The sequence below is a fragment of the Vibrio sp. 1-2 (7-a) genome, assembly GCF_013048515.1.
Classification (GTDB): domain Bacteria; phylum Pseudomonadota; class Gammaproteobacteria; order Enterobacterales; family Vibrionaceae; genus Vibrio; species Vibrio diabolicus.
Genome location: NZ_VHSQ01000017.1, coordinates 1 through 81,208, shown reverse-complemented (window position 1 = coordinate 81,208; position 81,208 = coordinate 1). Strand labels below are relative to the sequence as shown.

Here is an 81,208-nt window from a genome sequence, read left to right as displayed (position 1 = left end):
GCTTGGCGACCATAGCGTTTTGGACCCACCTGATTTCCATGCCGAACTCAGAAGTGAAACGAAATAGCGCCGATGGTAGTGTGGGGCTTCCCCATGTGAGAGTAGGACATCGCCAGGCTTTAAATTTGAAAAAGCCCACTCGAAAGAGTGGGCTTTTTTACGTTTCTGGGTTTTGAAAATTACCTAAGCACTCAGAACTCAAAACGTCTATCGTTAAGGTGTAATGTATTTACTCTCTGCCACTTTCCAAAAAGCCTTCACTAATGGATTCTCTAACTGATTTTTGTTGCAGCAGACACCAAGTTCAAAAGGCTTAATTGGCAACACTTTTAAGCGATTTATCTTCTCTCTCACCGGGCTATTGTTGATCACGACATCAGGTGCGATACCTACACCGCATCCTAGTGCAACCATACTTACGATGGCTTCATGCCCTGACGTTTGCGCGTAGATATTCGGCTTTATTTTCATTTGTTTGAGCCAAGTATTGGCTCTATCTCTTGCTGTCCCTGCTTCTGGGAGAATGAATGGAATGACTGACCAGTTTGGTCTTTCTTTTTGTAGCTCCTCCGCAAATGAACTCACGCCGACAGGAGCGATGACAGAAAGCGGTATTTCACTGATCGTTTCAAATGCGATTTTGCTTGGCATCTGCTCAGATTTGGCTGAGATGGCAATATCGGCTTCATCTGCTAGAATTTTGTCGATCGCTTGAGCTGGATCGCCGGTTGATAGCTTAAATTCGATAAAAGGATGCTGCAGACGAAAATCAGAGATTAACTCTGGCAGGTGGCTGTAGCTTGCAGTAACCGAACAAAAGAGACGGATTTCTCCTTTCAACTCGTCCTCTGCTCCCTTTAGGTGACTTTGGTACTGCTGCCATTCGCCAAGAATTTTTAAGGCGACAGGAACCAGTTTTTTGCCTTGGCTCGTTAAATCAACACTGCGATTGTCCCGCAAAAATAATTGTTGGCCAGTTTCTTCCTCTAGCTTTTGTACTTGTCTGCTCAAGGCTGAAGGACTCACATGCATCGCTGCTGCGGTCTTAGCGAAACTTTTACTCTCACACAGATGAATAAAAAGTTGCAGGCTTTTGATATTCATTAAATCTTCATTTCCATGTTGCACAAATTGCAATAACTAATTGTGAATATATCACTTTAAGCAATTTAATGTCTGTTTTAGTATGAAGTTATTCGGTAAGGCAATTACCGACCTCAATGGAAGAATCTTAAAGGAGCACCCAGATGGCTAATTATTTCAATACCTTAAACTTGCGCGAGCAGTTGGACCAATTAGGTCGTTGTCGCTTTATGGACCGTAGCGAATTTGCTTCAGAAGCGGATTACTTAAAAGGCAAGAAAGTGGTCATCGTAGGTTGTGGTGCTCAAGGTCTTAACCAAGGTCTGAATATGCGTGACTCTGGTCTAGACGTTGCTTATGCGCTTCGCCAAGCAGCGATTGATGAGCAACGCCAGTCATTCAAAAACGCAAAAGACAACGGTTTTGAGGTAGGTAGCTACGAAACGCTAATTCCACAAGCTGACTTAGTAGTAAACCTTACTCCTGATAAGCAGCACACAAACGTTGTTGAGACGGTAATGCCGCTAATGAAAGAAGGCGCAGCGCTAGGTTACTCACACGGCTTCAACGTTGTTGAAGAGGGCATGCAAATCCGTAAAGACCTAACAGTAGTAATGGTTGCACCTAAGTGCCCGGGCACGGAAGTTCGTGAAGAGTACAAGCGTGGTTTCGGTGTTCCAACTCTTATCGCTGTTCACCCAGAGAACGACCCAAAAGGTGAAGGTTGGGATATCGCGAAAGCTTGGGCTGCAGCAACAGGTGGTCACCGTGCAGGCTGTCTAGAGTCTTCTTTTGTTGCTGAGGTGAAATCTGACCTAATGGGTGAGCAAACTATCCTTTGTGGCATGTTGCAGGCTGGCTCTATCGTATGTTACGAGAAGATGATTGCTGATGGTATCGATCCTGGCTACGCAGGCAAGCTTCTTCAATACGGTTGGGAAACCATCACTGAAGCACTGAAGTTTGGTGGTATCACTCACATGATGGATCGCCTAACGAACCCTGCAAAAGTGAAAGCATTTGAACTTTCTGAAGAGCTAAAAGAGCTGATGCGTCCGCTATACAACAAGCACATGGATGACATTATCACAGGTCACTTCTCTAGCACTATGATGGCTGACTGGGCAAACGACGATGCGAACCTACTAGGCTGGCGTGCAGAAACGGGTGAAACTGCTTTCGAAAACTACCCAGAAACTGACGTAGAAATCTCTGAGCAAGAGTACTTCGATAACGGTATCCTGATGGTTGCTATGGTTCGTGCGGGTGTTGAGCTAGCATTCGAAGCAATGACGGCATCTGGCATCATCGATGAGTCTGCTTACTACGAGTCTCTACACGAGCTGCCACTTATCGCAAACACTATCGCACGTAAGCGTTTATACGAGATGAACGTGGTTATCTCTGATACGGCTGAATATGGTAACTACCTATTTGCTAATGTAGCAACGCCGCTACTGCGTGAAAAATTCATGCCTTCTGTTAGTACAGACGTCATTGGTAAAGGTCTAGGTGAAACGTCTAACCAAGTGGATAACGCGACTCTTATCGCTGTGAATGAAACAATCCGCAACCACCCTGTAGAATACATCGGTGAAGAACTACGTGGTTATATGACAGATATGAAGCGCATCGCGGTTGGTGGCTAATTTTCTTTGCTGCAAAGCGGAGAAAATATTAAATGAACTCCAGGCAGACTGGAGTGGTAAATACAAAATAAAACACAACATCTAATCAAAAGGCTTGGTCGCCGTTGACCAAGCCTTTTTGTTTTTAGCCGATTTATCTGCGCGCCGATAAGAAAAACGCTCCTTTGTGAGGAGCGTTTTAACACTTATTTTTCTGCAAGCTTCTCTTCAAGCTCCGCCAATTTCTGTTCCATTTCTGTCAGCTTTTGACGCGTGCGCAGCAAAACTTGAGTCTGAACATCAAACTCTTCGCGGCTTACGACATCTAACTTATTCAGTTGGCCTTGGATTACTTGGCGAACCTTCTGATCAACATCAGAGCCTAACTCTTTTACAGGTTGAGGCATTGAGTCGTGAATCTGTTTAGCAATTTGCTCTAATTTCTTTGGGTCAAACATAGTGGCTAAAACTCCTTTTGATTTGTCCTCATTTTAAGTAAATGATACGTGAAAGTCGCCATTTAGATGGCAAAAAAGAGAGCGGCAATAAAAAAGGTCACCGAAGTGACCTTTTTGAATGCCTTAAAAGCTTATCTGTTATCCGCTAATTCACGGTGGGCTGCTTTCGCTTCATCAACTCGTGCTAACTTCTCCAAGTCTTTGTCTTCAACAAATACTGGCAGTGGTTTGTGTTTTTCAGCTAAGTAGCTGTAAATCACAGGTAGTACGAATAGTGTGAACAATGTACCGATTGCAAGGCCAGCAACGATGACGATACCGATACTGAAACGTTGCGCGGCACCTGCACCGGTAGCGTACATCAGCGGGATCAGACCTGCGATCATTGCTGCGGTTGTCATTAGGATAGGGCGAAGACGTACTTTCGCAGCCTCCATCACCGCATCAATACGAGACAGTTTATTATGTAACTGCTCTTCTTTGGCTACTTCACAGATCAAGATACCGTGCTTGGTGATCAGGCCGACCAGCGTGATCAAACCAACCTGCGAGTAGATGTTCATTGAGGCAGTACCCCACGCCAACGCGATCAAGGCACCACATATTGCTAGCGGTACAGATACCATGATGACAATAGGGTCGCGGAGTGATTCAAATTGAATCGCCAGAACGAGGAAGATGATCGCAAGTGCAAGACCAAAGGTTGCATACAAGGCACTACCTTCCGTTACAAACTGACGAGATTCGCCCATGTAATCGTGGTTATAGCCTGCAGGCAGTTTGGTTTGTGCGATGTCTTCAAACCAGTTAATTGCATCACCCATAGCAACGTTAGGCGATGGCACCGCACCTACCGTCGCGGAGTTTAACTGGTTGAAGTGTGGCAAAGAGCGAGGCTCTGCAATCACATCAATCGTAATCAAGCTGCTTAGTGGGACGGCTTTACCATCAACAGAACGCACATAGTAGTTCTTCATCGACTCTGGGTTTAGACGCCATTTACGTTCAACTTGAGGAATCACTTCATATGAGCGGCCGTTAAGGTCGATACGGTTAACGTAACCATCAGCCATCATGGTGCTGAGAGTGATACCAATATCTTGCATGGTCACACCGTAGGCACCGGCTTTGTCTTTGTCGATCTTAATCTTCATAGTTGCTGAATCGTAGTTCAGGTCTAGATCGGAATAGACAAACATTGGACTACTTGCAACATCGGTCAGGATATCGCTAGCGATAGTAAACAAGCTTTCGAAGCTATTTGGTGTCGTAATTACAAACTGGACAGGTAGGCCTGAGCCCGCACCAGGCAGTTCTGGCATTTGGAACGCAGTGACAGACATACCTGGGACACTTGAAACTAGGCCTCCCACACGTTTTGTTATTTCAGATTGACTTGCTTCTCGTTCACTCCATGGCTTCAATGTTGCTAGACCAAACGCTTGGTTTGAGTTCGGCACACCGTTAAATACCTGAGCGTATTCTACTTCTGGCTGATCAGAGAGAATCTTATTCACGTCATCCATGGTGTTTTGGATGTAGTCCAAGTTCGCGTTTGATGGTGCGGTACCCATCAGAACAACTACACCTTTATCTTCGGACGGCGCCAGCTCACTAGGAATAAACTTAAATAGAATCGGTAAGCTCGCAAATACAATTATCGCAAATGCAATTACAACAGGACGGTGAGCCATGACTGCTGTAAGCATTTTCTCATAGCGATTAGTCATGCCATCAAGGATATGATGAACTTTTTGCTCAAACTTGCTCGGTTTTTCATTCGCCTTCAGCATCTTTGAACACATCATAGGTGATAGCGTTAAAGCGATGATACCGGACACAAATACCGAACCTGCTAGCGTTAAAGCGAACTCTTTGAACAACGAGCCTGTAATACCGCCCATCAACGCGATTGGTGCGTATACCGCACCTAGCGTTAATGTCATCGCAATAACTGGCACTGCAATTTCACGCGTACCAATGATTGCTGCACGGAATGGTGACTCGCCTTCTTTGATATGACGATCCACGTTTTCTAGTACCACGATCGCGTCATCCACCACCAGACCGATGGCAAGTACCATCGCCAGTAGTGTCATCAAGTTCCAAGAGAAGCCCATTGCCTGCATAACCATCGCTACACCAATCAAAGAGAGTGGAATAGTGACGATAGGAATGATGACCGCACGGAACGAACCTAGGAACAGTGTGATCACTACAAGTACGATAATTGCCGCTTCAAGAATCGTTTTCACTACTTCGTGAATTGACTCGTTGATCGCAATGGTAGAGTCGTACATCACGTTCATTTTGATGTTACTTGGTAAGTTGCGCTCAAGTTGAGGTAATAATTCAAGTACATCAGCAGCGATGTTGATTGGGTTGGCACTTGGCGCGGCGTTGATTGCAGCAACCACGGCTTCTTGGCCGTTTGCACTTGCACGGTAAACGTCGTGGCTCTTCTCAAGTGTTACCTTCGCGATATCACCTAAGCGAATAACGTCCCCTTCACCCGTTTTTACGACCAACGCTTCAAGTTCAGCAACGTTTGATACCTGAGTATCCGCGCTACCGTTATAAAGCACGAACTCACCCGTCGCTTGACCCGTCGCAGATTGGTAGTTGTTGGCGTTAAGAACGCTCATCACATCCGTTGCAGTCAACTTTAATGCGCCCATTTTGGCTGGATCTAGCCATACGCGCAGCGCGTATTTCATACCACCGTAAAGGTCAACTTTTGATACACCATTTACAGTGAATAGCTGTGGGTTGATTACACGCTCAAGGTAGTCGGTGATCTGGCTGGAAGACAACTCGTCACTGGTAAAACCAATATACAATACCGCGGTAGTAGAACCGGTCGACATCGTTACGGTCGGGTCTTCGGCTTCTTTTGGAAGCTGGGAACGTACCGAGTTAGTTTTCGCTAAGATGTCAGCCAATGCCGCGTTTGGGTCAGTATTCAACTTCATGTTGACAGTAATGGTTGATTTACCTAACACCGATTGCGAGGTCATATAATCAATATTATCGGCTTGCGCCACCGCTTGCTCCAATGGCTGAGTAATAAAGCCCTGGATCAAGTTGGCACTTGCACCGTAGTAACTGGTGGTCACGGTGACCACTGTATTCGTCATTTCAGGGTATTCACGAACTTGCATTTTGAACACGGCTTGCAAACCAAGCAATGCAATCAAAAAACTGATCGATACCGCTAAAACTGGACGTTTTATAAAAACATCTGTAAAGCGCATGATGCCTCCAACTTAAAGCATTGGTGTTTCAGCAGGTGGGGTAGTTGCATCGCTTTCGACAATGCTTACTTTTGCGTGGTTACTTAAACGGACTTGACCCGATGTCACCACTACATCACCTGGCTTCACGCCTTCTAGAATGTGTGCGATATCTTTAGAGCGTTCGCCAACTTTTACCACATGCTGCTTAACGCGTTTCTCGCCATCTTCTTCCGTTACGATGTAAACATTGTCGCCGTATAGCGTAAACGTGATCGCAGTTTGAGGCAGAGTGACCTGATTTTCTAATTTAGGCAGAATGATGTTTGCACGTGCGAACATACCACTACGCAGTTTGCCATCACTGTTAGGGATATCTGCTTGAACCTGAATCAAGCCACTTTGTACGTTAACCGCAGGCTCAATTGCAGAAATTGAACCTTTGAAAGGCTGATCTGGGTAGGCATCCACGAAGATATCCACTTCTTGGTCGATATTGATACGTGAAATATCGGTTTGCGGCACGGTAAAGCGTAAGCGCATCACGCTGGTGTCTTCCAGGCGAACAATATCGGTACCCGCTTGTAGGTACTGACCTAGGTACACGTTACGAATACCTACTACACCATCAAATGGCGCTTTGATTTCGCGTCGGTCGATGGTCGCTTTCAAGCTTTCAATGTCCGCTTTTAAGGAGAAGTAGTTCGCTTCTGCTTCGTCATACGCTTCTTTAGAAATAGAGCCTTTTTTAAATAGCCCTTGGTAGCGTTTGTATTTCGCTTCTGCTGCTGGCAACTTGGCTTGCGAGCTCTTTAAATTCGCTTTCTCAACGTCAGAGTCAAGCAGTACTAATGGTTGACCTGCTTTGACTTGAGTGCCGGAATCAAATGCGATTTTGTCGATAACACCACTGGTTTCGTTTGCGACCGTCACACCTTGGTTTGGTTCGATAAAACCGATAGCCTCGATCACTGGTACCCAATCAACCGCTTGTACTTCCGTCACCGTTACTGGGAACTCAGGTTCAGGACGGTTTGCCATGTATTCAGCAATCTTTTGTTGCTTAAATAAATTGAAACCTATCACGCTGCCGAACAAGAGAACGGCGATAAGTAACATAAAGAAAGTCCACTTTTTCATTCTATTAAGAACTCCAAGTTAGTGTTTAATAATTGCATCCCAACTGGCTTCAATAGCAGCTTCTAATGCCGCCTTATCCAGTTGATAAAATCCCAAAGCGTGTTTCCTAGCAAGTGCAACACTTGCCTCAAAACTCAACCCAGAAAGCACTTCGTTATCGAGAGGCTTGAATACGCCCTCTTCTTTCCCCTGATTAAAAAGAAGATCTACTTGGGCAAACATTTGTCTTTCAAGTTCCCGAGCTTTGCTACTATTTGAACAGGGTAGAGACTCATATTGAACTCGATTGCTGAGCGCATTTAAATTCGAGCTCGCTAGATTCCAAATATTGAGCCACATGGTTCGATATCGCTGTTTTAAAGGCATCTCTTCACTCACGCCCAGTTGCACAGCCGTAGCGACGCGCTTTGCAACGTTAAGGCGTAACTCCTCCAAAAGATGTTCTTTATCTGAGAAATAACGATAAATCGTTCCTGCTGCGACACCTGCTTCATTGGCGAGCTTTTGCATGGAAAGCCCTTGAAAGCCCGATTCAGCAATGAGTTGCTCTGCAGCGACTAAGATTTGTTCTCGCTTATCTACAGCAGGGTTATCCTTCATAATCCTACCACTAGTGAATGAACGTTCATTCATTATAGCTCAAATACCCGCCTTTTATGCAACAGAATGTTGCGCTTGTTGGTATGAAAATTACAAGAAATCAGCGTAGCTTTCACGAGGCCACCCCTTTATCATAGGCGCCACATTTATCACCCGCAGAGAATTTCTATGAAGCTGAACCCTAGTCAAGATGAAGCCGTGAAATACGTGTCTGGCCCATGCCTAGTGCTAGCTGGTGCTGGCTCGGGCAAAACTCGTGTTATTACCAATAAAATCGCTTATCTGGTTCAGCAATGTGGCTACAAAGCGCGTAATATTGCAGCGGTGACGTTTACCAACAAAGCGGCGCGTGAAATGAAAGAACGTGTCGGCCAAACGTTGGGGAAAGCTGAGTCTAAAGGTTTGATGGTATCAACGTTCCACACCTTGGGATTAAACATCATCAAACGCGAATACAAGCATTTAGGATTGAAAGCGGGCTTTTCACTGTTTGATGACCAAGACCAACTGGCGCTACTCAAGGAACTTACCGAAAAGCAGCTTGATGGTGATAAAGACCTGCTACGTCAGCTTCTGAGTTGTATTTCCAATTGGAAAAACGACATGTTGACGCCAGAGCAAGCCAAAGCGCGTGCGCAAGGTGAGCAGCAACAATTGTTTGCGTTCTGCTTTGATATGTACCAAAAGCAAATGAAAGCCTATAACGCGCTCGATTTTGATGACCTAATTTTGATGCCCGTCTTACTCTTGCGCAATCATGAAGACGTTCGTCAACGTTGGCAGAACCGTATCCGCTATCTGTTGGTCGATGAGTACCAAGATACCAACACGAGCCAATATGAGTTGGTGAAATTAATCGTCGGTGAACGTGGGCGATTGACGGTCGTAGGAGATGATGACCAGTCCATTTATTCATGGCGTGGTGCGAAGCCTCAGAACCTAGTCTTGCTGGGTGAAGATTACCCGAATTTGCGATTGATTAAGTTGGAGCAAAACTACCGCTCTACGAGTCGAATCCTGCGTGCGGCCAACATTTTGATAGCCAACAACCCTCACGTCTATGAGAAGTCCTTATTTTCAGAAATTCCTGACGGTGAAAAACTCAAAGTGTTGTTGGCTAAAAATGAAGAGCACGAGGCTGAGCGTGTCACGGGGGAGTTGATTGCACACAAATTCTTGAATCGAACCGACTATCGTGATTACGCAATTTTGTACCGTGGTAACCACCAATCGCGCTTAATTGAAAAGTCTCTGATGCAAAACCGTGTGCCTTATAAAATTTCTGGCGGCACCTCGTTTTTTGCACGAGCAGAAATTAAAGACATCATGGCGTATTTGCGCGTTTTGGTTAACCCAGATGACGACAATGCATTCTTACGCATTGTGAATACACCACGACGTGAAATTGGCCCAGTAACGTTAGAAAAGCTAGGCAGTTATGCCAATATGCGTGGGAAGAGCCTGTTTGAGTCGAGTTTTGAAATGGGGCTCGAACAGCACTTAACGGGACGCGGTCTGGAAAACTTACGTCGTTTCACCCAATGGTTAGTGGCGATTGCTGACCAAGCTGAGCGTGGTGATACCGTCGAAGCGGTTCGCTCCTTGGTTCGCGATATCCATTACGAAGATTGGTTATACGAAACTTCAGCAAGCCCGAAAGCCGCTGAAATGCGAATGAAGAACGTTTCTGATCTTTACTCCTGGATAGTGGCGGATCTAGAAGGTGACAACTACGATCAAGAAGAGAAAACGTTAAAAGAAGTCGTTCAGCGTTTGACCTTGCGTGACATGATGGAGCGCGGTGAAGAAGATGAAGACAGTGATGCAGTACAACTGATGACGCTGCACGCATCAAAAGGCCTTGAGTTCCCATATGTATACCTAATTGGGTCTGAAGAAGGTATTTTACCGCACCAAACCAGTATTGATGAAGACAACGTCGAAGAAGAGCGTCGTCTGATGTATGTTGGCATTACCCGAGCGCAGCGTGAACTGACTTTCACTATGTGCAAAGAGCGTCGACAGTTCGGCGAGTTGATAAAACCGACTCAAAGCCGATTTTTGGATGAGTTGCCATTTGATGACGTTGAATGGGAAGTGAATAAAAAGCCAGTATCAGCAGAAGAGCGTATGGCGAAAGGTCAGGCACACATTGCCAATATTCGAGCAATGTTTAAGAAGTAGAGTAACCTTGTGCTCACTGACTAAAAACAAAAAGGCTTGCCAGTTGGCAAGCCTTTTTCATTGATGTCTTTACTTATAGACCTTCAATCATGTGGTCGATTGCTGCGATGATTTCATCGTCAGAACAGTCCATACAGGTTCCTTTGGCAGGCATCGCATTGAAGCCTTCTAACGCGTGCTTCACTAACGTCTCTTTACCTTGTGCAATACGCGGTGCCCAGTCATCGGCATTACCTGTTTTAGGTGCGCCGTTTACGCCAGATGCGTGACAAGCAATACAAAAAGTACCATAAACTGTGGCGCCATCACGTGGACCGGTTGGTTCTTCTTTCACTGGCTCAGAACCCGCTAGATAAACATCACCGACAGGTTGGATGCGTTCTGCGATCGCATCGTATTCAGTTTGGCTGATGTCAGAAGCTAAAGCTGCCGTAGAAAACGTTAAGGCAGCGAACAAAACGCTAATCATTTGTCGAGACATATCCATTAAACCCACTTCACATTCCCGAGGTAAGTGACTTACCTATTTATATAGTTAGAGTATTAATGCCGAGCAGAGAAATCACTAAATTCCACTGAATGGCATAGAATGATTAGACAACTTGGTTGCAGCTGTTAAATCAATGTAAATAATGGGTGATTATATCCCGATAACTTGTTGCAATAAACAACAAGTTATCCATGACAGGGCGTGAATCACATCAAAAATTCAGTTTAAAGGAAGATAACTGTCGAAAAAGAGACCAAACGATAAAAAAAGTAAAAAAAGTACTAGACGGCATAGTGTGATATCCGTATTATTCCACTCCGCCGATAGGGCATGCGCCCGTAGCTCAGTTGGATAGAGCGTTGGCCTCCGGAGCCAAAGGTCGAAGGTTCGAATCCTTTCGGGCGTACCATTGCCTCGGAGGATACATCGGTAAAAATCAGTGGTGGCTATAGCTCAGTTGGTAGAGCCCCGGATTGTGATTCCGGTTGTCGCGAGTTCAAGTCTCGTTAGCCACCCCATTCTTTCTTTTTTAGATTGAATGCGGTAGCATTGCTTCCAATCTTGATTAAATCAAGATAAAACATCGTCGGTGAATAGCGCAGTTTGGTAGCGCATCTGGTTTGGGACCAGAGGGTCGGGGGTTCGAATCCCTCTTCACCGACCACTATTTAGTTTATGGCTGAGATAGCGGTAAACATGACAATTTGATGGTGGCTATAGCTCAGTTGGTAGAGCCCCGGATTGTGATTCCGGTTGTCGCGAGTTCAAGTCTCGTTAGCCACCCCATTCTTTATTTAAAGAATACATGCTCGGTGAATAGCGCAGTTTGGTAGCGCATCTGGTTTGGGACCAGAGGGTCGGGGGTTCGAATCCCTCTTCACCGACCACTATTAGAAAGCCTGCTTTTTAGCAGGCTTTCGTCGTTTTAGAGTTTATTACATCGCTTGGGCGACTATTAGTCGACAGTATTTCAAAGGATTTGAACCCAAGTGGGGTTCGCCTGAAGTTAGAATTCGGCTCTTCACCGACCGCTATTTAGAGCCCCAGTCGAAAGACTGGGGCTTTTTTGCATCAACCCTCTTAAAAGCATCTGCATTCGATTTCAATTTCACCAAAAGTGTACAGCTCTAGGGGCTTTTGAGCACCTATGATCCAAATGCTTTTCGAGCGGACAAAATAAACCCCAGAACGACGTCTGGGGTTTTGTGTTTTTCTAATCCGCTACTTTTATTGGGCGAGTGTTTTAAGGATTTCTCTCAGCTCTACCGTTTCTTGGATTTCAAAATTTGGCGTTATATCTGTTGAGTTACTTGCGCCTGTCGCATTTACCCACACACTCAAAATGCCCATATTGTTAGCGCCTGCTATATCTGCTGGTAAAGAGTCGCCAATGTGCAGGGCTTCTTCTGGTTTTACTTCGACCAAGTCGAGCGCTTTTTGGAAAATGCTCGCAGCGGGCTTCTCTTCAGGCTCTTCTCCCCCCACAATAATATGGTCCACCCAGTCGCTCATCTGTGTCGCGCTGAGTTTAGGGTGTTGAGAAAAAATCGGGCCGTTAGTGATCACGACGAGTTTATAATGCTGACGAAGGTCGCTGAGCATTTCTTTTACACCAGGGAAGAAAGTGAACGCGCCCATACGTGCAGAGTCAAAGTAGTCTTGAGCTTGTTGAGCCTCTTCGGCATTAATGCTGACTCCGTGCTCCGCCAATATGTTTTGGATCAGGCCACAACGGAACGCGTTTTCATCAGGTAGCAGAGCCACAAGGTGAGGGAATTCCGCATTCAGCTTCTTGTACACACCCTGTAAGTAGCGCTGTAAGAAAGCTTGTGGTTCGGTAACTTGCGGGTAGGTCTTATGAATCCAAGTCGTAAACTTTTGTCCTGCAACTTTATCGGCTTGTGACGTCGCACATAAAGTCTCGTCCATATCAAAAAAAATCGCTTTAAGCACAGGGGCTCCTTTCATTTACAGCTTGGCTCTAACATTGATTATCTATTATCCCACTCTCAATTGTGCCGTAAAGGGTTAAAACCGACGTGTTTCACCTACAATGGGAGAGTGATGGTAACCGCACTTTCTTTTGTTTAGTCAACAAACCGCTTAAGCGGCGCATAATCGTCGTCGACAGAGGATTTGTGTGGTTTTGCTGTTGTGTTCACGTTTTAGCCTATCCTTTCTCTTTCTAAGTTTGGCTTTTTATATTTGCCGACTATTTTATTAATAGTTTTTTATGTTGAAAAATTGCTTTTCGCATACGATATTGTTTGTTAAATGTTAATAATCACGCGTGAATAGTATGGCTAATGGTCCTGGTTGGCTCGTGCTTGTTTTTAGAGCATTTTTCTAGTTTTATTGGTGCATGGCGCCCAAAAATAGTGTGATATGAAAATGGTTAAATACTTGTTAATGCATTTTTATTCGCTCATTGTGCGTTTATTTAATGTTTTCTCGGCGGAATATACTTTAATTGTTGCTTTTTTGTGTGATTTTTGCCAAATTGTTTCCGCATTAAGATTTCAGAGTATTATTCTGAATTTGAACGGATTCATTCAGGTGATGAATGGTGCCTTTGGCGCGATTCGATACCACAGACAAGGCAGTAGAGGTCTGAAATGTCACTATTAGAAGTGAAAAACCTTCGTATTGAATACCCATCCCGACACGGCGTTCACGCTGCCGTGAAGTCACTTTCTTTTCATATTGAACGTGGTGAAATCGTGGGTGTTGTTGGCGAATCAGGTGCGGGTAAATCCACCGTTGGTAACGCCGTTATTGATTTGCTTAGCCCTCCAGGTCGCGTTGCTAGCGGCGATGTTTTCTTGGATGGAGAAAAAATTTCTGGTTTATCACCAGAAGCGATGCGTAAGGTTCGCGGATCGAAGATTGGTTTTATTTTCCAAGATCCAATGACCTCACTTAACCCACTTTTTACGGTTGAGCAGCAGCTGAAAGAGACGATCCACGCCAACATGAAAGTCTCTGATGAAGAGGCGTATCAGCGTGCGCTTTCTCTAATGCAGCAAGTTGGCATCCCGCAGCCAGAAAACCGCTTAAAACAATACCCACACCAATTCTCTGGTGGTATGCGTCAGCGTGTCGTCATTGCGATTGCTTTGGCTGGTGAGCCAGATCTGATCATTGCGGACGAACCAACTACGGCACTGGACGTATCAATCCAAGACCAAATCCTCAACTTGATCCGAGAATTGTGTATCAAGAATAATGTCGGCTGTATGCTGGTCACTCACGATATGGGTGTGGTCTCCAACGTCACTGACCGCGTCGCGGTAATGTATCGTGGTGACTTGGTGGAGTTTGGACCAACAGCCAAAGTGTTGGGCGATCCTGATCACTCCTATACTCGCAGCCTAATTTCAGCCGTTCCACGTTCAGACAGAAAGCTCGATCGCTTCCCTTTGGTCAGCTACATCGAAGAAGCGGCAGAAATGGAGCCACTCGACATCAAGAATCACTGGCTAGGACAAAGCCAGGATGAGCGCGAGTACACAGGCCCGCTTTTGGACGTGAAGAACGTTAATCTGCGCTTTGTCACCAAAGACTCTTTATTTGAAAGCCGTCGCGAATACGTGCAGGCATCCAATAATGTGAGCTTTGAAGTGCATGAAGGCGAAACCTTTGGTTTGGTGGGTGAGTCTGGCTCTGGTAAATCAACCATTGCGCGAGTTATTGCTGGTTTATACCAACCTAACTCTGGTCAGGTGAAGTTTGAGGGTATTGACCTGACAGCTTTAACCTCTGAGAAAGAACGCCGCCCAATGCGTCGTCAGATGCAGATGGTGTTCCAAAACCCGTATACCTCAATGAACCCTCGTATGAAGGTATTCGATATTATTGCTGAGCCAATCCGTTTTCATAAACTGACGAAAAACGAGTCGGAAACTCGCCAAATCGTGAATGACCTTCTCGATCATGTTGGTTTGGGTCGCATGGCTGGGCTTAAGTACCCTCATGAATTCTCCGGTGGTCAGCGTCAGCGTATTTCTATTGCGCGTGCGTTGGCGACTCGTCCTCGACTTTTGATTTGTGATGAACCGACATCGGCACTGGACGTATCGGTACAGGCACAAATTTTAAACTTGCTGAAAGATCTGCAAAGTGAGCTGAACTTGACTATGTTGTTTATCAGCCACGATTTACCTGTTATTCGCCAGATGTGTGACCGAGTAGGTGTGATGCAAATGGGTACACTGTTAGAAGTGGCACCAACAGAACAGTTATTTACGGCACCCCAACACGAATACAGCAAAAAATTGATTTCTCTGATGCCTGAATTTACAGGCTTGCGAGAAGAGATCGAGACGGCATAAACCAAGCCCCTCGCTTGGCTAACCTTTAGTCATAACAAAGACGCAAACACAACAACAAGGGATCCGTATCCCCGCATGAAGGAGTTATGCAAATGAAAACCATGAAAAGCAAATTAGCAGTGGCGCTAATGGCGGCGGGCCTAAGCTTTAATGCACTGGCAGCAGATATCAAAGTTGGCTACGCAGCTGACCCAGTATCGCTTGACCCACATGAGCAGCTATCAGGTGGCACACTGCAAATGTCACACATGGTATTTGATCCGTTAGTTCGCTTTACTCAAAAAATGGATTTCGAACCTCGTCTAGCAGAGAGCTGGGAGCGCATTAACGACACTACCGTTCGTTTTAAATTGCGTGAAGGTGTGAAATTCCACTCTGGTAATATCCTAACGGCTGACGACGTTGTATGGACGTTTGAGCGTCTACAAAGTTCTCCTGATTTTAAAAACATTTTCGACCCGTACGAGAAAATCGTCAAAGTGGACGACAACACGTTCGATCTTGTAACCAAAGGTCCTTACCCACTAGTGCTGCAAACTGCAACGTACATTTTCCCTATGGACAGCAAGTTCTACACGGGTAAAACAGCAGACGGCAAAGACAAGTCTGAGCTAGTGAAGCACGGTAACTCATTTGCATCGACTAACGTATCTGGCACGGGTCCATTCATTGTGACTTCTCGTGAACAGGGCGTAAAAGTGGAATTTGAACGCTTTAAAGATTACTGGGACAAAGAGTCGAAAGGTAACGTTGATAAGCTAACGCTTGTACCAATCAAAGAAGACGCGACTCGTGTAGCTGCGCTACTTTCTGGCGGCGTTGACATGATTCACCCGGTAGCACCAAACGATCACAAACGAGTGAAAGACGCAGACGGCATCGATCTAGTCACGCTACCAGGTACTCGTATCATCACGTTCCAACTAAACCAAAACAGCAACGAAGCACTGAAAGATGTTCGCGTTCGCCAAGCGATTGTTCACGCAATCAACAACGAAGGCATCGTGAAGAAAATCATGAAAGGCTTCGCGACAGCAGCTGGTCAGCAGAGTCCAACTGGTTACGTTGGTCACGATGACAAGCTAGTACCTCGCTACGATCTGAAGAAAGCAAAACAACTGATGAAAGAAGCGGGTTATGAGAACGGCCTGACGCTAACTATGATTGCGCCAAACAACCGCTACGTAAACGATGCGAAAGTAGCGCAAGCGGCAGCGGCAATGTTGTCTAAGATTGGCATCAAGGTTGATCTGAAAACTATGCCAAAAGCGCAATACTGGCCTGAGTTTGATAAGTGTGCGGCAGACATGCTGATGATCGGTTGGCACTCGGATACAGAGGACTCGGCAAACTTCAACGAGTTCCTAACTATGACTCGTAACGAAGAAACTGGTCGTGGTCAGTACAACTGTGGTCACTACTCAAACCCAGAAATGGACAAAGTGGTTGAAGCTGCAAACGTAGAGACGGACCCTGCGAAACGTGCAGCAATGCTGAAAGGTGTCGAAGCGACGCTATACAACGATGCTGCATTTGTACCGCTACACTGGCAAAGTGAAGCGTGGGGTGCGAAGTCTAACGTGAAAGCCGCAGACATCGTGAACCCAATGGTAATGCCTTACTTTGGCGACCTAGTTGTCGAGTAATCATACTTAGTCATGACAGAGAGGGGCGCCAGTCCTTCTCTGTTTTCGACACTTAGCTCGGTTTTATTTCAGTCGGATTGAGCCAGTTTTACAGACTGAATTTTCTCTCTAAGTTTAGAGATCTATGGATAGTTAAGGGGCAAGGAATGTTTTCGTTTCTGGTCAAGCGCCTGTTTCAGGCACTGATAGTGATGTTTGTGATCAGTTTGGTGGCGTTTGCCATTCAGGACAACCTGGGTGATCCGCTGCGTGAGCTTGTAGGTCAGTCGGTTTCGGAGTCGGAGCGCCAAGCGCTACGCGACGAATTGGGCCTGAACGATCCCTTTATCACAAAGTACACGCGCTTTGTGGGTAATGCACTGCAAGGTGATTTGGGTACATCATACTTTTTCAAGCGACCTGCGGTTGAGGTGATCCTCGATAAGCTGGTGGCAACATTAGAGCTCGTGTTTGGCGCGACGCTCATCATTATCGTTTTTTCTATACCACTCGGGGTGTATTCCGCGATTCACCCGAAGAGTGTCTTTACCAAATTTGTTATGGCGATGAGTAGTGTCGGCATCTCGATTCCGGTGTTCCTAACCGCAATCATGCTGATGTACGTCTTCTCCATCGAACTCGGCTGGCTGCCTTCCTACGGGCGAGGTGAAACCGCGAACGTGCTCGGTTGGGAATCTGGCTTCTTTACCATCGATGGTATTAAGCACCTTATCCTGCCGTGTATTGCGCTAGCGTCTATCATGCTGCCGTTGTTCATCCGTCTGGTACGTTCAGAAATGCTGGAAGTACTGAGCTCGGAATACATTAAGTTCGCCAAAGCAAAAGGTTTGAACTTACAAAAAATTTACTACCAACATGCACTTAAGAACACCATGCTGCCAGTACTGACGGTAGGTGGCGTGCAGATTGGTACCATGGTGGCTTACACCATCCTAACCGAAACCGTATTCCAGTGGCCGGGTACAGGCTTTCTTTTCCTAGAAGCAATCAACCGTGTCGACACACCGTTGATCACAGCTTACGTTATCTTTGTTGGTCTGATTTTCGTGGTAACCAATACCATCGTTGATTTGCTGTACGGCATCATCAACCCAACTGTGAACTTAACTGGAAAAGGAGCTTAATCATGAGCCAATCAAATGTAACACCAGCTCCTGAAGCCGCTCCATCTGCATGGCAGCGTTTTAAAGAGTCGGACTTTTTGTATTACTTCAAGCGCGACAAAGTGGCGATGGCAAGTTTTACGGTCTTTGTGATGTTCTTAGTGTTGGCATTAGCTGCGCCAATTCTAGCTCCGACTGACCCGTATGATCTGACGTCTATTGATATCATGGATTCAGAGCTACCACCGTCTTGGATGGAAGAGGGCGATGAGCGTTTTGTTCTTGGTACTGATGAGCAAGGCCGTGATATTTTATCGACCATTCTTTATGGTTCTCGTCTGTCTTTGACGATCGGCTTTTTAGCCGTCGGTCTTCAGTTGATTCTGGGTATCATCATTGGTTTGTCGGCGGGTTACTTCGGTGGTCGTATCGATAGCTTCTTGATGCGTTTTGCAGACGTACAGTTGTCATTCTCGACCATGATGGTCGCGATCATCGTGTCAGCTATCTTCAAAGCCAGCTTTGGCAGTGATTTTTACAGCCAATACGCGGTGGTGATGCTGGTGGTGATCATCGGTGTGGCTGAATGGCCGCAATACGCACGTACCATTCGTGCTTCAGTACTGGCTGAGAAGAAGAAAGAATACGTAGAAGCGGCGCGTGTGATGGGCTTTAAAGCGCCACGAATCATGTTCCGTCACATTCTGCCGAACTGTCTATCGCCAATCTTGGTTATCTCGACGGTACAGGTAGCGAACGCGATCATGTCGGAAGCGGCGCTGTCATTCCTAGGTTTGGGTCTGCCAGTCGATCAACCGTCTCTGGGTGCGCTAATCAGCATCGGCTTTAACTACATCTTCTCAGGTGCGTGGTGGATTACTGCCTTCCCTGGCATCGTGTTGGTTACACTGGTTCTGGTTATCAACTTATTGGGTGACTGGTTACGAGATGTATTCAACCCGAAACTGTACAAAGGTTAAGAATTTTCCCGCCAAGCGTTGTAAATTCGCTTAATTCCTTCCTAAACTGAGAGCCGGATGCAAATTCCGGCTCTTTTTTTGCTAGTTATTCTTTGTTCACATTTTTTTGGCGCTTTGCCGCCATAATGACCTTACCCACTAATTTAGAGTGAAGTGTATGGAAATGAAGAAGGCACAACACCCATCTCGTATCTTCCGAGCAAGCCTAGCTTTCGGCTTGCTGCTGGTATGCGCCCAGTTTTCTAGCCCAGTATCGGCAGAGGAGTTCCTTTGCCAAGCTACTCAAGCCAGCGAGAAAGAACTGCCGATGCTTGAGAAAACGTGCCCAATTGGTAACGGAGTATGGGGAAAGAAAGTGCCGCAAGGAGGCAACTACCTCTACTGGATTCAATGCGGATTACTACCAAAGCCAATGTCACTCGCGAAAGCAAAGCCGCTTTACAGCAAGATTACGACCGACGTGTGGATGAAGCCGGAGTCCCAAGGTTATCGCTGTTTGATTGGGCCTTACAAAGATCTGTCTGATGCGAGGGGGGATTTGCGAGGAGTCAAAACCTTGTCGAATTACAAAGAGGCGTTCATCCGCGTGGTTGGAAAAGAGAATAAACAGTCTACGACACCATCTAAACCCGCTGTGCCGTCGAAATCAGCCGCATCTTCGGTTAAGCCAACACCGACGGTGACCCCGAAACCCGCGCCAGGTCCTGCCGTGCGAGCTGATACCGACGCCTTTACAGCGCCGGCAGAGAAGCCTAAGACCAAGGCAAAAAATACACGTGATAACTCTTCCTCCAAGCCTGTTGCTAAGACCAAAGCGAAGCCAGTTGTGAGCGGGAATGATGACATTGAAGTTCGGTTGAGAACCTCCTTACAAGGCAAAACGTACGTGGTGCCGTACTTACTCGACCACCACAATCAGTTTTACATGGAATACGGCAAGCCGTGGAATCGTCTCAACTACGAAAACTCGCAAAAAGTATGTCAGCAACTGGGTATGAGCTTAGCCAGCCCTGCAGAATTCAAAGTGTTGAGGGCGTCTGGTGTGATGGAAAAAAATCAATGGCCACTGCAACTGCCGTATTGGGGCAAAGATAAGAAAGGTTTGTTCGCAGATCGTGAGCCAAACCAGCTCACCGGAACCTCATTATTGAACGTAGTGTGCGTGAAATAACGACTCAAATATTGCGGTCAAAAAGATAGAAGAAAGCCCCGAGTTCGGGGCTTTTTTGCGGTCTCAAATATTATCGCTATTTGAGTGGCGTTTCTTTGTGACAGTTAGAGCAGATATACACTTCTTTGATGCCGACCAAGCGTTCCCAAAGCGTTCTGCGTCTTCTACGCAAATGCACGCTATCACAGCAAGGGTTAACGATGGTTGCTTTAGTCATCATCGCCAGGCTCCAAAATCGGGAGCGAACTCGCGATGCTCGTCATGGCTTCTTTGTTGTGAGAGTACAGACCATATTCCGGCGCGGATTCATGACCGTTTTGCTCTTTACTCCAACGAATACCGATGTAGAAGTCACCAAAATCACGGTTGATGTAACGATGACGAGTTTTGTAATCTGACTCTGAGCCTGTTTCTTTTAGAATCAGCAGCTCACGGCCTTCATCATTCTGGATTTCCCAATTACCTGGAGTTTGGAATCCTGTTGGCATGAACGACGTGTAGTTGTAAGTATCAGCGTCGTACTCGTACGTACCTGACGAGTATTTCAGGACTTTGTCGTCACCCGAGCCTTTACTTTCTACCATCAAGTCATGCTCTACCGTGCCGTGTTTGATGTGTTCTGCAACCGAAAGTGATTCTGCAAATGGTGTATTGCTTGAATCCATCCAGAACAGCTCATCATCTGAGATTTTAACGATCATCTGAGTGCCGTTATGCTCGGTTGTGTGCTGGTACAGCATTTCATACTCTTCGCCGTAGCTGTTGTATAGCTTGCCGTCTTTCAGCTCGACGTCTTCACAGTCTTTATTGTGGTATTCCGCGTAACCAGTTTGTTGGTCCAGATCGGCAAGAATAGCGTAGGCATCGTGTTCCCATGTGTTTTCTAGGAAGTCGCTGATGCTCGCTTTGTACTCTTGATTCATCTCATCATGGTTTGAGCCCCAGCAGAATAGTAGGCCTTCAGAGTCTTGCATCAACATGGCATAGCCAATTTCACCGTCTTTTTGTGCAAAGCTACCCATTTTCCACTCTTGGCCGTTGAAGTGCTCTTGAGTGAAGCCCAAAGTCGGCACTACTGGTGGTGGCGTGACGCCTTCGATAACCGTTGGCATGCTGAGCGCAATCTGTACCGCGGTATGGCCATCTGTTGCGCTAATCGCAAGTGCTGCACCAGCTTCGCTCGCTTTTGTCGGTGTGCCTTTAATGGTGACAATCGCATTACCATCCTCAGATACTGTTAGACCTTCAATGTCCACATAGTCCGCTGAGTAGTCGGTGATATGACCGTCTTTATCTTGGAACAAGCTAGAAATATCGAGCGTTTGTTCAAATACTTCACCTTGTTGTAGGTACCAACCATCAACGATGGACTGTAGATGCGCTTGTTCTGTTTCCACAACCGTTGGTGGTAAGTTTGCCGATTCGATTTCGAACTTAAATACGGTGCTTACCGTACCCAAAACCTTACCTGAAGAATCAATGTCTTGCGCCGTTAGGACTATCTCAAAATCACCAGCTTTTTCTACGATAGCAGTCGGATATAGAACAATCAGATTGCCAGTTTGCGCAACTTCAATGCCTGTGCCTGCTAAGTTGTGCGTCAGTTTGGTTGTCACAAGGTTTTGGTCTTTGTCTGTGAACAGACCTTCGATGTTTAGTTCAACGCCATCAAAGCCTGCGCCTTGTACGATTTTTGGTAATTTGCCAAGCTTATCTTTAGCAGCCTCTTCGACGGTTTCGTTTACGGTTAGCTTGTTATTGATTGCCGTTTCAGGTGCTAAGTTGTCGCTATTTGGGGTCGCGTCAGTGATGATTGGGCGTAGGCTTGCATCATTGATGTTTTCGCCGGATGCGATAAGACGATCGACTTCTTGGTTTGCCGCTTGAGCAAATTCAGTGGCCTTTTTCTCGTAGTTAGCTGGGTTTTGCGCTTTTGAGTCAGTCAGAATCTGAGCGGTTTTATGTAGTTCGGCGTTTTTTGTCGCACCTTCAACAAAATCACTGTACAGATCAATTGGTGCTTCTTCTGAGCCTCCTAGCGCTTGGTTTACCTTGGCTTTTGCGTCCTCTTCACTAATGGATGGATCTTTTGCCATTTCAATCGCAACAAGGTCTGTGATAGGTGAAATCACGTTTGACGATGTTGGTGCACGGAACACGATTTCGTGGGCCATGGCTTGGCCTGGATGATCCATATCAACCGTGTATTTGCCAGCGTACTCTTTAGCATCCAAAGCGATAAGCTGTTTCTGCTTTGCACCGTTTGGCGTAATGGTTTGCAGTGCTAGAGTGTTTTCTGGTTTTGCATCCAATTTAAGCTGACCTTTCTCATCGGTCAGACCAAGGAATGTTTCTTGAGTGTCCCATTGGCCGTTGTTGTTCGTATCTTCAAAAACAACTGCATGTTTGAAGTAGCCGTCAAAGCCTGTGATCACAACACCGTTGTTAGCGCTGCTTGAACCACCATCTGAACCGCCACAGCCAGTAAGAGCGATAGCCACTGACGCTGCTAATAAACTCACCTTATTCATTATTCATTTGTCCTTGTTTCGTTTCCGAATGAGAAAGTCGCTTTTTTATTGTTTTTATCTTTCAATCTCACTAGTGAGATTGAAGAGAGTGGTGTCTTTTTAATGACTATTGAGCCTAGGTTCAAGACACGAAAAACCGCACAAAACCCGTAAAATTTATTTCTATTTTTTGTCTATGATGGAAAATTGATAATTTGATCACGGTTCCAGTTTTATTTTGGGGATGATTGTTTTGTCAAAATAACCACCTGTAAAGAAAGGTTTATTGGGTATCGCTAAGGACAGGGGCGTGATAAATCATGTTGATCTTAAATTCCTCAACGCGATCAGCAAATTGAGGATGAGGTTTAAGCACATAACTGTAGACTTCGCCTGGAATGAATATGTCGTAATCTGTGTATTCAAGGTTGTAAAACATAAATGTTCGTTGCCAGTAATCATCTGGCCATTCAGCACAATGTATTGGAGTTATGCCGTCAAAATCCATTGAGCTAGAGATAATATCGGCAAACTCGCCTCGCCCCGCTACGATAGAGCTGTACCAGTAAAATAAATAATCATGACAAAATAGGTCATGTTGGTTTGATTTCATATTGAGATCAGAGTCCAGCTTGTGCACTGGTTCGTTACCCTGAACACTTCTATCAAATATGTAGTTGCTAGCAGTCCCGTTTATGTAACCCCCTCCTGAAATGGGAAAGAGGTAGTCAAACAACGTTCCTTGATATTCGTACTCACCAGTGTGGACATTGATGCGTTTTTCCATCGATTGCTTGTTTTTTTGCATGGTGTAGCTTTCGAATTGTTTGCCATCAAATACGGTGGTGAAATAGTTCTGAGTCTCTTTATGAACCTGAGATGCGTATACCTTTTTGGTGGTCCAAATTTGGCGTACGCCGTGGACATAAACAATCAACGAGTCATCACTGATTTTGTACTCACCCACCTTTTTTAAGTCTCCCTCTTCAGGACACTGGTGTTTGTTGATTGAGGCGGCATAAAGTACCTCGTCATCCTCAAACTGAAACGCTTCGCAATACACCACTTCATACGCGTACGCGGTACCGCCAAGATTTTGCGTCGTCTCCAAGCGATAGACAATGTCGCCAATTAACGGGTGTTCCGTGTCATTGTGACCTGGAGTGACAACAGGCAACTCAAAACGTGTTGTGACCCACGCATGGTCGCTGTCGCTGTGGTAATCATCACGCGCCGCTACCGCCAGGTATGTGGTGGTTTTAATGTTCTCTGGTGCACCTAGCACCATCATTTGTCCTTGGTTTAGCACCCTTAATCCATTGGCGTTTTCGAGCCAAATCCGAGTGGTGAGGAGATCACCATCCGGATCTTCAAACAGTTGGTTAAGATTGAGCGAATAGCTAATCGGAGAGTTTTGGTTGAGCTCCCAAGCATAAATAATGGTTTGTAGCTGTTGTTCCACCGTGAGGTTGATGATGGGTTTATTGTTCTCTGATGGGTCCTCTTTTGAGCGGCTGTCTTCATAACCCAATGACGAGTCGTAAAAAGAGCCGTCTTCTGTAGTATGAAATGGATTCGTAACTGGCCCTGGTTGTCCTAAAATGGCAGAATTGAAGGCGTCATCACCGTCTTTTTTGTGGGCGTTCTCCAACGCAGAACCTGTCAACGCTTGCTTTACTTCAACTAAAGATGTGCGCTCATATTGACGATGTGTTCGCGTGGTTGATTGGCTCGTGCTGTCTGATGAGTCCGCCGCGGATGCCAAGCTGGATTCGTCTGACATGCAGTATACGCCGAGCAAACCGACGCAGATTGCGCCGATTATCCAAAACTTTTTGCTTATCATTACGCGTGCGCCATTCGTGATTGCAACCAACTGCGAGAGAATTTTAGGTCTTTCTCTATTAAGCTCGCGCTGCACTCAAGTAGTTCACTGATTTCTTGGTTTTTCATTCCCATTAAATACTTGAGTTTGAGTGCACTTGATTGGCGTGGGTAACGGCTACTAAAGTTATCCAGAGCTTTATCCATGATGATCAATTGTTCGAAGCGATCTTCTTCATCTCTCATCAACGTAATGTGTTGGCGCTTTTGCGCTTGGTGTGAGCGTGCGTTATCGATCAAGATTTGACGCATCACTTTGGCGGCCATCAAAAAGAAATCACGTTTTGTTTCAATTTCACTCATGTCGCAGTTGGACATCTTCAGGTAAGCATCATGAATTAATGCCGTGGTGCTGTTGACGCTATCGGCCAATACCTTGTTGTCGGTGCCGTACTTTTCCGCGTTTCGTTCACGCTCGTGTTGGGCGATCTTACGTAACTGCAAATACGCAAATTGGTAAAGCTCACTCTCGGCTTGTTTATCACCAGATTGCCATTGTTGAATGATTTGTGTCAGTGCTACTGCTGTTGCCATGGTTATACATCCTCGCTCACTTTGACAAATTCAGAAATGGTGTGGGTTTCAATGCGATCGGAGCCGTCTCGGTTGCGGAGAACATCTTGTTGATAGCGATATAAAATGCCTTGTTCCCAAGTTGCGCCAGCGGGCAAATATTCCCAAGTGGTGTAATTGATTTCGGCTGGGGTCGTTGACCAACGTACCATGACATTCATTTGCGCAAGCTCGGCTTTGGGTTCGTTATTGTTGACCCACCACATGTCCGCATACTCTTGGGTGACATCTTGTGTGTATAGGCTTGCGTCGGTTGGACAGGTGTCTGCATTGTGCGGCAGTCGCATGACTTGTTGGTGGCGCATCAATAGGCACGATTGTGTCATGGACTGCTGGTGGTATTGGGTCTGCTGCCATACCCCGAGGTAGTCGATGTCGTGTTCGTTCGTGTTAGGGTAGGTAAACCACAGCATTTCTGTACGATTGTGGTGGTGGATGTTTTTTTTACGCCCAAGGCCTTGTACTTTTTCCATCAGTAGCTCAGTACTTGGATCAAAGTTGAGTGCAACGGAGCGGTATTTCCAGTCGCCTTCATCATCAAAGTCTTCAAGAGAGAAGCCATTCAAATCGTTGCGGGTGCATCCAGTGATTGAGCAACCGACGATATTAAACCAATCCGCAAATTTGCTTATCGGCTCGACAATGTCTTCCGTGATAGGGCGCTTCATCGAGAGGAAACAGCCTTGAAAATGGTCGCCAACGCTTGGGTGCTCAATCAATGAATCTTTGGTGATGGTGAATCGAGTTTCACCAAACGGAGGGCGATATTTAGGATGATGTTGATAACGTAAATCGTAAGCACAAGCGCGGCCTTGCCAATCTTTCTTTTTGATCACGATGTTTTTGAACGTCATGCCGCGAGGTTCGAAGATGATCTCATCTGAGGCAAAGTTTTTCTCAATGTACAGCTGGCTTTCGTTTAAGTGCTCGATTGCCTCATCGACAGACACCCAGTCGAGATTGAGGTGACGTTTGGCGTCATCCAGATAATTGAGGTCAAGGCCCTTGAGCTGGTTTTGAAAGCGAGCATCAGACAACACGCGGTTGGCTAAGACAATTTCCTTACGATTCTCAGGTGTGCTGTCGAGAGAGAGCAGCAGGCGCGTCATATTGATGCTACGACTGGGTTTGGTTGTTGCCATCGTCGGTGTAAGCACTTCTTGGCTCGATAAGGTTGTCAGCAGATAACCCTTATCATCGTTGCCAAGGAAGAAGCTAATCACATCACCAGGTTGGTAGTGAAATGCCCCTTGTTGGGTAACGCCAGTGATATTGGAACTGGTTTTGTAATACAAGCCAGTCACTGGCGCATCGATAAAGTAGCCTTGCTTCAAGGTTGAAGTGGGCGGGTGTGAAGTGGCAGTAGAAGTGTCTGCTGCTAACGTGGAGGTAGCCGTCAATGCAGACAGCCAAAATACCACTGAACGTGTATACATCTTGTTTTAAGCCTTATTGGTTGGTGCTGTCCTCAGACGCACAATTTGGCTGACAACTCATTGGAGTAGTTAGGTGCTTCTTTGGCACCGGTGTCATCATCGCCAACAACATTTTTTGTTTTATATGTTTGGGGATATCTGGATTAGAGAGTATCCGCCTTCGTGTTAACTCCATCATGGAGCTCACCGAGAGGTGTTCGACATTCTGCCCCTTCGCGTGGAAGATAAGGCGAGTCATTTCGTACATCATATCTTCTGCAATCTTCTTCTCTTGTTGCAGTTGGATATTCTTTTGCATCATGGCGCTGCCAAATAGCACACCTGATAGCACGATGATGCCTGACAATGCAGAAGCAAGAGGGCGCCGTTGCACCAAGCGAAAGGCGCTATACAACGGCCAGTGTTTTTTCTGCTCGATAGGGCGACGTTCGATAATTCGCTCGATATCAATGCGTAGCGCTCGTACATCTGGGTATCGCACTTGGGTGGCTGGACGCGTCGCCCGTCTTATCACCCAATACACATCAGACCAAACCGTTGGTGACGGAAACATCAAAGCGAGGATTTTGCCCAATGAATAAACATCGCTTTGCTCTGTCAGTACTTGTCCTGCCTGCTGCTCAGGGCTGGCAAAATTTTGGCTAAACGCAATCAGTGCCGAGGGTGAGCCCTCTCGGGTGGAGTGCGCTTTTTGAGTCAAGTTGAAGTCGAGCAGTTTGGGTCGTTTGCTACGATCGATCAGTATATTTTCTGGTTTTAGATCGGCATGCAAAACATGATGCTGGTGGGCGTGCTCCATCGCCTGACAAATATGCTTAAACAGCAGCAGTTTTTCCGTTTTTTCCAGCTTATTTTCTGACAGGTATTCATCTAAGGTTTGACCAAATACCCGCTCCATCACGATGTAAACTGAATCTTGATGAAGGCCGCCATCAAACACTTTCGCTATGTACGGATGGTTTAGGCGCGCGAGCAGTTGTGCCTCATCGAAGAGTGCACGTTGTCCCAGCACATTACTCAAATTGCTTTGAATAAACTTGATGGCCAGATCTTGTTCGAACGTTTCATCTGCACGTAGGGCGGCGTAAACGACACCCATGCCACCGCGACCCAACTCATGAGTTAGGCGATACTTACTGATGACTTCTCCGCTTAGATCGACGTCTCGGTTCGTAGCCTGGTGAGCACCAAAGTAAAGTAACTGCGTTAATTGTTCTTCTGGTGTCTCATTGGCTAAAAGAGGAACGAGTTGTTGATACAGCTCAGGTTGACTTTGTTGCAATGCTTGGAGGTATTGCTGCTTTTGGGAGTCGTCCAGATCAAGCAAGTGATAGTAAATCTGGGTTTCGCTAGAGCCTAACTGCACTGTGCCTAATGTCTTATTCTTTTAGGTACGGCATTTTATAAGAACTTTGATATAAATGTCATTTATTTATTCGGCTTTGACTCACAATGTATGAAACGCAATTTGGTGGCTAATAGAATAATAACGTCATGATTTTGCGAATTATTTTCACTGAGCTTGTCGGCAGAGAGTCTATTCGTCATAATGTTACTTGTAACATTACTGATAAATCACATATTTATGGCTCAACAGAATAAGAAAACTCGCACGACATTGCAGGATGTCGCAGACCAAGTTGGTGTCACGAAGATGACGGTTTCACGTTATATGCGTAACCCTGAATCGGTGGCAGAAAAGACTCGGGCCAAGATTGCGACTGCGATTGAAGAGATGGGATACATCGAAAACCGCGCCCCCGCTATGTTGTCAAAGTCGTCCAGTAAAGCCATTGGTATTTTACTGCCCTCATTGTCCAACCAAATTTTTGCTTCCTTTGTTCAGGGCATCGAGATGGTGACCAAAGCCAATGGCTATGAGACGCTTTTAGCGCATTTTAGCTACGATGAGCTTGAAGAAGAGCGCAAGATCGCGTCATTACTCTCTTATCAGGTCGATGGACTTATTTTAACTGAAAGCCATCACACGTCGCGTACATTGCAAATGATAAAAAATGCAGGGATCCCTGTGGTGGAAACCATGGAGCTGCCACCAAAGCCGATTGATATGGCGGTTGGGCTAGATCATGAAGATGCCTCGTACACGGCGGTTAAGCAGATGCTAGATTCAGGTAAGCGTACAATCGTTTATTTTGGGGCGCGTTTGGATACGCGAACCAAGCTGCGTATGCAAGGTTATGATCGCGCGATGACGGAAGCAGGGCTAGAACCTAAGCACGTATTAACGGGTGATCACTCTAGCTTCTCTTTAGCGCATGATTTGCTTGAACGCGCGCTAGAAACTCACCCAACGCTTGATGGCGTATTCTGTACCAACGACGACATCGCGATAGGGACCATGCTGAGCGCGCAACAACGTGGCATTCAAGTTCCGCAGCAGCTGGCAGTTGTGGGCTATAACGCGCTGGATATTGGTCAAACCATCAGCCCGAAACTGACTAGCGTCGATACACCGCGTTTCAAAATCGGTGAAAAGAGCGCAGAGCTTTTGATCGCGCGTCTGAAAGGTGAAGCGCAAGAAGAAAAAGTGGTTGATATGGGGTATCAAATTACCTCCGGAGAGAGTGTTTAACTCGCAGTTAACCGCTCTCTGTATTCGCTCATCAATGGTATTGGCAGGTTAGGGTATGGCACATCAGCTGGATGCATTGGATCTCAACTTAATGCGTTTATTAAAGGCCGTGGTGGAAAACCGCAGCATCAAGCTGGCCGCGATGCAGTTGGGCATTTCTCAACCGAGCGCCAGTCGCGGCGTGATGAAACTCAAGCAAGTGTTTGATGACCCGCTGTTTGTGCGTAAAGCGCATGGGGTTGAGCCGTCACCGATGGCGATACGTCTCGCCGCCGAGTTCGACAACATGATTGCACCACTGGAAAAAGTGGTGCAAGAGTTTGAAGTGTTCGACCCACTGCAATACCAAGGGCAGATCGCGATTGTGACCGACCCTTATTTGATGGATGAGCAAGGGCAGCGATTGCTAACTGGCTGCCATCGAGCCTTTCCCAAAGCGCACTTTGCCTTTTCCAGTTGGAACAGTTACTCGCACGATGAAATGTTAGAGGGTGAGCACGATTACTGCATTCTAGACCAAGAGACCGAGCTGTCGAAAGACATTTATATGCGTCCGTTGTTTGTTGAAAAACGGGTGATTTTGGCACGTAAAAACCACCCGACTTTGTCGAAAGTCAGCAATGATTGGGACACGGTCTCCAAACTGCCTCTGGTGTCTCTGCCTGCGCCCGCCTCGTATAAACCACTTTGTACCGTGGAGTCCGAATATCGTCGTATGGGCTATGAGCCTGTGGTGTTACTTAAATCCTATAATTTGCGAGTGGCGTGCCAAATGTTGCAAGAAACCGACGCGATTATGTATGCCAGCCAAAGCTCAGCAGTATTGATGCCGGAGCTGGACTCTTACGCGATGCCTTTGGTCAACCGTGAGTTTAGCCAGTTTGTCGTCTCTGGCGGTTTCTTACAAACCAATCGCAACCATCCTTTGCACCGACACTTACATAAAGTGGTACGCCAAACTCTGAAGACGCCATTAATTTTCGCATAGTGACGACTGATTATTGTCTCGCGTCACCGAGATTCTCTGCACAAGATAACCATGAAGAAAATGTGTGATTAAGTAGACAACTCGATCCTAAAGATATTCAAAAATGAATATCTCAATTACCTGTCTCTTTTTCCTGCTCAGCGCTAACCTTATCTCAAATAGTCAGGAGAAGTGGCTCATTTTATCTTTTTAACTTTTTGAATGTCGATACAGATGCGTGACATTCACCATTCTCCGTTATGCAGTTTTTTAATTTCTGATGGAGGATTCATCATGCTAGTTGCACGTCTATTTTTATTGCTCGCCATCGTTGCCGAAGTAGCAGGCACCAGCACCATGTCTTTTATCGGACAAGGTCATGGATGGTTGGGCTACATCGTGATGTACGTATTGATTGCGGTGTCGTACTACTTCCTCTCGATTGCTGCGAAAAAGATTTCTATCGGCGTGGCATACGCTGTTTGGGAAGGGTTGGGTATATCATTGATCACGGTCGTTTCAATCGTGTTGTTTGATTCTGACTTAAATACCCAAGAGCTGCTTGGTTTGATGTTATCTGTCATCGGCATCGTTTGTGTGACTTTAGGTGAGTCACACGGTCAATCTAACACCAAGAAAAACGCCGATAAACTGGCAAAAGAACGTTCATTTTCTACAAGTGTAAGGTGTGAATCATGAGTCAATTTTTTACGATGTCATTTGGATTTGTCGTGATGGCTGCCTTGGTCGATATCGTGGCGAACATGGCGCTCACACGTTCTCACGGCTTTAAATACAAAGGCTGGGGCATTACCGCGATAGTGTTGGTACTGGCTGCGTTCACGCTGTTGGCACAAGCGGTTAAAGAGATCGACTTAGCCATTGCTTATGCTTCTTGGGGCGCGATCGGTATCTTAGGTACCGCAGTGGGTGGTGCCTTGCTGTTTAAGCAGAAACTCAAGCCAATCGGCTGGTTTGGTATCTTTGTGGTGATTGCTGCGGTCGTGGTGATGAAGACGGCTTGATGTAATTTACTGAATCCTACATATCGTCATTCTGAACAGCAAGAGACGAGCAAGATTCAGAATCTACCAACAAAAAAGTGCTATGGTAGAGGTATTTTCTCTGGCTTCACAGCACGTTGATAGTTGATTCCTGATCTCGCCTAGGCTCGTCGAAATGACGGAGTCATTCATTTTTAAGAAGAACAGTGACCAACCCCAAAGCTCGTCATTCTGAACAGCGAGGGACGAGCGTGATTCAGAATCTACCAACAAAAAAGTGCTGTGGCAGAGGTGTTTTCTCTGGCTTCACAGCACGTTGATAGTAGATTCCTGATCTCGCTTAGGCTCGTCGGAATGACGGATTCATTAGTTTATTGAAAAAGAAAAATGACCAATCCCACATCTCGTCATTCTGAACAGCGAGGGACGAGCGTGATTCAGAATCTACCAACAAAAAAGTGCTGTGGCAGAGGGGTTTTCTCTGGCTTCACAGCATTTTGCTATTAGATTCCTGATCTCGCTTAGGCTCGTCGGAATGACGGATTCATTCGTTTTTTAGAAAGAACTGAGGCCAATCCTCAAGCTTGCCATTCTGAATAGCGAGGAACGAGCAAGATTCAGAATCTACCAACAAAAAGTGCTGTGGCAGAGGTGTTTTCTCTGTCTTCACAGCACGCTGATATTAAATTCCTGATCTTGCTTAGGCTCGTCGGAATGACGGATTCATTCGTTTTTTAGAAAGAATAGAGGCCAATCCTAAAGCTCGTCATTCTGAAAAGCGAGGGACGAGTGTGATTCAGAATCTACCAACAAAAAGTGCTGTGGCAGAGGTGTTTTCTCTGACTTCACAGCACGTTGATAGTAGATTCCTGATCTTGCTTAGTCTCGTCGGAATGACGAGGTCTTTCTTCTCGCCTTAAACAATAAAGCTTGCGCCTTCTTCTGCACTCGATACGTTTTGGCGGATCACGCTAAACAAGCCTCGTCCCCATGTTTGTTGGGTAGATTCGGTATCGAGATGAATCAACTCGCGTCCAGTGGTATCGCTTAAGTTGTTCAATTCGCCCGTTTGGCAATCCAGACGAATCAAATCGCCGTTGCGCACCAAACCAATCGCGCCGCCACGAATGGCTTCTGGAGAAACGTGAATCGCAGACGGAATTTTACCTGACGCGCCAGACAAACGACCGTCAGTAACCAGAGCCACTTTAAAGCCCGCTTTTTGCACGTTACCTAAAATTGGCATCAGTTTGTGCAGTTCAGGCATGCCGTTTGCCGCTGGGCCGTTGTGTGTGACCACAACGATGCAATCTTTGTTCAGCTCACCACGTTTGTACGCGGCTTCCACTTCGTGTTGGCATTGGAATACGATCGCAGGTGCCACAATTACGCGTTGCTCTTCTTTTACCGCAGACACTTTCACCACGGCTTTGCCCAAGTTGCCAGTCAGTACGCGAGTGCCGCCAGTGTTTTGGAAAGTGGCGTCTGGTTTGGCGATCACGTCACCGTCTTGGCTTCCTTGGCACGGTGTCCAAGTCAGTTGGCCATCGACAAGACTCGGTAGCGTCATTTGGTCTTCAAATTCACCAAACACGGGTTTCACATCGCGATGCAAAAGCTCGGATTGGTTCAAGCGGTGCAATAACGCAGGCACGCCACCCGCGTCTTGGAACGCGTTCATATCGGCTGGGCCGTTCGGGTAAACGCGAGCTAACAAAGGAACCACATCCGACAGATCGCTGATGTCTTGCCACGTGAGCAAGATGCCAGCAGCACGCGCCACGGCGATCATATGAATGGTGTGATTGGTGCTGCCGCCAGATGCAAGTAGAGCGATGATGCCGTTGACCAAGCTCTTTTCTGTGACCACCTCGGCCAGCGGACGGAAGTGTGCAGAACCCGCCGTCATTGAGGCGATTTTCAGAGCCGCGTGATCGGTTAACGCTTTACGCAGTTGGGTATGGGGATGGATGAATGCCGATCCTGGCAGCATCAAGCCCATGGCTTCGAACACCAACTGGTTGGTGTTGGCTGTGCCGTAAAACGTACACGTCCCCGCAGAGTGGTAAGCGCGACACTCCATATCCAGCAGAGCGTCTTTGCCGACTTCACCTGCTGCGTATTTTTGGCGCACGTCGACTTTCTCTTCATTGCTGATGCCTGTTGCCATCAGACCCGCTGGTACAAACGCAGTCGGCAGGTGCGCGTAAGACAGCGCGCCCATCAGTTGCCCCGGGGCGATTTTGTCACAGATACCAAGCAGTAATGTGGCATCAAAGACATTGTGACTCAAAGACAACGCCGTTGATTGCGCAATTAAGTCACGCGAAAACAGCGACATATCCATGCCTGCTTGACCTTGAGTCACCCCATCGCACATCGCTGGCACACAACCTGCGACTTGCGCTGTATGGCCGTAGTCCGCCAGCACTTGTTTGATTTGCGCTGGGTAGTCTTGGTACGGCTGGTGGGCGCTCAACATGTCGTTGTAGGCGCTGATCAGCGCGACATTGGCATGAGTAAAATCGAGAATATTTTTCTTTTCAGAAGAGCAAGATGCGGCGACTGCATGAGCTAAGTTACCACAAGATAAACCAACACGGCCTTTGCCAGCTTCGGCTTGCACTTCGGTGCGAGCAAGAAACGCAGCGCGCGCTTCACGGCTGCGCTCGGTCAAACGTTGTGTGACCTCAAGAACAACAGAGTGAGTCATTACGCCACCTCGATCGCTTGCATTTTGATTAGCTCAGCGGCAGAGCGTTCCACCACGTCGCTGATGTCTCCGTCGATACTGATGATCAGAGTTTGAGGCTCGTTGTCTGGGCGCTCTAGCGTCTCGAATTGGCTCTTCACCATGTTTTCTTTCATGAAGTGGCCTTTGCGCATACGCATGCGATTTAGGATCAACTCCATATCGCCATCAAGGAACAGGAAGGTCACGTTGTCGTTGCCTTCGCGGATCTGATCGCGGTAAATCTTTTTCAGTGCTGAACAGACAATAATGCCGTGTTCGTTTTTGCTTTCTAGGCTGTACGCCGCATCACGAATGCGTTCTAGCCATGGCTTGCGATCATCATCGTTCAGAGGCTGGCCCGATGCCATTTTCTGAATGTTCGCTCGTGGATGAAGATCATCACCATCAATGAATTTACGCCCTAGCTTTTTCGCTAGATGCTCACCAATTGTGCTTTTACCACTAGCACAAACGCCCATAACGATGACACTACTACCAGCCATAACTTATCCTCATAACCAAATTTGCGCGTGATCTCAATTTTTGAATTCACTTTAAAATATGGGTTTATCTTATTCATGTTATCGGTAACATGTTACCGGTAACTGAAATAAATGTGAACCATAACACAAACAATAATTCTTAAAGGTGAACCTATGGAGCAATTAACCCAAGCCCCAGATCCTACGTTCCTACTGACGATTGCAGGCCTTGCCATTGCAGCGTTACTCGTTCTGATCATTAAACTGAAAGTCCATGCTTTTGCTTCCCTTACTATGGTGAGTTTAGGCACAGCAATCGCCACTGGCGTTCCTTCTGAGAAAGTCGTATCGACCATGATGGGCGGCTTCGGCGGCACACTGGCTTCCGTGGCATTGCTGGTTGGTCTTGGTGCGATGATCGGTAAAATTCTTGAAGTGACTGGCGGTGCGAAAGTGCTGGCAGACACTTTGATTGGTCGCTTTGGTAAAGAGCGCGCACCATTTGCTTTGGGCGTCGCTTCATTACTGTTTGGCTTCCCAATCTTCTTCGATGCTGGCCTTGTAGTGATGATGCCAATCATCCTAAGTGTGGCGGCTCGTTTTGGTGGCTCACCAATTAAATACGCGTTGCCTGCTGCCGGTGCTTTTGCGGTTATGCACGCGTTTGTTCCACCACACCCAGGTCCGGTTGCAGCGGCAGAATTTCTTGGCGCAAACATCGGTCTGTTATTGGTGGTGGGTATTCTGGTGGCTATTCCAACTTGGTACCTTGGCGCTTACTTATTTGGCTTGTACGCGGGCAAAAAATTCGATATTCCACTATCTAAAGCCTTCTTTAATGGCGAAGCGATGGTGGATGAGCGCAACGCACCAAAATTTGGCACGGTTATGACCATCCTTGTGCTGCCAGTCCTGCTAATCTGTTTGGATACGGTATTGAACACACTGGCGGTTGCGGGTGTGATTGATGGCAAAACGGCACTGGTTGAGTTCCTACGTATGCTAGGTAAAACCCCAGTTGCGTTGCTGATTACTTTGATTGTCTGTTTGGCTGTGTTTGCCAAAGACTACGGCATGGCAAAACTAGAAAAATTGTGTGGTGAGTCATTGGCTCCTATCTGTGGTGTTATCCTAGTAACGGGTGCAGGTGGCATGTTTGGCGGCGTACTGCGCTCAAGCGGTATTGGTGATGCACTGGCTGACGTTCTTACAGACACAGGTATGCCTGTGATTGTGGCGGCGTTTGTGATTTCAACCTGTCTGCGTGTTGCTCAAGGCTCGGCAACCGTAGCGCTAACCACGACGGCGGCTCTTATCGCGCCAGTTGTGGCAGCATCAACAGGTTTGAGTGAACTAGACCTTTGCTTTATCGTAATCGCGATTGCGGGTGGTGCAACGGTACTGTCTCACTTCAATGACTCTGGTTTCTGGTTGGTCTCTCGTCTGCTTGAGATGGATGAGAAAACCACATTAAAAACTTGGACGGTAATGGAAACGTTACTTGGTGGTATCGCGTTTATTATCGTCGCAACATTAAGCTTTATTCTTTAGAGGTTCCCCATGACAACACTTGAACAACGATTAAGAGAAATCAAAATCGTCCCAGTTATCGCAATCAACGACGTAGCACACGCTCTGCCACTGGCAAAAGTGTTGGTAGAAAACGGTTTACCATGTGCTGAAGTAACATTCCGCACAGAAGCGGCGGCGGAGTCGATTCGCATCATGCGTGAAGCGTACCCAGAGCTGTTGATTGGCGCGGGCACCGTTCTGACCACAGAACAAGTGGATATCGCGATCGAAGCGGGCGTGGACTTTATCGTTAGCCCAGGTTTCAACCCAACCACAGTGAAATACTGTCAGCAACGTGGCGTGACTATCGTACCAGGTGTAAACAACCCAAGCTTGGTTGAGCAAGCGATGGAAATGGGTCTGCGTACGTTGAAGTTCTTCCCTGCTGAGCCATCAGGCGGCGTAAGCATGCTGAAAGCACTCACGGCGGTTTACCCAGTGGAATTCATGCCAACAGGTGGCGTAAGCCCATCCAACGTGGAAGATTACCTAGCGCTGAAATCGGTTGTAGCTTGTGGCGGTACGTGGATGGTGCCAACCGCAATGATGGACAACGGCGATTGGGAAGGTATTGCTGAATTGGTTCGCGCAGTTAAGTAAAACGCACAAACGGCTCCGAAATACCCCCGAACGTTAGAAAACGTGATACGCAAAAGGGTCATCAAGTTACTTGATGACCCTTTTGCTTTTTGGAATGAAGCGGCTTTAGAAGTGATGCTTCATAAAGCGCTTAATAAAGCGAATGAAATCTGCTTCGGCTAGCTTCGCGCACTTCAATGTTTGGGCGTGAGACAATTCTACATCTCCCAAGCCTTCTGCCATGTTGGTGATCGCACACACTGCCAATACGGGTAAGCCGCAATGCGCTGCAGAAATCACTTCTGGCACGACCGACATGCCCACTACATCACCACCGATGATTTGCATCATGCGGATTTCGGCTGCGGTCTCAAAGTTGGGGCCAGTGTAAGAGACAAACACGCCTTCATTCAGGTGAATACCATTGGCTTTGCCGACTTCAAACGCTTCTGCGCGTAGGTCTTTGTCGTACGCATTGGCGAGGCTGAAGAACCTCGGGCCGTACTCTTCATCATTCGGACCGATCATTGGCGATTCAGGCATGGTATTGATGTGGTCATGAAATACCACCAGAGAACCGACATCGATGCGTTCAGGGCGAAGTGAGCCTGCTGCGTTGGTGACGAGTAAAAACTCACAGCCCAGCTTTTTAAAGGTGCGCACGGGCGTGGTCATGACCTTCATTGAGCCGTGTTCGTAGTAGTGACCGCGACCTTTCATGCACACTACGTCTACGCCGCCCATGGTACCAAGCACCAACTCACCTGAGTGGCCTTGCACGGTGCTAACCGGAAAGCCTTCGAGCTCTTCGTATGGAATGACCACTTTGTCTTGTAGTTCGTCTGCCAATACGCCTAAGCCTGAGCCTAAAATAAACGCCGCTTTAGGTTGGAAGTTTGGTTTGCGTTCGCGAATGGTTTGTAGCGCGCCGATTACTGGATCGTGATTCATGTTAGTCACCTTCTGGTTGTGTGTTGATTCCATTGTGTGACTTTCTGCGCTGGTTATCTTTGCTTTATTCGTTACTATCATCCTTAAAAAGAGGATGATGAAATTCGCTAGGACTCAATGCATGAAGTCAGAACCATTTGAGCGCGTGACGCTGAAGATGCTGCGTTACTTTTACGAGGTCGCACAAACCAAGCATTTCACTAAGGCCGCCGAGAACCTCAATATCACCAATTCGCCGTTGAGCAATCGCATCAAAGAGTTGGAAGAAGTGCTTAACGTCAAACTGTTTGAGCGTGATTCAAGAAACGTCATGCTGACGGAGGCCGGGCGATTGTTGGAGTCCAAATGCCAACTGATTTTTCAGACCTTGGATGTCTCACTCAATCAAGTGCAGCAAGTGGGTTTGAACCAGAGAAATATCTTGCGAGTTGGTGTGGTAAGTAGTGCATTTTGGGGCGGATTTGATCGTTTGTTACAGCGCTTCCATGCTGAGCATAGCACTTATCACGCCGACATTTTTGACCTTAACCCAGAGACGCAAAAGAAGCATCTGAGTGAGAAGAAAATCGACGTGGGCATTGTACGTTTTGCCGATGCACTCAACATTTATCCGTATCAGTCGGTGTCTTTGGGCAAAGATGTGTTTGTGGTGGCGGTGTCGGAGCAACATGAGTTAGCCAGCAAATCTTTGCTGCGGCTCCAAGATTTAAAGGCGTGTGAGTTTGCGTTTATGAGTTTGGCGAATTCTGCCTCGGCAAACTTCATCATCAATGCCTGTCTGCAAGAAGGCTTTTCACCCCATATTGGCAAACAAGTGGTGGAGCCAAGCACCTTGATGGCATATGTAGCAAACAGCAATACCGTGACGTTGGTGCCGTCGACGTTTTCTCAGCATCATTGGCATGGGATTCGTTTTATCAAGCTGAAAGAGTCACTGCGTGCAGACTTGTGTCTGATTCATGATGGTAAGCAGGAGAGTGCTATTAAAGCCGAGTTTATTCGCACATTATTAGAGAATGCGAGTTAAGCATGGGATAACAAAAAAAGGTCATCCTAAGATGACCTTTTCAAATGATTCGCTGAAATCAGCAATGCGATTAGCGCGTAATTAACGCATCGTTACGAACTCTTCAGAGCCCGTTGGGTGGATAGCCACAACAGAGTCGAAGTCTGCTTTGGTTGCGCCCATCTTCATTGCTACGCCGAAGCCTTGGATCATTTCATCTACCGTGAAACCGATGCCGTGTAGACCAACAACCGTTTCTTCTTCGCCCGCACATACAAGCTTCATCTTACATGGCTGACGGTGCTTAGTGACGGCGGTGTACATTGCGGTAAAGCCAGACGTGTACACTTTCACGTTGTCTTTGCCGTACTTCTCTTCCGCTTCTTGCGTTGTAAGACCGATAGTGCCGATTGGTGGGTGGCTAAATACCACAGTTGGTACCAAATCGTAGTCCATCTTCGCGTTTGGTTTGTTATTGAACAAACGCTCAGAAAGTTGACGACCCGCTTTCACTGCTACTGGCGTTAGCTCGATACCGCCTTCCATGATGTCACCCACACAGTAGATGCCTTTCACGTTGGTTTCTTGGTATTCGTCTACCTTAATGTAGCCTTTTTTGTTCGTTGCAACGCCAGTTGACGCTAGGTTGATTGCGTCTGTTGCTGGGTGACGACCGATTGCCCAAATCAGTTGGTCAACGTTTTGACTCTCACCGTTTTCTAGGTGCAGAGTTAGGCTGCCATCGGCTTCTTTTACCACTTCTTTTGGTACAGAATGGGTGTGCAGTGTTGGGCCTTCTGCGTCCATCACTTCAACCAACGTATCGATGATCATTGGATCGAAGCTACGCAGTGGTGACTCTTTACGTACGAACAGGTGCGTTTCTGTACCTAGTGCGTGCAGTACGCCAGCAATTTCAACTGCGATGTAGCCAGCGCCGACAACCGCAACGCGTTTTGGTTGCTCTGCTAGGTCGAAGAAGCCGTTTGAATCGATGCCGTATTCAGCGCCTGGAATGTTTGGAATAGTAGGACGACCACCAACCGCGATCAGAATGTGATCCGCAGTATAATGTTCACCGTTTACTTCTACGGTTTTCTCGTCAACAAACTTAGCAAAGCCTTTAATTACGTTTACTTTGTTGTTGCCAAGAACGCGATCGTAAGATTGGTGAATACGACCAATGTACGCCTGACGGCTCTCAACCAGTTTGCTCCAGTCGAAACCTTTCACGTCGACATCAAAACCGTAATCTTCTGCGTACAGGTTCATTGCTTCTGCGATTTGTGCGCCGTGCCACATCACTTTCTTCGGTACACAACCTACGTTGACACAGGTACCACCGAGATCTTGAGCTTCGATTAGCGCAACTTTCGCGCCGTACATCGCCGCACGGTTTGCAGATGCGATGCCGCCACTGCCGCCACCGATACAGATATAGTCAAAATGAGTCGCCATTACTTTCTCCAAGAGCTTATAAATTTTATTTGGTACATAGATAGATTGGGATGACCTTGCCCGAACTCAATGCCACCGTTATCCCACTATCATAAATCGAATGTAACGAATTCCTAAATGGGAAAAAGCGACATTACTTATGACAAATAGCGATGAGAGGCACAAAAAGAAGAATAAGCGCGATGAGAGGGCAAAGTTGAGAGTATAAAAAAGCGCAACGAAAATGTCGTTGCGCTGAGTGGTTTCGGTGCAGATGAGCTTACTCTGGCACAATCCAGTCCACTTTCCAGTGGCCGGTGGCTGGTGCGATCGCGTCTTGCAGGAATGGCAGAATCTCTTTCATCTGGCTTTCCAGTTTCCACGGCGGGTTAATCACAATCATGCCGGATGCCGTCATGCCGCGCTCGTTGGTATCGGGTGCGACACCTAACTCGATTTGCAGAATTTTACGAATGCCCAGTGCTTCCAGGCCTTCGATCATATCTTCGATGTCGTGACGGTTTACCACTGGGTACCAAATCGCGTAGATACCGGTTGCCCAACGCTTATGGCTCTGATGAATCGCGCGCACTACATCGCGGTACTCTTTCGCGAGTTCGTATGGTGGGTCAATCAGCACCAAACCACGACGCTCTTGTGGCGGTAAGCTGGCTTTTAGACGCTGGAACCCGTCCTCTTTGAAGATGCTCACTTGGCGATCGCGATGGAATTCTTGCTCCAACAATGGATGATCGGCTGGGTGCAGCTCCGTCAGCACCATGCGATCTTGTGGGCGGACTTGCGCGCGCGCTACACGTGGTGAGCCTGGGTAGTAACGCAGCTTCTCGCCGTTGTTGAGTACTTTGATGGCATCGATGTAGCTTTTGATATCTTCAGGAATGTTTGGGTTATCCCAAATACGAGCGATGCCTTGCTTGTATTCGCCCGTTTTTTCAGACCATTCGTGAGTCAGATCGTAACGGCCCACACCCGAGTGGGTATCGTGATAAACGAATGGCTTATCTTTTTGTTTCAGCGCATCAAGAATGAGGCTTTGAACGATGTGTTTGACCACGTCGGCATGGTTGCCGGCGTGGAAGCTGTGGCGATAACTTAACAAATTAAACTCTCGAAACACTCTTTGGTTGAGTGTGGTCTGTGATTTTCACTCTATGGCGGTATTATACTCAAGTAACTTAAAGATGTAGAACTTCCAATCAAATCCGTTCCTCTAATAGGGGCTCACTATTGAAATTTCTTTAAGTCACCCACACTTACTATTGGTAATCGAATTGAACTAGGTGAGTTTCTCGTGCTCAAAGAGTGTGAAATCTCATTTAGGTATAACAAGACTCAAGGACAGAGTAGCGCTCGTTGACTATATGGTCATCGCAGCATAGAGAAAGGGAACGGAGCTCCCCCAATCCATGTTGCTGGCTCGTCTGTACATTGAGTTGGCCTATCTACACAAAATAGACAGGCAATCACAGAGTCAAAACACAAAAGGAATTATTCATGTCTAATCCTCTTCTGACGTTTACGGACTTACCTCCGTTTTCTCAAATTAAACCAGAACACATCAAGCCTGCTGTTGAACAAGCGATTGCTGACTGCCGAGCGAAAATCGATGAAGTTCTAAAAGATAATGCTCACCCAACTTGGGACAGTGTGATTGCGCCAATTGAAGAAGCGGATGACCGCTTAAGCCGCATTTGGTCGCCAGTGGGTCACATGAACTCCGTGGTGAACAGCGAAGATCTGCGTGAGGCGTACGAAAGTTGTTTGCCAATTTTGTCAGAGTACGGAACTTGGGTTGGTCAGCACAAAGGCCTGTACGAAGCGTACAAAGCGATTAAAGCCAGTGATGCATTCGCAACGCTGACTCGCGCTCAACAAAAAACCATCACCGATGCGTTACGAGACTTTGAGCTATCGGGTATTGGTTTACCATCCGATGAGCAGCACCGTTACGGCGAAATCAGCAAGCGCATGTCTGAGCTCAGCTCTAAATTCTCTAACAATGTACTGGATGCCACCATGGGTTGGACCAAGCACATCACGGATGAGAAAGACCTTGCTGGCATGCCAGAATCGGCGCTGGCAGCAGCGAAAGCCGCGGCAGAAGCAAAAGAGTTAGATGGTTACCTCATTACGCTGGATATCCCATCTTACCTACCTGTCATGACGTACTGCGACAACCAAGAGTTGCGTAAAGAAGTGTACGAAGCGTATGTGACGCGCGCCTCTGATCGCGGTCCAAATGCTGGTAAGTGGGACAACTCAGAAATCATTACTGAGCAACTGAGACTGCGTCACGAAATTTCACGCATGTTGGGTTTCAATACTTACAGCGAGAAATCGTTAGCAACGAAAATGGCCGAAACGCCAGATCAAGTGCTGGGCTTCTTGAATGACCTAGCGACACGTGCGAAACCGCAAGGTGAACGTGAAGTGGAAGAGTTGCGTCAGTTTGCGAAAAGTGAGTTTGGCGTTGAAGAATTGAATGTGTGGGATATCGCTTACTACAGCGAGAAACAAAAGCAGCATCTGTTCCAAATCTCGGATGAAGAACTGCGCCCGTACTTCCCAGAGTCAAAGGTTGTCAGTGGTCTGTTTGAAGTGCTAAACCGCGTGTTTGGCATGACAGTTACTGAGCGCGAAGGCGTGGACACTTGGCACGAATCTGTGCGTTTCTTCGATATCTTTGACGCTGAAGGCGCACTGCGTGGCAGTTTCTACTTAGATCTCTACGCACGTGAGCACAAACGTGGTGGCGCGTGGATGGATGACTGTCGTGGTCGTCGTATTACGCTCTCTGGCGAACTGCAAACGCCGGTGGCGTACCTAACGTGTAACTTCAACCGTCCAGTGGGCGACAAGCCAGCACTGTTTACGCACGATGAAGTTGTGACACTTTTCCATGAATTTGGTCACGGCATCCACCACATGCTGACGCAAGTAGAAACAGGCGCGGTATCAGGCATTAATGGCGTACCTTGGGATGCGGTTGAATTGCCAAGTCAGTTCCTGGAAAACTGGTGTTGGGAAGAAGACGCACTGGCGTTCATTTCTGGTCATTATGAGACAGGCGAGCCGTTGCCAAAAGCGATGCTAGATAAGATGCTCGCGGCGAAGAACTTCCAGTCGGCGATGGGCATTTTGCGTCAGTTAGAATTCGGTTTGTTCGACTTTACTCTGCACACCGAATACGACCCAGAAGTGGGTGCACGTGTTTTAGAAACGCTGGCGAAAGTGAAAGAGAAAGTCGCGGTGGTTCCTGCGGTTGAGTGGGCGCGCTTCTCGCACAGCTTCGGTCACATCTTCGCTGGTGGTTACAGCGCGGGTTACTACAGCTATCTGTGGGCGGAAGTGCTGTCGTCAGACGCTTATTCTCGCTTTGAAGAAGAAGGTATCTTCAACAAAGAAACGGGTCAAAGCTTCCTGAATAACATCCTAGAAATGGGTGGTAGCGAAGAACCAATGGAGCTGTTTAAGCGCTTCCGTGGTCGTGAACCACAAATTGATGCGCTCTTGCGCCATTCTGGTATTGCAGCGTAAGCGCATACTGTCTTTCCAAAAATACTAAGGCCAACCATTCGGTTGGCCTTTTTTTGTCCATTTTTTATAAAAAATTCACGGATTCACACTGCGGTTAATTGGGTTCTGCAGCGATATCAATGTTTCCGTAGACTGAACCTCATCAATGGCTTGCAGCTTATCAATCAGCACAAATTGCAGTTCTTCAATTGATTTGCACATCAATTTGACGAATATGTTATACGCGCCCGTGGTGTAGTAAGCTTCAACGACTTCGTCGAGCGCGTTGAGTTTTTCTAGCGCGGAATGGTAATCACGAGCTGCGTTTAGGTTAATACCGATGAAGCAGCACACATCGTAGCCGAGCTTTTTGGTATTTACGATCACCTCCGTTCCTTCGATGATGTCAGCCGATTTCATCTTCTCAATACGCACATGGATAGTGGCAGGGCTGACATCGAACTGCTTGGCCATTTCTGCGTAGGGCGTTCTGGCGTCAGCCATCAGTGTTTTTAATATTGCGCGGTCAAGGTCGTCGAGTTTCGGCAGGCTCGCATTCATACTATTATTTCCGTTAGGGATAGAGTTTTACCTCCCTTTTATACTCATAGCGGATAGGATTCACAAGGTTTGGCAGGAGTAACTGCGGGTTAACTCCGAGCTATGGAGATAATGTGCAGCGTTTTCTGGTTATTGTCGCGCTATGTTGGAGCGCGTTTGCCGCGGCCTCAGATCCGAAAGTTTTGGTCGTGCACTCCTATCATCAAGGTTTTTTCTGGACGGATTCCATACAGCGAGGTATCGAGCAGCAATTGGGTGATCGATCGCTGGATATGCGCGTGCTCTATTTAGACTCGAAACGTAACCAGAGTGAGCAGTTTTTCGCTCAGCTTGAATCCTTATATCGTACGAAATTAAGCAAAGAACGATTCGATGCTATTTTAGTGAGTGATAACAACGCGCTTGAACTGATGCAGCGTTTGGCGCCGATCATCAAAGACACCCCGGTTATATTTAATGGAATCAATAATTATCATCCTTCTTTGCACCAATCTCTGAACGCAACAGGAGTAACAGAAGATGTCGATTTGGAGGCAAATTTAGCCCTCATAGAGCGCCTACACCCTGATTACACTCAAATTCTTATTGTCAGTGACCATTCCGTAACGGGAGAGGTATTACGCTATCAAATCGACGATTTTGTACATGAACATCCGCAATATCGCGACAAAATCGTGCAAGTTATTCCCGACAGTATCATTGACTTAAAGCAACAAGTGGCGAAGCTGAATAAAGATAAAGTCGTCCTGTTTTGGACCTATTACCGAGATAAACAGGGTGTGGTTGGCAGTGAACGTGACTGGATTGGCGTTAACAGAGCCTCAAATGCGCCGCTGTTTATGGTGCACGACATTGGCTTAGGGCATGGTGCGGTTGGTGGCGTGATCCAAAGTGGTTATCGGCATGGCATTGAGAGCGCTGAGATACTTGAGTTTGTGTTGGATAACCCTGACCAAGCTCTGCCAGCTGTGAAGAAAAGTGATTCTGAAATCAAGCTCGATTATCAAGCTGTAGTGCGCTGGGGGCTGGGGGCTGAGCAAGAGGTCTCTGCGGTATTTTTTAATAAACCGATGAAGTTTTCTGAGCGTTTTGCCAAAGAAATTCGCTTGTTTGGTAGCCTGTTTGTGGTGATGTCGGTGGTCATTTTGTTGATGGGTTACTATTTACAGCGGATGCGTCGCAGCGAGAGTGCCGCGCGAGAAAGCCAAGCCATCTTAGAATCGATTTTTGATCAGAGCATGCAGTATATGGGCATTTTGGATGCCAACGGTGTACTTAAATCGGGCAACGATCACCTGCAATCTTTGCTGTATCACCAAGGGCTGCGTTTAGACCGACCACTTTGGTTTCATCCCAATTGGAGTGAGAAAGCACAAGCGTTGCTTGAGGCGTATTTCCACGTGCCTCACCATCAAGTGTCGACGTTTGAGGCTGAAATTTGGAGTAAAGAGCACGGTACATTGGTGTTGGAAATTTCACTCAAGCCTTTTTCTCAGCAAGTAGGAAATCAAAAGCAATACTTGTTTGAAGCGCGCGATATCACTAGTCGTAAGTTGATGGAAGATAAGCTCTATCAACGCGAATCAACCCTGCGTAACTATTATGAGCAACAGCCTGTCATGATGGTGACACTCGACAGCAATAACCGCATTCAAGAAGTGAATCGATTTGCTCAGCTACTCCTTGGCTACAAACCGATGGACATGCTCGGACACCGCCTGAGGGAGTTTTATTTTGATGACAAGGTACTGTTTCCTCGCCAAGTGCTATTGCAACCCAATCAACAGGTGCATGGGGTCTGGCGACGTGAAGTCGAGTATCGCCATGCAAATGGTCATCGTGTTTGGGTACGTGAGAACATTCGTCCACTGAGTGAATCTGATCAGCTGTTGATTGTGGGTGAAGATATTACAGAAACCAAACAGCTTTCCGAGAAACTGGAATATCAAGCGCGCTATGACTTACTGACAGGGACTTATAACAGAAACCACTTTGAACTAGAGCTCAAGACCGCACTGCGTGAGGTGGACAGCCATCGTCGCGTCCACGCGATGCTGTACCTCGACTTAGATCAGCTAAAAGTCCTCAATGATACGGTTGGGCATGATGCGGGTGACGCGGCGATTCAATTTTGCGCCAGCATGTTAGAGGAAGTGCTGCCATACAATTCCATCTTGGCTCGAATGGGAGGCGATGAGTTTGCGGTACTACTCAAAGATTGCGACGAATACGGCGCCATTAATATCGCTAAACTGATCATCTCGACGTTGAGTGAGCATCTCTTTATTTGGGAAGATACACGCTTGTTCATCAGTTGTTCTATTGGTATTCGTATCATCGACCATACGGCAGAGACGCCGCAAATGGTGCATGCTCAAGCAGACTCTGCGTGTCATGCCGCCAAGGAGCAAGGCCGTAACCGCTACAATCTGTTCAGCTTAGATAACGAAGAGCTACAACGTCGCCAGATGGAAATGCAGAGCGTCAATCTGGTGCATGAGGCATTGTCGAATCAGCGTTTAGAGTTATTTGCTCAACCGATCAAAAGCTTACAACAGCACGATGCTCAGATGTATTTTGAGATTTTAGTGCGCATTCGCAATGGATATGGTGATTATGTTTCTCCTGCATTGTTTATTCCTGCCTCCGAGCGCTACAACATTGCGCATTGGATTGATAAACAGGTCATTACTCAAACACTAGAATGGTTTGAGCAACGCCCGGAGGTGGTTGAAAAACTCGGTCGTTGTTCGATAAACCTTTCAGGTCAATCTATGGGGAATCAAGAGTTTATCGATTTCTTATTGGAGCGGTTGGAACGTTCGTCCATGCCGTGTGAAAAAATCTGTCTAGAAATCACCGAGACAGCTGCGATGAGTAATCTTGAGCAAGCCATTGAGCTCTTCACCAAGCTCAAAGCGCTGGGTTGCATGATTGCATTGGATGACTTTGGTTCGGGCTTGTCTTCATTTGGTTACTTAAAGAAACTTCCCGTTGATATCGTGAAAATTGATGGTCTTTTCGTGCGAGATATCAACGTAAATGAAATGGACCGTGTGATGGTTCGCTCGATCAATGATCTGGCAAAACAGCTAGGCAAAGTGACGGTGGCGGAGTTTGTCGAAAACGAACAAGTCATGCAGCATTTGATCGATCTTGGTGTGGATTATGGCCAAGGCTACGGTATTGGGCATCCTCAACCGCTTTCTGAGTTAGTTGAGCGACTGACGGCTGAGTAGTCTTGTCATATCAAGCTCAACCTAGCATTGAGAGGTAACTTAGGTATACACTCAGCGCCAGTTACCGCGATTTTTTATTGGAGCCTCCTTTTGCAACTGCAATTGATCTGTGAAGACCCGTCTCAACAACCTCATCTGGATGAACTGGCTGCGCGCTGGCAGCTTTCTCACACTGACGAGAGCGATTTTGCTTTGGTGCTGACCACCGAGCGTTTAGAGCTGCGTAAAGTGGATGAGCCAAAGTTGGGCGCTATTTTTGTCGATTTAATTGGTGGCGCAGTGGGACATCGCCGAAAATTTGGTGGTGGTAAGGGCCAAGCCATCGCAAAAGCTGCAGGTTTGAACAAAGGGGCAACGCCAACCGTTCTAGACGGCACGGCGGGGCTGGGACGTGACGCATTCGTTTTGGCTTCGCTCGGCTGTAAGGTACAGATGGTGGAGCGACACCCGGTAGTCGCAGCGTTGCTGGATGACGGCTTAGCGCGTGCGAAACAAGACCCTGAAATTGGAACTTGGGTATCAGAGCGTATGTCGCTGATCCATGCCTCCAGTCATGATGCATTGGAACAGCTGGCACAAGATGAAGACTTTGTTCAGCCAGATGTGGTGTATCTCGACCCTATGTATCCGCACCCAGAAAACAAGAAGAAATCGGCGCTCGTAAAAAAAGAGATGCGCGTTTTCCAATCGTTGGTTGGCGCCGATTTGGACGCCGATGGTTTGCTAGAACCTGCCATGGCGTTAGCCACAAAACGCGTGGTGGTGAAGCGCCCAGACTATGCAAACTGGCTGAACGAGCAAAAGCCGACTATGGCGATTGAAACCAAAAAAAATCGCTTTGATGTCTACGTTAAAGCCTCAATGGCATAACTTCCTGACAGCTCAACTTTTCTTGTCACAGTACGGTGTATCGTGCTGTGATCAAGCCTCTCTTTCTGAATCGTTACTGATAGTTTTCTCTTGCTAATTCTCCTCCCTGACTGTATATCTAACTAAGAATTATTATTATTTCACTTGTTGTGATGCGGTCGATAATTGGGAAGCTGGAGTAGTAGAATGGCTAAACGCTTATGTAAAATGAGTCGTAAACAGATCGCGGCGGAGCTTGGCGACATCCATCGTTTAGTTGTCGCACCAAAGTTTGTTTGTCGCTCTTGCGCACGCTCTTCAGCGGCCAAAGATACCTTGTGTAAGCCAGCCGCTATTCCGCCGAAAAAATGCCAAGACAAGCCACTGAACGAGCAACAATCATGTGGCTTATTGGCTGAAGCGCTGCCAGTACAACCGATTCCTGTGACAACAAAACAAAGCAACGAAAAAGCAGCAATTGTGAAGCGTGTTGTTGAGCGCGTGAAAGAGAAAAAGCAAGCCGAAAAATCCTTGGAGCCAGTAAGAACCGACGCACCAGTATGGTTTGATTTAGCGGATAAAAAATCGCTTAAGAAAGCGAAAAAAGCACTGAAAAAGCACTATAAGCAGCAGAAGAAGTTGTTAAAAGTAGCGAAAAAACAACAAAAGTTACTTAAGCGTCAGCGCAAGCTGGAAGCGCGCAATGCGAAGCTAGAAGTGTTGTTGCCAACGTCGCCCAAGGTGTTGATGAGCGCAAGTTCGCAAATGAAAGTGCATTAATCTAATCCAAAAAAACGCTCTCCAGTTGGAGAGCGTTTTTTATTGTCGGTATGTGTGTTGGGAGCGGTTGCGTTACTTCTTGGCGTAGCTCATTTCGACGCGCTTTTTCACCCAGGTTTCGTTAATCCATAGCGATAGCATGATGATCGCACCGCCAATGGCGAGTCGCATGACATCAACATCGCGGTTCCAAATCACAATGTTCACAATCAAACCCGCCGGAACCAATGCGTTGTTCATTACTGCCAGTGCACCTGCGTTCACCATGGTTGCGCCTTTGTTCCACGCGAAGTAACCAAAACCGGAAGCAATTAAACCAAGGTACGTCAGAATGCCCCATTGCGTTGCGGTGGTGGGTAGTTTGTCGAGGTTGCCCATCAGAGCGAAAGCCACGGTTGCTACACAAAGCGCACCTAAGTAGAAGTAACCAAACACGGTGTGTTGTGGCAAATCAACCGGTTCACTTTCCATGATGTATTTGTAGCCCACCTGACCAATGGCAAAACAGAGGTTTGCTCCTTGTACGACCAAAAAGCCCAGCAGGAAGTCTTCATTAATGCCTGCAAACTTAATCCAGGCTGCGCCAAATACAGCAATCGCCGCGGTAACCAAATACCAAGGTGAAAAGCGACCTTTCAAGAAGTCATAGATCAGCGTGACGTAAATGGGTGTGAATACGGTGAACAGCAATACTTCTGGCACGGAAAGGAGCAAAAAAGATTGGTAGTAGAAGCAGTACATCAGACCGAGCTGAAAGCCACCGACCGTCATCAGTTTCGCGATTAAGGATTTGCTAACGCCACGGAATTTTAAAAAGGGAATGAAAACCAGACTCGCCAGTGCCACGCGCATGAACACCGAGAACCAAGAATCAACCTGACCAGCGAGGTAAACGCCGATCAGGCTAAATGAGAATGCCCAAAGTAGGGTAACTGCGGATAGATAAGCCATGGATGAGAATCTTTATCAACAACAAATGTGCCCGCAGTCTAACCAAGTTTTAACGTCGCGCCAATCAGTCTTTTAGCGGTACGACCAGCATATCGACTGGAGAGCAGTTAATCAGTTGTCGAGTCGAAGACAGAATCTTGCTCCAGAAATCTTGGTGATGACCACAAACCACCAAGTCGATACTGTAATCTTGAATGGTATCGCACAGCTCATTACTCAAATCGCCACTACCGACCAACGTATGGGCTATTGGGTATTGCGCATATTCTGCGAAATTCGCCAATTGTGTGCGCGACGCTTCCATTGCTTGATGTTGCGCTTCTGCCATATTGATGTCGATAAGCCCGGTGTAGAGCTCTGCGTAGTTCACGTCGATGTGAATAAAAGAGACTTTCGCATCCAGAGGTTTAGCCAGTGATACGGCTTTTTTAATCAACACTTTACTGTCGTCTGACAGGTCGACTGCCACAAGTATGTGTTTGTAACTCATATTGCTATCTCCTTGTAAGGTCATAGTTTTAGATTAGCACTAACCCCCAAAAAAATTTGCTGAAGTGATCTCATATCAGTGTCGTAGGTACAAAGTCTTGTCTCAGTAATCATGTTATAGTGGCGTTATACCCAAGTGACTTTGAGATGCGGAGTTCAGCGCTCCGTTACTGACTATAGTTCAAGTAAAACCTTGCCTCTGATGTAGAGCAAGTCAATCTCGCGGCGTCGTTTATTTCGAGGTTACTTGGGTATATTGCATGCACATTAATAGGAGTTAACATGCTGTCTCAAACTATGGTCGAACAATTGAATGAGCAAATTAACCTAGAATTTTTCTCATCCAATCTATACTTACAAATGAGTGCTTGGTGTGAAGACAAAGGTTTTGAAGGTGCGGCTGAATTTTTACGCGCTCACGCCGTAGAAGAAATGGAGCACATGCAACGCCTATTCACCTACGTAAGTGAAACTGGCTCAATGCCAATTTTGGGCGCTATTGATGCACCAAAGCATGATTTTGCTAGCTTAGGTGATGTTTTCCGCGAGACCTTCGAACATGAGCAAATGATCACGGAAAAAATCAATAAATTGGCACATGTTGCATTTACTAGCCAAGACTACTCAACGTTTAACTTCCTACAGTGGTACGTGTCTGAACAGCACGAAGAAGAGAAGTTGTTTAAAGGGATTTTAGATAAGATCGAATTGGTAGGTGAAGATGGTAAAGCATTGTTCTTCATCGACAAAGATCTAGCACAAATGGCGAAAGAAGGTTCATCTTCAATCATGGATGCTCCAGCTGCGTAAACGCGTTTTTTGACGCTATAAGTAGCGGGTAAAGACGAAGCATTGATCGTCTTTTTCTCTTGAGCATTGTTGAAGATGTAGGGAGGAAAAGATGATCAGTGGAGACACAATCTTATTTGCGCTAATGGTGGTAACTGGAGTCAACATGATCCGGTATCTCACCGCTCTTCGTTCTCTAATTTACATCATGCGTGAAGCGCATCCGTTGTTATATCAGCAAGTTGATGGCAATGGCTTTTTTACCACCCATGGAAATGTCACTAAACAGGTGCGTTTGTTCCACTACATCAAAAGTAAAGAATATCACCATCACCACGATGAAATTTTTACTGGTAAGTGCGAAAGGGTGCGTGAGCTATTTGTTTTATCGACCGCTTTGCTCGGTGTTACCCTACTCGCGGCCTTCATTCTTTAAAGAATCAATAATCTAGCGAGTTAATCTCCTAGGATTGTACGGGCATGCATAGCGCTTACCGTTTAAGCGCTTTTCCCCTTCGAGATTTGTCGGTAGAATGTCGCGCCTAGAAAGCAAGGATGTGCAATGTGCACATCCTTTTTTATTTCGATTCGATACCAATCAGTCTAAGAGCTACCGATGAGTAAGAAATTTGATGTTGTTGTAATTGGCGCAGGCGCAGCGGGTTTGATGTGTGCTGCAGAAGCCGGCAAGCGAGGCCGCCGTGTTTTGGTGCTCGATCATGCTAAAAAGCCAGGACGTAAAATCCTTATCTCAGGCGGTGGCCGTTGTAATTTCACTAACTACGACGTCTCAGCCAGCAACTACCTATGCCAAAACCCGCATTTCGTTAAGTCGGCGCTTTCTCAATACACCAACTGGGATTTTATCTCGATGGTGTGTAAGCATGGTATTGAATTTGAAGAGCGCGATCACGGTCAGCTGTTTTGTGTCGATGCGTTTACGGCTAAAGACATCGTGAAGATGCTGTTGGCTGAGTGTGACATGCCGAATATCGAGCAGCGTTACCAATGCGATGTTCACTCAATTGAGAAAATCGATGAAGGTTTTCGTTTGCACGCGGGTACCGAGCCAGTTGAGTGTGAGTCTTTAGTTATCGCAACAGGTGGCTTGTCGATGCCAAAACTGGGGGCGACACCATTTGGTTATAAAGTCGCGGAACAATTTGGTCTTCGAGTTATCCCAACTACGGCAGGGCTGGTGCCATTTACGTTGCATAAAGAAGACAAAGAAGACTTTGCTGAGTTATCTGGTATCGCGGTACCTGCGGAAATTACAGCTGAAGATGGCACCATGTTCAAAGAAGCCCTGTTGTTCACACATCGTGGTTTATCTGGCCCAGCCGTTTTACAGATTTCATCATTCTGGCGAGCGGGGCAAAAGGTGTCGATTAATCTGGTGCCAAACGATGATGTTGCCGAGTTATTAGAATGCAGCCGTGAAAAGCACCCGAATCAGTCGCTCAAAAATACGCTCGCTAAAGTGCTACCAAAGCGCTTGGTTGAAGTCTTGATTGAACGTAAAGAGCTGGTCGATAAACCGTTAAAGCAGTTCAATCAAAAGGAGCTTGCGGCGATTGTGGCGCGTTTAGAACATTGGGATATCGCCCCGAATGGCACTGAAGGCTACCGAACCGCGGAAGTGACGCTCGGTGGTGTGGACACCGATCACTTATCTTCTAAAACTATGGAATGCAAAAACATCAAAGGGCTGTACTTCATTGGTGAAGTCATGGATGTGACTGGCTGGTTAGGGGGCTATAATTTTCAGTGGTGCTGGTCGAGCGGCTTTGTCGCGGGTCAGTGGGTGTAATCAAACGCTATACATCCGCATCAAAGATAAGATAAAAAAGAGCACTGAATCGTATTCCGTGCTCTTTTTATATTCTCATTGTATTCCCACAGCGAGTTACTCGTCTTGATACTTTTCGAGTTTGTTATAGAGCGTTTTAACGCTAATGCCTAACTCTTGCGCAGATTCCGTTTTATTGCCTTGATTCTCTTCAAGCGTATTGAGAATGGCGGCTTTTTCTAGCTCTTCTAGCGAAACGCCCGCTGGAACAAGGTCTTCGATGCTTGTGCCTGTTTCCAATGGTGGTGTATCGAATATCAGGTGTTCATCTCGGATGGTGTCATCAGCCAAAATAAATGCACGCTCGATCGTGTGTTTGAGCTCACGGACATTACCTGGCCAATCGTGTGCAGCGATTTTTTGGATGGCAGAATCAAGAATGGTTTTGGTTTTAGCCTCATTTGCGTTGCGGTGCGCGATAAAGTGTTTAGCCAGACCGACGATGTCACCGCCTCGATCTCGCAGTGGCGGTATCGTTAATGGGAAGTGCGATAAACGGAAAAACAGATCTTCACGCAGGAACTGCTCTTCAATGGCGACTTTAGGATCACGGTTGGTGGCGGCAATGATGCGAGTGTTGGCGATATGCACTGTATTACTGCCCACTGGGCGATATTCTCCGGTTTCCAACACACGCAATAGCTTCACTTGATGCTCGATAGGCATCTCGGTGATTTCATCCAAAAACAGCGTGCCGCCTTCTGCCTGTTTAAATACACCTTGGTGAGTTTTATTCGCTCCGGTAAAGGCGCCTTTTTCATGGCCAAACAGTTCACTATCGACCAATTCTGGGCTAATCGCACCACAGTTAATCGCGATAAAGGGTTGTTGCTTGCGATCACTGGCTAAATGAATGGTCTGTGCGACTAACTCTTTACCCGAGCCGCTTTCACCGACAATGAGGACGTTGGCTTCTGTTTTTGCGACGCGTCGGATCATGCGATAGAGCTGATGCATTGGCGATGAGGACCCCACCAAAAGGCCAAATTGGTCGAGATCGCTAGTGGACACTTTACGTCCTTGATCTTGTTTTTGCTGATAGTACTGGCTGACTTCGCTTAGGGTGTCCGTCAAAATGGCAATATCGACGGGTTTTCTGTAGTGAAAAATTGCACCTAAGTTCATTAGCTTATCCAAATTTTCGTTTGGAGCACCAGAGCTAATTATGATCAAGTCCATATCGTAGATGTCTTCGATATTAGAAAGGCGCTGGTAATCTACGCTAGTAAAGTGGGCGACTTCAACAATCGCAACTTCCGGCTTGAGTTGTAGGAAATCTTCAATCCAACTATCTGCGGCATCGGTATTATGCAGACGAAATTTGTTCAGTTCCTGGCAAGAGGCGATAGCATCTTTAAGTGTCGGGTCTTGTATTCGTAGAAACAGGCTTGGCAACGACATAGAAATGTCCTCTTTACTATGACAGAAACAATGTACGTGGATTATTCTAAGTGCACAAGACAAAATATTGTCAGCAGAGATTTAAGGGTCTGTAGGCTATTTTAATGTTGTTGAACCTATCTTGGTATATATCAGTAATAATTCTGATAAATATTGCTTCTTTATTCGGTTGTCTCACGCTTTAAATAATAGTTCTGCGATTAAGTGAAGTCGAAGAAATAATGTCTCATCTTTTGTTGGCGTATTATGTAATTGATTGCGAAATTATTAACGATTAAAAATTACATTTCTTCTGTGTAAATAATTCATGCTTATATTTTCTTGTTCGTCTTATTTTTACCTCTTGTTTTTATTATTCCTTTAAAAACAATTAGTTAAAAACTTGGCACATAGTTTGCCCCTATGGAAATACAACGTCAATAAAGGAGAATTACCATGAATAACATCGCAGCTAAAATTGTACTTACGTCAGTTCTTGCTACTTCATCTACAGCAGTCTTAGCGAGTGATAAATGGGAAAAAGAATCCATGGACGCTTGGCTAGATGGTAAAGCCGAAACTACGCTGCTGCTAAACAGTAACCTTAACTCTTTTGATATCAACACCGATGTTGAAAATCAGGTAGTTACCCTTTCTGGTTCGGTAAACAATGACCTTGAAAAATCGCTTGCCGAAGAGCTTGTAACAGGTCTTGATGGTGTGAAAGAAGTAAATAACGAATTGTCAGTGGTGAATGAAGGTAAGAAAGAAACCGATTCAGAGGCATTAGCCACACTGACCGACTCTAAAATCACGACTATAGTTAAAACGCGCCTACTGATGGATACCAATGTAAGTGGTACGGACATTGATGTAACGACGGAACGTAAAACGGTAACGTTGGCAGGTAAGGTTAATTCAGATGCGGAGCATGATCTTGCACTTTCAATTGCAAATAATACCAATGATGTAAATAAGGTGATTGATAAGCTAGAAGTGGTTCAATAATAACGAGCCGAGTGACCGAACCCAATTTTATTAGGAGGTAACACTATGGTTCGTTGGATGTTTATTTTTCTGGCTTTGGCACTGGTTTCTGCACTACTAGGTTTTACTGGTATTGCAGGGGCGGCGGCCTCTATCGCGCAAGTGATATTTTACCTATTCCTATTGTCATTAATTGTATCAATAGTGATTGTTCTGCTAGGAAGAAAAAACGTAAATAGATAGGAGATTTCATGCGACTTACGTCATTAATTTACCGTATCGCCGCAGTATTTGGTTTGGTGTTCGCACTGGCTGCTTGTAGTGAAGAAGGGCCAATGGAACAGGCAGGCAAGAAGATAGATGAAGCCGCCGAAGAAACTCAAAATGCGATTGAAGATGAGTGTGAAAATATTAAAGAGAACTTGAACGCAGAAGACCAAGATTGTTAGTCGAGTCAGGTCAGCTTTTTGTTCACAGCAATGTAAGAGAAGGGCGGTCAATCACCGCCCTTCCTTTTATCCCAAGTGTTTACAATCAGATGAGGAGTCAAAGATGAAAAACATATTTGATGTACTAAAAGAGAGTCATGAAAAGCAACGCCTTTTACTCGATGCTCTGATGGAAACGTCTGGAGATTCCCCTGCACGCGAAGAGTTTTACCACAATCTGAAGGATGAACTCGAACAGCACGCCGCCGCAGAAGAGCGTTTTTTCTACGCGCCTTTAATCGAGAGCGATAAAACCATCGATCTTACTCGTCATGGCATCGCAGAGCACCACGAGATTGATAAAGTGATTGCACAGCTTGATGCAACCGACATGAGCTCGCCAGCATGGCTCAACCTCATGAAAACTTTGCGTCACAAAGTATTGCACCACCTCGAAGAAGAAGAGCAGCGTTTTTTCCAATTGGCCGGTAAGGTGATGACCGATCAGCAGAAAATGAAACTAGCGGATAGCTACGTCGAAGAAATGGCTAGTTAGGTGGAGTATTGGTCCTTTTCGTGCCATTTCGGCACGGGAAGGGGCCCAATCAAAGCGTTTACCAAGCTAATTAGCCTAAACTAAAACCAGCTTATTCTCACTTTCACTAAAAAAGCGCACTCGCTGAAGGCAAGGAGAGCGAATGTTTATCATCAAATATTATATTCTTGGCGCTCTGATCAGTTTATTGGCCGCTATTTATATTCCCCAAATCATGGTTAGCCTGTTGTTCTTATGGGTATCTCTTTCTTTAGCATTAGTCAGCGTAGCCTACGTTTTCGACATTCCCTCCATTTTTAGAAAAAACCAAGACGGCAAGATTGTCAGGTGGATCCGCTGGGCATTCATCCCCTTTTTACTGGGCGCTAGAGCATATAATGCCTGGGAAAGACGGCGCGATACTGTGCCTCCGATCCAAAAAGTCAGCGATAATTTATACCTCTCCCGTCGGCTATTTCAGAGTGACTTAGATTTTCTCGAATCCAATGACATCTCTTGTATTGTCGATGTCACCGCAGAATTTGCTGGGCTTGAAAGTGCGATGACCGACAAGCAGTTTCATTACCTTTCGATTCCGGTGCTCGACCACAAAGCCCCAACGTTGGAACGCTTGCGTCATGCGATTAACTGGATTGATACGCAAATCTCGTGCTCGCGAGCTGTGGTTGTGCATTGTGCGTTAGGGCGTGGTCGATCGGTGTTTGTTGTTGCGGCGTATCTACTGAGCAAAGATCCGTCGCTGACGGTTGAATCTGTGATGAAAAAAATCAATGACGTGCGCAGTACCGCGAGATTGAATAAATTGCAGATCAAAACGTTACGAGCGATAAGTGAAAAAGGCGTACTGGGTCTGGATCAGTCCACTTGGATGGTGGTTAACCCTGTTGCAGGTGGTGGCAAATGGGAGGAAAACGAACAGCACTTGATTCGTGAGCTAACCAAAAAATATCGTTTGAGTATTCATAAAACGACGACAGACCTCAGCGCCGAGCAGCTAACACAACAGGCAAAAGAAAGTGGGGCTAAGCAAATTATCGTAGCGGGTGGCGATGGCACAGTGACGGAAGTGGCGAGCCAGCTGGTAGGTACTGATATCAAACTCGGTATTGTTCCGCTCGGAACCGCCAATGCGTTATGTCATGTGCTCTATGGAGTTGGCGCAAAATTCTCACCAGTCGAAAAAGCGTGTGAAGCATTGCTAGCAGGTCACTGTCAACGTATTGATACGGCGGAGTGTAATCAGAGGCTTATATTGTTAGTCCTAGGTATTGGCCTAGAGCAGAAAATGATCGAGCATGCGCAGCGAGAAGAGAAAAACACCTTTGGACAATTGGCCTACTTAACGGGCTTTTTTAACGCGGTGGTGGCGGAAGAGATGCAGACGTTGACTGTTGCGATGGATGCGCCATTTGAAGATGAAAACCGCGAAAATGGATCACAAACGCTAGAAGTTCATAGCTTTGTCGTTGCGAACATCGCTCCTTTTAGTACGTTGCTCGCGCAAGGTGGTGGTGCTCCGCAGCCTGACGATGGCAAGCTGCATATCACGTATTTAGATAACACCGAATCTTTAGGTGGACGCCTCATCGCATTGTCTGATCTGACATTAACCAGCGTAGGTGCGCAGGAGGAATCGACTCATTTTCAATACGCGACGGCTCAGAATGTCACTATTTCTGCGAACAAACCGATTGAGTATGTGATTGATGGTGAGCTTTATTCTGATGAGCAATTAGCGATTAAGCTTCGTCCAAAATCGTTGAATGTATTTGTCCCAAGCGGGAGAAGTAAATCGGCTTAGCTTTAAAACAGATAAGCAGTGGATAATGCGCCATTTGCCTAGTGCTTTATAGCGTACCTTTGTTTACCGGTTTAGTCGTAGTTTTGAGGGAACCAATAAGGTCGCTGCGTAGGTGCAGCGGCTTTTTTATATCGGCATTTTTTGTATCTGAGAGAGCGTCTATTTATCGTTCTCGAAGTGAAAGGAAGAAGGGGGTGAGTATGACTACTCACCCTGGGGTAAGTGCTTTTCAATTTCATCGTTTTCGACTTGTAAAGCAGCTAACCAGTAAGAAACAAGCGCCGTTAAGTTGGTGTCGTCAATGGCTCTGAGTAGCGCTTTTAAATCATCTAACAACAACTTGTTCATGAAATGCATTTCTTTGTAATTACCTAGTTCGGCAACGCCGTATTCGGTGGCATTTTCCGCAATGAATTGTTCACCATCTTGGTCGAAGAACAACTTCGCCATCTTTTTGATCATCACTTTTTCTATTTTAACGAATCGATACGCCGCTCTTGCGAGTGTCATATGCGATTGCGGATTAACGAGAGGCAAACACGTTTGGCGATGGTGTGTCATTTTTACGAGTAGCTCCCTTACTCGATTATTATCCAATGTCATACTGACCTCTTTATTTATGACTACCGTGTTGATTACTCGGTTTAGTGTTTTCTAGTTTTGGTTGTATTGAGGTGCCAGTGGTCTTATCAGAAATGGCCAAAACGAGTTGGCCATTTTCTCTGCCAGCGCTTGATTGCAAAGGCGACCACTAAGGATCAGCTGATAAGGCTGATGCTGCTGAGCTTTTCTTTACAGCTTTTGATATCACTGCGAACTTTCAGTAGAACCGAATTATCCGCTTGCTCTGGGTGGCTAGTAATTAGGTTTTCGATCTCTTTGAGCACCTTGCTTTCAACACCTTCGAGCTGTTCCAAATACATGGACTCTTTGTCAGAAGACACCTCCTTCATCACATCGCTGTACACCTCACGCGCTTTAATGGTGTAGGAAACCGGAGTGTCGTCGGCAGAGTCTTCCTGGTTATTTGCCAATGTGTAGGGAGTAAGCTCAAGCACCGCTCGCTCACGTACTCTAAGCAGTTCTACCAACACATTATTCAAAGAAGTGTTGTCAATGTTCTCAATGGCCTTGTTGTAAATGTCATTTCCGCTCTCGATAAGCTCAATGATTGAGGCGATATTTTCATTTTTCATATCTCACTCCTGATTTGGTTGGTGATGGGAGTGTTTGTACGTATGGGGAACAAACACAGATGTTTCATCTTTAGTTGCAGGTTGTATGCCAATGAATGTTATTTTTCTATTAATCAATTGGTTATGAGTTTATTGCGCAAAAATTGGAGGGTTGCAGACGAGGCGCTAAGAAAAAATTACAAGAATGTTGGGGGAAGTCTGGAAAGAATTACACGTACAGATAAGGATTTGTCGTGAAACAAAACAAAAATAAAATAAAAACAAATGCTTATAATTTTGGCACGGATATGGCTTTGTAGTGAGTAAGTGAGTTCAAAAGTTGTTTCACTTGATTTACTACTCAACTCATCAACGGAGGCTAGTTATGGCTACAACAAAAGAAAGCACAGTAAAACCTCAAGAGCAGTTAGAAGAAGCATATCACTTGGCGGAGCAAGCCACGACGGAAGCCGTCGGCGCAATGAAAGACCAAGCTAAAGAGAAATTTGATGTGGGCGCGGAACACGTTCAGCAGGCGACCAAGTCGGCAGAGAACGTTATCAAGGAGCGTCCATTGCTGAGCATTGGTTGTGCCTTCCTTGCGGGTTGGGCGGTTTCGAAGCTGATCAAATAATCACGGTCCAACGGATTAAGCCACATAACAGAAGGCGAGGGTTCCAATGAATAACTCCGGACAAGTCACCAACCAGCAACCAGGCTCGGCCGCAGCAGACAGCGGTCGAGCCCCAAGTGGGGCACAAGAGCAGGATATCCAACAAACCATCAATGGTTTGAGCAGTATTCTTTCACAACTGGACCAATTGACTCAATCGCTGAAAGCGTGGTCGGGTTCAACGTTGGATTTGTTCCTCTTGGAGGTGAAAGTTAATGCGTCCGCAGCGCGACAGATTTTGCTGTGCACCATTGTTTTTACCTTATTGTCGGTATTGTTCGTGTTCAGTTTGTGCCTTGCTTCTGGTGTGGTGGCTTATCAGCTGACCGCTAACGTGTATGTTGCAGTGGGCGTATTTATTGCGTCCTTAAGTTTAGCATTATTGTCTTTAGCTTGGTGGCAGAAGCGTTTAGTTGGTTTCCTTGGATTCAAAAATACGACAGAACAGTTGCAGGAGGGGTGGGATGCGCTCGCTACAAAAGCTCAATCGAGCCATGCGAATCAAGCGGATGGAAGGTAAGGCATCTTTAGAGCAATGCTGCTTGTCGATGGAAATGTTCACGTTTACCACTAAGAAGTTTGTGAAAGAAAATCCTTGGACGACGCTAGGTATTAGTGCTGTCGTTGCCGTTACCGCTGCCAAAGCGGGTCGATTGTCTCGATTGACTTCTTCTATATCTTCCATGGGGCTATTGGCGAGTAGTGTCTCCGAACTGACGGATTCGCTTGCCAAGCCAGTTATGGCAGCGTCTTCTAACCAGTCGGGCGTAGAACAAGGTCAAAATGCTGAACCACAAGCAAGTAATACTGCTTCGACAGAAGAGACCGCGACAGAAACAGAAGTCGAGCAACCCCAACAACGGCTTTCGCCGATAATGATTCCTACCGACCTTGAGCCTTTTTATGACAGCGAAATTGAACATTCCTGCCAACACCGCGATTGGTGCAACCCTTCTTGTCTTATTGCTCGTTCCTGGGCTGTATTTTGCTAAGCCAATCTTGTTACCTATTGTGCTTAGTACCTTTATTTCCCTGTTATGCAGTCCTTTCATTAACTATCTTGAAGACAAAGGTTTACCGCGCGCGATTACCGTCGTGGTGACTCTGTCATTCTTGGTTGGTGCTTCAATTATTGGCCTTGCTGCCATGTCTGAGCCTGCCAAGCAGTGGTGGTCTGAACTGCCCAGTATCGTGAAAAATGTGTCGCAAGAAGTGAGTGAAGTGACTCAAGCCTCGGCGGATCACCTTAATACGCCGCTGAATATTGCCAGCGATATGGGTATGGATGAAGTCGGGAACAATACCGTATTTTCTTTGGTGAAGACACTCGCGACCACGACGCCGACCATTTTGACACAAGCGATGATCGTGCTGTTTATGGTTTATTTTATGCTCAATCATGGACGCAGCTTATTTCGAAAGTCAGTGTCGTACTTGCATGGGTTTGCCAAGCAGCGCCAAGCGATTGAACTGGTCAAAGCACTACAGAAAGACCTATCTCGATACATTGGCACTATCACGTTGGTGAATGCGGGACTTGGGTTGAGTGTTGGGGCGGTGTTTTTTGTTTTAGGCCTTGAGGACCCGTTCTTGTGGGGTGCGTTTGCTGGCGTGATGAATTTTGCGCCGTATCTCGGCCCAGTCATCTCTATGGTGAGTTTCGGTTTTGTGGCTTATCTGCAGTTGGAGTCGGTCAGTTTTATGCTCACTGTGGTGTCTATCTATTTGTTGATCAACTTGATTGAAAGTCAGTTTGTCACGCCAACGTTATTAGGGAAAAGATTCAACTTAAATCCGTTAGTGATCTTCGTTTGGCTCGTGTTCTGGGGTTGGCTTTGGGGCGGTATGGGGCTCTTAATCGGTGTACCGCTATTGGTCTGCATTAATATTTTGGTTGAGCGTCTAGAGCTGTGTCAATCAACTCAAAGTCAACCAAGCCAAACCATCCCCGAGGATGTGGCTCCACGAGAATGACTTGGGCGACAAGCTGGCTCAACGAAAAAGTTTTTCCGCACTTACTGGTCGGCTAAAAAGATACCCTTGACCGTAAACACAGCCTTTTTCGAACAAGTAATCGGCTTGCTCCTGAGTTTCTATTCCTTCCGCTACGACTTTCAATGACAGTGTTTTGCCCATGGCGATAATCGCATTCACAATCGCATTGCTATCTCTATTGCTGGGTACATCACTGACAAACGAACGATCAATTTTCAGCTTATTGATGGGTAAACCTTTCAAATAAGACAAAGACGAATAGCCTGTGCCGAAATCATCCAGAGAAATCTCGATGCCTAACCCTCTTAGTTGATTTAACGACGCAATGGCTTGTTGAGGGTCGATCAGTAAAAAGCTCTCGGTGATCTCCAAATCCAGCCGTTGAGCAGGAAAACCGGTTTGATTGAGGATATCGCTCAATCTCTGAATGAAATTCGATTGCTGAAGCTGTAATGCAGACACATTAACCGCAATTCTGCCAAACTCAATGCCTTGCTTCAGCCAAGCATTTCCTTGCTGACAAGCGTGTAGCAAGACCCACTCGCCAATGCTTTGGATAAGCCCCGTTTTTTCTGCAATTGGAATAAAGTCGGCTGGTGGTACAAGGCCAAATTCGGGGTGCTGCCAGCGTAATAAGGTTTCAACGCCAACAATCGCATGTTGCTCCAAGTTATATTGTGGCTGGAACTCTAATCGAAGTTGCTGCTTTTCTATCGCTTGATGTAAAGCAGATTGAATGCGCACATGGGATACCGATTTATCGGTTAAATCTGGTGAGTAAAATGCGTAGCCGTTGCGCCCATTTTTCTTCGCTAAGTACATCGCCGTATCTGCGTTTTTGAGTAAGGTTTCGCTGTCTTGGCCGTCTCTTGGGTATAAGGCTATGCCAATACTGGTCGAGACGCGCAGTGAGTCGTGATTTGCCAAGTCGAACGGTTGTTGGAAAACGCTGAGAATATCGCCGACGGTTTCCAGCAAAGCCACATCACTGTGGACGTCCGGCAAAATGATCACGAACTCATCGCCGCCAATACGAGCCACATGCGCATTTAAGTGAAGAATATCTTGCAGACGGATAGCCAACTTAGACAGCAACTGATCACCACAAAAGTGACCCATGCTATCGTTGATGTGCTTGAAATGGTCGATATCCAGAAATAGGGTGGCAAACGTCTGTTGGTTCTTGTGCCCGGTTTCAATGTGTTGCTCAAGCAAGCTAAGTAAATGGGTGCGATTAGGTAGATTCGTTAACGGATCATAAAAGGCCATGCGCTGCAGTTTTTCTTCGTGCGCTTTACGCACGGAAATATCTTCAAATACACAGATGTAGTTAATGAGATGATTTTTATCGTCCATTACGGCACTAATGGTCGCTAACTGCGGGTAAATGCTGCCATCTTTCTTTCGGTTGATGAACTCGCCTTTCCATTGACCTTTGGTTTCGAGCTGATGCCACAACTGTTTATAGAAGCCTTGGTCATGATGACCAGAGCGCAGAATTCTGGGGTTCTTTCCAATCACCTCTTCAGAGCGATAGCCGGTGATTTGAGTAAAGGCTGTGTTTACATCAATGATGTTGGCATTGCGATCAGTAATGACCATGCCTTCTTGTGAGTTATTAAAAATTTTGGACGCCAATGAGAGTTGCGTTTCGACCATTTTCCGGCGTGTGATGTTGCGCGTCATGCCCAGAATGCCAATTAAGTTACCGTCATTATCACGGACAGGAGACTTAATGGTTTCTAGCCAAGTTGGGTTATTGTTTTCATCAATTTGGCGGCATTCTTCGACGATGTTCAGCGTGCCTGTCGCCACGACCAAGTTATCGGCCTCAATGAACTTCTCTGCTCGCTCGTGGCTAAACAGTGCGAAATCGTCTTTGCCGATGATCTCACTGTTGGTCTTTTGCCACGCATTTTCTACGCTTCGGTTGGTCATCGAATAAAGACCATCCATGCCTTTTATCCAAATATGGTCTTCAAGGCAGTCGATAAACTCTTGCAGCGTCGGTAATGGTGTGGTCGCTGTAGTTTGATGGCGTGTTCGTTCTTGCTGGTAGTGTGAGCTGATATCAAAGCTCATTCTTCCCACTAATGCACTCAGCCAAGCAGATACTACCGTGATTTGATCGTCAGGGTGAGTCAGCGCTAATACGGCAAACAGATCGCCATTTGGTAGCCAAATTGGACCTATGCTCAAGGTTTGCTGTCCAAAGGATGTGTGGCTTATCGTCAAGTCTGTCGGTGTAAATTGAGCGGCAACTTGCACTACCACTTCGACGATAGCGCAATGATTTTGAACCGAGGTGGACACCTCAGTTGATAGCCACTGCTGGGTATCGCTCAGAGTATAAAGTTGTCCCTGAGCTTGAGTAGCATCACAGCATTGTTGCAGAGCCTGTTGCCAGTCTGCCATCAAAGGCGAAGGAATAGCGAAGCGAAACATAATTAATAACGTGTCCTGAAGCGCCCAAAGATAGTGGTATTAGAATCTAGCTTAAGCTATTGGGCCGTGTTGGTATCGTATCCAACGCTTAGGTAATTCCCAGCAGCGTAAGGCGCTTTCTATCATTAAACTGTTAGCTATATCTCTTTTTTATCCAACTCATTGCATCGTTTATTGAGGTTTTTTGTTCATCATTGAGAAGTGCTCATGGCTTTGGTTTTTTTACCCCACGATACTTGTTGGACCACTAATCCACTGATGATCAGTATTAAACCAATCAAGGTTGATGGATGAATTTCTTCACCAATGATGGTTGCCAATAGCATCAGTGAGATGAATGGCGAAGCAAAGATCAGATTACTGATGCGGGCTGTGTTTTGCGTCGATTTGAGGGCGCTTAGCCATAGGACGAAAGTAATCCCCATTTCAAATAGCCCGACATACGTCACCGCTGCCCAGCCTTTAATTGAGATTGCCTGCCAGCTCGCACCTTCATAAATACTTAAACCAATGGCAAATGGAATAGCGACCAAAAAACCAAGTAATACACCAACCACAGGGTCGGCCTTATTTTTGGTGTTTAAAATCCAGTAACCAGCCCACAACAGTGTCGATAGCAGCGCCAACCCCACGCCCAACGGGCTCTCGAATTGCATGCCGAGAACATTGCCCTGCGTGGCAATTACAATCACGCCTACATAGCTAAAACCGCAAGCGAGCCAATCTTTAGCACGGATCTTCTGCCCTAAGAAAATAGCAGCCATTAGCGTCAAGGTAATGGCCCAGCTGTAGTTAATTGCTTGGGCTTGAGATGCAGGCAGCAAGTCATACGCTTTAAAGAGAATGACGTAATACGCCAAGGGGTTAATCAACCCAAGCAGTAGGTAATACCAAGGGTTTGAGAGGAAGGTGGCACTTAACTGGCCCAACTTGCCTTGCACACCACAGATTATCGTCAGCGCAATCGCAGAGACGATACTGGCAATGCACAGCATTTGGATTGGCGTAAATTCTGCCAACGTGAGTTTAAATGCGGTTGCAACGGTAGACCAAAGTAATACTGCTGAGAGCCCAAATCCTAGGGCGCGACGCTCGTTCATGATGCCTCTGCGTGATGATGTGCCGCTCGGTTTGGTTCATTTGAGCGGAAGAAAGAATATTATAGGAAGGCCTAGTGTATGCGAGGATTTTTCATCCAACAAACTGGACATTTATCCAGTGTCTAAATACCATTGTTATAGATACAAAACACAGGCTAACTCGCTATTATGCAATGGATTCTTGAGTACCAATCTCTCATTCTCTCTTCTCTTTGTGCTGCCACGCTTAGTGGTGTCGCCGTCGGTTGGTGGGTGAAACAGCGTTTTATCACCCAAACTCAGCTTCTCGAACAACAACTTGTTTCAGAAAAGCAGCTTCACCAACAGCAGCTTGAACAGGTTAAACAAAGCCTTGCCGATGCCCAGCAAGAGTTGGATGAATTAGATGATGAGCGCGATAAAGCCGCGTTTGAAGTACGCCAAACACACGGAAAGCTGATGGCCGCAATGGAAAAACTGCGTTACTTCGAGGCTGTAAAGCAAGAGCGCCAGCAATACTTTGATGAGCTTGGTCAGATGCGTGAGCACAAATCACGTCTAGAAACGCAACTGCGTGAGCAGCAAGCACGTCATGAGCAAATCAACCAAGCCAATGCCGAAAAACTGCAAATTCTAGAGCAAGCGGAAGCGCGTCTGAAACAGCAATTTGAGCACTTGGCCAACCAATTGTTTGAAGAAAAAACCGCGAAGGTCGACTTGCAAAACCGTCAGAGTTTGGAAGGTTTGTTGTCACCGCTCCGAGAGCAGCTAGAAGGATTCAAAAAGCACGTTAATGACAGCTTTAGCCAAGAAGCTAAAGAGCGCCATACCTTAGTGCATGAGCTCAAAAACCTGCAACGTTTGAATGAGCAAATGACGCGCGAAGCGGTTAATTTGACCCAAGCGTTGAAAGGGGACAACAAGCAGCAAGGTAATTGGGGTGAAGTGGTGCTCGCGAGGGTGCTTGCCGAGTCGGGACTGCGTGAAGGGCACGAATATCAGACTCAGGTGAATTTGCAAAATGAAGCAGGCAAGCGCTACCAACCTGATGTGATTGTTCATCTCCCACAAAACAAACAAGTGGTTGTGGATTCCAAAATGGCGCTGGTTGCCTATGAGCGCTACTTCAACGCCGAAACTGATGCCGAGCGAGACCAGGCTTTGAGTGCGCACTTAGCCGCACTGCGTGCTCACATTAAGGGTTTAAGCATGAAGGACTACCACAAACTCAAAGGTATTCAGAGTTTGGACTATGTGCTGATGTTTATTCCGGTTGAGCCTGCTTTCCAAGTCGCGATTCAAGCCGATCCAAGTTTGATCAAAGACGCGATGGAGCAAAACATCATTTTGGTGAGCCCAACAACGTTGCTGGTGGCACTGCGCACCATTGATAATCTATGGCGCAATGAACGCCAGAATGAAAACGCCAAAATGATTGCGCAGCGCGCGACAAAACTCTACGACAAATTACGATTGTTTGTGGACGACATGGAAGGGCTCGGCGGTGCGCTGGATAAGGCGAATCAAAGCTATCAAGGCGCAATGAACAAGCTTGCCACAGGGCGCGGGAATGTGATTCGTCAAGCCGAAAGCTTTAAGCACCTTGGGGTTGAAATCAAACGACCAATTTCTTCTGACCTCGCACAGTTAGCGCAGAGTGATTCATTTTCAGAAAATGACCCGTTAGTAGAAAGACATCCGGCTGAGGATAAAGTAAACTAATCGCCCGCAGTGCAGTGGGCGATTTTATTTGTCAGCAAACGCCCCGCAGAGAGAAAGCGCTGCCTAAGAGGAATTAGAATGACGGACACAAGTTTGCAATCCAATACAGCGTTAGAGAATGAAACCACCCACTTTGGTTTCTCTACAGTGGCAAAAGACGAAAAAGTGACTAAGGTTGCCGAAGTATTCCACTCCGTGGCAACAAAATACGACATCATGAATGACCTGATGTCTGGTGGTATTCACCGCCTTTGGAAGCGCTTCACTATCGATTGTAGTGGCGCTCGCCCTGGCCAACGTATTCTTGACCTAGGTGGTGGTACGGGTGATTTAACGGCGAAATTCTCGCGCATTGTTGGCGATGAAGGCCATGTCATCCTTGCTGATATCAATAATTCAATGCTTAACGTTGGTCGCGATAAACTGCGTGACAACGGTATTGTGGGTAACGTGCATTACGTTCAAGCTAACGCAGAAGAACTGCCGTTCCCTGATGATTATTTTGATGTCATCACCATCAGTTTTTGTTTGCGTAATGTGACTGACAAAGACAAAGCGCTTCGTTCAATGTTCCGCGTACTGAAGCCAGGCGGCCGTCTATTGGTGCTAGAATTTTCGAAACCAGTGCTAGAGCCGTTATCGAAAGTATACGACGCATATTCATTCCACTTGTTGCCGAGAATCGGTGAGCTAGTTGCGAATGACTCAGAGAGTTACCGCTACCTAGCGGAGTCAATCCGTATGCATCCAGACCAAGAAACGCTGGAAGGCATGATGCAAGACGCAGGTTTTGAAAACACCAAATACTACAACTTAACTGGTGGTATTGTGGCTTTGCATCGCGGTTATAAATTCTAAGGGTTAACGGCATGCCATTTGAACCACTTATCACCGCTGTGATTGAAACGTCACTGAATACTCTGATCAAAGACGACCCTGCATTGGGCCGTCGTTTAGCGCGTCTAAAAGGTCAAGTTATTCAAGTTCATCTGAAAGAGATCAATAAAACACTGACGTTCGTTTTTAGTCAGCAAATTGATGTGCTCGGTCATTACGAAGGACAGCCAAACTGCTACTTATCGCTCAACTTGAGCGTGTTGCCAGAGCTGCGTGACCAGGCCAACATCACTCGCCTTATTAAACAAGATAAACTTGAGCTTGAAGGCGATATTCAATTGGCGCAGAAATTCTCTCAGTTGATGGTGGATTGCAAGCCAGATGTTGAAGAGTGGTTGTCTCGCGTAACTGGCGATGTCGCCGCACATACCTTTGTGCAAGGTTCAAAAAACATAGGCAACTTCCTCGCATCTCAAGCAGAGAAACACCAGCGTCATCTTGCGCAAGTAGTGACTGAAGAGTGGAAGTTGGCACCTGCTCCTCTAGAAGTGGCGTATTTTTGCGACCAGGTTGATGAGGTTCGCAGCCAGGCTTCTCGCGTTGAAGCACGCTTGACTGCTTTGCTGAATAAGCTGGATGCAAATAAGCCGGCATTGGAGAAACCATGACGCCAGCAGAACTAAAGCGCTTATACCACATCGCCAAAGTACAACTGGAATACGGCTTAGATGAGCTGCTTCCCGATCACCAACTGACCAAAGCTCCGTTATTACTGCGCAAAAGCCTGTTCTGGATTAAGAACAAGCATCCAGAAAAACCACTCGGTGAGCGCCTGCGTTTAGCGTTGCAAGAGCTGGGGCCAGTTTGGATTAAGTTCGGTCAGATGATGTCAACGCGCCGTGACTTATTTCCTCCGCATATTGCTGATCCCCTAGCTTTGCTTCAAGACCAAGTGGCGCCATTTGATGGTGAGCTAGCAAAAAAGCAGATGGAGCAGGCATTAGGTGGCCCGTTAGAAAACTGGTTTACCGAGTTTGATATCAAACCACTGGCGTCTGCGTCGATTGCTCAGGTGCATACTGCGCGTTTAAAAGACTCTAACCAAGAAGTGGTATTAAAGGTTATCCGCCCAGATATTCGCCCGGTCATTGATTCAGATCTAAAACTGATGCACCGAATGGCGCGTATAGTCGCCGGAGCGATGCCTGAAGCACGTCGTTTGAAACCGGTTGAAGTTGTACGTGAGTACGAGAAAACATTGCTTGATGAACTCGACTTACGACGTGAAGCGGCGAATGCCATTCAGTTGCGCCGCAACTTTGAAGGCAGCGAAGAATTGTATGTTCCTGAAGTTTTTCCTGACTTCAGTAATGAAACTGTCATGGTTTCTGAGCGAATATATGGCATTCAAGTCTCTGATATTGATGGCTTGAAAGCAAATGGCACCAATATGAAATTGCTCGCGGAGCGCGGCGTGAGTGTGTTCTTCACTCAGGTGTTCCGAGACAGCTTCTTCCATGCCGATATGCATCCGGGGAACGTGTTCGTCAAACCCGAACATCCAGAGAACCCAATGTGGATCGGGCTAGATTGCGGAATCGTTGGTACACTTAATAGTGAAGACAAGCGTTATCTGGCGGAAAACTTCCTGGCGTTTTTCAATCGAGACTATCGCCGAGTGGCGGAGTTACATGTGGACTCAGGATGGGTGCCTGCCGATACCAATGTCGATGAGTTTGAGTTCGCGATTCGCATTGTGTGTGAGCCTATTTTTGCTAAGCCACTGTGCGAAATCTCCTTTGGTCATGTGTTGTTGAATTTGTTCAACACGGCACGTCGATTCAATATGGAGGTTCAGCCACAGCTTGTATTGCTGCAAAAAACGCTGCTGTACGTGGAAGGTCTTGGTAGGCAGCTGTACCCTCAGCTTGATTTGTGGGAGACCGCAAAACCATTCCTTGAAGAATGGATGATGAATCAAGTTGGGCCGCAAGCTTTGGTGAATGCAATTAAAGATCGCGCACCATTTTGGGCGGAGAAGTTACCGGAACTGCCAGAGCTGCTTTACGATAGCCTGAAACAAGGTAAAGCGATGAACCAACGCATGGATCAGCTTTACCAAGGGTATCGTCAGAGCAAGCGCCAGCAGGCGACAGGAAAGTTTTTATTTGGCGTTGGCGCCACTTTAGTCGTATGCTCGGCAATATTGGTGAACAATGCTTTTGAGCAGCTTTCGTTGGCCAGCGGTATCGCAGGTGTCACATTTTGGCTGCTTAGTTGGCGAGCTTATCGTCAATAGACGTTAAACTCTTGAAATATTTTTGTTTATTTAAAGACCCGAGGTAAAGAGAATGGGTGGTATCAGTGTTTGGCAACTTCTAATCATTGCTGTAATTGTTGTATTGCTATTCGGAACTAAGAAACTACGCGGTATCGGTGGCGATCTGGGTGGTGCCGTTAAGGGCTTCAAAAAAGCGATGAGCGAAGATGAACCTGCGAAAAATGACAAAGACGCAGACTTCGAACCAAAAAGTCTAGAAGAGCAGCAGAAAAAAGAAGCTGCTCCTGAAACGAAAAAAGACAAAGAGCAGGCGTAAAACGTGTTTGATATCGGTTTTTGGGAACTGGTATTAATATCTGTTGTTGGTCTGGTCGTTCTTGGGCCGGAGCGTTTGCCTCATGCTATTCGCAGCGTGTCTCGCTTTATCGGTGCCGCTAAGAGTATGGCAAATAGCGTCAAAGACGAATTGTCACACGAGCTGAAAGTCCAAGAGCTGCAAGAAAATTTGCGCAAAGCAGAGCAAATGGGGATGGATGATTTGTCCCCTGAGTTGAAATCTTCAGTCGAAGAATTGAAGAAGGCAGCGCAATCTGTAAATCGTCCTTACGCAAAGAACACCGATTCAGAGGCTGAGCCTGTAAAAACAGAGCCAGCAGCAGAAAAGGTAGAGAAAGCGGAAGAGAGCAAGGTTACAGCGGCAGATAAGAAAGCCGAATAGTCTCATTAGGAGGAGCTACTAGTGATTGGTAGCTCCTTTTTGATCTGGTTTTTAATAAGAGGTTTGCCATGTCTACCGTCGAGCAGACACAACCTTTAATTAGTCATTTGTTGGAGCTTCGCAACCGACTACTGCGCTCAATTTTGGCAGTGTTGGTGGTGTTTGTCGGACTAATTTATTTCTCTAACCACATTTACGAGTTTGTTTCCGCACCTTTAGTAGAGCGTCTACCTGAAGGCGCAACCATGATTGCTACGGATGTGGCTTCACCCTTTTTCACGCCACTGAAGTTGACGTTAATCGCTTCGGTATTTATTGCGGTGCCGTTTATTTTGTATCAAGTTTGGGCCTTTGTTGCTCCTGGCTTATACAAACATGAGCGTCGTTTGATTATGCCGTTGCTGTTTTCCAGCTCACTGCTGTTTTATTGCGGTGTGGCATTTGCGTATTTTGTGGTGTTTCCACTAGTGTTTGGCTTCTTTACTGCTATCTCATTGGGTGGTGTAGAGTTTGCGACCGACATTTCTAGCTATCTCGATTTTGTCCTGGCGCTATTTATGGCGTTTGGCATCGCGTTTGAGGTGCCTGTTGCGATCATTTTGTTGTGTTGGACTGGTGCCACCACTCCAGAAGATCTAAGACAGAAACGGCCTTATATCATTGTGGCGGCGTTTGTCGTAGGTATGGTGTTAACGCCACCAGACATGATCTCGCAAACCTTACTCGCTATTCCGATGTGTTTACTGTTTGAAGTCGGTTTATTCTTTGCGCGTTTTTATACGCGTCGAAGCGAAGAGGTAGAAGCGGAAACCGAAGAATAAGGCTAATCTAGATGTGAAAAGCGGCTCAATTGAGCCGCTTTTTTTTTGCGGTTGGTTTGTTTCTTGGGCTAACTACTTAACTTTCATGACGTAACCACACTTTGTGCATACGTATACTTCCTTGATGCCCAGCAGCTTTTGAAAAAAACTGCGCGGTACGCGTTGTAAGTAAGCACCATGTGTACACACTTCAACTTCCATATTCATGCTGTTTTACATTTGTGCTAATTAATGGGCATAAAGCAGTATAGAAAAAGAATATGTCTAATTGTCGACAGTTTTGCAAAACAGACGAAGTAAAGTGGCGATATGAGAGGTAAGTAGAGTTGCTAGTTAATTATTATGTTTATCAATAACTTTGTGTGGGTTGTTCTATTATTTCAATAGGTTGAATCATTCATTCAATAGTTTAGGTAATAAAAAAGCGACGTTGATTTCGTCGCTTTTTTCAATTTTCGTGAATTAAATATTAAACAGCTTTTTGGCATTTTCAGTCGTTATTGCATCGATAGTTGCGACATCGACATCACGCAAGTCGGCAACACGTTGTGCAACGAGAGAAGTGTAGGCTGGTTCATTACGCTTACCACGGTGCGGTACAGGCGCTAAGTATGGACAATCGGTTTCTAAAATGACCCACTGCATATCCAAATGTGGAATGACTTTATCCATCCCGCCATTCTTAAAGGTCGATACGCCACCCAAGCCTAAGTGGAAGCCTAGCTCATTGATTGCTTGCGCTTCTTCTAAGCTGCCTCCAAAACAGTGGAATACACCACGCAGACGACCATCTTGCTCTTGTCTTAGCAAAGTGAGTGTTTCTTCAATCGAATCACGAGTGTGGATAACGACTGGTAAATCCATCTCTTTTGCCCAGTTAAGTTGAGCTACGAACGCCATCTCTTGCTCGGCGCGATAGGTTTTGTCCCAATACAGGTCGATACCAATTTCGCCCACCGCAATAAACTTGTGTTTCTCAAACCAGCCGCGGATGATTTCCAACGTTTGCTCAACGTTGTTATCCACATAGCAAGGGTGGAGTCCCATCATTGAGTGGCACACGTCAGGATATGCCGCTTCGGTTTGTAGCATGGGCTCAATAGAGTCCAGATCGATGTTTGGCAACAGGATCTTATTAATGCCTTGCGCTAAGGCGCGTTGTACTACTTCATCGCGGTCGTTATCAAATTCGCTGGCATAGATGTGCGCGTGGGTATCGATCATCGTTACTCTCTGTGCTTCATGGTTGGTTTCGTATTCGAAGTATACTTGAGTGTGAGTGCTGGGTCATTTTCAGTTTTTTTCATTACCTTTTTCCAGATTGTCACTCGCAACATGCATCAAGAGTGATATGATTTTGTTCACCAGATGATTTGATCATCATAACCGTCCAGACAAGGAGAAAATGGTGTCTGTATCAATTCAAGGTCCATTCCCTGCACGCCGTATGCGTCGTTTACGTAAGCACGATTTTAGTCGTCGTTTGATGGCTGAGAACCAACTTTCTGTTAATGATCTGATTTACCCAATGTTCATCCTAATGGGTAAAGATCGTCGTGAGAGCGTGGAGTCCATGCCGGGTGTAGAGCGTTTGTCGATTGATTTAATGCTAGAAGAAGCGCAATACCTTGCAAATCTAGGCGTTCCAGCAATCGCGCTTTTCCCTGTCGTAAACCAAGACGCTAAAAGCTTATGTGCTACTGAAGCCTACAACCCAGAAGGTTTGGTTCAGCGAGCAGTACGTGCGCTTAAAGAACATATTCCTCAAATCGGTGTGATCACAGACGTGGCACTTGACCCATTCACGACGCACGGCCAAGACGGCATCATCGATGAAGATGGCTACGTAATGAATGATGAAACCACAGAAGTATTGGTTAAGCAGGCTTTGTCTCACGCTGAAGCGGGTGCTGACGTCGTCGCGCCTTCAGACATGATGGATGGCCGAATTGGTAAGATCCGCGAAGCATTAGAAAACGCGGGCTACATCCATACTCAAATCATGGCTTACTCGGCTAAATACGCATCGAACTACTACGGACCATTCCGTGATGCGGTTGGCTCCTCTTCAAATCTAAAAGGCGGCAACAAGAAAAACTACCAAATGGACCCAGCAAACATTGACGAAGCGATTCACGAAGTGGCGCTAGACATCAATGAAGGTGCGGACATGGTGATGGTTAAACCTGGTATGCCATACTTAGATGTAGTTCGCCGAGTAAAAACTGAACTTCAAGTACCGACATTTGCTTATCAAGTATCTGGCGAGTACGCGATGCATAAAGCGGCGATCATGAATGGCTGGCTCAAAGAGCGCGAAATTGTGATGGAATCACTACTGTGCTTCAAACGTGCAGGTGCTGACGGCATCTTAACGTACTTTGCGAAAGATGTGGCTGAGTGGTTGGCAGAAGAGAATGCACAAACTGCTCAACACCTAAATCGTACTCCGGAAGCGACTGAAGAGTAATTATCGCTCAGTGAGAAACACCAGACCAACAAGAGTTGTTCGTCTGTATATACCCAAGTAACCTCAGGCGGATTACAACAGTAACAATCCAAGGTGCTTGGGTATTTTTATTTTGGAGAAGAGAACAATGACAATGCTGATTCGTGAAGGCACATTGGAAGAAGCACTTCAAGTTGTGGCACGTGTTACCGAATTTTCGAAAGGAGAAACGGTAGACTCCATGACTCAACGTTTAGAAGAGAAAAACAGTTTAATCCTCGTTGCAGAAAAAAATGGCACGATTGTCGGCTTCAAAATAGGTTACGAATTAGAGGATGGTGTTTTCTATAGCTGGTTAGGTGGTGTAGTTCCTGAGGCTCGAAATGAAGGCGTGGCACAATTACTTTTGGAAGCACAAGAAGATTGGGCGGCTGAGCAAGGCTATAACACGTTAAAAGTGAAATCTCGAAATCAGTTTCCTGCTATGCTTCGATTGTTATTGAGAAATGGCTATATCATTGAAAAATTTGAAGAAAAAATCAATCTTCGTGAATCTCGAGTTCATTTCATTAAAGCGATGTGAAAATAAATGAGATTTTTTCTCATTTAACTGTTGACTACGAAATGAGAATCATTATTATTAAACCTGTCTTAGGGAATGAGGAAGAGTTCACAAGGACGTTGAATGACTTATTAACAGAAGTTGATTAACTGAAAGTTGAGAAGTGATGAAACATTTTTCCGAGAACTTGCACGAATTCTTTTTGACACGACATTGCTCACATTGCTTCCAGTGTAATTTATAGCTTCTTGGTTAAGCTGCTCTATTTACAGAATTTGCTTTACCACTTCTGCTAGGCGACCCCATTCGGGTCGCTTTTTTCTTTTCTACGATTTCTATTTGACGTCACTATTCGTATTTTTTCCACACACGATGATCATTTAAGGATCGTTGATCTTCTCGCCGTTTTATAAAATAAATATTTAAAAACAATAACTTACCGTGTGTGTTTTTTGTGTTTTCTATCATTGGATAACCAGTGGATAATTTCTATAAACAGAGTTATCCACAGGGTGAGGTTGTCTTCGTGAATAAAATCGAAAAATTTACGCGACCTAGATCGAGCGAACAAGATAGATTCGGATCAGCAGTCATGGCATCCTAGGCAGATCTCTCAAGTACTGAATTGGATACAGACAATTATGGCAAGTATTCCTGAAAATCCGTTGATCCTTATCGACGGCTCTTCTTACCTATATCGCGCTTTTCACGCCTACCCGGGCACCATGAGTAATGGTGAAATTCCAACGAATGCCGTTTACGGTGTCGTGAACATGTTACGCAGCATGATGCGTCAGTTTGCGTCTGAGCGCATCGCGGTGGTTTTCGATGCGAAGGGAAAAACCTTCCGTGATGATATGTATGCAGAATACAAAGCTAATCGTCCGCCAATGCCGGATGATCTGCGTTGCCAAATTGAACCATTGCACAATGTTATTCGCGCGATGGGTTTACCACTAATCTGCGTTCCTGGTGTCGAAGCGGATGACGTTATTGGTACGTTGGCGCATCAAGCATCACAAAAGGGCATGCCTGTATTGATCAGTACTGGTGATAAAGACATGGCGCAGTTGGTGGATGATAATATTACCTTGATCAACACCATGACGAACGTCGTGATGGATCGTGAAGGTGTGGTTGAAAAGTTTGGCATTCCACCTGAGTTAATCATCGACTACCTAGCGCTGATGGGCGATAAAGTAGATAACATCCCTGGTGTACCAGGCGTGGGTGACAAAACAGCGACCGCACTACTGCAAGGTATTGGCGGTCTGACTAAGCTGTATGAAAATCTCGATGACATTGCTGCGCTTGGCTTCCGTGGTTCTAAAACCATGGCGAAGAAGCTCATCGATAACAAAGAAAATGCTATGCTGTCGTACGAGCTCGCGACCATTAAATTGGATGTTGAACTTGAAGAAACGCCAGAATCACTGCTGAAAGCGGAACCAAATAAAGACGAACTAGTGAAGTTGTATGGTCAACTGACGTTTAAATCTTGGTTGAACGAGCTACTTGAAGGTGGTTCTGGGTCGGTAGAAGCTGTTGAGCTTGCTGGCTCTGCTCAAGCCTCTGCTTCTCATGCCGAGATGGAAACTTCCGCAGTGACAATCGACCGCAGCCAATATGAAACGATTCTGGATGAAGAAACCTTCAATGCGTGGCTAGACAAACTTCAAACGGCCGAGTTGTTTGCGTTTGATACGGAAACCGACAACCTAGATTACATGCTAGCGAATCTGGTTGGTTTGTCATTCGCTGTCGATGAAGGTATTGCTGCTTATGTGCCTGTTGCACATGACTACCTAGATGCACCTGAACAGCTTGATCGTGATTGGGTTCTAGGACAGCTTAAGCCAATTCTTGAAGATGCAGCGAAAGCAAAAGTTGGTCAAAACTTAAAGTATGATGCGTCTGTATTGGCTCGTTATGACATTGAGCTAAAAGGTATCAAGCACGACACGATGTTGGAATCGTACATTTACAACAGTGTCGGCGGTAAACACGATATGGACAGCTTGGCGCTGCGCTTCCTACAGCATAGTTGCATTTCTTTTGAGCAAATTGCAGGTAAAGGCAAAAATCAGCTTACGTTTAACCAAATCGAGTTGGAACAAGCATCGCCATACGCGGCAGAAGATGCGGATGTGACCCTTCGTCTGCACAATCGCTTGTTTGCGAATATCGAGCAGGATGAAAGCCTGAAGACAGTGTACGAAGAGATTGAAATGCCGTTGGTGCCAGTTCTTTCGCGCATTGAACGCACCGGGGTCTTTATCGATGAAATGAAGCTGAGTGCGCAGTCGGTAGAGATTACCGCTCGCCTTGATGAGCTTGAAAAGAAAGCGTATGAAATTGCAGAGCAAGAGTTCAACATGAACTCGCCAAAGCAATTACAAGCCATCCTATTTGAAAAAATGGGTTTACCGGTGGTGAAGAAAACGCCATCAGGTACACCATCGACGAATGAAGAAGTGCTGCAAGAGCTTGCCTTAGATTACCCACTGCCAAAATTGATTTTGGAATACCGTGGTTTGGCGAAGCTAAAGTCAACGTACACGGACAAACTGCCGAAGATGATCAACCCAACAACAGGGCGTGTGCATACTTCTTACCATCAAGCGGTAACCGCAACAGGTCGTCTATCTTCTACCGATCCGAACTTACAGAACATTCCAATTCGTAACGAAGCTGGCCGTCGTATTCGCCAAGCGTTTGTCGCACCATCTGGGCATAAGATCTTAGCGGTCGACTACTCGCAAATCGAACTGCGCATCATGGCGCACCTTTCTGGCGACCAAGCGTTATTAGATGCCTTCCGTGATGGTAAAGACATTCACGCGGCAACTGCGGCAGAAATTATGGGTCTGGATATTGAACAAGTATCCAGTGAGCAGCGTCGCCGTGCTAAAGCCGTTAACTTCGGGCTTATCTATGGCATGAGTGCATTTGGTTTGGCGAAGCAGCTTGGTATCCCTCGCGGCGAAGCACAAGCCTACATGGATAAATACTTTGAGCGTTACCCTGGCGTTATGCAGTACATGGAAGACACGCGCAGCACGGCTGCAGATAAGGGCTATGTTGAAACGATTTTTGGTCGACGTTTGCATTTACCAGAAATCAAATCGCGCAACGGTATGCGTCGTAAAGCTGCTGAACGTGCGGCAATCAACGCACCGATGCAAGGTACAGCTGCGGACATCATTAAGAAAGCGATGCTGTTGGTTGATCAGTGGATTCAGGAAGAAGGCAATGGCCGTGTGAAGTTGTTAATGCAAGTACACGATGAATTGGTCTTTGAAGTTGAAGAGTCATCATTGTCCGAAATTGAAAGTAAAGTACAGAAATTGATGGAATCTGCAGCAGAGCTAAAAGTACCGTTGGTTGCAGAAGCAGGGCACGGTGACAACTGGGATCAAGCTCATTAGTCACTTTTAGACCAAAATAACCAATTAATTATGAGCCAGCGCACAAACGCTGGCTTTTTTTTGCGATTAAAAAAGCTAGCGCAAAGTTAACTTTGATGTTGCTTAATAAAAATTTCATGAAAAAAAACTACAAAAATTCTTTGCAATTCTGACCAATTGTTGTACATTAATACTCGTAGGGTACAGAGGTAAGATGTTCTATCTTTCAGACCTTTTGTTTCACGTTATTGGATTAGGCTGATTCAGCCGCCCCAGTCAGCTTTTGACTGGGGCGTTTTTTATTGGGCGAAAGAAAATTTTTCTTTTTGTTCAATGTGTTGGGTTGGTAACGACTTGTCTTTATATCTCTCCCATCTTTAACCTATTGTCTACACTCCAATTTTATTCAAAAACTCGCAAACTATTCAGTCTGTAAATTTATGCCAATCACACTATGATTTTTTCTTGAAGGAAACTAAGTTGACGTGGAAGTGGGGAGGTTTCTGTCTAACTTGTTGAATTGTATTTTCTTTATTGGTTATGGTAGTGAGTTGATTAAGCGAAAGCTAAAGTTAGGCGGCTTTTTAAGCTATTGAAATCATCCGATAGTTCAGCAATGCTTCGTCACATAACAATAATTACCAATTTTTCTCTCCCGTTATCCCTGCCAGGAAGGTGGGGATTTTTATTACCTGTTATTTAGCTCAGATAAACAAAAGCCCCACCAAATGGTAGGGCCGTGTCGAAAAAATTTAACAAATATTGTTAATTATTCTTCGTCGCTTGTTGGGGTATCCAGTTCGTCTTCTTCTATCAGGTGCGCGAGCGCCGGTGCAAACCAGGTATCTAGTTTTGCGCGCAGCTGATCAACGCCTAATCCTTTAAGGGAAGAGAACACATCAACGGAAACGTCGCCACCGAAAGTTTCCACTTGTTTGCGAACTTTCAGCAGGGTTTGTTTGCGTGCGCCACTTTTTAGTTTATCTGCTTTGGTTAGCAAAACTTGCACAGGAATGTGGCTATCGATGGCCCAGAAAATCATTTGCTGGTCGAGATCTTTCATTGGATGACGAATGTCCATCAGAACCACTAAGCCTTTTAGGCACTCGCGTTTCTGTAGGTATTCACCTAAAGATTTCTGCCATTTGTTTTTCATCTCTACCGGTACTTGAGCAAAACCGTATCCAGGTAGATCGACAATGTGACAACCTTCTTCTACTTTGAAAAGGTTGATTAATTGCGTACGACCAGGTGTCTTTGATGTCTTGGCTAAGCTTTTTTGATTAGTTAGACGGTTAAGTGCACTCGATTTACCAGCGTTTGAGCGTCCTGCAAACGCAATTTCGACACCTTCGTCTTCCGGCAGGTGACGAATATCGGGTGCGCTGGTGATGAAATGCGTATTTTGGTAATGAATTTTTACGCTCACTGTTAACTCCATCTCGACTTTGTGTAGTCGATTGATTACTTTTTTGTGAAAATGTGTAAAATAACCGTGCTCGGCATAAGGTCGCCTATTGTACCATGAGTGTACGCGGTATGTTCACATTCCGTGGTACTGGAAGCTTGATAATTATAATGGAATGTCATGAAGAAATTAGCGCTAATTTTGAGTCTTTTAGCCAGTTGCTCAGTATGGGCCCAAGGTAATATTGAGGCTGGTAAAGCAAAATCACAAACCTGTGTCGCCTGTCACGGAGCAGATGGCAACAGTGCAATAACAACGTACCCGAAACTCGCAGGCCAACACGCTAAGTATCTTGAGAAGCAGTTAAAAGAACTTAAGCTAGGCATGACAAGTGGTGGTAAACAAGGTCGTTACGATCCTGTAATGAGTGGTATGGCAATGCCACTGAGCGATGAAGATATCGCAGACCTATCTGCTTACTACGCTTCGCTACCAGTTTCAGAAAACTCAACACCTGAAGATGTAGTAGCAAAAGGCAAAACGCTTTATACCGCTGGTGATGCCGAGCGTGGCCTAACCGCATGTATTGCATGTCATGGTCCTCGTGGCAATGGTACTGAGCTTTCAGGTTTCCCGAAAATTTCTGGTCAGCATGCTGACTACATCAAAGCTCAGCTAGAAAAATTCCGTGATGGCGACCGTGGTAATGATATGAATGCCATGATGCGCGACATCGCGAAGAAAATGACAGACGAAGATATCGAAGTGCTGTCTAAATACGTTGGCGGTCTGCACTAATATACCTAAATCGCTCAAGATCCTGCATCTTGAGCTGGTTGGGTAGATGTCCCTACATCGTTCGAGCAACTTGTACAAAAATGCCCTAGTGAATCCACTAGGGCATTTTTGTTCGTGACAGATATCACAGTCGAGTTTGGATGCGAAAGCGATAGTTGGCTCGGCAGTTTGTGAGACATTTGCCATACTTGATGTTGGCTTTTTCTTGTTAGTGTTTTTAAGTTTTTGATTAAATGACAATTTTGATATTTTTAGAAAATAGGCGGATTATTTTTTCAACCCATTACTTGTGAGCATCGCGGGATGGCGTAAAGTAGAAGTCGTTCACAGGGGGTGAATGTAAGGATTTTAGACCACGGTTTAGGTCTCCAAGGATGTAGCTCGGATGCTTGGTGATTTAGAAAGGGGTTTAGATAGGTAGGGAGCCTATCTGATAAGGATGGTCATCTCGTCTGACGGTTAAGACAGTGAAACGGATCAGGCACAGGAAGTTGCTCAGTAGACAGGAAGTAAACGGATAGCCAAAACTCATCAGGAAGATGAAAAACAACTCTTTTTGGCAGGGAAAGCTCGAAAAACAAAGGGATCATTGGTGCACCAAATGTGTGCAACACAGTTTCGCCAATTGATGGCACTTAGAAAGCGACAGTCTGACTGTCGCTTTTTTTATATTCTTTTCTCTTGGTAAGTCGCAATCTGAATTACGATTACTGCACTTATTTACTTCGATGGGTTGTAAAGTAAGCGTCTACGAACCGACTCATTGACTTTCTAATATCTACGCAGATACCGCCAACTAAGGCGGTATCTGTCATTCTGAGCGGTATTCTGTAGGGGCGGACTATTCCGTCTTTGGCATTTTCCAAG

General features: G+C 46.1%; 69 protein-coding genes, 5 tRNA genes and 1 rRNA gene. 47 read left to right on the top strand and 28 right to left on the bottom strand.

Going from position 1 to position 81,208, the window contains the following annotated elements; all coding sequences use genetic code 11:
* Nucleotide 1 precedes the first annotated feature (1 nt).
* Nucleotides 2–118, top strand: a 5S ribosomal RNA gene (rrf, locus tag FKN08_RS22510).
* Nucleotides 119–213: 95 nt separating this feature from the next.
* Here rrf and ilvY read toward each other — a convergent pair.
* Nucleotides 214–1,104: an HTH-type transcriptional activator IlvY gene (gene ilvY / locus FKN08_RS22505; RefSeq protein WP_104971105.1), complete on the bottom strand. Its 891-nt coding sequence runs from the start codon at nucleotides 1,102–1,104 to the stop codon at nucleotides 214–216.
* Between the two features lie 143 nt (nucleotides 1,105–1,247).
* Between ilvY and ilvC the strand changes: the two genes are divergently transcribed.
* On the top strand, nucleotides 1,248–2,732 hold the full coding sequence (gene ilvC, locus FKN08_RS22500) for a ketol-acid reductoisomerase (protein ID WP_012841252.1): 1,485 nt from the start codon (nucleotides 1,248–1,250) through the stop codon (nucleotides 2,730–2,732).
* A gap of 185 nt (nucleotides 2,733–2,917) precedes the next feature.
* Here the strand turns inward: ilvC and FKN08_RS22495 are convergent, their stop codons facing one another.
* The 4 genes from FKN08_RS22495 to FKN08_RS22480 all read right to left on the bottom strand — a co-directional run bounded on the left by FKN08_RS22495 (nucleotide 2,918) and on the right by FKN08_RS22480 (nucleotide 8,142).
* The gene (locus tag FKN08_RS22495) at nucleotides 2,918–3,169 is read right to left on the bottom strand and encodes an accessory factor UbiK family protein (protein WP_005398178.1); all 252 of its coding nucleotides are present in this window, start codon (nucleotides 3,167–3,169) and stop codon (nucleotides 2,918–2,920) included.
* A 131-nt stretch (nucleotides 3,170–3,300) separates the two neighbouring features.
* Nucleotides 3,301–6,423 carry a multidrug efflux RND transporter permease subunit VmeD gene (gene vmeD / locus FKN08_RS22490; RefSeq protein WP_048624578.1) on the bottom strand — a complete coding sequence of 1,041 codons (3,123 nt, stop codon included), beginning with the start codon at nucleotides 6,421–6,423 and terminating at the stop codon, nucleotides 3,301–3,303.
* 12 nt (nucleotides 6,424–6,435) lie between these two features.
* Nucleotides 6,436–7,542 (bottom strand): multidrug efflux RND transporter periplasmic adaptor subunit VmeC, encoded by a 1,107-nt coding sequence (vmeC, locus tag FKN08_RS22485; RefSeq protein ID WP_005398173.1) that lies wholly within the window; start codon nucleotides 7,540–7,542, stop codon nucleotides 6,436–6,438.
* A gap of 18 nt (nucleotides 7,543–7,560) precedes the next feature.
* Nucleotides 7,561–8,142 carry a TetR/AcrR family transcriptional regulator gene (locus FKN08_RS22480; RefSeq protein WP_005398171.1) on the bottom strand — a complete coding sequence of 194 codons (582 nt, stop codon included), beginning with the start codon at nucleotides 8,140–8,142 and terminating at the stop codon, nucleotides 7,561–7,563.
* A gap of 168 nt (nucleotides 8,143–8,310) precedes the next feature.
* On the opposite strand from FKN08_RS22480, the gene rep reads away from it, so the two are divergent.
* Nucleotides 8,311–10,326: a DNA helicase Rep gene (rep, locus tag FKN08_RS22475; RefSeq protein WP_005398170.1), complete on the top strand. Its 2,016-nt coding sequence runs from the start codon at nucleotides 8,311–8,313 to the stop codon at nucleotides 10,324–10,326.
* Nucleotides 10,327–10,399: 73 nt separating this feature from the next.
* Here the strand turns inward: rep and FKN08_RS22470 are convergent, their stop codons facing one another.
* Nucleotides 10,400–10,813 (bottom strand): cytochrome c5 family protein, encoded by a 414-nt coding sequence (locus tag FKN08_RS22470; protein ID WP_012841248.1) that lies wholly within the window; start codon nucleotides 10,811–10,813, stop codon nucleotides 10,400–10,402.
* A 335-nt stretch (nucleotides 10,814–11,148) separates the two neighbouring features.
* Here FKN08_RS22470 and FKN08_RS22465 point away from each other — a divergent pair.
* From FKN08_RS22465 to FKN08_RS22445, 5 genes are all read left to right on the top strand, one after another.
* Nucleotides 11,149–11,225 (top strand) — tRNA-Arg (locus FKN08_RS22465).
* Between the two features lie 33 nt (nucleotides 11,226–11,258).
* Nucleotides 11,259–11,334: transfer RNA gene (locus tag FKN08_RS22460), tRNA-His, on the top strand.
* Between the two features lie 69 nt (nucleotides 11,335–11,403).
* Nucleotides 11,404–11,480: transfer RNA gene (locus FKN08_RS22455), tRNA-Pro, on the top strand.
* A gap of 46 nt (nucleotides 11,481–11,526) precedes the next feature.
* Nucleotides 11,527–11,602, top strand: a tRNA-His gene (locus tag FKN08_RS22450).
* 24 nt (nucleotides 11,603–11,626) lie between these two features.
* Nucleotides 11,627–11,703: transfer RNA gene (locus tag FKN08_RS22445), tRNA-Pro, on the top strand.
* A 340-nt stretch (nucleotides 11,704–12,043) separates the two neighbouring features.
* Here FKN08_RS22445 and FKN08_RS22440 read toward each other — a convergent pair.
* The gene (locus FKN08_RS22440; RefSeq protein WP_005394354.1) at nucleotides 12,044–12,769 is read right to left on the bottom strand and encodes an HAD family hydrolase; all 726 of its coding nucleotides are present in this window, start codon (nucleotides 12,767–12,769) and stop codon (nucleotides 12,044–12,046) included.
* Between the two features lie 662 nt (nucleotides 12,770–13,431).
* On the opposite strand from FKN08_RS22440, the gene FKN08_RS22435 reads away from it, so the two are divergent.
* The 5 genes from FKN08_RS22435 to FKN08_RS22415 all read left to right on the top strand — a co-directional run bounded on the left by FKN08_RS22435 (nucleotide 13,432) and on the right by FKN08_RS22415 (nucleotide 20,047).
* A complete protein-coding gene (locus tag FKN08_RS22435) occupies nucleotides 13,432–15,147 on the top strand; it encodes an ABC transporter ATP-binding protein (protein WP_005379108.1) in 1,716 nt (571 codons plus the stop codon).
* Nucleotides 15,148–15,239: 92 nt separating this feature from the next.
* Nucleotides 15,240–16,793 (top strand): ABC transporter substrate-binding protein, encoded by a 1,554-nt coding sequence (locus FKN08_RS22430; protein ID WP_170892885.1) that lies wholly within the window; start codon nucleotides 15,240–15,242, stop codon nucleotides 16,791–16,793.
* Nucleotides 16,794–16,939: 146 nt separating this feature from the next.
* Nucleotides 16,940–17,917, top strand: coding sequence for an ABC transporter permease (locus tag FKN08_RS22425; RefSeq protein WP_031780394.1), 978 nt, complete (start codon nucleotides 16,940–16,942; stop codon nucleotides 17,915–17,917).
* Nucleotides 17,918–17,919: 2 nt separating this feature from the next.
* Complete coding sequence (locus FKN08_RS22420; RefSeq protein WP_047009356.1) at nucleotides 17,920–18,876, top strand: ABC transporter permease; 957 nt, start codon at nucleotides 17,920–17,922, stop codon at nucleotides 18,874–18,876.
* A gap of 157 nt (nucleotides 18,877–19,033) precedes the next feature.
* A complete protein-coding gene (locus tag FKN08_RS22415; protein ID WP_047009357.1) occupies nucleotides 19,034–20,047 on the top strand; it encodes an SPOR domain-containing protein in 1,014 nt (337 codons plus the stop codon).
* Between the two features lie 76 nt (nucleotides 20,048–20,123).
* Here the strand turns inward: FKN08_RS22415 and FKN08_RS22410 are convergent, their stop codons facing one another.
* From FKN08_RS22410 to FKN08_RS22385, 6 genes are all read right to left on the bottom strand, one after another.
* Nucleotides 20,124–20,267: a hypothetical protein gene (locus tag FKN08_RS22410; RefSeq protein WP_012841245.1), complete on the bottom strand. Its 144-nt coding sequence runs from the start codon at nucleotides 20,265–20,267 to the stop codon at nucleotides 20,124–20,126.
* Complete coding sequence (locus FKN08_RS22405) at nucleotides 20,257–22,578, bottom strand: acid phosphatase (protein ID WP_170892884.1); 2,322 nt, start codon at nucleotides 22,576–22,578, stop codon at nucleotides 20,257–20,259. The genes FKN08_RS22410 and FKN08_RS22405 overlap by 11 nt, the downstream gene beginning before the upstream one ends.
* Before the next feature lie 262 nt (nucleotides 22,579–22,840).
* Nucleotides 22,841–24,400 (bottom strand): hypothetical protein, encoded by a 1,560-nt coding sequence (locus tag FKN08_RS22400; RefSeq protein ID WP_170892886.1) that lies wholly within the window; start codon nucleotides 24,398–24,400, stop codon nucleotides 22,841–22,843.
* A gap of 2 nt (nucleotides 24,401–24,402) precedes the next feature.
* Nucleotides 24,403–24,975: a sigma-70 family RNA polymerase sigma factor gene (locus FKN08_RS22395; RefSeq protein ID WP_005394366.1), complete on the bottom strand. Its 573-nt coding sequence runs from the start codon at nucleotides 24,973–24,975 to the stop codon at nucleotides 24,403–24,405.
* A 2-nt stretch (nucleotides 24,976–24,977) separates the two neighbouring features.
* Entirely contained in the window at nucleotides 24,978–26,450 is a 1,473-nt protein-coding gene (locus FKN08_RS22390; protein ID WP_170892883.1) for a chromosome partitioning protein ParA, read from the bottom strand.
* Between the two features lie 13 nt (nucleotides 26,451–26,463).
* Nucleotides 26,464–27,816: a serine/threonine-protein kinase gene (locus FKN08_RS22385; RefSeq protein WP_170892882.1), complete on the bottom strand. Its 1,353-nt coding sequence runs from the start codon at nucleotides 27,814–27,816 to the stop codon at nucleotides 26,464–26,466.
* 219 nt (nucleotides 27,817–28,035) lie between these two features.
* Here FKN08_RS22385 and FKN08_RS22380 point away from each other — a divergent pair, with 219 nt between their 5' ends.
* From FKN08_RS22380 to FKN08_RS22365, 4 genes are all read left to right on the top strand, one after another.
* Complete coding sequence (locus FKN08_RS22380; protein ID WP_170892881.1) at nucleotides 28,036–29,043, top strand: LacI family DNA-binding transcriptional regulator; 1,008 nt, start codon at nucleotides 28,036–28,038, stop codon at nucleotides 29,041–29,043.
* A gap of 55 nt (nucleotides 29,044–29,098) precedes the next feature.
* Complete coding sequence (locus FKN08_RS22375) at nucleotides 29,099–30,031, top strand: LysR family transcriptional regulator (protein ID WP_104974638.1); 933 nt, start codon at nucleotides 29,099–29,101, stop codon at nucleotides 30,029–30,031.
* 273 nt (nucleotides 30,032–30,304) lie between these two features.
* Nucleotides 30,305–30,709 carry an SMR family transporter gene (locus FKN08_RS22370; protein ID WP_170892880.1) on the top strand — a complete coding sequence of 135 codons (405 nt, stop codon included), beginning with the start codon at nucleotides 30,305–30,307 and terminating at the stop codon, nucleotides 30,707–30,709.
* Nucleotides 30,706–31,035, top strand: a complete 330-nt coding sequence (locus FKN08_RS22365) for an SMR family transporter (RefSeq protein WP_053807555.1) — start codon at nucleotides 30,706–30,708, stop codon at nucleotides 31,033–31,035. Before FKN08_RS22370 ends, FKN08_RS22365 begins: the two co-directional genes overlap by 4 nt.
* Nucleotides 31,036–31,930: 895 nt before the next feature.
* On the opposite strand, the gene edd is transcribed toward FKN08_RS22365, so the two are convergent.
* Together edd and FKN08_RS22355 are read right to left on the bottom strand one after the other, a co-directional pair.
* Nucleotides 31,931–33,727, bottom strand: a complete 1,797-nt coding sequence (gene edd, locus FKN08_RS22360) for a phosphogluconate dehydratase (protein ID WP_140317784.1) — start codon at nucleotides 33,725–33,727, stop codon at nucleotides 31,931–31,933.
* Nucleotides 33,727–34,251, bottom strand: a complete 525-nt coding sequence (locus FKN08_RS22355) for a gluconokinase (protein WP_005478642.1) — start codon at nucleotides 34,249–34,251, stop codon at nucleotides 33,727–33,729. The genes edd and FKN08_RS22355 overlap by 1 nt, the downstream gene beginning before the upstream one ends.
* 153 nt (nucleotides 34,252–34,404) lie before the next feature.
* Between FKN08_RS22355 and FKN08_RS22350 the strand changes: the two genes are divergently transcribed.
* Nucleotides 34,405–35,781: a GntP family permease gene (locus FKN08_RS22350; RefSeq protein ID WP_012841240.1), complete on the top strand. Its 1,377-nt coding sequence runs from the start codon at nucleotides 34,405–34,407 to the stop codon at nucleotides 35,779–35,781.
* Nucleotides 35,782–35,790: 9 nt separating this feature from the next.
* Nucleotides 35,791–36,402, top strand: coding sequence for a bifunctional 4-hydroxy-2-oxoglutarate aldolase/2-dehydro-3-deoxy-phosphogluconate aldolase (locus FKN08_RS22345; protein ID WP_005379148.1), 612 nt, complete (start codon nucleotides 35,791–35,793; stop codon nucleotides 36,400–36,402).
* Nucleotides 36,403–36,507: 105 nt separating this feature from the next.
* On the opposite strand, the gene xapA is transcribed toward FKN08_RS22345, so the two are convergent.
* The gene (gene xapA / locus FKN08_RS22340) at nucleotides 36,508–37,332 is read right to left on the bottom strand and encodes a xanthosine phosphorylase (protein ID WP_005379149.1); all 825 of its coding nucleotides are present in this window, start codon (nucleotides 37,330–37,332) and stop codon (nucleotides 36,508–36,510) included.
* Between the two features lie 121 nt (nucleotides 37,333–37,453).
* Between xapA and FKN08_RS22335 the strand changes: the two genes are divergently transcribed.
* Nucleotides 37,454–38,359, top strand: a complete 906-nt coding sequence (locus tag FKN08_RS22335) for a LysR family transcriptional regulator (RefSeq protein WP_025622053.1) — start codon at nucleotides 37,454–37,456, stop codon at nucleotides 38,357–38,359.
* An 81-nt stretch (nucleotides 38,360–38,440) separates the two neighbouring features.
* Here the strand turns inward: FKN08_RS22335 and gorA are convergent, their stop codons facing one another.
* Together gorA and FKN08_RS22325 are read right to left on the bottom strand one after the other, a co-directional pair.
* Entirely contained in the window at nucleotides 38,441–39,796 is a 1,356-nt protein-coding gene (gene gorA, locus FKN08_RS22330; RefSeq protein WP_170892879.1) for a glutathione-disulfide reductase, read from the bottom strand.
* Nucleotides 39,797–40,055: 259 nt separating this feature from the next.
* Entirely contained in the window at nucleotides 40,056–40,895 is an 840-nt protein-coding gene (locus FKN08_RS22325) for a 23S rRNA (adenine(2030)-N(6))-methyltransferase RlmJ (protein ID WP_012841238.1), read from the bottom strand.
* Between the two features lie 395 nt (nucleotides 40,896–41,290).
* On the opposite strand from FKN08_RS22325, the gene prlC reads away from it, so the two are divergent.
* Complete coding sequence (prlC, locus tag FKN08_RS22320) at nucleotides 41,291–43,333, top strand: oligopeptidase A (RefSeq protein ID WP_006741761.1); 2,043 nt, start codon at nucleotides 41,291–41,293, stop codon at nucleotides 43,331–43,333.
* A gap of 75 nt (nucleotides 43,334–43,408) precedes the next feature.
* Here prlC and asnC read toward each other — a convergent pair whose 3' ends face one another.
* Nucleotides 43,409–43,873 (bottom strand): transcriptional regulator AsnC, encoded by a 465-nt coding sequence (asnC, locus tag FKN08_RS22315; protein ID WP_005394393.1) that lies wholly within the window; start codon nucleotides 43,871–43,873, stop codon nucleotides 43,409–43,411.
* Between the two features lie 113 nt (nucleotides 43,874–43,986).
* Here asnC and FKN08_RS22310 point away from each other — a divergent pair, with 113 nt between their 5' ends.
* The 3 genes from FKN08_RS22310 to FKN08_RS22300 all read left to right on the top strand — a co-directional run bounded on the left by FKN08_RS22310 (nucleotide 43,987) and on the right by FKN08_RS22300 (nucleotide 48,741).
* On the top strand, nucleotides 43,987–47,112 hold the full coding sequence (locus FKN08_RS22310) for an EAL domain-containing protein (protein WP_170892878.1): 3,126 nt from the start codon (nucleotides 43,987–43,989) through the stop codon (nucleotides 47,110–47,112).
* Between the two features lie 90 nt (nucleotides 47,113–47,202).
* On the top strand, nucleotides 47,203–47,982 hold the full coding sequence (locus FKN08_RS22305) for a class I SAM-dependent methyltransferase (RefSeq protein WP_170892877.1): 780 nt from the start codon (nucleotides 47,203–47,205) through the stop codon (nucleotides 47,980–47,982).
* A gap of 186 nt (nucleotides 47,983–48,168) precedes the next feature.
* Nucleotides 48,169–48,741, top strand: coding sequence for a hypothetical protein (locus FKN08_RS22300; protein WP_170892876.1), 573 nt, complete (start codon nucleotides 48,169–48,171; stop codon nucleotides 48,739–48,741).
* 72 nt (nucleotides 48,742–48,813) lie between these two features.
* Here the strand turns inward: FKN08_RS22300 and FKN08_RS22295 are convergent, their stop codons facing one another.
* Both FKN08_RS22295 and uspA read right to left on the bottom strand, forming a co-directional pair.
* Nucleotides 48,814–49,692, bottom strand: a complete 879-nt coding sequence (locus tag FKN08_RS22295; protein WP_006741764.1) for a carboxylate/amino acid/amine transporter — start codon at nucleotides 49,690–49,692, stop codon at nucleotides 48,814–48,816.
* Between the two features lie 64 nt (nucleotides 49,693–49,756).
* Nucleotides 49,757–50,182, bottom strand: coding sequence for a universal stress protein UspA (gene uspA / locus FKN08_RS22290; protein ID WP_005379165.1), 426 nt, complete (start codon nucleotides 50,180–50,182; stop codon nucleotides 49,757–49,759).
* A 281-nt stretch (nucleotides 50,183–50,463) separates the two neighbouring features.
* Here uspA and ftnA point away from each other — a divergent pair, with 281 nt between their 5' ends.
* The 3 genes from ftnA (at nucleotide 50,464) to FKN08_RS22275 (ending at nucleotide 52,780) form a co-directional block, all read left to right on the top strand.
* Entirely contained in the window at nucleotides 50,464–50,991 is a 528-nt protein-coding gene (ftnA, locus tag FKN08_RS22285) for a non-heme ferritin (RefSeq protein ID WP_005379167.1), read from the top strand.
* A 91-nt stretch (nucleotides 50,992–51,082) separates the two neighbouring features.
* Nucleotides 51,083–51,406, top strand: coding sequence for a universal stress protein UspB (uspB, locus tag FKN08_RS22280; RefSeq protein ID WP_005394407.1), 324 nt, complete (start codon nucleotides 51,083–51,085; stop codon nucleotides 51,404–51,406).
* A 180-nt stretch (nucleotides 51,407–51,586) separates the two neighbouring features.
* Nucleotides 51,587–52,780, top strand: coding sequence for an NAD(P)/FAD-dependent oxidoreductase (locus tag FKN08_RS22275; RefSeq protein WP_170892875.1), 1,194 nt, complete (start codon nucleotides 51,587–51,589; stop codon nucleotides 52,778–52,780).
* Nucleotides 52,781–52,876: 96 nt separating this feature from the next.
* Here FKN08_RS22275 and FKN08_RS22270 read toward each other — a convergent pair whose 3' ends face one another.
* The gene (locus FKN08_RS22270) at nucleotides 52,877–54,220 is read right to left on the bottom strand and encodes a sigma-54 dependent transcriptional regulator (RefSeq protein WP_170892874.1); all 1,344 of its coding nucleotides are present in this window, start codon (nucleotides 54,218–54,220) and stop codon (nucleotides 52,877–52,879) included.
* 435 nt (nucleotides 54,221–54,655) lie between these two features.
* Here FKN08_RS22270 and FKN08_RS22265 point away from each other — a divergent pair, with 435 nt between their 5' ends.
* The 5 genes from FKN08_RS22265 to FKN08_RS22245 all read left to right on the top strand — a co-directional run bounded on the left by FKN08_RS22265 (nucleotide 54,656) and on the right by FKN08_RS22245 (nucleotide 57,971).
* Nucleotides 54,656–55,207: a BON domain-containing protein gene (locus tag FKN08_RS22265; protein WP_047009372.1), complete on the top strand. Its 552-nt coding sequence runs from the start codon at nucleotides 54,656–54,658 to the stop codon at nucleotides 55,205–55,207.
* 45 nt (nucleotides 55,208–55,252) lie between these two features.
* Nucleotides 55,253–55,429: a DUF1328 family protein gene (locus tag FKN08_RS22260; RefSeq protein ID WP_012841233.1), complete on the top strand. Its 177-nt coding sequence runs from the start codon at nucleotides 55,253–55,255 to the stop codon at nucleotides 55,427–55,429.
* An 8-nt stretch (nucleotides 55,430–55,437) separates the two neighbouring features.
* Nucleotides 55,438–55,635, top strand: a complete 198-nt coding sequence (locus tag FKN08_RS22255; protein WP_048624594.1) for a hypothetical protein — start codon at nucleotides 55,438–55,440, stop codon at nucleotides 55,633–55,635.
* Nucleotides 55,636–55,738: 103 nt separating this feature from the next.
* Nucleotides 55,739–56,170, top strand: coding sequence for a hemerythrin domain-containing protein (locus FKN08_RS22250; RefSeq protein WP_005394414.1), 432 nt, complete (start codon nucleotides 55,739–55,741; stop codon nucleotides 56,168–56,170).
* A gap of 142 nt (nucleotides 56,171–56,312) precedes the next feature.
* The gene (locus tag FKN08_RS22245) at nucleotides 56,313–57,971 is read left to right on the top strand and encodes a diacylglycerol kinase family protein (protein WP_170892873.1); all 1,659 of its coding nucleotides are present in this window, start codon (nucleotides 56,313–56,315) and stop codon (nucleotides 57,969–57,971) included.
* 204 nt (nucleotides 57,972–58,175) lie between these two features.
* Here the strand turns inward: FKN08_RS22245 and FKN08_RS22240 are convergent, their stop codons facing one another.
* Both FKN08_RS22240 and FKN08_RS22235 read right to left on the bottom strand, forming a co-directional pair.
* Nucleotides 58,176–58,574: a hypothetical protein gene (locus tag FKN08_RS22240; protein ID WP_005379193.1), complete on the bottom strand. Its 399-nt coding sequence runs from the start codon at nucleotides 58,572–58,574 to the stop codon at nucleotides 58,176–58,178.
* Nucleotides 58,575–58,729: 155 nt separating this feature from the next.
* Nucleotides 58,730–59,167 (bottom strand): DUF2383 domain-containing protein, encoded by a 438-nt coding sequence (locus FKN08_RS22235; RefSeq protein WP_005394423.1) that lies wholly within the window; start codon nucleotides 59,165–59,167, stop codon nucleotides 58,730–58,732.
* A 364-nt stretch (nucleotides 59,168–59,531) separates the two neighbouring features.
* On the opposite strand from FKN08_RS22235, the gene FKN08_RS22230 reads away from it, so the two are divergent.
* The 4 genes from FKN08_RS22230 to FKN08_RS22215 are packed head-to-tail and all read left to right on the top strand — an operon-like array spanning nucleotide 59,532 to nucleotide 61,793.
* Nucleotides 59,532–59,780 carry a hypothetical protein gene (locus FKN08_RS22230; RefSeq protein WP_005394426.1) on the top strand — a complete coding sequence of 83 codons (249 nt, stop codon included), beginning with the start codon at nucleotides 59,532–59,534 and terminating at the stop codon, nucleotides 59,778–59,780.
* Nucleotides 59,781–59,826: 46 nt separating this feature from the next.
* The gene (locus FKN08_RS22225) at nucleotides 59,827–60,339 is read left to right on the top strand and encodes a hypothetical protein (protein WP_170892872.1); all 513 of its coding nucleotides are present in this window, start codon (nucleotides 59,827–59,829) and stop codon (nucleotides 60,337–60,339) included.
* Nucleotides 60,284–60,811 (top strand): hypothetical protein, encoded by a 528-nt coding sequence (locus FKN08_RS23865; RefSeq protein ID WP_249373466.1) that lies wholly within the window; start codon nucleotides 60,284–60,286, stop codon nucleotides 60,809–60,811. Before FKN08_RS22225 ends, FKN08_RS23865 begins: the two co-directional genes overlap by 56 nt.
* The gene (locus FKN08_RS22215) at nucleotides 60,723–61,793 is read left to right on the top strand and encodes an AI-2E family transporter (RefSeq protein ID WP_005394430.1); all 1,071 of its coding nucleotides are present in this window, start codon (nucleotides 60,723–60,725) and stop codon (nucleotides 61,791–61,793) included. The genes FKN08_RS23865 and FKN08_RS22215 overlap by 89 nt, the downstream gene beginning before the upstream one ends.
* 18 nt (nucleotides 61,794–61,811) lie before the next feature.
* Here the strand turns inward: FKN08_RS22215 and FKN08_RS22210 are convergent, their stop codons facing one another.
* Together FKN08_RS22210 and FKN08_RS22205 are read right to left on the bottom strand one after the other, a co-directional pair.
* The gene (locus FKN08_RS22210) at nucleotides 61,812–64,259 is read right to left on the bottom strand and encodes a bifunctional diguanylate cyclase/phosphodiesterase (protein ID WP_065646520.1); all 2,448 of its coding nucleotides are present in this window, start codon (nucleotides 64,257–64,259) and stop codon (nucleotides 61,812–61,814) included.
* A 191-nt stretch (nucleotides 64,260–64,450) separates the two neighbouring features.
* Complete coding sequence (locus FKN08_RS22205; RefSeq protein WP_170892871.1) at nucleotides 64,451–65,359, bottom strand: DMT family transporter; 909 nt, start codon at nucleotides 65,357–65,359, stop codon at nucleotides 64,451–64,453.
* A 168-nt stretch (nucleotides 65,360–65,527) separates the two neighbouring features.
* Here FKN08_RS22205 and rmuC point away from each other — a divergent pair, with 168 nt between their 5' ends.
* The 7 genes from rmuC (at nucleotide 65,528) to tatC (ending at nucleotide 71,717) form a co-directional block, all read left to right on the top strand.
* A complete protein-coding gene (rmuC, locus tag FKN08_RS22200; RefSeq protein ID WP_005394435.1) occupies nucleotides 65,528–67,060 on the top strand; it encodes a DNA recombination protein RmuC in 1,533 nt (510 codons plus the stop codon).
* A 78-nt stretch (nucleotides 67,061–67,138) separates the two neighbouring features.
* Nucleotides 67,139–67,918, top strand: coding sequence for a bifunctional demethylmenaquinone methyltransferase/2-methoxy-6-polyprenyl-1,4-benzoquinol methylase UbiE (gene ubiE / locus FKN08_RS22195; protein ID WP_005379210.1), 780 nt, complete (start codon nucleotides 67,139–67,141; stop codon nucleotides 67,916–67,918).
* 11 nt (nucleotides 67,919–67,929) lie between these two features.
* Complete coding sequence (locus FKN08_RS22190) at nucleotides 67,930–68,565, top strand: SCP2 domain-containing protein (RefSeq protein ID WP_065646522.1); 636 nt, start codon at nucleotides 67,930–67,932, stop codon at nucleotides 68,563–68,565.
* Nucleotides 68,562–70,196 (top strand): ubiquinone biosynthesis regulatory protein kinase UbiB, encoded by a 1,635-nt coding sequence (ubiB, locus tag FKN08_RS22185; RefSeq protein ID WP_006741774.1) that lies wholly within the window; start codon nucleotides 68,562–68,564, stop codon nucleotides 70,194–70,196. The genes FKN08_RS22190 and ubiB overlap by 4 nt, the downstream gene beginning before the upstream one ends.
* A gap of 52 nt (nucleotides 70,197–70,248) precedes the next feature.
* Complete coding sequence (gene tatA, locus FKN08_RS22180; RefSeq protein WP_005382958.1) at nucleotides 70,249–70,494, top strand: Sec-independent protein translocase subunit TatA; 246 nt, start codon at nucleotides 70,249–70,251, stop codon at nucleotides 70,492–70,494.
* A gap of 3 nt (nucleotides 70,495–70,497) precedes the next feature.
* The gene (gene tatB, locus FKN08_RS22175) at nucleotides 70,498–70,896 is read left to right on the top strand and encodes a Sec-independent protein translocase protein TatB (RefSeq protein ID WP_005382959.1); all 399 of its coding nucleotides are present in this window, start codon (nucleotides 70,498–70,500) and stop codon (nucleotides 70,894–70,896) included.
* Between the two features lie 68 nt (nucleotides 70,897–70,964).
* Nucleotides 70,965–71,717 (top strand): twin-arginine translocase subunit TatC, encoded by a 753-nt coding sequence (gene tatC, locus FKN08_RS22170; protein ID WP_005379234.1) that lies wholly within the window; start codon nucleotides 70,965–70,967, stop codon nucleotides 71,715–71,717.
* A 462-nt stretch (nucleotides 71,718–72,179) separates the two neighbouring features.
* On the opposite strand, the gene FKN08_RS22165 is transcribed toward tatC, so the two are convergent.
* Nucleotides 72,180–72,941, bottom strand: coding sequence for a TatD family hydrolase (locus FKN08_RS22165; RefSeq protein WP_046874158.1), 762 nt, complete (start codon nucleotides 72,939–72,941; stop codon nucleotides 72,180–72,182).
* Between the two features lie 184 nt (nucleotides 72,942–73,125).
* On the opposite strand from FKN08_RS22165, the gene hemB reads away from it, so the two are divergent.
* The 3 genes from hemB (at nucleotide 73,126) to polA (ending at nucleotide 78,156) form a co-directional block, all read left to right on the top strand.
* Nucleotides 73,126–74,187: a porphobilinogen synthase gene (hemB, locus tag FKN08_RS22160; RefSeq protein ID WP_031777176.1), complete on the top strand. Its 1,062-nt coding sequence runs from the start codon at nucleotides 73,126–73,128 to the stop codon at nucleotides 74,185–74,187.
* Nucleotides 74,188–74,314: 127 nt separating this feature from the next.
* Nucleotides 74,315–74,749 carry a GNAT family N-acetyltransferase gene (locus FKN08_RS22155; RefSeq protein ID WP_012841227.1) on the top strand — a complete coding sequence of 145 codons (435 nt, stop codon included), beginning with the start codon at nucleotides 74,315–74,317 and terminating at the stop codon, nucleotides 74,747–74,749.
* A 620-nt stretch (nucleotides 74,750–75,369) separates the two neighbouring features.
* Nucleotides 75,370–78,156, top strand: coding sequence for a DNA polymerase I (gene polA, locus FKN08_RS22150; protein WP_170892870.1), 2,787 nt, complete (start codon nucleotides 75,370–75,372; stop codon nucleotides 78,154–78,156).
* Between the two features lie 748 nt (nucleotides 78,157–78,904).
* Here polA and yihA read toward each other — a convergent pair.
* The gene (gene yihA / locus FKN08_RS22145) at nucleotides 78,905–79,564 is read right to left on the bottom strand and encodes a ribosome biogenesis GTP-binding protein YihA/YsxC (protein WP_104971129.1); all 660 of its coding nucleotides are present in this window, start codon (nucleotides 79,562–79,564) and stop codon (nucleotides 78,905–78,907) included.
* Nucleotides 79,565–79,723: 159 nt separating this feature from the next.
* On the opposite strand from yihA, the gene FKN08_RS22140 reads away from it, so the two are divergent.
* Nucleotides 79,724–80,341, top strand: a complete 618-nt coding sequence (locus FKN08_RS22140) for a c-type cytochrome (RefSeq protein ID WP_005379248.1) — start codon at nucleotides 79,724–79,726, stop codon at nucleotides 80,339–80,341.
* Nucleotides 80,342–81,208: the final 867 nt, after the last annotated feature.

Coding starts and splice junctions, on each gene's coding strand:
- FKN08_RS22250 (WP_005394414.1), top strand. CDS start 55,739: ATGAAAAACATATTTGATGTACTAAAAGAGAGTCATGAAAAGCAACGC.
- FKN08_RS22225 (WP_170892872.1), top strand. CDS start 59,827: ATGAATAACTCCGGACAAGTCACCAACCAGCAACCAGGCTCGGCCGCA.
- FKN08_RS22265 (WP_047009372.1), top strand. CDS start 54,656: ATGAATAACATCGCAGCTAAAATTGTACTTACGTCAGTTCTTGCTACT.
- FKN08_RS22495 (WP_005398178.1), bottom strand. CDS start 3,169: ATGTTTGACCCAAAGAAATTAGAGCAAATTGCTAAACAGATTCACGAC.
- FKN08_RS22235 (WP_005394423.1), bottom strand. CDS start 59,167: ATGAAAAATGAAAATATCGCCTCAATCATTGAGCTTATCGAGAGCGGA.
- vmeD (WP_048624578.1), bottom strand. CDS start 6,423: ATGCGCTTTACAGATGTTTTTATAAAACGTCCAGTTTTAGCGGTATCG.
- FKN08_RS22300 (WP_170892876.1), top strand. CDS start 48,169: ATGGCTAAACGCTTATGTAAAATGAGTCGTAAACAGATCGCGGCGGAG.
- FKN08_RS22345 (WP_005379148.1), top strand. CDS start 35,791: ATGACAACACTTGAACAACGATTAAGAGAAATCAAAATCGTCCCAGTT.
- edd (WP_140317784.1), bottom strand. CDS start 33,727: ATGACTCACTCTGTTGTTCTTGAGGTCACACAACGTTTGACCGAGCGC.
- FKN08_RS22435 (WP_005379108.1), top strand. CDS start 13,432: ATGTCACTATTAGAAGTGAAAAACCTTCGTATTGAATACCCATCCCGA.
- FKN08_RS22375 (WP_104974638.1), top strand. CDS start 29,099: ATGGCACATCAGCTGGATGCATTGGATCTCAACTTAATGCGTTTATTA.
- FKN08_RS22230 (WP_005394426.1), top strand. CDS start 59,532: ATGGCTACAACAAAAGAAAGCACAGTAAAACCTCAAGAGCAGTTAGAA.
- FKN08_RS23865 (WP_249373466.1), top strand. CDS start 60,284: ATGCGCTCGCTACAAAAGCTCAATCGAGCCATGCGAATCAAGCGGATG.
- FKN08_RS22405 (WP_170892884.1), bottom strand. CDS start 22,578: ATGAATAAGGTGAGTTTATTAGCAGCGTCAGTGGCTATCGCTCTTACT.
- ilvY (WP_104971105.1), bottom strand. CDS start 1,104: ATGAATATCAAAAGCCTGCAACTTTTTATTCATCTGTGTGAGAGTAAA.
- FKN08_RS22420 (WP_047009356.1), top strand. CDS start 17,920: ATGAGCCAATCAAATGTAACACCAGCTCCTGAAGCCGCTCCATCTGCA.
- rep (WP_005398170.1), top strand. CDS start 8,311: ATGAAGCTGAACCCTAGTCAAGATGAAGCCGTGAAATACGTGTCTGGC.
- FKN08_RS22255 (WP_048624594.1), top strand. CDS start 55,438: ATGCGACTTACGTCATTAATTTACCGTATCGCCGCAGTATTTGGTTTG.
- FKN08_RS22395 (WP_005394366.1), bottom strand. CDS start 24,975: ATGGCAACAGCAGTAGCACTGACACAAATCATTCAACAATGGCAATCT.
- FKN08_RS22270 (WP_170892874.1), bottom strand. CDS start 54,220: ATGTCGTTGCCAAGCCTGTTTCTACGAATACAAGACCCGACACTTAAA.
- FKN08_RS22260 (WP_012841233.1), top strand. CDS start 55,253: ATGGTTCGTTGGATGTTTATTTTTCTGGCTTTGGCACTGGTTTCTGCA.
- FKN08_RS22245 (WP_170892873.1), top strand. CDS start 56,313: ATGTTTATCATCAAATATTATATTCTTGGCGCTCTGATCAGTTTATTG.
- rmuC (WP_005394435.1), top strand. CDS start 65,528: ATGCAATGGATTCTTGAGTACCAATCTCTCATTCTCTCTTCTCTTTGT.
- FKN08_RS22380 (WP_170892881.1), top strand. CDS start 28,036: ATGGCTCAACAGAATAAGAAAACTCGCACGACATTGCAGGATGTCGCA.
- FKN08_RS22140 (WP_005379248.1), top strand. CDS start 79,724: ATGAAGAAATTAGCGCTAATTTTGAGTCTTTTAGCCAGTTGCTCAGTA.
- FKN08_RS22365 (WP_053807555.1), top strand. CDS start 30,706: ATGAGTCAATTTTTTACGATGTCATTTGGATTTGTCGTGATGGCTGCC.
- gorA (WP_170892879.1), bottom strand. CDS start 39,796: ATGGCGACTCATTTTGACTATATCTGTATCGGTGGCGGCAGTGGCGGC.
- FKN08_RS22370 (WP_170892880.1), top strand. CDS start 30,305: ATGCTAGTTGCACGTCTATTTTTATTGCTCGCCATCGTTGCCGAAGTA.
- tatA (WP_005382958.1), top strand. CDS start 70,249: ATGGGTGGTATCAGTGTTTGGCAACTTCTAATCATTGCTGTAATTGTT.
- FKN08_RS22355 (WP_005478642.1), bottom strand. CDS start 34,251: ATGGCTGGTAGTAGTGTCATCGTTATGGGCGTTTGTGCTAGTGGTAAA.
- FKN08_RS22350 (WP_012841240.1), top strand. CDS start 34,405: ATGGAGCAATTAACCCAAGCCCCAGATCCTACGTTCCTACTGACGATT.
- ilvC (WP_012841252.1), top strand. CDS start 1,248: ATGGCTAATTATTTCAATACCTTAAACTTGCGCGAGCAGTTGGACCAA.
- FKN08_RS22415 (WP_047009357.1), top strand. CDS start 19,034: ATGGAAATGAAGAAGGCACAACACCCATCTCGTATCTTCCGAGCAAGC.
- uspA (WP_005379165.1), bottom strand. CDS start 50,182: ATGAGTTACAAACACATACTTGTGGCAGTCGACCTGTCAGACGACAGT.
- FKN08_RS22210 (WP_065646520.1), bottom strand. CDS start 64,259: ATGTTTCGCTTCGCTATTCCTTCGCCTTTGATGGCAGACTGGCAACAG.
- ubiB (WP_006741774.1), top strand. CDS start 68,562: ATGACGCCAGCAGAACTAAAGCGCTTATACCACATCGCCAAAGTACAA.
- FKN08_RS22240 (WP_005379193.1), bottom strand. CDS start 58,574: ATGACATTGGATAATAATCGAGTAAGGGAGCTACTCGTAAAAATGACA.
- FKN08_RS22155 (WP_012841227.1), top strand. CDS start 74,315: ATGACAATGCTGATTCGTGAAGGCACATTGGAAGAAGCACTTCAAGTT.
- ftnA (WP_005379167.1), top strand. CDS start 50,464: ATGCTGTCTCAAACTATGGTCGAACAATTGAATGAGCAAATTAACCTA.
- FKN08_RS22190 (WP_065646522.1), top strand. CDS start 67,930: ATGCCATTTGAACCACTTATCACCGCTGTGATTGAAACGTCACTGAAT.
- FKN08_RS22165 (WP_046874158.1), bottom strand. CDS start 72,941: ATGATCGATACCCACGCGCACATCTATGCCAGCGAATTTGATAACGAC.
- polA (WP_170892870.1), top strand. CDS start 75,370: ATGGCAAGTATTCCTGAAAATCCGTTGATCCTTATCGACGGCTCTTCT.
- FKN08_RS22390 (WP_170892883.1), bottom strand. CDS start 26,450: ATGTATACACGTTCAGTGGTATTTTGGCTGTCTGCATTGACGGCTACC.
- tatC (WP_005379234.1), top strand. CDS start 70,965: ATGTCTACCGTCGAGCAGACACAACCTTTAATTAGTCATTTGTTGGAG.
- FKN08_RS22470 (WP_012841248.1), bottom strand. CDS start 10,813: ATGGATATGTCTCGACAAATGATTAGCGTTTTGTTCGCTGCCTTAACG.
- FKN08_RS22215 (WP_005394430.1), top strand. CDS start 60,723: ATGACAGCGAAATTGAACATTCCTGCCAACACCGCGATTGGTGCAACC.
- prlC (WP_006741761.1), top strand. CDS start 41,291: ATGTCTAATCCTCTTCTGACGTTTACGGACTTACCTCCGTTTTCTCAA.
- FKN08_RS22335 (WP_025622053.1), top strand. CDS start 37,454: ATGAAGTCAGAACCATTTGAGCGCGTGACGCTGAAGATGCTGCGTTAC.
- FKN08_RS22430 (WP_170892885.1), top strand. CDS start 15,240: ATGAAAACCATGAAAAGCAAATTAGCAGTGGCGCTAATGGCGGCGGGC.
- asnC (WP_005394393.1), bottom strand. CDS start 43,873: ATGAATGCGAGCCTGCCGAAACTCGACGACCTTGACCGCGCAATATTA.
- FKN08_RS22205 (WP_170892871.1), bottom strand. CDS start 65,359: ATGAACGAGCGTCGCGCCCTAGGATTTGGGCTCTCAGCAGTATTACTT.
- FKN08_RS22410 (WP_012841245.1), bottom strand. CDS start 20,267: ATGATGACTAAAGCAACCATCGTTAACCCTTGCTGTGATAGCGTGCAT.
- FKN08_RS22295 (WP_006741764.1), bottom strand. CDS start 49,692: ATGGCTTATCTATCCGCAGTTACCCTACTTTGGGCATTCTCATTTAGC.
- xapA (WP_005379149.1), bottom strand. CDS start 37,332: ATGAATCACGATCCAGTAATCGGCGCGCTACAAACCATTCGCGAACGC.
- FKN08_RS22480 (WP_005398171.1), bottom strand. CDS start 8,142: ATGAAGGATAACCCTGCTGTAGATAAGCGAGAACAAATCTTAGTCGCT.
- uspB (WP_005394407.1), top strand. CDS start 51,083: ATGATCAGTGGAGACACAATCTTATTTGCGCTAATGGTGGTAACTGGA.
- FKN08_RS22275 (WP_170892875.1), top strand. CDS start 51,587: ATGAGTAAGAAATTTGATGTTGTTGTAATTGGCGCAGGCGCAGCGGGT.
- ubiE (WP_005379210.1), top strand. CDS start 67,139: ATGACGGACACAAGTTTGCAATCCAATACAGCGTTAGAGAATGAAACC.
- FKN08_RS22425 (WP_031780394.1), top strand. CDS start 16,940: ATGTTTTCGTTTCTGGTCAAGCGCCTGTTTCAGGCACTGATAGTGATG.
- vmeC (WP_005398173.1), bottom strand. CDS start 7,542: ATGAAAAAGTGGACTTTCTTTATGTTACTTATCGCCGTTCTCTTGTTC.